The organism is Actinomycetospora chibensis (assembly GCF_028737215.1).
In the GTDB taxonomy this organism is placed as follows: Bacteria; Actinomycetota; Actinomycetes; order Mycobacteriales; family Pseudonocardiaceae; genus Actinomycetospora; species Actinomycetospora chibensis.
Window position 1 is genome coordinate 338,118 of the sequence record NZ_JAQZAM010000001.1, and the last position, 111,308, is coordinate 449,425.

Genomic DNA, 111,308 nt, shown 5'->3' on the forward strand with positions numbered 1-111,308 from the left:
GGTCTGCTGCTGCTGGCCGTGCTCAACGGCACGGTCCGGGGCACGATCCTCCAGCCCCGGCTCGGCGAGGAGACCGCGCGCCGTGTCGCGACCGTCGTGCTGCTCGTGGCGTTGACCGCCTACGTACGCCGGCTGCAGCGACGTCACCCGATCCCGGACGCGCAGCACGCGTGGGTGGTCGGGATGTCCTGGGTCGTGATGACCCTGGGCTTCGAGTTCGGCTTCGGACGGCTGGTGGCCAAGCTGGCCTGGTCGGAGTTGCTGGCGGACTACGACGTGCGGGCCGGTCGCATCTGGGTTCTGGTGCCCCTGTGGACCGCCGTCGCTCCCGAGGTGATGCGCCGCCTCACGCTCCCGCAGGCGCCCCACGAGCCCGAGACACGATGACGCCCACGGTCGCGGTGCTCAGCTCGGCCGTCGGCGTGGCGTTGATCGCGATCGCACTGTTCGACGTCTTCGCCACCCTGTTCTCGCACCCGCGGCGGCACTCGCTGAGCCGGGCGGAGATCCGTGCGACGTGGTCGGTGTGTCATCACCTGCCCGGGTCGCGGACCCTGGCGCTCGCCGGCCCCCTCTCGTTCCTCGTCGTCGTGACGAGCTGGACGATGTTCCTGGGCTTCGGCTGGGCACTGGTGTACTGGCCGTGGATGCCCGAGGGCTTCCTGCTCGCGACGGAGCTCGGCGCCGCCGGCACGAGCCTGCTCGACGCTCTGTCCTTCTCGCTGGTCACCCTCAGCACGCTCGGCTACGGCGACGTCTCGCCCTCGCACGGGCTGCTGCGCGTGGCTGCGCCGCTCGAGGCCCTGCTCGGGCTGGGGCTGCTGACCGCGAGCGTGTCGTGGTTGCTCTCGATCTTCCCCGTGCTCTCCCGGCGCCGCGGCCTGGCCTACGAGATCCGCCTGCTGCAGGAGGTCGGGAACGACAGCGCCGACCCCGGCCCGCCGGAGCCGCTGCCTGCGAGCGTGTACGCCGACCTGACCTCGCGGCTGGTGGCCAGCGAGCGCGACCTGGTCACCTTCCCGATCACCTACTACTTCCACGACGACGACGTGCGGTTCGCGCTGCCAGCGGTGATGAGCCATCTGCTGGACCTCGCCGAGCTGGCCCGCCGACAGAGCACCTGCCCCGACGCCCACTTCCACGGCGGGCTGCTGCTGCGGGCGATCGACGATTTCGCCGCCGGCCTCGTCGGCCGCTTCGGGCTTCCTGGCGACTCGACGCGGGAGGTGCTCGAGGCCTACGCCCGCGACCACGTCGTCGGAGCCGTCGGGCCCGGGTAGCGTTCCCCGGGGCCTCGCCCTCCCGCCCGACCGGCCTCCGCAACCCGGAGGACCGGGGGGACGTGCTCGCTCAGCCTGTGGCGCGATGACGTCGCCGACGTGTCCCCACGACCGGCTCCAGCGCCACGGTCTCGGTCTCGGTGGCCTGTCGGATACCGGTGGGAGCGGGCCCCTCCCCCGCAGCATGGTTCCCCGTCACGGTTCGACGATCGCACGTGGGTCGCCGTGCCGGGCAGGCATCTCCGGGCCCTCGGTCGCGTCCCGACGGGCCCACCGGCCCTGCTCGACGGGGCTTCACAGTGGGGATCTGGTCTCCTCGGCCCGAGCGGCCGGGTTCGACGACAGGAGGAGATCCATGGCCACCACGACGCGGGGCCGGCGCGCCGGTACCCACGAACGCACCGATCCCGCAGCAGCGACGGCGGCGGGCACCTCGACCGAGACCGCCACCACCGCCACGGCGGAGAGCGCGACCGACACCGCACAGCCCGCACCGTCGGGCGGCATGTCCGGCGCCCTCGTCCGCGGTGCCCGTGCGGTCGTCGGCACGTTGAGCGCACCGGTCTCCGACAGCCTGCTCGGCCGGCGCCCGCGCGTGAGCACGATCGCGGTGGACGAGCGCGTCGAGGACGATGCCGTCGTCGTCGACGCTGAACTGCCCGGCTTCGCCCCCGGCGACATCACCGTCGCCGCTGAGGGCGGTCGGCTACTCCTGCACGCGGTGCGCGACGCCGGTCCGGAGAACGCTCGACCGGACACCGCCCGCCAGCGGCGCCGCGAGCGGCGGACGGGCACCTTCCACCGCGAGCTCGCCATCCCGCCGGACACCGACCCGTCGACGATCACCGCGTCCTACGCCGACGGCGTGCTGACCGTCCGCATGCCCCTGCCGGCGCCACGGACGCCGACTGAGCGCGTCGAGATCCCCGTGCGGCACGACGAGCGGGCCGCTGGCGGCGACACGGAGGGCGGGAGTCCGTCCTGAGCGCGACCCTCGAGCCGCGCGCCGTCGGGCGGTGAGGAGGCGGGCGCCGAGGAGGCGTCAGGGCCCGGGTGTCGTGGGCACCAGAGCGGTGAGACGGAACCGGAAGAACTCCCGTCGGCGGGCGCCGGGCCCATCGGGGTACCAGCCCACCGCACCGCTCGCGGGGACGATCGAGGTGCCGAAGCGCCTGATCGCGGACACCCGCCCGCCGAACGGGTGCGCACCCCAGCGGCCGGTGCCGCCGGGGTCGCCCCACCGCATCGTGCGGAAGGCCCGCAGGTGGCCGCTCTCGTCGAGGTGGAGATGGAGGTCCACCGGGGTCTCGCCGACCGCGAACCGCACGCGCAGGTGCCGGTCGTCGACGACGGTCCACACGACCTCCGGGGCCGGCAGAACAGCCGCGGGCGCCCAGATCGCCTCGGCACCGCAGCGTCCGGCGGCGCTGCGCGCGACGTCGGACCCCTCGACGTCGACCAGGGGCACCAGGCCCGCGAGGCTCCAGCGCATCCGACCTGCGCCGGCGCCTCCCGTGTCCGCGCCGCGGATCAGCCCACCGACCGTCGCCGACCAGCGGAAACTCTGTCGTGGAGCGAGCTCCTCCTCGGCGCGGAGCGGGAGCCAGAGCGGTCCGAGCCGCAGCCATCCCCGCATCCGCAGACGCACCGCGGGGACCACCGGCGCCCCCGGGAGAAGCGATCCCGCGAAGTAGCGCACCACTGCGGGCGGCACCCGGTCGCGCAGGTCGCAGGGCCAGAACACCGCCGGCCCGGGCTCGGGCGCGGCGGAGCCGGCGGTCGGGGGCGGGTCGGCGGGTGTCGCGGCCTGTGTCCCGGGGCCGAAAAGGTCGTCGAGGTCTCGCTTGGTGATCACCTGACGACCTCCTGCGTGTCATCCGCCCGCTGGGCGGTCTCCGAGCCGTCGACCCCGACGACGACCGAGCCGGCGCGGTCGACCACCAGGGCTCGGGGCATGGTCCACGTCCTCCGTCCTGCCACGATGACGGCGGAGCGGGCGGTGTCGACAGGGTCCAACGGGCCGGGGCGCCGGGACGATCGGGGCGGGTCAGCAGACCAGCGCACCTCGGGTCACGAGCCACCTCCGCGAGCGCCCGACGTCACAGCGCTCCCGCGTGCGGGTGCTGACCGAGGTGACGCGATCAAGCGTCCGGCCACCGCGGGTCCGTCCCCCCGCGGGCCGGGCACGACGGTCACCGCGCAGGGCGCCACCCGGATCAGCCGGAGCAGCCGACCGGGCGACCAGGCGCCGCCGACCGGAAGGACGAGCTCGTCGGCCCCGAGGTCGCGTGCGGCACCGATCACGGCTCGCGTCGGCTCCTGTGGCCAGGAGAGCACCTCGACCTCGGGCCCGCCCGCACCACGCGCATCGCCCCCGTCCCGGACCGCACCCGCCACCGGCGCCACCACCGCGAGCGACGCGTCCCGGACGGCCCGGACCTGCTCGTCGACCGTGGCGGACGGCCGGCGCCCCCGAGGCCAGTCGAGTCGCTCGGCCGCGGGGACGAATCCGACGACCACGACGACCCGGTCCCCGCCGCGGACATGGCGCAGCGCCTCGCGCACCGTGCCCTGCAGTGCCTCCCCGGCACAGGCGACCGGCACCGCGTCGACGCCGACCACGACGAGACGACCCCGCCGCGCGTCGACGCCCGAGCCGGCCGTGCCCGCCACCGAGATCGGGCATGACGCGTGGTGGAGCAGCTCGCGCAGGGTGCGGCCCGCCCTCGCCGGCCGACCGACCACGAGGGCGTCGTGGGCCGCCGCGAGGAGCACGTCCGCCGGGCGCCCGCGGCACCAGGACAGCGACACCGGCGGGGCGTCGGGCACACCCGTCGCTGCGGCGACGCGGCGGGCGAGGTGTCGCAGCGCCCCCGTCTCGCTCTCGACCACCGCAGGGTCGGTCCCGGCGGCGCACCCCGAGGTGATCCCGTCCGCGGCCCCGCCGGTGACCGCCCGGACGGCGTGCACCGCAGCACCCTCGCGCGCGGCACGATGCAATGCCCACTCCAGAGCCGCCAGGGACGCCTCGTCGTCCCCGAAGCCCACCGTGACCTGCGTCGTCGAACCCGTCATCGGTCCTCCTCGCCCGGGGGTACGACCGTGACCGGGCAGCGGCTCCGCAGGATGCAGCCGAGGGCCACGGGACCGGTCGGACGCCCGTGGACCGCGCCGCGTCCCCGGTGGCCGATGACCAGCAGATCCGCTCCGTCGGCGGTGTCGGCGAGCACGTCCGCGGGAGCTCCGGCGACGCCGACGACCTCGGTCGCCACATCGGGCACCGGGGCCGCCGCCGCGCGGCGGGCGGCGACCACCTGGTCCACCAGCTCCCGAGCACGCGCCGTCGCGCCCGGCCCCGGGTCGGGGATCGGAGGAAGCGGATCCAGGGCGAACAGCTCGGCCCCGTCGTGGGGCGGTGGGTGGGCGACGACCGCCCGGACCCCGGTGCGCCGCCGCGCGGCCTCTCCGAGGGCGTGGTGCAGCGCGGCGCGGGACCCGTCGGAGCCGTCGACCCCGACCACGACCGCGGGGCCCTCGACCCGGGTCACGGGGCGGCCGCCGGCGCCGTGGTCCCCGGGACCGGTGCTCCGGAGGGCATCGCCCGGACGACCGTCACCGGACACGGGGCATGCAGGACACAGCCGAGGCCCACCGATCCGAGAAGGGCCGAACGGATCGGCCCACGGCCGCGGTGGCCCACCACCAGCAGATCGGCCTCCCGGGCGGCGTGCACCAGCGCCCAGGTCGGGCGCCCGAGTCGGGCCCGTACCTCGACGGGCACCCGATCCGCGTCCGTGGCCCCGGCCAGGAGCTCGTCGATGTGCGCCCGGACGCGCCGCTCGGTCGACTCGCGCACCGCCTCCGGGTTCACGGGGAGCGACTCGACGTCACCTGCCGCGAGCACGGGGCTGTCCGCGGCCGCCACCGCCAGCACCCGACCGTTCCGCCGGTGGGCCTCCTGCACGGCATGCCGCAGCGCGGCGTCGGCGTCGCGCGACCCGTCCACCCCCACGACCACCACGGGACGTCCGTCCTCGTTCATTCCGCTCTCTTCTCGACTCCTCGTGGTGGCCCCGGCGCGTACGACGACCGGTCACGTCCCTCCGCCTCGGTCCGGCCCTGCGCCGCCCGGCCACGGTCGAGGGATTCCGGCAACCACACGCCGCGTTCGAGGAGGTCGAGGACCAGGAGGACGGCCATGAGCATGGGGGCCAGGAGCGCCGGGACCCAGAGCCAGGCGATCACGAGACGTTCAGGCTCCCTGCGGAAGGTCCGCCGAGGTGGCGCGCTCGACCGACGAGGCCAACCAGGCGGCGGCCTCGTCGAGGGCGTCGTTGCCGAACACGCGCATCGGGAAGGGCACCAGGAGCCCCGCGAGGTGGACGAGCTCGGCGACCCAGTGGATGTCGCTCACGAGGGCGTACCCCTCGATCTCGTGCCACAGGCCGGGATGCCGCATCCACGTCCCGGCCTTCTCCCACACCGCGCCCGCGGTGAAGCCCTCGTACTCCGGGCCGAGCTGCAGCAGGACGCGCAGACGTCGGCCGTCCGCGCGGGCCTCCTCGAGCATCGACTCGACCACGCTCGCGTAGTCCTCGGCGGTGATCGTCCCGACGGCCTTGATCGCCACGATGCCCTCGGGCATGTCCGGGATCGTCTCCAGCATCGTCTCCTCCTCCGATCGGTCCTGCTGTGGGATCGCGCGTCGGGTAGCGGCGACGGCAGCCGCGGGGACCGGCGTCAGGGGCGGACGTTCGCCCGGTGGTCCCGGGGTCCGGGGATCTCGGCCCCGGAGCGTGCGTCGCCGGCCGCCGGAACGACCTCGTCCTCGGCCGCGGCCCAGCCGATCGCCACGTCGAGGTCGTCGTAGGGAAATCGACGGACCTCCGGGTGCAGGGCCACGTCGGCGACGGCCGCGCCCGCAGCGGGCAGGACGCCGTCGACGGCGAGTGCGAGGCGCCGGAGGCGGTACTCGTGCCCCGCCACGAAGCCGAGGTGATGCCACAGCGCCGGGAGGTTCGCCCAGCCCGGGACCCGAGGGGCGTGCACGACCAGGCCGCGGAGCTCGCGCACGGACCGCAGCTCGTCGTCGACGGCGGCCGCGAGCGCATCGATGTCCTCGGTACGCAGCGCGCGGTCGACCTCCACGACGACCACCCCGGTCCCGGGGTAGGTCCGGGTGTGGATGCGGGGACCTTCGTGGAGACCCAGGAGCCACGCGACGGCCTCGTCCCGCTGCCGGGTGCCGAACACGCGCAGCGGATACGGCACCGCGAAGGCCGCGACGCGGCACGCCACCCGCATCCACACGAGGTCGGTCACCACGGCGAAGGCCGCGAAGCGTCCGATGGCGCGGGCGCCCAGCCGCAGGTCCTCCCAGAGCGCGGCGGGTGTCACCCCCGCGTAGTCGTCGTCGATCTGGCAGAGGACCCGGAGCCGTCGGTCGGCGCGCTCGGCCTCCTGCAGCAGCGGCAGCACGACGGCGTCGTACTCCTGCCGGGTGAGCAGACCGCCGGCCCGGACGCCGTCGATCTCGGGCGGGACATCGGACAGCTTCTCGATCATGTTTCCTCCGTCGGCCTCGATCGCCCTCCGTCAGCGGGCCGCGACGGGGCCGGGCCGCAGCCGGCCGGCGACGAGCAGCGTCACGCCCTCGATGACGATCTGGATTCCGAGCAGGAGGCCCAGCAGGGACGGGACGGCGATGGTCAGGTTGAAGAGCACGACCAGACCCAGAATGATCGACAGGATCCCGCTGACGATCAGCAGGGAACGGGCCTGTGGCACCTGGGCCCCGGCGAACAGCCGGGTCACGCCCACGACGAGGAACAGCGTGCCCGCCAGGAACGTGAGCGCCGCGGCCCCCGCCAGCGGGTCGCGGACGATGATCACGCCGAGCACGATGAGCACTGCCCCGCCGAGCGCTGCGGACCAGGAGACGCCGGAGTCGCGGCGGACGAAGGCGCCCACCAGCGTCACCACACCCGATCCGATCGCGATCCAGCCCAGGAACAGCACGGACAGGATCGTCGCGATCACCGCGTTGCCCAGCACCAACAACCCGGCCAGCAGCAACAGGATCCCGAGCGCGACGTCCCAGCCGGTCCTGCGTCGTTCCATGACGGTCGCCATGACCATCTCCTTCCGCTCCGTGGCGGAGACGATGCTGGGGGGCGGGTGGTCCCGGTAGGGACCTTCGGACCCGCTCGTGAGGGGGCGTCGGTCCCCCACGACCGGCAGGACGGCGTCGGCCGCGGGTCCGCAGCGGTGAAGGGCCGTTCCGACCGGGCCGGAAGGCCCGGTCCCTCGGGCCCGAGAGCCTCTCGCCACCCCGTGTCGACCCGGCGCTCGATGGCGGTCAGGCGCGTGCGCGGCGCTGGTTCGGAGCCGGAGAGGATGGTGTCGATGTTCGAGTCGGCCCTGCACGAAGGGATCACCCGGGCACAGGAAGGGTTGCGGCGGGCCCGCCGCGAGGACCTCCCCCACGAGGTGACCGCCTACGCCGCGCGCCTCCTGGACCTGGTGGACCGGGCTCGTGAGAACGGGATCGACACCACGGCCTGGGTGGACCCGGAGCTCATGGCCGCCGCACAGGCGTCAGCCGGAGACACCTGAACGTCCGGACCGGAAAGCCACAGCGGCGGGCGGCGCTACTCGCCGAAGGCCACCCGGACGTCGTCGGTCGTGGTCGGTGTCCGGCGTGCCGGACCTCCGCGCCCACTCTCGACGGGGTCGGGCACCACTTCGTCGGCCACGATCGCGGGGTCGATGCGGAGGACCGCGTAACCACCCACGGCCCCGGCCCCGAAGCCGGGAGCGAAGATCCTCGCAGGGCGGTCGATCGCGCCGTCGCGCACGGCATCGTGGATGGCGATGGGAATGCTCGCGGCCGAGACGTTGCCCATGGACTCGATGTTGAAGTAGAGCTGGTCGGCCGACAGCCCGGCCTTGGCGGCGAGGTCGAGGATCATCGTCTTGTTCGCCTGGTGCGGGACGATGAGCTCGATGCTCTCCAGCAGGCTGCGCCCGGGGTCGTCGGGGTCGGTCTGCTCGGAGAGCTCGCCGAGCATCTGGTCCAGGTAGCGCTGCACCAACGACTTGACCTCGGGGCCGTAGACGGTGATGTCGTTGTCGAACTCCGGGTTCGGCCAGATGATCGAATTGACCTCCGACGCCGGACCGCTCGCGTAGGTCTGCAGGACCTCGACGTCGACCGGGGCGCCCTCCGCGGCCGGAGCCACGACCATCGCCGACGCCCCGTCGCCGAAGATCATTCTCGACGTGCGCGCGCTCCCGATCTTGTCGGAGAACTTCTCGACGCACACCAGCAGCACGGGCCGTCGGACCTCCTGGATCTGCCGGACCGCCTCGGCGAGCCCGTAGGGCAGTCCGGCACAGGCGGCGACCATGTCCATCGACGTGTGGGTCTGCGCCAGCCCCAGCTCGCCGGACACCCAGCAGGCGATGGACGGAATCTGGCGGTTGCTGGTGCAGGTGCTGACCAGGACCGCGCCGATCTCGTCGGGGGAGCGGCCGGACTTCCCGAGCGCCGCCCGCGCGGCGTCCAGCGCGAGGTGCTGCGGCTCGCGGGACGTGTAGCGCCGCTGGCGGATCCCGGTCTTGCGGCCGATCTCCTCGGCGCTCATCGGTGACCACGAGAAGCTGGCGTTGCGGATGACGTCGTCGTTGTCGCAGACGTGCTCACCGCGCACCACGGCCAGGGCCTCCAGCGCCGGCCGCACCGCGAAGGCCTCGCGCACCCTCACCGCCGGGTACGGCGTGCGGGGCGACACCGTCTCGACCGGCACCCTCGGCGTCTCCGGGGCGGTGGGGCCCGTGTCGCGCGCCTGCTTGACCCGATCGATGAACGCCGTGACGTCGCGGTTGCGCGGGTGGAAGGTGACGACGAAGTCGTCGGGGCCGATGTCGGCGGGGTGGCGCAGCGTCGTCCGGGAACCGTCCCAGGGATACAGGTTGTGCAGCACCATCGCCCAGCGCATGAGGGCTTCGAGCTCGGGCACCTCCTCGTCGGCGTCGAGGATCTCGTCCACCGGGAAGAGGTGGTGATCGGGATCGTGGTCGGGCATGACGAAGGTCAGGGCCTCGGGTTGCGCGAGGAACTCGGCGACGGTCGGCTTGATCGCCGGGAGCTCGGTGGCGTGGTGGAGCTTGTGCCGGAACACGTCGAACAGCAGGGCGAAGACCCGGTCCTCGGTGTCGGCGACCCAGCGCGGCGGCAGGTCGTGGAACGCACGCTCGACCGCCGCGACCTTGCGGTCACGGTCCTCCCACGGCGTCAGCACCGGGAGGAAGACGTCGTCGCGGTGCCGGGGCACGTCACGCCACCGCATCGGGCGCTTGTCGAACATCGTCATCGAGTACCGGTTGACCCAGAACAGGTTCTGCCCGAGGTCGCGCAGCAGCTCGAAGCGGCTCGGGTAGGAGCCGCTCTCCACGCGGTGGAGGATGTCGGTCCCCGTCGGGGCCTTCGCCTCGAAGTCCCGCTCGATGACGGCGGTGAACTGCTCGAGCGTGTCGAGGACCGAGAAGTCCATCTCGCCGAAGAAGTTGGCCGGGAAGACGAGGCGACCACTCCGGTTGATCACGAACGGCTTCACGGCATCACCTTCGGCGTCCTGCGAGCGATGGCCGGCCAGCCACGTGGTCGCCCACTCTAGGAGAGCGGAGAGGCTGCGGGGTCCGCGCGAGCGCGTCATGGGCCGAACGCGACCCCGCGGCCCTCCTGCGTCGCCGCTGCATCGGTCGGCACCACGGGACGCCCGGGACGCCGGCCGGCCGGTCGGGTCACGGCCGGCCGCGGGTCACCCGGCGGGCGTCAGGGCGAGGGACGCGGCGAGGATCCGCGTGAACGCCTCGAGATCGTCGCGGTCCACATCGACCGGAAGCGCGTCGAGCTCGCCACGCAGATCCTCGAGCAGGTCGCGTCGCGCCTGCTCGTCCAGTGGCTCGGGACGGTGCTCGAGCGGCCCGCAGGCGCCGACGAGGCGACGGGTGAACCCTTCGTGCGCGTACTCGATGATCTCGGTGGTGTCGACGCCGCGGGAGCGGGTCAGTCGGGCGGTGATGGTCGCGGACCAGGGCCGGAAGGACGAATTCATGATGTGCCTCCTCGTAGTGATTGCATCGAGAGAGTCATCTCCCGACTCCGGCATCGACCAGTGCACCTCGGCACCGAAAGGCGGGTCCTTGGTCCCCTCACCCCGTCCCGGTCGTCGGTGTGACCTCGCGCGGGCTCCTCGGCTGGAACAGCTCGACCAGGTTGCCGTCGGGGTCGGCGATCAGGACCTGGCGGCCTCCCGGGCCGGCGACGAGTTCGCTGCGGAAGGGCAGGTCCGCGGCGCGGAGGCGGGCGATCTCGGCGTCCAGGTCGTCGACGACGAGATGGATGCGGTTGCCTCCCGGTGTCGCCGCGTCGGCGGGTGTCGCGCGGGCACCGGAGCTCGCGGGGCCGGAGAGCAGGAGCCGAAGTCGACCACGCAGGACGTCGGCGAAGGCGGGCGCGGCGCTCATGTGGAGCGTGAAGCCCAGGTGCTCGGTGTAGAAGTCGATCGCGGCCCCGACGTCGTCGACGAGGTAGCGGACGCTGGCGTACTCCTCTGGCGTGTTCACGGGTCACCCTCTCGTTGACGGGTCGTGGCGAGGACCGGAAGCAGGTGCCCGACGCGCGTGTCGATGTCCTCCGCGGCCCGCTCGAAGGCCGCGTAGCCCTGCGCGTCGACGCCGCCGGCGGCCGCGGGGTCGGGGATGCTCCAGTGCATCCGTCGGACGGGGCCGGCGAACTCCGGGCAGATCTCCCGCGCCTTGTCGCACAAGGTGACGACGAGATCGAACGACTCGTCGGCGACGTCGTCCAGGTGCCGGGGTCGCTGGGCGGACACGTCGACGTCGAAGCGTTCGCGGAGCACGCGGACGGCGTCGGGGTGCAGGTGGTCCCGGGGTCGGCTGCCCGCGCTCCTCGTCAGGACCGCGCCGGCCGAGCGGAGCGTGAGGAGGGCCTCGGCCACCGGTGAGCGAGCGCTGTTGCCGGTACAGACGAACAGGACGGACACGGGCCGCCCCCTCCGTGGCCGGAGGGGAGGACCGGACGGCGTGCGGCTCGTCCGCAGGGCCGGGTGGAGCGCGGTGCCGCTACCGGCCAGTTCGCGGGCGCACCGGTCGAGGTCGAGGTGGTAGTAGCTGTCCCGCCGATCGGCCGAGCTGCGGGTGGCGGTCACGAGCCCGCCGTCGCGGAGCAACCGCAGGTGGTACGAGACGAGGTTCTGCGGCTGGTCGAGCCGCGTCACCAGCTCCCGGACGCGGTAGTCGCTCCCGGCGAGCTCGGCCATCAGCCGCCAGCGCACGGGATGCGCCGCCAGCGCCACGAACGGCGGCGGTGCGCTGACTTGACCCGAGCTCGGCACGCGCAGCAGTATGCGCCCCGAGCGGCCGATCCATCAATCACAGTTGATGCATTTCTCGTCCAGTAGGTCGACCGAGGGAGCCGAGGTGACCGACCCACAGCTGGCGCGCCGGCTCGGGTTGACCGACGCCGTCCTGATCGGACTCGGCTCGATGATCGGCGCCGGGGTGTTCTCGGCGTTCGCGCCTGCGGCATCGGCTGCCGGCGCCGGGCTGCTGATCGGACTGGTCATCGCCGCAGCGGTCGCCTACGGCAATGCCACCGCGTCGGCGCAGCTCGCGGCGCAGTATCCGGTCTCGGGAGGGACCTACGTCTACGGCCGCGAGCAGCTCGGAGACTGGTGGGGATTCCTCGCCGGTTGGGGCTTCGTCGTCGGCAAGACGGCCAGCTGCGCGGCGATGGCCCTGACCTTCGCCGCCTACGCCGTGCCCGCCCCGTGGCAGCGCCCGGCGGCCGTGGCGGCCGTCGTCGCCCTCGCCGCGATCAACTACCAGGGGGTCACCCGCACCGCTCGGCTCACCCGCGTGATCGTCACCGTGGTCCTGCTCGTGCTGACGACGGCGGTCGTCGCATCCTTCGCCGGAGGGACGCCGGCCATCGCCGGCCTCGTCGCCGATCCGGTGGAGGGCCCGAGCCCGTACGAGGTCCTGCAATCGGCGGGACTGCTGTTCTTCGCCTTCGCGGGGTACGCCCGCATCGCCACCATGGGCGAGGAGGTGCGCGACCCACGGCGCACGATCCCGCGCGCCATCGTGACGGCCCTCGCCATCGCGGTGACGGTGTACGCCGTCGTCGCGGTCACGCTCCTGCTCGTGCTCGGTCCGCAGCGGCTCGCGACGTCGAGGGTCCCGCTGGCCGATGCGGTCGCCGTCGGGGGCTCGGCCTGGGCCGTGCCACTGGTGGCCGTCGGCGCCTCGGCGGCGGCGCTCGGGGCGCTGCTGGCGTTGATCGCCGGAGTCGGTCGGACCACCTTGGCCATGGCCCGGCGGGCCGACCTCCCCGCGTGGCTCGCGGCGGTCCACCCACGCCACGAGGTCCCGCACCGCGCGGAGGTCGCGGTTGCCGTCGTCGTCTCGGTCCTCGTGCTCACGGTGGATCTGCGCGATGCGATCGGGTTCTCGTCGTTCGGCGTGCTCGTGTACTACCTGATCGCCAACCTCTCGGCCTTCACCCAGCGGCCCGAGCAGCGGCGGTTCCCGCGCTGGCTCCAGGTCGCCGGGGCCGCCGGATGCCTGCTCCTCGTAGCCACCCTGCCACCGCAGGCCGTGCTGTCCGGACTGCTCGTCTACGCCGTCGGTGTCGCCTACCGCACCGCGAGACTGACCGTCGCTCGACGGTGACGGCACCGTGGTTCACGGGTGATCTCGGGCGGGCCGTCGTCTCTGAACATGCCGTCGAACCGCGGGGTCCCGTACCGTCCCCGTCCGGGTCGGGGTGACCCTCCTTGCGGTTTCTCGGGGGTTGGCCGTGTCGTCTCGTTTCGTCGCTCCGATCTCGAGGTTGGTGGCGTGGGGTCAGCCGCGTCCCGGCGAGCAGGGGGCCGCGGGGTCCGAGCGGCTCGGTACGTGGGGCGCGCGACGGCGTTACCACCGAGCGCTCTTCCTCGTGATCGGCTTCTGGGCCGCCGTCACGTGCGTCGCGGCCGCCGTCCACCCCCTGGCCGCGATCGTGATCGCCCTGGCAGGCCTTGCCCACGTCGTCGCCGGTCACCGGGTCGAACAGAGGCGCCGAGCCGATCGAGCGAGGCCCGGCGAGCGGGCATGACGTCGATCCGCGCCGCGCTCCAGGGCGCGCCTCGGCCACCGCACGGTCGGCATACTCGAGCCTCGTGCCTTCCCGACCGTGCCCGTGCGGCCTGCCCGAACCGTTCGACGCGTGCTGCGGCCGGTATCTCGGCGACTCCGATCACCCCGCTCCCACCGCCGAGGCCCTCATGCGGTCGCGCTACACGGCCTTCGCCCACGGCGACGTCGCCCACCTGCTGCGGACCTGGCACCCCTCGACCCGCCCGACGACGCTGACACTCGACCCCTCGATCCGGTGGACGCAGCTGGAGGTGCTCGACCGCGTGGGCGGCGGCCTCTTCGACAGCGACGGAGTCGTCGAGTTCCGCGCGCACTACCGCGAGGGTCCGCAGAGCGGGGTCCTGCACGAAAGCAGCCGTTTCGTCCGGGAGGCCGGGCAGTGGTTCTACCGGGACGGAACCGCCCGCTGACCACAGTGACGGGGATCCGGCGACGTCCCGGGCCGCGACCTCGGCGGTTCCTCCGGCGCGACGCCTCGTGGCGCCGCTCGACCTGAGGGCTCGGGGTGTCACCCCGCTCGGACGTCGTGACCTCGAGGGGACACCGCGCCGTGGCGGCACGCTCAAGCCCTGAGGTCCGATCCGAGGTCCTCGGTGCCGGGACCTCACGCAAGCACACCTCTTCGACGAAGAAAATCTCCCTCCGCCACGCTAGACATGCTGACAGCGGCAGGTGTACTTTCGGCATCGCGCAACGAGAAGATCAAGAGACACGGGAGATCGCGTACCTGCCCGTGGCGCACGTCGACGCGAACGGATTCCGGGGAAGGGAGGTCGGCGCACCGTCAGCCCGTCCGGGTCGTCACGGCCCGGACACACCGACTCGTCGGAACGGATGGTGATCTTCGGTTATCGAGCTCCCCCGATCCCCGCAGCACCCGCTCGTCGGTTCCTGCGGTACGAGGCCGGCACCTGAGCCGGCCGACAGTGTGCAGACCTGATCCCCCAGGGGCCCCGGTGCCAGGTGCACCGGGGCCCCTCGTCCGTCGGAGGTGATATTGGCCCGAGAGTCCGAAGCCGTGACGCAGCGGCTCGACGACGAGCACTACCCCGCCTACTCCATCGGCCGTGCCGCCGAGATGGTCGGCGCGACCCCCGGCTTCCTGCGCAGCCTGGACGAGGCGAAGCTCCTCGACCCCCAGCGCTCCGGAGGAGGTCACCGCCGCTACTCCCGCCACGAGCTCCGGCTGGCCGCGCGGGTCCGGGAACTCCTCGACCACGGCACCGCTCTCGACGCCGCGTGCCGCATCGTGGTGCTCGAGGACCAGCTCGACGAGGCGCGACGCACCATCGCCGACCAGCGCAACGGGTGAGGACTCGCGTATCCCAGGACGCGCACCCGATGAACCCGCTGGACGTTCGACCTGACGAGGGGGCGACCTCCCGGCGCGACTCGGCCGCCGCGATCGTCGTCGTCGTCAAGGTCGTGCACACCGCGGCGTGATTCTCCATCGAGGCATGAGGAGACACGATGAGCGCGATCCCACGACGACAACAGCCTGATGTGACCCGTGTGCTCCTCTCCGACGGGTGGCACGAGGTGCACGAGCGGACGTTCGAGCTGGACGGCCACAGCTTCGGGTTCGCCGAGCTCGTGCCGGTCGAGGGCCAGCACGGCGAGCTCATCGCGACCGCCCGCTTCATCACCGGCCCGCTCACGTCGGTGCTCGCTGTCGAATCCGAGCCGACCCCTACCGAGGACGTCCCGGGGCGAGCCCCGCGACCCCCGGCGTGGCCGTAGTCGGCCCACCGTCGAGGACCCCGGACGGCGGGACGTCGTGCGTCCTGCGCGACCCGCTCCTCCCCCAGCAGCGCCAGAGGACGTTCCGATCACGTGACCGTCGCTCTCCCGCGCGGCCTCATAAGGCGGACCTTCTCGAATCAGTGACGCTGCGCATCGACCGGACGGAGTCATCTCCTCCACCGAGGGCGATTCTGGGGAGATCCACGACGGCGAAGCGAGGTCACCATGACAGTTCCCCAGCCGGCGCCGGAGTCCCTCCGCGGTCCCGGCCTGCGCGAGCGCCTGGCGGCCGGGCCGGTCGTGTGCGGCGAGGGCTACCTGTTCGAGCTCGAGCGGCGGGGCTACCTGCAGGCCGGTGCGTTCGTCCCGGAGGTGGTCCTCGACCACCCCGAGGAGGTCGCCGCACTGCATCGGCAATTCGTGCACGCGGGCTCCGACGTCGTCGAGGCGTTCACGTACTACGCGCATCGCGAGAAGCTGCGCATCATCGGCAAGGGCGACATCCTGGAACCTCTCAACCGGCAGGCGCTCGAGATCGCCCGCGGGGTGGCCGACAGCACGGGCACGCTGCTCGCGGGCAACATCTGCAACACCGGGGTCTACGACCCGGCCGATCCCGTGACGCACGCGACCGTGCGCGAGATGTTCACCGAGCAGGTGGGCTGGGCGGCGGAGGCCGGCGTCGACGTCGTCATCGGCGAGACGTTTCGCTGGCTCGGGGAAGCCGAGATCGCTCTCGAGGTGATCCGCGCGGCGGGACTGCCCTCGGTGCTGCTGCTGGTGGCCGGGCAGGAGCCGGTGACCCGGGACGGGGTCGCGATCGCGCAGGCGTGCCGCGAGCTCGCCGCGCGCGGCGCCGACGTCGTCGGCCTCAACTGTGTGCGCGGTCCGGCCACGATGCTGCCGCTGCTGGGCCCGATCGCCGCGGCGGTGGACGTTCCGGTCGCCGCGTTGCCGGTGCCCTACCGCACCCACCCCGAGCAGCCGACCTTCCACGCACTGCGCGACCGCGGGCCGACCACGCCGCCGGAGGGTCTCCCGTTCCCGACGGCGCTCGACCCGTTCACCTGCCACCGCTACGAGATCGCGGACTTCACCCGCCGGGCCCGGGCGGCCGGCGTGAGCTACTTCGGCCTGTGCTGCGGCGCGGCACCACACCACCTGCGGGCGATGGCCGAGACGTTGGGGCGCACCCCGCCGGCCAGCAGATACTCACCGGACATGTCGAAGCACGTCTACCTCGGGGCCGACCCCCGGTTGCGGCCGTCGAACCGGGAGTACCGCACCTTGCTGTAGCCGGCTCACCGGCCCGCGGGGAGCTCCCGCCCGGTCCGCTCGCGAGGTGTCGAGACACGAAAGTGCGCGTGGGCACTATCGTGCGCCCCGCCTCGGCACGGAGGAGCACCCGTGAGGATCACCACCGACGACGGTGTCGGGCTCGCCGTCCACGTCACCGGGCCGACCGACGTCGACGACGGGCCGGGCCCGCCGATCCTGTTCGTCCACGAGTTCGGCGGCGACCACCGCTCGTGGGATCCGCAGGTCGCCGACCTCTCCCGCGCGCACCGCTGCGTCACCTACGACGCCCGCGGCTACCCACCCTCCGACGTGCCGACCGAGCCCGCCGCGTACTCGCAGGACCGCGCCGTCGCCGACGCCCTCGCGGTCCTCGACGCCACCGGCACGGAACGCGCCGTGGTCGTCGGCAACTCGATGGGAGGGTTCGCGACCCTGCACCTCGGCCTGCGCCATCCCGAGCGCTGCCTCGGCCTCGTCGTCGCCGGCTGCGGCTACGGCGCCGCCCCGGAGCACGCCGACGCCTTCCGCGCCGACGCGCTCGCCCTCGCCGACGCCTACGACCGTGTGGGGGCCGCAGCGGTCGCGGCCGAGTACGGCCATCGCCCCGCCCGCCAGGCCCTGCGTCGCCGCGATCCCGCCGCCCACGAGCAGCACCTGCGCATCCTGGCCGAGCACGACCCCGTCGGCTCCGCCCTCACCATGCGCGGGGTGCAGGCCGCGCGGCCCTCGTTGTTCGACCTGCGGGCCGACCTCGCCACGATGCCCGTGCCGACCCTGCTCCTGGTGGGCGACGAGGACGCGGAGGCGATCGACGCCAACCTCATGCTGCGGGGCACGCTGCCCGACGCCGGCCTCGCGGTGCTCCCCCGCGCCGGGCACCTCACCAACCTCGAGGACCCGCGCCTGTTCGACCACCTCGTGCGGACGTTCGTCGCCGGGCTCGGAGGCTCCTCGACGGCATGACGTGCGAGGTCGGCCGGTCGTCACGACGCCGTCGGTGCGGCGCAGACGGCGATGAAGACCATCCCGTCCGAGCCCGCACGCAGGAACCTCGAGGAGTCCACCGTGACGGCGACGTACTGCCCCGGCCCGACCGGGATCTCCTCCCCGTCGACGATCACCCAGCCGTGGCCCTGCAGGACGGCGTAGGCGTCCTCGGCGTGGTCGTCGAGGTGGTCGTGGGGAACGGTCTCCTCCCCGGCGGGCAGCTCGATCTGGTAGAGGCCGAAGGCCGTGAGCCCGAGAGCCTCACCGACTCGCTTCTCGAACGGGCTCGCCGCGGGATGGGGTCCCCGACCGACATCGAGGTCGGCGGCGTCGACGCTGTAGTGGGTCACGGACGGAACCTAGGACAACGACCGCTCGAGCGACCTCAGGGCAGCACCGCCACGGCCTCGACCTCGACGAGGTAGCCCGGCGCGGCCAGCGCGGTGACCCCGATCCAGGTGCTCGGCTGCTGGAACTCGACGCCCAGCGCCTCCGCCGCCCGCTCGCGCCCGACGACGAACTGCTCGGCCTTCGCCTCGTCGAGCTCCACGATGTAGACGGTGACCTTCGCCAGGTCGGCCGGCGTCGCCTCGACCGCGTCGAGCGCGGCGGCGATGTTGAGGTAGCACTTCTCGGCCTGCGCGGCGACGTCGCCACGGCCCACGAGATCGCCCTCGAGGTCCCAGGACACCTGCCCGGCCAGGTACACGGTGCGCGAGCCCTCCGCGACGGCGACCTGGTGGTGGACGTCGACCCGGTGGACACCCTCGGGATGCACCAGTCGGACGGTCATCGGCGTGCTCCTCTCCCCTGCGAGCGCCTGTTCCAGCGACACGAGAAACCATGCCGTCGCGGCACACTCCAGTCCGTGTGACTCGCTTCACCGGCGCCTCGCGGCCGACCGAAGACCTCAGCCGAAGAACACCTCGGCCTCGTCGAGACGGGTCGTGGGGACGGTCTTGAGCTCGGCGGTGGCCTCGTCGAGCGAGACCCGCACGATGTCGGTGCCGCGCAGCGCGACCATGACGCCGGACTCCCCGTCGTGCAGGGCCGCCATGGCCTGGACGCCGAACCGTGTCGCGAGGACACGGTCGTACGCCGTGGGCGTGCCACCGCGCTGGATGTGGCCGAGCACCACGGCGCGGGACTCCGCACCGGTCTCCCGCTCGATCTCGTCGGCCAGCCAGGTGCCGACCCCACCCAGGCGGCGGTGGCCGAAGGCGTCGGTGCCACCGGCTGCGAGGAGCTCGTCGCCACCGTCGGGCACCGCGCCCTCCGAGACGACGATGACCGGGGCGTACTCGTTACGGAAGCAGCTGTTCACCCAGTCGCACACCCGGCCCACCGTGAACGGCCGCTCCGGGATGATGATCGCGTTCGCGCCGCCGGCCATGCCCGCGTGCAGGGCGATCCAGCCGGCGTGGCGCCCCATCACCTCGCAGACCAGGGCCCGTCGGTGCGACTCCGCGGTGGTGCGCAGCCGGTCGATCGCCTCGGTCGCGATGTGCACCGCGGTGTCGAAACCGAACGTGTAGTCGGTGGCGGCGAGGTCGTTGTCGATCGTCTTGGGGACCCCGACCACCCGGACGCCGTCCGCGGCGAGCCGGGCCGCCGCACCCAGGGTGTCCTCGCCGCCGATCGCCACGAGCGCGTCGACGCCCTGGGCCGCCATCGTGGCGCGGACGGCGTCGGCGCCGCCCTCGCCCTGGGCGTAGGGGTTCGTGCGCGACGAGCCGAGGATGGTGCCGCCCCGCGCGAGGATCCCGGCCACGTCGGCGACGTTCAGCGGCCGCGACGCGCCCTTGAGCGGGCCCCGCCAGCCGTCCCGGAAACCGATGACCTCGTCGCCGGCGGCGTCGGCACGGTGCACGACGGCCCGGATGACAGCGTTGAGCCCCGGACAGTCGCCGCCGCCGGTCAGCATCCCGATACGCACGATGTTCTCCTCGTCGAGAGTCGCCGCGTGCCAGTGTGCCAGGTCACCTAGAACGGTTCAGCTCCGCCTCGCGTCGGCCGGCGAGAGGACGGATGCGGGGTGGTCCTCGCGACGCTGGATCAGGACGTCAAGGCCCCGCGCAGCACGCTCGACGCGTGGGCGGGGTCGCCGTCGTAGCGCTCGGCGGAGACGTCGACGACGGAGTAGCCGGTCATGTCCAGGCCGGCGGGCATCGTGAAGGTGCCGTGCCCGTTCTCGCCGAGGGCGCCGATCGCGATCATGCTGTCGGTGCGCTCGTCGAGCAACCAGACCTCGTAGTAGCCCTGCTCCGGGGGCGGCGGCATCGTTGCGCTCACCTCGATGCGCCGCTCGTCGCCGGTCTCGACGACGCTGACCTGCCCCGTCGCGCCGGGCGGTCCGGCCGCGACGGCGGACAGGGACGCGGACGCGATCTGTCGCGTCGCGGGCGGGTCCTCGGTGAACCCACCGGTGAACGCGCCGGCCACCGCGATCGCCACCGCGGCGACGAGTGCGGCGGCTGCCGCCAGCGCGCCGACGACGAGACCCCGACGTCGGCGCGACGGCCGGGCCGGTCGGACCGGGCTGCCTGGAGGATCGGCCTCGAGGGCGAGCTCGGCGGCGATGCTGGACCAGACGTGGTCGGGGGGTGCTTCCAGCGGTGCCGGTCCGGCCTCGCGGGCGAGCGCGACCGTGTCACGCATCGCCGTCACCTCGCTCCGACACTGCGCGCACTGGTCGAGGTGGGCGGACAGTGCGTCGACGACGGGCTGCTCGCCCAGGGCCACCAGGGTGAGCCGTTCACGGTCGGGATGCGGCACCTTCCACCTCCCTCCTCGTCCGGAGACGCTCGATCCCCCGCCGGAGGTGACTCTTGACCGTACCGAGGGGTAGACCGGTGACGGCGGCGATCTGTGCATGCGTGAGGTCGTCGTAGAACGCGAGCTCGATGACACGCCGTTGCTGTGGGACGAGGTGGGTCAGCTCGTCGGCGGCGACGATCCGGTCGAGGACGCGGTCCGCCGAGGGTTCGGGCGCAGGGGGGTCCTCAGTTCGTTCGAGAACGCGCTGGAGCCGGGCCTCACGCTGGAGCACCCGCAGACGGTCGGCGACCTGCCGGCGCGCGATGCCGAGCAACCAGGCCGGCAGGGTGCCCCGGCGCGGGTCGAAGGTGTGCCGTCCGCGCCACGCGGTGACGAAGGTCTGCTGGGTGATGTCCTCGGCGTCGACCCGGTCGGGCAAGCTGCGCAGACCCAGCGCGAACACCAGTCGGCCCCACCGGTCGTAGGCGGCGCGAAGCGCGGCCTCGTCGCCGGTGACGAAGCCCTCGGCGAGCCGGACCTCGTCGTCGGACGTCATGGCCCTCCCGTGGGAACCGCGGTGATCACCACGTTGTCCCGGTACGACCGGGTGGCCTCGTCGAACGGCCCGCCGCAGGTGATCACGACGAGGCGAGGCGCACCGGTCCGCGCGAACAGCCGCTCCAGGGGCACCCGGTCCTTCGACCACTGGTCACGGGAGGCGACCGCGTAGGACCGGACCTGACCGTCCGGACCCGCGACGGCCAGTGTCGCCCCCGGCTCGAGCTCCCGCAGGTCGAACAGGGCGCCCTCCTGCCCGGCACGGTCCACGTGGCCGGCCAGGACCGTCGAGCCCTGCACCGCGTCGAACCCGGGGCCGTAGCGGTACCAGCCGACGGTGGCGACGTCCTCGGGGATCTCCATGCCACCGCTCGCGCGGTCGACGCCGACCGGGACCACGGGCACGTCGACGCCGAGGTCCGGGATCCGGAGGCCGACCGGAGGCGCCTCCGGGCGCGTGGTGGACGTGGTCCCGGTGACGCGGGGTGGAGGCGCGGGGTCGGAGACCGCCGCGACGGCCGACGAGGACGAGGACCGGGAGACCGGGTCGACGGCCGGCCAGACGGCGCCCGCGAGCAGGAGCAGGGCGCCGACGACGACGCCGGTCAGGGCGGACACGCGTCGACGCCGCCCCGGGTGGGGCGGCGTCGAGCGTGATGGGTCAGGAGCGCGCACGGACCCAGACCGCGCCGGAACCCGCGAGCACCAGCAGACCCAGGACCCCGAGGCCGAGGCCGACGGGCAGGCCGTCGTCCGCCAGCCCGCCGGAGCCGCCGGCGACCCCACCGGGGGCGCTGTGCGCACCGGAGATCGTCTGCGTCACCAGCGCCAGCGTGTTGTCACTCGCCGAACCGATGGCGTAGGCGACGGTGACCGTGCCCTCGCCGAGCTCGAGGGATGCCGGGCCGATGACGACGTCGTCGGTCCCGGCGAGGACCACGTCGGCCGAGACCGTGCCGGCGGGGACGTCGGCCTGGGCGCTGTTCGGGTTGGTGAGCCCGGTCAGGGCCGCCTGGCCGTCGACGCGGGCGTCCACGGCGGGGGCCGCCGCGGTGTGCCGCACCACGAGCCGGGCGTCACCGGCCGGGAGCGAGCCGACGTCGTTGACGAACGGGGTCAGGGTCGGCTGGCCCTGCTCGGACAGGTGCGCGACGACGCTGATGTTCGCCCCGGCCGGGACCTCGGCGTCCTCGGCCGCGATGAGCGGGGCCTCCGAGGCCGGGGCGCCCGCGGCCCGGACCGCGAGGTCGTAGGTGCCGGCGGGCAGCTCGAGCGGGCCCGCGACCGTGCCCGGCGCGAAGTCGGACACGGTCTCCGTGCCGTTGACGTAGACGTCGACCGGCTGTCCGGGGATGCCGTGCACCACCGAGACCTGAGCCGCCTGGTCACCCTCCCCCTCCGCCGCCTGCGCGGCCCCGGCGAGACCCACGGACGTGCTGAGAGCGAGGGTCGCCGCGGCGACACCCGTGAGGATCCTGCGTGTCGAGATCATGGAACTCCTACCTCGGACGAACGGTGATGCGCAGGACTACGTCCGGAACGCCCGATATGGATGCGGAGACGGATGCAGAGAAGCGTGTCGAGATGGATGGCGTAGATGCCTGCGCCGTCTGCGCCTCGACGGCTGGGCCACGACACGAGAGGGAAGCGCCCCGAGAACTGCGGCTGGTCGAGGCCATCGTCGAGGTGGCCGGCACCACCGGCCCCGGACTCGACGTCTCCGAGCTGCTCCACAACCTCGCCGCCAACAGCGTCGACCTCCTCGACACCGACACCGCGAGCGTCCACATCACGGACGACAACGGCGCGCTCGAGACCGTCGCCACCTGCGGCGAGGGCAGCCGCTGCGTCGAGCGAGGCCTTCCAGCGGCTCCGGTCCTACTCCCGCCGCCGGCACCTCTCCATCGCCACGGTCGCCGAGGAGGTCGTCACCCGACGCCTGGACCTCCGCTGAGGGCTCGCGCCCACCTCGGAGCCGGACCGCTCACTCCGGAGGCGTGCTCCGACGACCCCGAGCGCTGAGGTACCGGATCGGCGGGATCAGCAGGCGGTAGATCGGTCGCACGGCCCGGCCGGGGAGGCTGCCGTGGCGCTCCTCCTCCCAGACCCGGGCGCGCGGGTGCTCCTCGAGCAGACGGTCCGCCAGGGCCCGGGGCACGCCCGTACGTCCGGCGGTACGCATCTCGATGCGGCTCAGGTGCTTCGTGCTCATGAAGCCGTACTGGCTCGGGCTGACGAGCCGGGCCGGCGCGCCGTGGTCGGCGTCGAGCGGCCGGCCGTCGAGGTTCTCCGCGATCAGGACGTTCGCGGCCAGGGCGTCCTCGAGGGTCGCGACCGACCGGTGGCCGTCCAGGCCCGCGAAGGCCACGTGGGTCACCGGGGCGCTCCGGTCGAGGACCGGCTCGATGACCTCCCGGTACACGGTCTCGAAGGCCACCCCCTCCCACCGGAGGTCGATCGCCGACCACCCGGCGACGCAGTGGAGATCGGCGCGGACCTCGCGACGCGGGAGCTGCGCGAGGTCCGCCGAGGTCATCGAAACCGAGACGGTCACCGCCCCGCCGACCTCGATCGCGTGGTCGACCGGGACCTCAGGGGGCGGGTGGTGGAGATGGGTGCCGAACCGCGGGAACCCCTCGACCGGGCGCTGGCCCGGCGGCATCCGCAGGCCGTGGCGCGTCGCGATGCTCATGGTGACCTCGTCTATACGACGTCGTATACCGGGCTCGGGACGCTACCAGCGTGTGTACGGTGCCGTATAGAAGTGAGTCCGACAGAGAGGCCGGTTCATGGCGGTCGCCCGCACGGCTCGTCACCGGTGGATCGACGAGGGCCTGCAGGCGCTGGCCGCGGGCGGCCCGGACGCGGTCCAGATCGAGTCGCTGGCGCGGGCGCTGGGCGTCAGCAAGGGCGGGTTCTACGGCTACTTCGACGACCGGCGCGCGCTGCTGGGCGAGGTGCTCGACGCCTGGGAGTCGCGGAGCACCGAGCGCGTCATCGAGCAGGTCGAGCACGAGGGTGGCGACGCCATGAGTCGGGCGCGCCGGGCCGCCGAGCTCACCTTCAGCGCCGAGCTGCGGCCGATCGACCTCGCGGTGCGGGACTGGGCCCGCCGGGACGCCGCGGTCGCCGAGCGCCTGCGACGCGTCGACAACGTCCGGATCGCCTACCTCCGCACGCTGCTGGAGCCGGTGTGCGCCGACGAGGAGGACCTCGAGGCCCGGTGCCTGATCGCCTTCTCGGTGGCGATCGCCGACCGGCTCATCGCCGCCGACCACGGGGCACGCACGCGGTCCGACGTGCGCGAGGCCGTCCGTCGGCAGCTCTTCGCTCCGGCGCAGGGGGCACCTGTCGTGCTCGCCGATCGGCGGGACGGGTCACTACCGTCGGGAGGATGACGGGGTCGACGCGCGGCGGTACGCAGATCACCAGTCTCGAGCAGCTGCGGGCGGTCGTCGGCGAGCCGATCGCCCGCGCCCGGGACAAGGTCCGCGCGACGCTGGACGACGTCGACCGCGCCTTCATCGCCTGCTCGACCCTGCACTTCCTGGCCACCACGGGCGCCGACGGCTCGCTGGACGTCTCCCCCAAGGGCGACCCGGCCGGCGCGGTCCTCGTGGCCGACGACCGGACGCTGCTGCTGCCCGACCGCCCGGGCAACCGTCGGGTCGACGGGATGATGAACCTTCTCGACGACCCCCACGTGGCGCTGCTGTTCCTCGTCCCGCGACGCGGGGACACCCTGCGGGTGAACGGTCGGGCGCGGCTGCTCCTGGACCCCGACGAGGCGGCGGCGTTCGAGATCCGCGGGCACCGCCCCCGCATCCTCACCGAGGTCACCGTCGACGAGGTCTTCTTTTACTGCCCCAAGGCCCTCATGCGCTCCCACCTCTGGGACCCGGACGCGTGGCCGGCCGTCCACCTCCCGAGCGTCGCCGAGATCGCGCACCGGACCAGCCCCGACTCCTCGCTCGAGGACCTCGAGCGCCGCTACGCGCCGGAGAACTACCGCACGCTCCTGTACTGACTCTGGTTCACTGCGCCGGGTGGGCCGAGCGGAACCTCGCCCGGCGGGCGCATCCGCGGGTCCGCGATGACGTCCGACGGCGCGAGACACATGGTGATCGCCGCCGCGCTCGTGGGCCACCGGGGCGTCCTACTGTGCCACCGTCGGCCGGACCGCAGGTGGTACCCCGACGTGTGGGACCTGCCCGGAGGGCATGTCGACCCGGACGAGACGGCGCGGGAGGCCGTGGGCCGCGAGTGTCGCGAGGAGCTCGGCGTCCGGCTCCTGGAGGCGACGGAGGTCCCCGTGAGCACCGGCGACCCGCTGGTCGAGCTGACCCTGTTCACCGTGCGGTCGTGGGTCGGGATGCCCACGAACACCGCCCACGAGGAGCACGACCGCATCGCCTGGTTCACGCGCGCGGACCTCGACACCGCGCGGCTCGCCGACGATCGCTACCGTCCCCTGCTCGCGCGAGCGATGGAGCCGGCACCATGACCGACGATCTCGAGACCCGCTACCTCGCCTACCTGGCGGTCCTCAACGAACGGCGCCTCGACGACCTCGTGCACCTCGTGCAGGAGCGACTGACCTACAACGACGAGGAGATCACCCGTCGCGGGTACCGGGACATGATCGCCGCCGATATCGCCGCGATCCCCGACCTGGTGTTCGACCCGCACCTCGTGGTCGTCTCCGGGGACCGGGTGGCGTGCCGCCTCGTCTTCCGGTGCACGCCCCGCGACACGTTCCTCGGCTTCACGCCGGACGGCGAGCAGGTCTCCTTCGCCGAGCACGTCTTCTACCGGTTCGACGGGGGCCGCATCGCCGCGGTGACCTCGCTGATCGATCGCTGGTCGATCGCGACCCAGCTCCGGGAGCGCGCGCGACCCTCGCGGTGACGCACCCACCACGGCACCATCTCCGAGCATGAGCGCTCCCGGCGGACCGACGCTGATGCGACCGGCGGGGTCGCCGGAGGGAACGGGGCTCGGGGCCTACCTCGAACACCTGTCGTCGACGCGCGACCTCGAGTTCGACGACCACCGGGACCTGTGGCGCTGGTCGGTGGCCGAGCCCGAGGCGTTCTGGGCGTCGATCTGGGACCACTACGGGGTGCCGGGCACCTACGAGCGGGTGCTCGGCTCGTCGGCGATGCCGGGCGCGCAGTGGTTCCCGGGAGCCCGGGTCAACTACGCCGCGCACATGGTGGGCACCGACGCCGACATCGACCGCACCGCCATCATCGCCCGCTCGCAGACGCGCGAGCCCCGGGAGCTCACGTTCGGCGAGCTGCGCGACCAGGTGGGACGCGCCCGCGCCGGCCTGCGGCGCCTCGGCGTGGGGCGGGGTGACCGGGTCGTCGGGTACCTGCCGCACGTCCCGGAGACGATCGTGGTGTTCCTGGCCGCCGCGAGCCTCGGCGCCGTCTGGGCGGCGTGCGCGACGGAGTTCGGCGCCCGCAGCGTCGTCGACCGGCTCGGCCAGCTCGAGCCGACGGTACTGCTCGCCGTCGCGTCGTACCGGTACGGGATCAAGGAGATCGACCAACGCGACGAGCTGGCCACGATCCGCGAGGGGCTGCCGAGCGTCCGGCACGTCGTCGGTCTCGACTACGGGCCGCACCCGGTGCCCGACGCGATGGCGTGGGACGAGCTGCTCGCCGAGCCCGGGGAGCTGTCCTTCGACGAGGTCCCGTTCGACCACCCGCTGTACGTGCTGTTCTCCTCGGGCACCACCGGGCTGCCGAAGGCGATCGTCCACGGCCACGGCGGCATCCTGCTCGAGCACCTGCGGCTGTTCGGCCTGCACTTCGACATCCACCCGGGCGACCGGACGTTGTGGTTCACCACCACCGCCTGGGCGATGTGGAACATCACCATCTCGGTGCTGCTGCACCGCGGCGCCATCGTGCTGCTCGACGGCAACCCGCTCTGGCCGGACCTCGAGGCGCAGTGGCGGCTCGCGGCGGAGACGGGCGTGGCGCTGTTCGGGGCCAGTCCCGGGTATCTCACGGCCTGCCGCAAGGAGGGCGTCGTCCCGCCGAGGTGGCCGCAGCTCCGGCAGCTCGGGACCACCGGTGCGCCGCTGCCGCCGGAGGCGTTCGACTGGGTCTACTCCCACCTCGGGCCGGACGTCATCCTCAACCCGTTCAGCGGCGGCACCGACGTGTGCAGCGGCTTCGTCGGCGGCGGGACCTGGCAGCCGGTGTACCGCGGGGAGATGTCCGGCCCGGGGTTCGGCCACGACGTCGCCGCGTTCGACGAGGACGGCCACCCGGTGGTCGGGCAGCTGGGCGAGCTCGTGGTGCGGGCGCCGATGCCGTCGATGCCGGTCGGGTTCTGGAACGACCCGGACGGCGAGCGCTACCGCGAGGCCTACTTCGACACCTACCCGGGCGTCTGGCGCCACGGGGACTGGGTGCGGTTCACCGACCGCGGCAGCTGCGTGATCACCGGGCGGTCGGACGCGACGCTCAACCGCGGCGGCGTGCGGCTGGGCACGGCCGAGTTCTACGACGTCGTCGAGGACATGGCGGAGGTCGCCGACTCCCTGGTCGTGCACCTCGAGGACGACAGCGGCGGATCGGGCGAGCTGCTGCTGTTCGTCGCGCTCGTGCCCGGGGCCGAGCTGGACGACGACCTGCGCGCCCGGATCGCGAGCGGGCTGCGCCGCCACCTGTCCCCGCGGCACGTCCCGGACCTGATCGCGGCCGTCCCGGCCGTGCCGCGGACCCTGACCGGCAAGAAGCTCGAACGTCCGGTCAAGCAGGTGCTGCGCGGCCGTCCGGTCGAGGAGGTCATCAGCCCCGACGCGGTGAGCGGGGCCGACGCCGTACCGGCGTTCCGGGACGCCTACCGGCGATAGCGGGCGCGGCTCAGGCCGGGGGCGCCGACACGGCGTCGCGCAGCAGCCCGGTGGCGGGATGGCAGTTGACGTACTCGTAGTACTGCTCGCCCGCGTCGAACACCGAGACCTCGTGGTAGAGCCGCAGCGTCGGGAGCCGTTTCGCCGTGCTGACGAACGCGACGAAGACCCGCAGGTGACTGGGGTGGGTCTCGGCCCACTGCTCGAGCCGGTCGAGCGAGCGCCAGTGGGAGATGGCGTAGGTCTTGTCGATCGGCAGGCCGTCGAGGTCGATGGAGCGGACGTAGCGGTTGCTGTAGCAGCCGAGGCGGTGCCCGCGGTCGCGCAGGAAGTCCATGGCCGCCCGTAGCGCGGGCTCGATCTCGGTCAGGTAGAGCTCACGCTCGTCCGGCTCGGCGTCCGGCCACTCCTGGCCGGAGCGGATCAGGGCCACGTTGGCGTGGCCCCGGACGATCACACGGCCGCCGCGGGCCGGGTCGCCCTCCGCCGACAGCTCCCCCGCCGGGCGCATCCGGTCGGTCTGGGAGAGCGGGATGCGGTCGCGCATCGAACCCCAGTACGCGTGCTCCTCGACCTCGTCGCTGACGCCGTCCATCACCCCGCCGACGCCGGGGAGGTGGTCGGTGAACGGGTAGAGCGTCTCGAACTGGTCGACACGCGGGGAGGCGATCTCGCGGAAGAATCCGACGTTCGCGGTGAGCCGGTCGTCCGAGTCCCACCACCCGGCGACCTCGGGCCGCGCGAGCCAGCGCCCGTAGGTGTCGGGATCGCGCCAGTAGCCGACCGCGACGAGGTTGTCGTAGCCGGCCGCGTCCTCGTGGTGGGTCGTGTCCCAGGCGCCCGGGCCGTCGTCGCGCCCGAACCCGTCGACGATGTGGCGCAGGGCCGCGAGCGCCTCGTCCCGGTGCTCCTCGCCGCGGTACTGCACGCCGAAGTAGCCCATCACCACCTGCGTGAGATCCTCGGCGCCGCGCGCCACCCACACCGGGAACGGCGGGCGGTAGTCCTCCCCCGCCCGCCGCGACAACGTGCGCGGGCACTGCAGGTGGGTGTCGATCGCGGATTCCACGCGTGCCTCCCGGGACGGTCCGTGCGGGGCTGAGGGACGGTGGCCATCTCACCATCGATCGGCCGGAGAGCGATCGCAGAGCTTTCGCGACGACGGCGGCGATGCCCGTTCCGCTCGGCCCGACGCGGACGCGCGGTGAGTCCAGGGTCACGGGGTGATCCGGTGACGAAGAGGCCTGCCCGTTCGTCCTCGGGGCAGTCCGATGCCGTACCCCCTTCCTGAGGAGCCCGCCGTGTCCGATCGTCACGTCAAGCCCACCGACGACGGCTGGGCCGTCGAGAAGCCCGACGCCCAGCGTCCGAGCGCCAAGACCCCGACCCAGGCCGAGGCCGTGAAGCGGGCCGTCGAGATCGTCGCCAACGACGGCGGCGGCGAGGTCGTCGTGCACGGCACCGACGGCAAGGTCCGGGAATCCCGCACCGTCGCGTCGGACGCCCAGGACACGGCCCGCACCGCGGCCGCCCTCGCCGCGAGCGCGGCGGGCGAAGGCGCGCGCACGACCGCCTCGGCCGCGGCCGCCGAGGTGTCCGACACCGCCGAGGACGTCGCCGACGAGGCATCGGTGACCGCGAAGAAGGTGGCCGGCCACACCCGCACCGGGGCCGAGCACGCCGAAGCCACCGCCGACGCCGCCGCCGCCGCCGCCGGGATCGGGGAGCAGGTCGACGCCGTCAGCCGGGGTGAGAAGAGCCTCGAGGCCGCCGCCGACGACGCCGCGACGATCGCGCAGACCGCCGGCGCTCAGATCACCGACCAGGCCGACCGCACCGGTCGCGAGGTCGCCGGCGAGACCCGCGCCGCGGGCCGCCGCGCCGCCGCCCGCGTGGACGCCACCGCCCGCGAGGGCGGTGACCAGCTCGTGTCGGGCGCCGACCGCGCCGCCACCATCGGTGCGGGCGTCGGCGAGCAGGCCGAGACGGCCGCGGACCGCGTGGGCAAGCAGATCCACGCCGTCACGGAGTCGGCCGCCGCGCCGCTGGACGAGCTCGCGAAGGCGCTCAACCCGGTGCGCATCGCCGGTCGCGTCGTCGGCGTCGTGGCCGCGGGCGGCCTGTCCCTCGTCGGGCGTGGCGCGTCCCGTGGCACCGCCGCCGCCCAGCGTGGCGCCCGCAAGGTCGCGCCGCGCTGACCCAGCCGTCGGGAAGCGTTCCGCACCGGGCGCCGACAGACCGTCGGCGCCCGGGCGGACGAGCCGGGGTCAGAAGTACGTCTTGCGGCCTCCGACCCCGCGTCCCACCGCACCCAGGATCGTGAGGATCAGGCCGACGACGGCCAGGATGATGCCGATCGTGTAGAGGATCGGGATGCTGAGCACGTAGCCCAGGATGATCAGGATGACACCGAGGATGATCACGAGCGGTTGCTCCTCACTCGGGCACCGGTGCCCGCAGTAGTCGATTTCGTCACGCGCTGAGGCAGCCCGTGCGGCGGATGGGACCACAGCGAGGACGCCGGAGCCGTGAGGCGCACCGACGTCACCACGGTGTTCAGCTCGGCGTGTCGTCCTCGGCGCGCTCACGCCACACCACCGGATGGTCGACCCGTCGTGCGGCGAGGACGACGGCCGCGACCACGACCTCGCTCGTCAGGTCGAGCACGTCGGCGAGCACGTCCCGCAGGGAACCACTGACGGTCACCCGGCGGCGCCGGGCGGCATGAGGGCGTCGCGAGGAGGGTTCACGGTGGCTCCGGGGGCTCGTCACCACAGCGCGGGCCGCCGAGGACGATCAAGGGTCGCAGGTGGCCATTCGCCGCACGTGTCGGGCGAGCGGGTACGGCGGAACGGCCTAGTGCGGGTCCGCTTCCTGATCGCTTGTGGGCCACGCTGTGATCACGACCGGGTCGGGTGCAGCTCCTGGGTGCCGATGACCCCGCCCCCGCCCCAGGAGGCCCTCCGCCTCCGCGACCGTGAAGACGCAGGCCTCGACGCCGACGCCCCGCGCCAGCAGCAGGTCCGTCAGCTCGACGACGCCGTCCTCGCCCTGGTTGGCAGGGACCAGGTCGGGCAGCTCGGCCCACGACGACACCGTGGCGAGTCGCTTCGCGGGGTCCGGCTCGATCTGCGCGAAGGTGGTCATCGAGATCGGGACGCCGGGGCACGCACGGCGGACGGCCTGGATCGCGCGTCCCACCTCCCGCTCCGAGAGCGTCTCTGCGCCGTCGTCGCCGAAGGCGTGCAGGTGCAGCAGGGTCGCGCCCGCCGCGACGCACGCCGCGGCGTCGGCCGCGGTCTCCCCGGGGGTGCGCGGCATGGCCGGGTGGTCGCTGTCGCCGTTCAGGGCGCCCTGCAGCGTCCGGCGGGCGGACGGGCGGACGGGCGGACGGGCGGCCGTCGGGAGTCATGGACGGATCCTCGACCCCGCCGAGCAGCGGGGCGCGGATCGTGGCCCCGCCCACAGCGCCTTGAGTGTGCCGTGGCGGCGCGGCCTGTCCTGGACCGGCACACGCCCACCGGGAGGACCAGATGACCGCGACACCACAGCACCACGGCCTCGAGGCCGAGGACGAGACCCCGACCGGCCCGCTGCCGGCCGTCGCGCCGGCGACCTCGAGGCCCTCCGTCCTCGACCAGATGGGCGGTCCGCGGGGGTTCGTCTACTCCTCGGTCCCCGTCGTCGTGTTCGTCGCGGCGAACACGTTCCTGTCGCTGCCGGTGACGATCGGGGTCTCGGTCGCTGTCGGACTCGCGCTGACCGCGCTGCGCCTGGTGCGTGGGGAGCACGTCGCCGGCGCGGTCGGGGGCCTGGTCGGCCTCGGCGCCGCCGTGGGCGTCGTCGCGTGGACCGGGTCGGCGAGGGACTTCTTCGTCATCGGCATCTGGGCCGCTCTCGCAGGCTTCGTCGTCGCCCTCGGCTCGGTGCTCGCCCGCCGCCCCCTGACCGGGGTCGTCTGGAACCTCGTGCACGGCGGCACCCACGACTGGCGCACCGACCGCGCCGTGCGGCGCTGGCACGACCTCGCCACGCTGTGCGCCGCGGCCGTGTTCGGGGCGCGGTTCGTGGTCAAGGAGTGGCTCTACGTCGCCGACTCCACCACCTGGCTCGCCGTCGCCAAACTCGCCCTGGGCACCCCGCTGACGATCCTGGCCGGCCTCGTCGTCGTCTGGGCGTTCCGCCGGACGAGCACGCGCCTGCTCGGCAAGGATGCCTCGTGAGCACCATCAGCCGCTCCGCCCCGACGCCGACCTCGACAAGGTGCTCTGCCCGGCCCGTTCTCCGACCGTGACCGGCGGTTGGGCCCATCGGCCCTACCCCGCCTCCGGCCTCCGGACGACGCTCACCCGTGCCGGGGCGAACAGGGAGGGGCGCGATGGGTCACGACGGGGCGGTCGGGAACGGGGCGGTCGGGAACGGGGTGGCCGCTGGAGTGGACGCCCCGGCGAAGGACCGACGGATCCCGTGGTGGGGCGTCGGCTTCGACGTGGTGCACCGGGGCTACGACCGCGGCCAGGTCGAGGCGGCCCTCGACCGTGCCCAGGCCGACCTGCGGGTGATGACCGCCGACCGCGACGCGATGGTGCGGGCCGAGGAGCAGGTGCGCGCGGAGCTCCGGGCGGTCCGGACCGACGTCGACCGGATGGCGTCCGAGCCCCTCTCCCTCGACGGGGTGTCGACCCGGCTGCAGCATCTCCTGCGGCTCGCGCAGGAGGAGGCGGACGAGGTCCGCGAGCAGGCGGCCGCCGACGCCGGGTTGGTCGCCGAGCGGGTGGCCGACCGTGCCCGAGCGACCGAGGCGGAGGCCCTCGCGCGCGCCGACCGACTCGTCGCCGACGCCGACGCCCGGAGCCGCGCCCGCCTGACCCACGCCACCGAGCAGGCCGCGTTGATCGTCGCCGAGGCCGAGAAGCAGGCCCGTGCCCTGCGCCGGGAGGCCGAACGGGTCCGCGACGACGTCGAGCGCCAGCAGCAGGAGCTCGTCGCCGAGCAGCAGGAGCTGGTGGAGCGCACCCGAGCCGACGTGGCACGGCTGGAGGACGAGGCGGCGGCCGACCGCCGAGGACGGGACGAGGACGCGCAGACCCGCCGGCACCGCGTCGAGGAGGACTTCGAGACCGCCCTGGCCGCGCGCCGGGCGGAGGCGGCCGCGGCCCTGGCCGACGCCGAGGAGCGCCGCCGGCGGGCGGAGGAGCGCGCCCGCGCGGCCGAGCAGGAGGCGGCCGCCCGGGTCGACGCCGCCACCACGGCCGTGGACGCCCTCGAGGAACGCCGTCGCCGGGCCGCCACCCAGCTCGGCGAGCTCAAGCGGGTGCTCGATCGGAACGCTCTCGACGGTGCGGCCGGCGACGACCCGGCGAGCCACCCGGTGCTCGTGGCGGCCGGCGGCGACCAGGGCGTGGCCTGACCGTCAGACCTGGGCCTGCTCGCGGGTCTCGCCCCTCACCACCTGCACGGCACGACGCAGTGACGCGATGAGGGCCGAGGGGTCGCCCGCGCGCGTGCAGAGCGAGATCGGGCAGGGCTCGACGTCGGTCAGCGGGAGGAACACGACCTCCGGATGACGGTAGCTGTCCGCGACGGAGCTCCCGGTGATCGCGATGGCGGCGCCCGAGGCGACCACCTCGAGGAGCTCGTCCATCGTGTGCACCGTCGGTCCGTAGCGCACGGGCACGCCGCTGGGCCGGGGGTCACAGGCCCACCACCGCACCCACCGCTCGTCGGTCTCGTCGTCGTGGACGTGCGGCTCACCGTCGAGGTCGGCCAGCTCGACCTCAGCGCGGGTGGTCAGCCGATGGCCCGCCGGGAGCGCGACGACGCGGGGTTCGTCGCGAACCACGTCGAGGCACAGCCCGTCGGTGTCGACGATCGGCGGCCGGACGAGGGAGGCGTCGACGGTGCCGGCGCGGACCGCGGCCGCCTGGTCGGGCCAGGTCAACTGCACGAGCTGCACCGACGCGGCGGGGACGTCACGCTGCACGAGGTCGAGGATGGCCGGGTGTGGGTGCCGGTCGCGGCGGTCATGAAGCCGAGCCGCAGGACTCCGCCGAGGGCGCGACGGTGCGCCTCGACCGCCGCGACGGCGCGCTCGGCAGCGGCGAGCGCCGCACGGGCCTCGGGGAGGAAGCGTCGGCCCGCGTCCGTGGGGACGACCGGGTGCGCGCTGCGGTCGACCAGGTCGACACCGAGCTTGCGCTCGAGCAGGCGGATCTGCTTGCTCAGGGCGGGCCCGCTGACATAGAGCCGCGCGGCGGCCCGCCCGAAGTGTCCTTCGTCGACGACGGTCACGAGGTAGCGCACGAGGTGCAGGTTGAGGTCCACGCCGGCTCCCTCCGACGGGCCGAGTGTCGCACCTCACGAGACGCAAGGGGCTCTCACCTGGCGCGATAACCGAATGGTTCAGGCACGCGACGACATGTGTCATGGACCTTCTCCGTGTCGCCGACGAGCCTCGGTGGCGTCCACCACCGACGGAGGAGACACCGCCGTGAGCCGTTACGACCACGAGTTCGTGACGATGTTCGCCGGGCTGGAGAAGCAGCTCGAGAACATCGACAACCCGCGCCACCGCGCGATCCTGAAGAACTACCGGCGGCACGGGCTCCTGGAGGTGGCCGGGCGCTACCGGGAGCTTCTCGCCCCCGACATGACCGTCGAGCACCCGCAGTACCGCCTGCACGAGGGCGGGCAGTCCATCGTCCTCGACGGGATGGAGCAGGTCGTCGGCTTCTACCAGTCGCTGATGGCCGCCAACGCCATCGTCATGTGGGTGGCCGAGCAGGACATCGCGGTCAACGACCACGGCTTCTCCGGGGAGGTCGTCTTCAACGCCTTCGTCCCGGCACCCATGCTCGGCGACAGCGCCTTCTCCGACATCCGCCCGGGCGGCGACCCGACCGAGATGTACCTGCTGCGCCGCACGCTCGCCTTCGTCTGGCCCTACGACGAGCGGTGCCGCCTCATCGGCGAGCACGTCTACGAGGACGGCGCCTCTCGCGAGATCCTCGAGCCCGACCCCGCGGACGTCATCACCGCGGAGCGTGCCGCCGAGCTGCTCGCCCCCGAGATCGACCGGGTCCTGCCGTGAGCGCCGGTGGCCGGCTGGACGGGAAGGTCGCGTTGATCACCGGAGGAGCCCGTGGGCAAGGTCGCGCGCACGCCGTCCGGTTGGCCGAGGAGGGCGCCGACATCGTCCTCGTCGACCACTGCGCGCCGATCGACACGGCTCCCTATCCGATGCCCGATGTCGCGGAGCTCGAGCACACGGTGACGCTCGTCGAGGACCTCGACCGCCGCGCCCTCGCGTTCCGGGCCGACGTCCGCGACCTGGCTGCTCTGCGCAGCGCGGTCACCGACACCGTGGCGGAGCTCGGGCGGCTCGACATCGTCGTCGCCAACGCCGGCATCGGCGGCTTCGCGCCCGCGCTGGAGATGGACGAGGCCACGTGGGACGAGATGATCGACATCAACCTGACCGGGGCGTGGAAGACCGTTCGCGCCGCGGCCCCCGCGCTCGTCGACGGCGGTCGGGGCGGGTCGATCGTGCTCACGAGCTCCGTCGCCGGGCTGATCGGCTTCCCGAACCTCGCCCACTACTGCGCGGCCAAGCACGGCCTGGTGGGGCTGATGAAGGTGTTCGCCATCGAGCTCGCGCCCCACCGGGTGCGGGTGAACTCCGTGCACCCCACGAACGTCGACACCGACATGATCCAGAACCCGGCGATGTACGAGCTCTTCAGCGGCGGCGTGCCCGGCGCGGACCGCGCCTCCGCCGCCGCGGCGATGAAGGGCATGCACGCGCTGCCGATCTCCTGGGTCGACCCGGTCGACATCAGCAACACCGTCACGTGGCTGGCCTCCGACGAGGCGCGTTACGTGACCGGAGTGGCCCTCCCCGTCGACGGCGGGATGACCGCTCCCTACACGATCCCCCACCCCGCACGGGCGTGAACGGCCCGAGGACGACCGCGAGTCCGGGCGTCGGCACCCCCGGCACCGCCGTCCCCGAGCTCCTGGTCGAGATCGAGCTCGTCGCGAGCATCTGACCGCCCGACGTCCGGTCGGACCCCGTGCAGGCTGCGCCCGTGACCCCGACCGTCGCCGCCGCGCTGCGCCGCTCGACGAGCACCTCGTCCTCGCCCAGGGCAGCAGTGCCTTCCACGCCGTCCACCGACGGAGCGGCGCGTTCCACGAGCTCGACGTCGTGCCCGGCCAGGTGCTCGCCGTGCACCCCGACCTCGCGACCCTGCTGACGACCGCCGTCGAGACCCGCTGACCCCGGCGCGAGGGACCGGCGGGACGGCCCGGGAGGAGAGGGGCTCCTTCGGGTCATCGGGGACCTCGCGCGGCGCGCGACGCTCTAGCGTGCCGTGAGCTCCCTGATCGCGCGGTCCCCGGAGGGGTCCTCGAGAAAGGAACCGGCCATGGGCAGCGCGATCGGCGCGGTGCTCCCGCTCGCCCTCGGAGTCGCCCTGAGTCCGATCCCGATCATCGCGGTCGTGCTCATGCTGGCGACACCGCGCGCCGGGGTCAACGGAACCTCGTTCCTGCTCGGCTGGCTGATCGGCCTCTCCGTCGTCGGCACGATCGTCCTGCTCCTCTCCGGAGGATCCGACGGGAGCGCGCCGGCCAGGTGGGTCGACGTCGTGAGCCTCCTGCTCGGTGTGGCGCTCATCGTGCTCGCGGGGCTGCAGTGGCGCCGCCGTCCCCGCAGCGGGACCGCGGCGCTCCCCGGCTGGATGGCGAGCATCGACCGCTTCAGCCCCCTGACGTCGGCGGGCCTGGGCCTCGCGCTCTCGGCGGCGAACCCGAAGAACCTGCTCATCACGGTGGGTGCCGCGGCGGCCATCGCCGAGACCGGCATGTCCCCGGGTGGGCAGGCCGTCACCCTCGGGCTGTTCGTGCTGCTCGGCACCCTCGGGCCTGCCGTCCCGCCGGCGATCTACCTCGGCCTCGGCGCGCGGTCGCAGCGGATCCTCGGACGCCTGCGCGGCTGGATGGCCGCGCACAACACCGCGATCCTGTGTGTGCTGCTCGCGGTCATCGGGCTGAAGCTCGTCGGTGACGGGATCTCGGCCCTCGTCGGCTGAGATCGGACGCACCTCGCCGACGGACCACGGGTCAGTGCTCCGGGCGGACCGCGACCCTCGCCGCACGCGCCCGGGGAGACCGCACAGCCCGCGACGTCGGCGCAGACGTGACGCTGCTCCCCGCCGGTTGACTCCCGCGGTGGGGGTCGCGAACATCCCCCGCCATGGGTGCACGCCGGGTGCTGACGTGGCGACGCCACGTCGACCTCATGCGCGTCGCCAGCAGCGGCTGTCGCTGACACACGAGCCCGGCGCCGGGCTCACGACGCCTCCCCGTCCCTCCCCCGTCCCGGGAGCCCGTGTGTCCACGACCGCCAGCCCGCTGTCGACCGAGTCCACCCACACCCCGCGCCGCGTCGCCCTCGCGAGCGCCGTCGGCACCACGATCGAGTGGTACGACTTCTACCTCTACGCCACGGCCACCGCCCTGGTGTTCAACCAGCTCTTCTTCCCGTCGATCAGCCCCACGGCCGGCACGCTGGCGGCGTTCGCGACCTACGCGGCGGGCTTCGGCGCCCGCCCGATCGGTGCGGTGATCTCGGGTCACCTCGGCGACCGGCTCGGACGCAAGGCCGTGCTCATCGCCGCGCTGGTGACGATGGGCGTCGCCACCACGGCGATCGGGCTGCTGCCCACCTACGCCACGATCGGCGTCTGGGCCCCGGCGCTGCTGGTGGTCCTGCGGATCGTCCAGGGCCTCGCCGTCGGCGGCGAGTGGGCGGGTGCGGCGATCCTCGCCGTCGAGCACGCCCCGGAGCGGCGCCGCGGGTTCTTCGGCAGCTTCACCCAGCTCGGGTCGCCGGCCGGGATGCTGCTCGCCACCGGCTCGCTGTTCGGAGTCCGCGTCATCGCCGGCGACGAGGCGTTCCTGGCCTGGGCGTGGCGCCTGCCCTTCGTCGCGAGCATCGTGCTCGTCGGCGTCGGCCTGTTCATCCGCCTGCGCATCCAGGACGCCCCCGAGTTCCGGGCCCTGCGCGAGCGCGGTGACGTCGCCCGCCTCCCGGTCGTCGAGGTGCTGCGCGCCGCCCCGCGCAACGTCGTCCTCACGACGGGGCTTCGGCTCTCGCAGATCGCCCTGTTCGTCCTGCTCACGACCTACGGCCTGACCTACATCGCCGGCGAGCTGGGCAAGGCCAGCAGCGCGGGCCTGCTCGCGGTGGTCATCACGTCCGCGCTGGGGCTCGCCACGACGCCGCTGTGGGCGATCCTCTCCGACCGGATCGGACGGCGGACGCCCTACCTCGTCGGCTCGATCGGCGGCACGATCACGCTGGCCCTGTTCTTCCTCGCGGTCGGCACGGGCTCGACGACGTTGATCGTCCTGGCGATGGTGCTCGGCATCAACGTCACCCACGACGCGATGTACGGGCCGCAGGCGGCGTGGTTCGCCGAGCTGTTCTCGACGCGCCTGCGCTACAGCGGCGCGTCGCTCGGCTACGGCATCGGCTCGGTGGTCGCGGGCGGTTTCGCGCCGCTCGTGGCCGCCGCCCTCGTCGGCGCGACGGGCTCGTTCTGGCTGGTCGTGGCGTTCCTCGCCGTGCTGTCGGTGCTCACGACGGTCGCCGCCCTGCTGGCGCGGGAGACTGCGCTCGAGCCGCTCGCACCCTAGGAGGCACGTGTCCCGCCGCATCCACCTCAACGCGTTCGCCATGAACTGCGCCGGCCACCAGTCGGCGGGGCTGTGGCGCCACCCGCGCGACGAGGGGTTCCGCTACACCGATGTCGAGCACTGGGTGGGTCTCGCCCGGGTGCTCGAGGACGCCGGGTTCGACGCGCTGTTCCTGGCCGACGTGCTGGGGATCTACGACGTGTACGGCGGCTCGCGGGACGGCGCGCTGCGCGCCGGCACCCAGGTACCGCTCGGCGACCCGATGCTGCCCGTGCCGGCGATGGCCGCGGCGACGTCGCGGCTGGGGTTCGGCATCACGGTCTCGGTGAGCTACGAGCACCCCTACGCCCTGGCCCGCCGCTTCACGACGCTCGACCACCTGACGAAGGGGCGGGTGGCCTGGAACGTCGTCACCGGCTACCTGGCGAGCGCGGCGGCGAACCTCGGCCTGGGCGAGCAGCTCGCCCACGACCAGCGCTACGAGATGGCCGAGGAGTACCTCGAGGTCTGCTACAAGCTCTGGGAGGGCTCCTGGTCCGACGACGCCGTCGTGCGCGACGCCGACCGCGGCGTCTACACCGACCCGGCGAAGGTCCACGACATCAACCACCGCGGCACCTGGTTCGACGTGCCGGGCCCGTTCCTCTGCGAGCCCTCGGCCCAGCGCACCCCGGCGATCTTCCAGGCCGGGGCGTCGTCGCGTGGCCTCGCGTTCGCCGGGCGGCACGCCGAGGCGGTGTTCGTCTCGGGCCCGTCGACGACGGTGGTCGCGAAGTCGGTGGCCGGCATCCGCGCCGCGGCCGCGGAGGCCGGGCGCGACCCGGAGTCGGTGACGGTGTTCGTGCAGCTCGCGCCGGTGGTGGCCGAGACCTCGGAGGAGGCGCGGGCGCAGTACGAGGAGTACCTCGCGGTGGCCTCGACCGAGGGCGCGCTCGCGCTCTTCGGCGGCTGGACGGGTCTCGACCTCTCCGGCGTCGACCCGCACGAGCCCCTGCGTCACGTCGAGACCGACGCGGGTCGCTCCGCGCTCGCGTCGTTCACCACCGACGACCCGGACCGGGAGTGGACCCTGGCCGAGGTCACCGCGCACCTCGCCGTCGGGGGGCGCGGTCCGGTGGCGGTGGGCTCGCCGGGCGAGGTCGCCGACGAGATGGAGCGCTGGGTCGACGAGACCGGCGCCGACGGCTTCAACCTCGCCTACGCGGTCACGCCGGGCACGTTCGTCGACGTCGCGGAGCTGGTCGTGCCCGAGCTGCGGCGCCGCGGGCGGATGCCCGCCACTCCGGCGACCGGGACGTTGCGCGAGGTCCTCGGCGGCGCGGGCCCCCGGGTCGCCGCCTCCCATCCGGCGGCTGCGTACCGGCGCTGAGCCGCAGGGAGCAACGCCGCGCCGGGGTGCCCACACCGGTCGGCGAGCGGGCCGGACGCCTGGAATGATTGTGCGCGACCGTCGTCGGGTGGAGGTGCCGCGCAGGTGCCGTCGTGAGGGAGGTGGACTCGGTGGGTGGCGACGTCGGAGAGCACCCGTCCCCCGTCCCGACCACGCCGCCCGGCCCCGCGGAGCCGTTCGACCGCCTGACCGAGCTGGCCTGCGACGTCGCGGCCGCCCCGATCGCCCTGGTGAGCCGGCTCGAGGACGACGGCGTCCGGGTGTGGCATGCGGCCCCCGGTACGGACGCGATCGACCGGGAGGTGCCGGTCGCCGAGACCCTCTGCCGTCTCGTCGCCGACGCGCAGCGCCCCGTCGTCGTCCCCGACGCCGACCGTGCTTCCCGCGACGGGGAGTCCGACGCCGTGCTCGCCGTCGGCATCCGCGCGTGGGCGGGGTTCCCGATCCGGGACACCGACGGCGCCGTGCTGGGGTCGCTCACGGTCGTCGACACCCGGTCGCGGCCCTGGACCGGCGAGCAGGTCCGCCGGCTCGCGGGGATCGCCCGGGCGGCCGGGGACGAGATGGCCCTGCGTGCCGACCTCGCGGTCTCGCAACGCTCGGCCGACGAGCTCGCCCACCGGCTGCAGGCCTCCGACCGCGCCGCCCGCGCCTCCGACCGGGACGCCCGCCGGGCGTACGACCGCGCCGAGCGCGCCGACGCCCTCGCCACCGCCGCGCGCCGGCAGGCGGGTGCCGCGGTCGAGCTCGCCGAGACGCTGCAGCAGTCCCTGACACCCCAGCACCCCCCGCGCGTCCCGGGCATGGAGATCGCCGCGCGGCACCGCGGCCCCACCGACGGCCACTCGTACAGCGGCGAGGTCCTCGGTGACTTCTACGACGTGTTCGCCACGCCCACGGGGTGGGGCGTCGTCGTCGGCGACGTCTGCGGGCACGGCGCCGACGCCGCCCGCACCACGGCGCTCGCCCGCTCCACGGCCCGGGCCCTCGGACACAGCGAGCCCGACCCGGCCCTCGTGCTCACCGCCGTCAACGGTGTCCTGCACGACTGGTTCGACACCGCGCGGAGCTTCGTCACCGCCGTCTACGCCCAGATCACCGACCACGACGCCCCCGAGCCCGCAGGCCTGACCGTCCAGCTCGCCGCCGCCGGGCACCCGCCGGGCGTCGTCTGGCACCCCGGGGGTGCGGTCACCGAGCTCGACGGCGGAGGTCGCGTCCTCGGCATCCGCGCCGAGGCCGACGTCGCCAGCCAGACGATCATGCTGCCACCGGGGGCGGCCCTCGTGCTCCACACCGACGGGGTCACCGAGGCCCGCGCGGCGGGCAGCCGGGAACAGTTCGGGGAGGACCGCCTGCGTCAGGCCCTGGAGGCGCTGCCGGCCGGGGCCCACGCCGACGCCGTCGCGGACGCCGTCCTGGCGGCCGTCGACGTGCACACCGACGGACACCGCGACGACGACACGCTCGTGCTCGTCGTCCGTTCCCCCGGCGCCTGAGTCAGCGGATCAGTTTCTGGACGTCGCGGAACGCGGCGTGGTCGCTGTCGTGCAGCCACTCGAACAGCACCATCTCGGTGGTGACGACATCGACGCCGTGCGCGCGCATGCGCCCGAGGGCCCGGTCGTGGTTCGCCGGGGCCCGGCTGCCGACGGCATCGGCGACGACGGCGACGTCGCGGCCCCTCGCGCGCAGGGCGAGCACGGTCTGGAGCACGCACACGTGGGCCTCGCAGCCCGCGACGACGATCGTGCCCGGCCCGGGGTCGATGTCCGCGGCGAAGGACGTCTTCGGCTGCGCGGGACCCGGCAGCAGGTCGGCGATCTCGCCGACGGTCGGGCCGAGGCCCGCCGGGTTCTGCTCGGTGGCGTGGACGTCGACGCCGGTGAGGCCGGCGCCGCGCAGGAGCCGCTCGGCGTTCTGCAGCACCTCCGCCCCCGCGCTGATGGCCGGCATCAGGCGTTCCTGCAGGTCGACGACGAGCAGGACCGAGGACTCGGCGGACAGCAGCGGCATGCCCCGACCCTAGGACGACTGACCCCCGGGACGCTTGACGCCGCACCCCCACCGGCCGTAGGGCATGACCGTGACGATCTCCCCCGCCGGCGCCACCGACCGCGTCGCCGCGTACACCGAGCGGTTCGCCGCCTTCCTCACCGACGAGGTCGAGCCCCTGGAGGCCGACCTCGACCGTCAGGACGTCGGCTCGCCCTGGAACCCGCGCCTCGACGAGGCCGGCCGCATGCACCCCGCCGTCTGGGAGGCGCGCCGAGAGGTCCAGCGCCGCTCGGCGGCGGCCGGGCTCTACAACCCCCACGTCCCGAGCGGCGGCGGCTTCTGCCGGGCCGAGATGCAGCACGTCGAGGAGTTCGTGTACCGGCACTCCGGGCTGGGCCTGGGCCTGGCCGCGCTGGGCTGGACCGAGGGCGCGAACCCGGCGATCGAGCACTGTTCCGACGCCGCGCGGTCCCGGTGGCTCGAGCCGCTCATGGCCGGCGAGATCACCGCGGCGTTCGCCAACACCGAGATCTCCGTCGGCACCGACGTCCTGGCGATGCAGACCCGCGCGCGCCGCGACGGTTCGGACTGGATCCTCGACGGCACCAAGGCCTGGATCACCAACGCGCACTTCGCCGACGTCGTCCAGGTCACCGCCGTCACCGAGCCCGGTGCCGGCACCCGGTCGCTGTCGATGTTCCTCGTCGACGCGGGCGCGCCCGGGTTCTCCCGCGGGCGCGACATCCCGACGATGCTCGACGACGGCCTCACCGGCGAGCTCCACTTCGACGGGGTCCGGGTGCCGGCCGAGGACGTCGTCGGCGAGGTGGGCGACGGGTTCGCGCTGGCCATGGCCTGGATCAACTGGCGGCGCCTCTGCCGGGGCGGGATGTGCGCGGGCTGGGGCGAGTGGCTGCTGGCGCGGGCGATCGACCGCGCCCGGGAGCGGACCTCGGGCGGGCGGCCGATCGCCGAGCTGCAGGCGGTGCAGCACATGCTCGCCGACATGGACGCCGACGTGTACGCGGCCCGGGCGGCGTCGCTGCAGGCGCAGGCCGAGCTCGACGCGATGCCCGGCGGCGCCTTCGGGGTGCCGCTGCACGCCGACGCGCCGCGCCTCATGAGCCTCGTGAAGGTGCTCAACGACGAGGCGTTCTTCCGCGTCGCCGACCGCGCGGTCCAGGTGCACGGCGGCACGGGCCTGCGGCTCGGCTCGCCGGAGGAGAAGCTCTTCCGCCTCGCCCGCAACCTGAAGATCCCCGCGGGCACGGTGGAGATCCAGCGCAACGCGATCGCGCGCGGGCTGCTCCGGCGCGGGCAGTGACGCTCTGCTCCCGAGGTCTGGCGGCGGTCACCGGACGCTTCCAGCCCGTCCACCACCAGCACCTCGAGCTGTTCGCGCTGGCGCTCGCCGAGCACGACCACCTCGTCGTCGCCGTCACCAACCCCGACTCCGGGGCCCGCCACGAGGCGGCGACCTCGGCGCACCGTCACACCGACGCGGCCAACCCGTTCACCTACTTCGAGCGCCTGCGGCTCCTGCACGCGGCCCTCGACGGCGCGGGACTGGCCGCCCGTGCCTCGGTCGTGCCGTTCGACCTGACCCGCCCGCAGCTGTGGCCGGAATACGTCCCGCTCGGGGCCCGCCACTTCGTGCGCGCCTTCTCGGCGTGGGAGAAGGACAAGGCGGGCCGGCTCGCCGACGGCGGCTACGCGGTGACCGTCGTCGACGGCGACCCCGCGACCAAGCTCGACGCCGCCGCGATCCGCGACGGGTTCGCCGACGGGACGTGGGAGGCGATGGTGCTCCCGTCGACGATGCCGGTGCTGCGGGAGCTCCTGGGGACGCGGTCGTGAGACCGCCCGGGTACGGCGAGACCCAGCCGCGTCTCGACGACGACCGGCTGCCCGTGGTGCTCGTCGTCCTCGACGGGCTGGGCGACCGCCCGGTGCCCGAGCTCGCCGGGTGCACGCCGTCCGAGGCCGCGGAGACGCCCGTCCTCGACGCGCTCGCGGCCCGCGGGGCGTCCGGCTGGCACCTGCCCTTCGGCTGGGGCCGCGCGCCGTCGTCCGAGCTGGCGCACTGGGCGATGTTCGGGTTCGCCGACGTGCCGTTCCCCGGCCGCGCGGTGCTGGAGGCCCTCGGCGCGGGGGTCGACGTGCCGACCGGGATCGCGGTCACCCACGCGGCACTGCGGACGGCCCGGACCGACGACGCGGGGCGGGTGTGGATCACCGGGCGGGTCGCGCCCGACGACACCGACGACGCGTCACGGCTGCTCGGCGACCTGACCGTGCGATTCCGACCTCGTGTCGTCCTGACCCCGCTCCCCCGCCGCGGCGAGGCGCTGCTCGCGCTCACCGGGTACGCGAGCGGCGCCGTCACCGACTCGGACCCCTTCTTCGAGGACCGCCACCCGTGGCTGCGGGTGCTCCCGCGGGCCGAGGAGCCCGACGCCGCGCCGACGGCCGCGGCCCTGGAGGCGCTGCTGCGCGAGGCCCGCGCCGCCCTGCGCGCCCACCCCGTCAACCGCGCCCGCACCGATCGCGGCCTCCCGGCGCTGGAGGTGCTCACGACGAAGTGGTCGGGCGCGCGGTCGCCGATCCCGTCGTTCACGGAGCAGAACGGCGTCGCCGGCGCGGCGGTGACCAGCACGGGGCTCTACCGGGGCCTCGCCTCCGAGCTCGGCATGGCGTCCCGACACCTGTCCCCCGCCGACGACGTCGCTGCCGATCTCCGAGCCCGCCTCGCCGCCGCCGACGAGCTGATCGACGCCGGGGCGCGCGTCGTCCACGTCCACATCAAGGCCACCGACGACGCCGGCCACACGAAGCGGCCCCGCGCCAAGCTCGACGTCCTCGAGGCCGCCGACCGCGGGCTCGCCGGCCTGCTCGACCTCGCCGATCGCGCGGTCGTCGCCGTCACCGGCGACCACGCCACCCCGTCCACCGGCGGCGTGCTGCACACCGGCGACCCGACGCCGCTCGTCGTCGCGGGCCCGACGGTGCGCCCCGACGCGGTCACCGCGTTCGGCGAGGCCCCCGCCCACACGGGCTGGTACGGCGTCGTCACGGCCCGGGAGCTGCTCCCGCTGCTGATGGGCCACGCGAACCGAGCGGCGTTCCTCGGGCACCGCGCCGGCCCCCGGCGCACCGTCGCCCTGCCCGACGACCCGGAGCCGATGATCGACCCCGGCTACCACCGTGAGCGAACTTCGGGCCTATAGCCCCGAACTTCGCTCACAGGTCGCGCAGCTCCGCGAGGACCTCGTCGTTGTGCTCGCCGAGCAGCGGCGCGCGGACGTAGCGGGGATCGGGGTCGCCGGAGAGCTTGACCGGCTCGCCGACGATCCCGAACCGGTCGCCGGGGCCGGGGCGGTCGATCTGGACGATCATCCGGCGCGCGGCCACGTGAGGGTCGACGGCGATGTCGGCGGCGGTGCTCACCGGGCCGCACGGCACCTGGCCCCCCAGCGCGTCGACGACCTCCGCGGTCGTGCGGGCGCAGCTCCACTGCTCGATCGCGGCGTAGACGTCGCGGGCGTGCTCGAGGCGCGCGGGGTTGGTGGCGTAGCGGGGGTCGGCGCCGAGCTCGTCGCGCCCGATCACCACGGCCAGGCGCCGCCACAGGGCGTCGGTCGGGGCGGCCACGGCGACGGCGCCGTCGCGGGTGCTGACGAGCCCGTACGGGCAGAGCAGCGGGTGGGTGTTGCCCTGCGGCTCGGGGCTGCGTCCGGTCAGCGAGTGCTGGTAGACGATCCGCTCGCTCAGCGCGAGTACCGCGTCGTACATCGCCACGTCGACGTGCTGGCCCTCGCCGGTGGCCTCGGCCTGCCGGACGGCGGCGAGGATGCCGAACGCGGCGAGGATCGCGGGCAGGACGTCGCCGATCCCCGGGCCGACCTTCATCGGGTGCTCGCGGTCCGCGCCCGTGACGCTCATCAGCCCGCCCATGGCCTGGGCGATGATGTCGAACGCCGGGAAGTCGACGTACGGGCTCGCCCCGGCGCGCGGGGTGCCGAACCCGCTGATGCTGGCGTAGACCAGGCGCGGGAAGCGGGCGTGCAGCTCCTCGTACGACAGCCCGAGGCGCTCCATCACCCCGACGCGGAAGTTCTCGACCAGCACGTCCGCGCCGCCGATGAGCTCGAGCACCGTGGCCCGGTCCTCCTCGGTGGCCAGGTCCAGGCGGACGCTGCGCTTGTTGCGGTTGACGCTCGCGAAGTAGCCCGCGTACCCGTCGGGGCCGTCCGAGCCCAGCGACGGCCCCCAGCGGCGGGCGACGTCCCCGGTGGGGGGCTCGACCTTGATCACGTCGGCGCCGAGGTCGGCCAGGAGCATGGTGCAGAACGGGCCGGCCAGGACCTGGGTCAGGTCGACGATCCGCAGGCCGGCGAGCGGGGGGCCGGTCATCCCCGAGGCTCGGGCCCCACGTCCAGGCGCGTGACGATCACGAGCGAGTCCTGGAGCAGGACGGTCACCGGGGTGGAGTCGACGACCGCGGAGAGCTGGGTGCGCAGGTCGTGGTCGAGGTCGGCGACCAGGCCGACGCGCCGGTGCACCGTCGGTGGGTGCCCGGCCTCGAGCGCGACGTCGACCTCCACGTCGCACGCCTCGACGTCGTGGCGCTGCAGGAACGTGCGCACCGACATGGCGGTGCACGACGACAGCGACGCCGCGAGCAGCCCGAACGCGGTCGCGCCCTCGGGCTCGCCCTCGTCGGCCGGCACGACGCAGTCGAGCGCGAGCCCGTTCACGTCGAGCGACACCACACGTCCGTCACCCTCCGGGAGGCGACCCCGGGCCCACGCCGCCGGCGCGTCCATGGACCCCAGCTTCCCACGGGTCGCCGGCAGGAGATCGATCAGGCGGAGCGATCGTGGTGACGGGCACGGGCGAGGTGCTCGCGCCGCTCCTGCTCGCTCTCCCCGCCCCAGACGCCGTACGGCTCCTCGACCCGCCGGGCCCAGTCCCGGCAGGGTTCGCGCACCGGGCAGCCCGCGCAGATGCTGGCGGCCGCCGCGACGCGTTCGCTGCGCCGGGGGTCGCGTTCTCCGTCGGGATGGAAGAAGACCTCGGAGTTCATGCCGCGGCACGCGGCGTGGAGCTGCCAGTCCCAGTGGTCGTTGATCGCCCACGGCAGCCGGGAGACATCAGCCATTGATGCACACCTCCTACCGACCGTCGTACACCTCGGCGCCGAGCGTGGCTGTGAGATCCACGTCTCGCGCGACGAGGCGTCTGTCACGGACCGGTCGTGGGCAACCGAGGTGGTTCAGGCGGCGGCGGCGACCGTCGGTGCCGGGGCCCGGCGGCGGGTCTCGCGGCGGCCCCGACGACGACCGACCACGCCCGAGGAGAGCGCGTGCGCCCAGGCGAACGGGCGCCAGTCGTCGAGGCGGACCTCGAGGCGGTCGACGACCGCGACCAGCGCCGCCGGGTTGTGGGTGAGCCCGCAGTGACTGCTCGGGATCACCACGTTCTCGCACAGCTCGCCGTCGTCCTGCCGGCAGCCGTCGCCGTGCAGGAGCCCGTCCCACGTCGAGTAGATCGCCACCGAGCGCACGGGCACCGGGCGCCGGACCAGGTCCACGACCTCGCCCGTACGGTTCGAGAAGCCCCAGTGCCGCTCGGCGAGGCGGAACGCGGTGGTCACCCGGTTCTCCTCGGCCTCCGCGCGCCACGGCGACCCCAGGCAGACGATGCGCTCGACGGCGTCCGGGCGGACGTGGGCGAGCCAGCGGGCCATGAGCCCGCCGAGGCTCCAGCCGACGATCGCGATCGGGCGCCCGTGCCGGGCGTGGAGCTCGTCGAAGCGCGCGAGCAGCCCGTCGAGGATCGTGTCGGTGAAGCCCTGGTTGAGGCCGAGGGTCCACCGATGGGTGTGGAAGCCGCGATTGCGCAGATGCGCCCGCAGCGCGGCCGTGGCGAGATCGCTGGTGAGGAACCCGGGCAGCACGAGCACGGGCTGGCCGTTGCCGCGGCCGCTGCCGGGCAGGACGTGCCGGACCGCGTGCCACGCGGCGGTCTCCACCGACGCACGTCCGAGATCGGTGACCGTGAGCCACCAGGCCGGGAAGGGAAGGAATGCACCGGGAGTGCCGGCCTCGGGACGCCGCATCGTCGACGTCGGACTGGGGGCGTCCATCACGACCACCTCCTCGCGCGGAGACGCCACGACGCGGCTCCGTGTGGTCCACAGATACCCGAACCCGAGTCCACATACGCCCGCCGGGGTCGCGACCGACCCGATCGGGCCGGTGCCCGGGGCGGGTCAGAAGTACGCGCGGGTCACGAGGTCGGCGACGCACGCCGGCTTGGTCTCGCCCTCGACCTCGACGGTCACGCGGGTGACCAGCTGCAACCCGTCGTCGCCGACGTCCGTGGCGTCCACGAGCGTCGAGCGTGCCCGCACCCGCGTCCCGGACCGCACGACGTTCGGGAAGCGCACGCGCTCGAGCCCGTAGTTCAGGCCCATCCGCGTGCCCTCGACGCGGCGCAGGCCGTCGAGCAGCAGCGGGAGGAGCGAGAGCGTCAGGAAACCGTGCGCGACCGTCGCGCCGTACGGCCCGGTCGCGGAACGGTCGGCGTCGACGTGGATCCACTGGTGGTCACCGGTGACGTCGGCGAAACCGTCGATGCGGTCCTGGCCGATCTCCAGCCACTCCCCCGGTCCGAGCTCGCGGCCCAGTGAGGCGACGAGCTCGTCCCGCCCGTGGAAGGTCTCCATGCGGCATTCCTACCGCGCGGGCCTACACGCGCGCCGCACGGATCGCGTCGACCAGCGAGGTCGGTGCACGCCCCAGCAGGTTCTCCAGCGCCGGGCTGTCGGTCTCCAGCTCCCCCCGTGCGATTGAGAGCTCGAGTGACGTCACGAACCGGGCCGTGTCCTCGTCCATCCCCGCGCCGCGCAGGATGTCGGTGAACTCGTCGGGCGAGACGTCGCGGTAGACGACCTTGGTGCCGGTGGTCTCGGTGATCGCGTCGGCGAGCTCGCTCATGGAGAACGCCGGTCCGCCGAGCTCCCAGTAGCCCTGCTGGTCGGCGATGTCGCCGGTGAGCAGCGAGACCGCGGCCTCGGCGTAGTCCGCGCGCGTGGCGGCCGAGACACGACCGTCACCCGAGGCGCCGACGATCTCGCCGCGCTCGAGGTACTCGTCGAGACGGCCGGTGTAGTTCTCGACGTACCAGCCGTTGCGGGCGACCGCGAACGGCAGTCCGGAGGCCTGGAGGAGGTCCTCGGTGCCGGCGTGCTCGGGCGCCAGCGCGAGCTCGGTCTCGTCGGCGTGGAGCACGCTCGTGTAGACGACGAAGCCGACGTCGGCGGCGTCCGCGGCCCGGATGACGTTGCCGTGCTGCGTGACGCGGTCGCCGACCGTGGGGCTCGAGACGAGCAGCAGCCGCTCGATGCCCTCGAGGGCGGGCTCCAGGGTCTCCGGACGGTCGTAGTCGGCCTCGCGCACCCCGACGCCGAGGGCGGCCAGCTCGTCGGCCTTCGCGGTGTCCCGGACGAGCGCGAACACGTTGCGGGCCGGGACGCCGTGGCGCAGCAGGGCATCGACGGCGAGGCGGCCGAGGTGACCGGTCGCGCCCGTGACGGCGTACGTGGCGGTGGGAAGGACGGGTGCCTCGCTCATGGTCGCCAGTGTGCCCGTGCGCCCCGTCGTCCAGACGTCGCGGTCCACGAGAGGTAGAGGACGCGACGCGGCGGGCACCATGGAGGTGATGACGGTGGCGACGGGGGGCGGCGTCGCCACCTACGGAGCGGTGCTGCGCCTCCCCGGCCTCACCCCGCTCGTGACCGTCGGGTTCGCCGCGCGCATCCCGGCCACCGCAACGGCCGTCGTGCTCACGCTGCACGTCGCGGTGGGCCTGGACGCCGGGTTCGCCGCCGCGGGCCTGGTCGGCGGGGCGGTGACGGCCGGGGTCGCGCTCGGGGCCCCGCTCCTCGGCCGCCTCATGGACCGTCGCGGCCTGCGTCCCGTCCTGCTGATGTGCGGGCTCGCGCAGGCCGCGTTCTGGGGCGTCGCGTCCCTGCTGCCGGTGACGGCGCTCGCCCCCGCCTCCTTCGCGGCGGGGATGTTCATGCCGCCCGCGTTCTCCGCGGTGCGCCAGTCCCTCGCCGCCTCGGTGCCCGACGAGCACCAGCGGCCCGCGTTCGCGCTCGACGCGATGTCCACCGAGGTCGCCTACGCGGTGGGCCCGGCGCTCGGCACCCTCGTAGCGATCGCCCTGCCCGGCCGTCCCGGTCTGTGGGCCGTGGGCGGGGCGTTCGTCCTCGCGTCGGCCGCGCTGGCGAGGCTCGACCCGCCACTGCGCCTGCCGGGCACGGCCGCGGAGGACCGGACCGCGCCCCCGGTGCGCTCGTGGTTGCGCGTCCCGATGCTCGTCGCCCTGGCGTCGACGGGCGCGGCGATCCTCATGCTCACGGCCACCGAGCTCGCCGTCGTCGCCGGCCTGACCGCCCGTGGGGAGACGGCCTGGTTCGCGCTGGCCAACGCCGTGTGGTGCGCCGCGTCGCTCACCGGGGGCTGGATCTACGGCGGTACCCGGCGCCCGCCCCCGACCGCGGTGCTGCTGGCCCTGCTCGCGCTCGGGTCGCTGCCGGTCGCCCTGGGCGGGCCCTGGTGGACCGTGACGCTCCTGCTGATCCCCGCCGGCGCCTTCTGCGCGCCGGCACTGGCCTCGGCCACCGAGACCGTGGGGCGCCTGGCCCCCGACGGCGCACGGGGCGTCGCCATCGGACTGCACAGCTCCGCGCTCATGGCGGGCGCGGCGATCGCCTCGCCCCTGTCCGGCGTCCTGATCGACACCGTCGCCCCGGCGGCCGCGATCGCCGTCGCGGCGGCGGTCACCCTCGCGGTGGCGGTCGCCGCCGCCGTGGTCACGCGCGCCCGCACCCGGTGACCCCGGATCCGATGACACAGTCAGTTCCGACTGTTTATGGTGCGCCTGAGCACCTCGTCGACCACGGGAGGAACCCGATCATGGATCTCCAGGGCGTCTCGGCCCTCGTCACCGGCGGCGCGTCCGGCCTCGGGCTGGCCACCGCGCAGGCGATCACCGCCGCGGGCGGGCGGGTGGTCGTCGCCGACCTCCCGTCGTCGAAGGGCAAGGAGGTCGCCGCGGACCTCGGCGGGGAGTTCGTCGCCGCCGACGTCACCGACGCCGACGCGCTGGGCTCCGCGGTCGCCGCGGCCGAGGCCGCCGGTCCGTTCCGCGCCCTCGTGCACTGCGCGGGCATCGGCAGCCTCACCCGCGTCGTGGAGAAGAACGGCGACCCGGGCGACATGGAGTCCTTCGAGCGGGTCATCCGCGTCAACCTCTTCGGCTCGTTCAACGCCCTGCGCCTCGCCGGCGCCGCCATCGCGCGCACCGAGCCGGTCAACGGCGAGCGCGGCGCGATGATCATGACGGCCTCCGTGGCGGCGTTCGAGGGCCAGATCGGGCAGATGGCCTACTCGGCGTCGAAGGGCGGCGTCGTCTCGATGACGCTGTGCGCCGCGCGCGACCTCGCGTCCAAGCTGGTCCGCGTCAACACCATCGCGCCCGGGCTCTTCGACACCCCGCTGTTCGCGACGCTCTCGGAGGACGTCCGCAAGGCCCTCGGCGAGTCGGTGCCCCACCCCCGCCGCCTCGGCGACCCCGCCGAGTACGGGCAGATGGCGGTCGCGATGCTGCAGAACCCCATGCTCAACGGCGAGACGATCCGGCTCGACGGCGCGATCCGGATGCCTCCCCGATGAGCTCGCCCGCGGGTGACGAGGAGGTCCTGCGCACCGAGCGCGACGGCACCACGCTGATCATCACCATCGACCGCCCGAAGGCGCGGAACTCGGTGAACACCGCGGTCGCGGAGGGGATCGCCGCGGCGCTCGACGAGCTCGACGACGACGACGCGCTCGTCGCCGGCATCCTCACCGGCGCCGGCGGGTTCTTCAGCGCCGGCATGGATCTCAAGGCCTTCCTGCGGGGCGAGCGCCCGCACGTCGGCGACCGCGGATTCGCCGGCATCACCCAGCGCCCGCCGTCGAAGCCGCTGATCGCCGCGGTCGAGGGGCCGGCGCTGGCCGGCGGGTGCGAGCTGGTGCTGTCCTGCGACCTCGTGGTGGCCTCGGAGGAGGCGACGTTCGGGATCCCGGAGGTCAGGCGCGGGCTCGCCGCCGCCGCCGGCGGCCTGATGCGCCTGCCCGCCCGCATCCCGCGCACCGTCGCCATGGAGCTCGCGCTCACCGGCGACCCGATGAGCGCGGCCGACGCCCACCGGTGGGGGCTGGTCAACCACCTCACGCCCGCCGGCGGGGCCCTCGAGGGCGCCCGCGAGCTCGCTGCGCGGATCGGGGCGAACGGTCCCCTCGCGGTGCGGGCGAGCAAGCAGGTGATCGTCGAGTCCCCCGACTGGAGCTCGGAGGACATGTGGCGCCGCCAGGGCGAGATCCTCGGCCCGGTGCTGAACAGCGAGGACGCCCGCGAGGGCGCCGCCGCCTTCGCCGAGAAGCGCGCGCCGCAGTGGAAGGGCCGCTAGGTGCGCTTCGCGCTCGTGAGCACTTCGAGGTGCTCCAACACCTCGAAGTGCTCACATGCGCGGAGCGCACCTCTCAGAGGGTGTCCTCGCCGTACATCTCGCCGAGCGGGTCCATGATGAACTCGACGCGGGCGCCGTCGGGGTCGCGCGTGTAGATCGAGACGTCCGACTCGACCATGTACTCGATCCCGCGCTCGTCGAGGCGGCGCTTGATGCCGTACCACTGGCTGCCGGGCACCGAGATCGCGATGTGGTGCAGCCCGCCGAGCACTTCGGCGTAGGGGCTCGGGTCGACGCCGGGCAGGTCGAAGAAGGCCAGGTTGTTGCCGTTGCCGACGTCGAAGAAGAAGTGTGTCGAGCCCGCGAGGTCGCGGTTCTCGAACAGCACGGTGACCGGGAAGCCGGCCACGTTCTGGTACCACTCCACCGTCGTGCGCACGTCGCGGCAGACCAGGGCCGTGTGGTGGATGCCCTTGCCCGTCGACGGCGGACGGTGATCGGACGGGACGAGGAACTCCTCGCGGATCCGATCGCGGGCGGCCGTCAGCCGCTGCCGCTCCTCTTCGCTGATCAACGACGACTTGTCCGCGCTCATGCCGCAGACCGTAGACCGTTCAACCGAGATCGTGGACCGCGAGCGATCCCGCGTCGCGCTCCGCCTTGCCGCCCGCCGCGCCGCCGTCGCGGGTGAGCTCGGCGAGCATGCGGTAGGTCAGGCTGCGCGGGCGCAGCCCGAGTTCCGCCGCTGCCTCCTCGCCGAGCCGTTCGACGAGCGTCTTGGAGACCAGGCGCTGACCACCGGCCGCCACCTGCTCGACGCGGGCGCACTCGTTGACCTCGTCGCCCAGCGCCGTCACCTCGAGGCGCCCGCCGGTGACGACCTGACCGATGAACAGGTCCGCGCCCCAGTGCGCGCCGACGTTGAGCCGGCAGTGCTCGTCGGAGACGTCGACGCCGGTCTCGGCGAGGTCGGCGACGACCTCGGCCACCGCGCCCGGCAGGCCCTGCACGACCCGCAGCGCCGCGGACGCCGCCTCCGAGTCCGAGCCGTGGCCCTCGGTGAGGAAGTAGGCGCTGGCCCCGTCCCCGGCGTGCTTGCCGACGATGCCGCCGTGCCGCGCGACGAGCGCATCGAACGCCGTCGTGATCCCGCGGATGAGCTCGAAGTAGGCGGGCGTCGGCAGGCGGCGGGACAGCGGGCCGGAGGAGTCGACGTCGGCGAAGACGATGGCCGCCGGGCGCTTCGCCGGCTCCGAGAGGTCGGCCATCCGCGTGAACATCGCCTCGTCGCCCTCGCTGACCAGGGCGAGCACCCGGGCGGGGAGGAGCGGTGCGTAGATCAGTGCGGCGCCCATCGGTGAGCCGTCGGCGTGGCGCAGACCGACCCCGAGCATGCCCACCGACCGCTGCCGGGCCCCGACCTGCAGGCCCAGCGGCAGGACCCACAACGGCGCCGCAGGGTCGGTCTGGCCGTCGAGACGGGGGTGCAGGTCGCGACGCAGCGTCTCGACGGCCTCGGGGGTGAGGAGGTCACGCCACAGCGGGCGCTCGAGCACCTCGTCGACGTGCTCGCCGTAGCCGACGTCGGTGTCGTCGTCCGCGCCGGCGAGCATCAGCATCTGCTCCGAGACCCAGGCCAGGCGCCCGTGGGCGTCGATGACCTGCGCTGCCGTCCGCCCCGCGGCCAGGGCGGTGGCGACCTCACCCAGCGGTCCCTCGGGTCCCCCCACGGCGCGAGAGCCTACGGACCACCGAACGGGTGATCCGGCATCGACCGGCGATGCTCGGCGTCGTGGACGAGCACCCCGAGGAGCTCTCCCACGTGGTGATCGCGGGCACGCGACAGGACATGACGTCCCGCACGTCTCTGGGTGATCAGGCCGGCGAGGCGGAGCTTGGCGAGGTGCTGCGACACGGCCGGGCGGGTCGCCCCCAGGCGCGCGGCCAGGGTGGAAACGTCCAGCTCATCGCCGCAGAGCAGCCACAGCATCCGCAGACGGGTGGGATCGGCCAGCATCCGCAGGCCCTCGACGGCCACGTCGACGTGCTCGGTGGGTGGGAGCTCGGCCCAGCTCCCACCCCGTTGCACGTTGTCGTGTGCGCACACGCTTACGTATTGTGCCAGAGGACGGAGCCGTGTTGGCATCCATTCGGACGCCGCCCGACGACGATCGCCCGCCCGGTGGAGGCAACGAGATGAGCAGTCCGCTCGACCGCCCGGTCCCCCGGACCGCGACACGTCCGTTCTCGGGGGGCGGGTCGGCCCGGCCCGGCGGCGAGCGGCCCCTCGACCTGCCGTCGCGCCTCGCGGTGCGGGCCTGCGGCACGGAGCGCAGCCCCGACAGCCCGTCCGGCCTCATCGCCGACATCCTCGCCCTCCACGACGCCCTGGCCGCCGAGCCCTCGCTCGAGCCGGGCCCGCGCACCGACGCGCTGTTCACCGCGCTGGTGGCGCTGGCCGTCGCCCCCCGCGCGCCGCAGGAGGTGGATGCGGTGCTCGCCGACCCGCGGCTCACCGAGCGCCTCCCCGACCTGCGCGCCCTCTGCGCCACCGGCGAGTACGCCCTGGAGCGCGCCTGGGCCCACCGGGTGCTCGCCGCGGACGACCCGCACGCCGAGCTCGAGTCGTTCCCGTACCTGCAGAACTACCGCGACCTCACGCGCATCGAGTACCACGCCGTCGCCGGTCACGCTCCCCGCGCGCCCCGGCGGGCGCTGTTCGTCGGCGCCGGGCCGCTGCCGCTCTCGGCGCTGCTGCTCGCCCGCCACAGCGTGCGGGTCGACGCCGTCGACGTCGACCCGGAGGCCGTGGAGCTCGGCGGCCGGTTCGCCGCGACGCTCGGTGACGACGTGCGCGTCGCCGCCGGCGACGTTCTGGAGCTCGGCGACCTCGGGGACTACGACCTCGTCTGCGTGGCCGCGCTCGTCGGCCTCGACCCCGACCTGAAGGCCGCCGCCCTGGCCCACGTGCGCGCCCGCATGCGGCCCGGCGCCATCGTGCTCGCCCGGAGCGCCCACTCGCTGCGCGGCCTGCTCTACCCCGTGCTCGAGGTGGCCGGCGGCGACCTCGGCGGCCTCGACCCGGTGGCCGTGCTCCACCCCCACACCGACGTCGTCAACTCGGTGGTGCTGGCCCGCGTCCCGGCCTGAGCGTCGCGACCCGGGCAGGGCAGGCTGGTCCCGTGCCCACCACCCGCACCGGACCGCACCCCGTGGCGGTCGGGGCCGTCCTGCTGCTCGTCGCGATGATCGCGGCGGCGCTGTGGAACTCCGACGCCTCGGGAACCGGAGCCCGCAACGTCGGCAGCACGGAGGCGGCCCCCGCTCCCGCTCCCGCCCCCGCTCCCGGCGCCGCGCCCCCCGGCGCGACCTGCGCCCCGACGGTCACCAACCCCGGCGGGCGCAACAACTACGACGACGACGCCCCTCTCGACGTACCGCTGGGCCGGGGCCTGGTGATCACCGGCCTCGTGCGCGACACGGCGTGCCGTCCGCTGCCCGGCGTGCCGGTGCAGGTGTGGCTGCAGACCGCCCTGGGCAGCGAGCGCGAGAACCGGACGACGGTGCTCACCGGCCCCGACGGGCGCTACCGCGTGGACACCGATCCGGCCGTCGCCCAGTTCGGCGAGCCGAACGTGCACGTGGCGCACGACGTGCGCGGCCCGTGGCGCGCCGTCTTCCAGCGCCATGTCGTCGACTCCGAGGACACCCTGGCCGTCGTCGACCTCACGCTGGTGCCGTCGTCGTGAGCGCCGTCCGGGTCGTCGGGGCCGCGGCGGCGCTCGGCGGGGCGTTCCTCGTCGTCCTGGCCCTCGCGGGCCCGCACCTCGCCGGGGCGCCCGCGCTGCTCGTGGTGTCGACGCTGGCGGCGTGCGTCGCCGTCGCCGCGCTCGCCGTGCAGCCCTGGCTGACCCGGCGCCGCGTCGGGGTCCACGTCCGGGTCGGCGGGATCGTCGCGGTCCTGGTCGCCCTGCACGTCGTCGCCCTGTTCGTGGAGGACCCGGACGACGCCCTGTTCTCGATGTCGCCCGACGGGCCGACCCGGTCGCGCATGGCCCTGTTCGCGACCGTGCTGCTGGTCGCCGTGACGCTGCTCGGGGTGCTGCGGCGGCGCCTGCGCTGGTCCCCGGCCACCTGGCGCTTCCTGCACGGGAGCCTCGCCGCGCTCGTCGTCGTGCTCGGCGTCGGCCACGCGGTCCTGATCCAGGGCGCACTCGACGGGTGGGGCACCGTGGTGCTTCTCGTGCTCGGCGGCCTCGGGGTGGTCGGCGCGGTGTGGCGGCTGGTCGTGGTCCTGCGCCGGGCTCCCCGAACCACCGACCCACCGCCGACCCGCTGACCTCATCCCCTGCGGGTGAGGAACGCGCCCGCGCCCGGAGGAAGGGTGCAGCCATGACCGAGGGCCCAGCTGGATCCGAGGCCGCACCCGTCGGCGGACTGCGAGCAGGGCGGGGGGTGCTCACGGTCGCCTGCGTCTCGACGTTCGTGGTCAACGCGAACACCTCTGCCGTGAGCATCCTGCTGCCGTCGATCGCGGCGGACCTCGACACCTCCATCGAGCTGCTCCAGTGGGCCGTCACCGGCTACCTCCTGGTGGGGGCCGCGGTGATCGTCACGTCCGGGGCGCTCGGGGACATCCTGGGGCGCCGGCGGGTGTTCCTCGCCGGGCTGGCCCTCTTCATCGCGTCCTGCGCGCTGATCGCCCTGGCCGGATCGGGCGCGATGGTGGTGATCGGCCGCGTCATCCAGGGAGCCGCGGGCGCGACGATCCTGGCGTGCGGCCTGAGCCTGCTCTCGGTCGCGTCGTCCGGGGCCCAGCAGATGCGTGGGGTCGCGCTCTGGGGCGCCGCCGCCGCGGCCGGCGCGGCCGCCGGCCCGCTGGTCGGCGGTCTCCTCGACGAGGCCACCGGGTGGCAGGGCCTGTTCTGGATCGACGCCGCCATCGCCCTCGCCTGCGTGCCGCTCACGCTGCGCACCGTGCAGGAGTCGTCCGACCCGGACCGGCCCCGCACGGTCGACGTCGCGGGGACGGCCCTCATCGCGGGGATCCTCGTGCCGTTCGTGTTCGCCATGACCAAGGGCGGAGACTGGGGCTGGGTCTCGGTGCCGACCCTGTCCTGCCTCGCCGTCTCGGTGGCGGCCACCGTGGGCTTCGTCGTGGTCGAGGGACGGGTGCCCGCCCCACTCGTCGATCTCCGGCTGCTGCGGAACCTCGCCCTGGTCGGCTCGACGCTCGCGATCCTCATCGGCGCCGGCGCGATCGCCGCCCTCGGCCTGCTGATGAGCCTGTACTTCCAGGACCCGGCCGGCCTCGGCATGTCGAGCCTCGCGGCCGGTCTGGCCTCGCTGCCGGTGGCGGCGCTGGTCATCCTCGTCGCCCCCGCGATCACGCCGCTGACAGGGCGGTTCGGCACCCGACCGATCATCTCGGCCGGGTTCCTGCTCCTCACGGGGGGCTTCGTCGTGCTCGTGTTCGTCCAGCCGAGCTGGACCTACGCGACGTTCGTCCTGCCGCTCCTCGCGATCGCCGTCGGGCTGGGACTGTCCAACGGACCGGCCTCCGCGATCTCGACGTCCTGCGTCTCCCCCGCCGACGTCGGCGCCGCCTCCGGCATCTCGAACATGGCCCGCTACGTGGGCGGCGCGGTGATGACCGCCGTGGCGGCGGGGATCTACGGCAACATCGGGCTGGCCCGCCAGGGGGCCGGCGAGTCGCCGGAGGACGCGCTCGCGAGCGGCTTCGCGGCCGCCTCGCTGGCTCTGGCCATCTTCTCGGCCACGGGGATCGTCCTCGCCGTCCTCGCTCGCCGCCGCGCCCGGCGCGGGCCGGCGATCGCCGAGTACGCCGCGGCGGCCGCCGCGACCACCCACACCCTCCCGGTGCAGGAGGCCGTGGCGGCGGGCGCCGGCTCCCCGATCGCCACCGACGCCCCGCGGCCCGACGGCGCGCCCCGCTGACGGGACGCGCCCGCCTCACGACACCGGCGACACAGCCCGCTCGCTCGACGACCGCTGGGCCGGGACCGCCAGTGGACCGCGCCACGCGCCGTAGCCGGCGTTCGTCGCGGCCTGGGCAGCGCCGATCGCGTGCTTCGCGAGCTGGGCGGGGGTCATCTCCGTGCGCTGCTGCCAGCGGCGGCCGGCGCCGATCACGGCGGCGCTCCCGAGGGCCAGACCGAGGGTGGCGATCGCGCTGCCGATGCCGGTGAGCACGACCCCACCCATCAGCAGGCGGGTGTTGACGAGGTGTTCCGGATGTGAGGACAAGAGGGACCTCCAGTGGATTCGGTGCACCCACGGTCGGCCGACTTCTCCGCCCCCGCATCACCCGCATCAGATGACGGGTGGTGGGGTAGGAGCGCGGGGCGGACGGCACGTCGCAGGGGCAGCCGTTCCCGAGGCAGGCGCGCGATCACCCGGAGCAGGACCAGCAGGTTCGGTGCGGTCCTCACACGGTCGGTCCTCACACGGGGTCGGTACCGACCGCCGCCGCCACCGCCCGAGCACGCTGCCGGGACTCGTACCGCGCGAGGATCTCGCCGATCACGCCGACGAGCAGGCCCCAGGACGCGACGACGAACAGCCACGTGCCGGCCCGGGTCAGGGCGGGAGACAGGAAGAACAGGCTGCCGATGACGAACGCGATGTTCCCGAACAGGGCGACGCCCAGGTGGACCCAGGGGACGTCGTGGGCGTAGCGGCGGATGTGCCGGACGTAGATGAAGAGCAGCATGATCGCCTCTCGCTGGCCGGGTGCTCAGGGACCGGGGTCCGGGGCCCGCGGTCCGGGGGGTGTCAGCTCCTCACGGAGGGCCCGGGGCAGCCGGGGACGCCATCCGACCCCCACCAGGACCCCCACCGTCAGGAGCAGGATGATCAGCGACTGACCCGGCAGCCCCAGCCACAGCAGACCGACGATCAGCAGCAGCCCCACGACCAGGACGGCGAACCGGATCCGGGCCGCGCGGCCGCCCCGACCCGACGCGCGGTGCCATCGGCGCGCGAAGGAGGGGTCGTCCGCGGCCAGGGCCCGTTCGGTCTCCGCGAGCACCGACCGTTCCGCGTCATCCAGCGGCATCGTCGACTCCTCTCCCGGCCTCACCCGGGGTCCCGCGCCAAGAGGTCCGGCGCTCCACGAGCGTCGCGTCCCGCGCCCGGACGCGGGTCACCCGGCGGAGATGAATCAGGTCGCCTCCGGGGCGGGTGCGACCCGGGGGCCGGGGTCGGGCAGCCGGAGCGTCACCACGTAGGAGACCACCACCCCGACGATCACGAGCGGCATCACGGTCAGGCCGTCGGCTCCCAGGAAGAGCGTGGCCAGCAGCACCGAGGTCAGCGGCAGGCGGAGCATCCCGACGGTCATCGCCCCCATGCCGATCGCGGCCCCGGGGAGGGCGTCGAGACCTGGCAGGTGGGCCAGCGCGGTGCCGCCGGCGGCCCCGATGAACATCGCCGGGAACGTGGGCCCGCCGCGGAAGCCGGCCAGCGCCCCGGCGTACGCGAGTCCCTTGCACACGATCAGCAGCAGCAGCGCACCGACGCCGTACGCGGCGGGGTCACGCAGCAGCGGGCCCAGCGCGTCCTGCCCGGAGAACAGCACCTCGCCGACGTCGTGGCCGGTGACGCCGGCGTAGAGGATGGCGAGCGCGGCGATGGCCAGGCCCAGTGCGGGGATCAGGAGCAGCGCGCGCCGGACGACCAGCGGTTTCATCCGGAGAGCGGCGTCGCGGATCACCCAGCAGAGCAGGGCCGCCACGGCACCCGCCACCACGGCCCACCCGATCCCGGCCACCGTCGGGGAGCTCGCGGCCGGCAGGTCGGACACGGCGAGGGAGAAGGTGCCGAAGCCGGTCCACGAGTCGAGACCGACGAAGACCAGGGAGCCGATCCCGGCCCCGAGCAGGCCGGGGACCAGCACCATCGTCGCCGTGGCGCCCCCGAGCCCGGCCGCCTCCATCATGAGGAAGGCGGCGGCGAGCGGGGACCCGAAGAGCGTGCTCACGGCCGCGAAGCTGCCGGTCGCCGCGACCACCGACGCGACGCTCGCGGGCACGTTCCCGCGGCGGGCGGTGCGGAGGGCGAGCACGGCGAGCCCGCCCCCGACGGCGATCAGCGGCGCTTCCGGTCCGACGACCACGCCGAGCCCGATGCTCGCGAGCGCCGCGGCGGCGATCCCGCCGAGGTCACGCCCCGCCGGGAAACCGCCGGCGTGGAAGCCGTCGGCCGGCGACTCGCCCCCGTGGCCCGGCAGGAACCGGATCACGGGGGCGACGAGCACGCCGGCGATCGTGAGCGGGACGAGCGGCCACCACAGCGGCGGGGCCGCGAAACCCAGCGCGAGGGGTGCCGTGGTGAACGCCCAGGTCTGGAGCGCCGAGGTCAGGAGGAGGAATCCGTAGGCGAGCGCCGAGATCGGCACCCCGAGCGCGGCGGCCAGCCCCAGCATCCCGAGGTAGGGACGCGAGCGCAGGACGGCCATCGGGTCGGCGGGCCCGTCCGCGCTCGCCGGGTGCGCGACCTCAGCGGCCACCTCGCACGTCCTCTCTCCCGGTGCCGGACCGTTCCCTCAGACCGCGTGCGCGTCGGAGAAGACCTCGCGGAGCTGGGCCTCCTGCTCGGTGGAGAGGTTGGTGTGCAGGAGCTCGGCGTCGACGCCGCGGAAGGCCTCGGCGACCTTGTCCCGCACCCCGTCGGAGGTCAGCGCGAACAGCGCGGACGTCCCGGGGGTGACCTTCTCCCGCACCTCCTTGATGAAGTCGTCGTCGATCCCGACGTCGGCCATCGACGCGGCCGCCGCGCCCATCGCGGCACCCACGAGGAGCCCCAGGATCGGGATGAAGAAGATCAGCCCGAAGAGCAGGCCCCAGAAGCCGCCGCCGAGGGCGCCCGAGCCGGTGAGGTTGTTCAGCTGGCGGGTCTTGGGCTTCTTGGCCCCCTCCTCCCACGACACGATCGCACCGTCGTGCACGACGATCGACCCTTCCCGCTGGAGTCGCTCCAGGATCTCCAAGGCCTCGTCCGCTCCTGTCGCCTTCGGGAACTTCACCGCGGTCAGAGTCGCCATCGGTCTTTCCTCCTCGTCGTCGAGCCGCGCGGTGCCGGTCGGGCGCACCACCGTCCGACAGCGACTCTCGGCCGGGCCCCACCGCCTGACATCACCTCGTCGGTATGAGTCGGGACGAGGTCGGGACGAGGTCGGGACGAGTCGGCGGACCCGCCCTTGCGTCTCCTCCGCGACGGGGGAAGCGGTCGGTGGTGCGCGCCCCCGACGCTGGAGCGATGCGCGTGGTGGCGGTGTCGGGTGCGGACATCGATCGCATGGCCGACCGGCTCTTCCTCGAGGGACACCGCAAGCAGTCGGCCTTCTGGGTGCTGCTGACCCTGGCGGCGATCATCGCCGGCTCCGGGGTCGTCGCCGACTCCGACGCCACGGTGATCGGGGCGATGATCGTCGCGCCGCTGATGACCCCCATCCTCGGCACGGCCCTCGCCGTCGTCCTCGCCGACCGGTCACGCATCCTGCGCGGCGTCACCACCGTGCTCGCCGGCGCCGCCCTCGTGGTGGCGCTCGGCTTCCTGCTCGGGCTGCTCGTGCCGGAGCCGGTGGTCGCCGCCACGAACTCCCAGGTCGCCTCGCGGGTCAGCCCCGACCTCATCGACCTGGTCGCCTCCCTGGCGACCGGCCTGGTGGGCGCGTTCGCCCTGGTCCGCGACGACGTCTCGGACACGCTGCCGGGGGTCGCGATCGCGATCTCGCTCGTCCCGCCCCTGGCCGTCGTCGGGCTGACGCTCGAGTCCGGTGAGCCCGGCCAGGCCCTCGGGGCCCTGCTGCTCTTCGCGTCGAACGTCGCGGCGATCGTCGCCACGGGCACCGGTCTGCTCCTCGCCTACCGGCTCCGGCCGGCCGCGGAGGCGGCCGGCCGCCCGGTCGGCCGCCTCGGGCGCGGGACGATCGCGGTCGTCGCGGGCTTCGTGGTGCTCGTCGCCGTGCCGCTCGCGGCGGGCAGCTACCAGGTCTACCGCGGCACCACCACGGTTGCGGGGGTGCGACCGGTGGCCCAGCAGTGGGCGGCCGGCCGCTCCTGGCAGATCGTGACCGTGGCGGGTACCGCGGACGCGGTCCGGATCGAGGCGGTCGGCTCTCCTCCGGGCCCGGACCTCGCGCTGCTGCGCGAGGAGCTCGACCGGGCCGGCTACGGCGACGTCGCGGTCGAGGTGTCCCTCGTCGTCGGTGGGATGCAGGACCTGCCCGCCGGCGGATGAGCCCGGTCGTCACGGCGCCGTCCTGTTGAGGCGACCGCGGCCGCGCTCGACGGCGTCGAGAACGGCCCGCACGACGAAGCCCAGCAGGAGCAGGTTGGCGAGCATCTGGACGGTCACCGCGACGCGGGCGACCGTCGACACCGGCGCGATGTCCCCGAAGCCGACGGTCGCGAACACCGTGACGGTGAAGTAGATCGCGTCGGTGCGCGACAGGGACTCGGAGAACGACGCGGGGTCCACCTGGGACAGGACGGTGTAGGTCGCCGCGAACAGCATCAGGAACAGCGGGAGCGCCACCGCCAGGGTCTCGAAGGCCCTCAGCGACGGGTAGGGCGACCGCGCGATCCCCCGGACCTGCCAGGCGATGAGCGCTCCCAGCAGGGCCAGCCCGGCCACCAGCCGGAGGAGGGTCCCGACGTCGACGGTCATCCGCAGCGGGACGACGTAGAACACGACGACGATCAGGACGGCGTAGATCAACGCCCGGACGAGCGCGACCGCGGCCCGCCTGCGCGGGAGCGTGTGGGCGGTGGTCACCCCACGGCCCCCGGGTCACCGCCCGTCACGAGGTGACCTTCTCCGGAGGAGGCACGACCTCGTCGGCCTCACCGGCGACCTCGTCGGCCTCGTCCTCCTCCTCCGGGTCCCCCGGATCGGACCGGAGCAGGGCGTCGGCCCACCGCGCGCCCGGGTCGATGTCGACGAGCAGGGCCTTGGCCAGCAGGGTCAGCGGGACGGCCAGCAGCGCCCCGAGCCCACCCAGCACCCAGGCCCAGAACAGCAGCGTCACGAAGGTGACGGTCGCCGAGAGGCCCACCGAATCGCCGATGAAGCGGGGCTGGATGAACGATTGGATGATCACGTTGAGCAGGCAGTAGACGACGATGACGAGGATGAACAGCGACCAGCCGCCGGTGAGCAGCGCGAGGATCGCGGGCGGGATGAGCCCGAAGATGAAGCCGATGTTCGGGATGTAGTTGGTGATGAACGCCAGCACCCCCCACAGGATCGCGAGCGGTACGCCCATGATCTCGAGGGCGATGGTGTCGAGCACCGCGACGATCCCGCCGAACACGGTGGTGACGAAGAGGTAGCTGCGCGTGCCGCGGGCGAAGGTGTCGAGGGCACCGACGATGTGCGGGCGGTCGCCGGCGATGCTGTCGAGCCGCTTGTCGAAGGTGGCGGCGTCGGCGATGAAGAACAGCAGCAGCGCGAGGATGAGCACGATGACGCTGGCCAGGCTCGAGACCCCCGCGAGGACGTTGCCGACGAGGCCGGCGATGGAGTTGAAGCTGATGCCCTGGGTGGCGGACTGGATCTGGGCGGGCCCGACCCCGAACCCGGCGAGTGTCTGCTTGAGGCCGTTCACCATGGCGTCGAACTGGGCGCTGTACGTGGGCAGGACGGTCGCGAGCTGGCCGACCGAGACGAACAGCACCGCGGCGAGGGCGAGCAGTCCGGCGTAGACGACGACGATCAGCGTCAGCGTGGCGGCCCAGACGGGCCACCCCCGCCGACGGGCCCACCGCTGCACCGGGTGCGCCGCGATCACGATCATCAACGCGAGGAACAGCGGTCCGATCAGCCAGGCGGTGGCCCGCATCCCGGCCACCGCGATGACGGCGGCGGCGATGCCCAGCAACAGGGTCAGCCCGCGGGGGAAGCCCCCGGGCGACACGGGTGCGGACTCCCGCTTCGTGCGGTGCCGACCGTTGGACGGCGGCGTGTGAGCGGGTGCGAGTGGGTCCGCTGAGGGCCCCACGCCTTCCAGCGGTGTGGTCATGCCCCTGAGTGTGGGCAGAGGGCGCGACCTCACATCACCTGGAACAGATGATTCCGCCCCACCGGGATTCATCTGTTGCGGGTGACGCCGCGCGCCGCGCCGATGGCCACGCTGTGTGCGATGCCCGAGGCAGGGGACGACGTCCCGGACGGGGGGCGCGTGGAGACCGGAGTCAGCAGGACCCGCCGGCGGGTCGGCGTCGTGGTCGCCCGTCACGAGAGCGGGCTGGTCCTGCGCGTGTCGCGGCGCATGATGGCGATCAACGGGTACGACCGGGCGCTGGCGCTCGCGGCGCAGGCCTTCGCGGGGTTGATCCCGGTGCTGGTCGCCGTGTCCGCCCTGTCCCCGCGCCCGATCCGCACCTCGGTGGGGCCCGAGGTGATCGCCGCTCTGGGGGTGACCGGCGACGCGGCCGCGGCCCTGACGGCGCTGGTCACGCGCCCACCGGCGGTCCAGCCGCTGACCATCGTCGGCGGCGCCCTGCTCGTGCTGTCGGTCCTGGGCTTCACCCGGGCCCTGCAGCGCACCTACGTCTCGGCGTGGGAGCTCCCGCCGGGCGGACTCCGCGGCCTGGGGCGCGGGTTCCTGGCCGCCGCGGCGCTGATCCTGGTGTTCGCGGCGCTCGTGATGGTCGGACCGCTGCTCGCCGTCCTCGACGGCCACGTCGTGCTCGCGCTGGTCGCCAACGCGGTCGTGGCCACGCTGCTGTGGTGGCCCGTCCTCCGGATCCTGGTCGGCGGACGGGTCGGGTGGCGGGCCCTGCTGCCGGGTGCCGCGCTCAACGGGTGCGGTCAGGCCGCGGTGTTCGGCCTCTCCGCGACATACCTGCCGCCGGCCATCTCCGGCGCGGCGGCCGAGTACGGGCTGATCGGCGTCGCCGTCCCGGTGATCTCATGGCTCGTCGTGCTCGGCTGGCTTCTGGTCCTGTCCGCCGTCCTCGGCGCCGAGCTGGTCCGAGGTGGGTCCGAGGGCGCCGGGACGGGTCACGACCCGGACGGTGATGTGGAAGCGACGCGCGACCCCTCGTCCCGGGGATCCCCGTGAGGTCACGGGAATCGTCGGGGAGATCGGGCGGACCGGAGTCCGTGCGGATTGCTGCATGCTGCGCGTCGGTGTCGAGTGGATTGGTGGCGGACCACCTCGAGGCCTAGGCTGACGACGAGCCCACGCCCGGACCCCGCGTCGCACCCGTACCACGCGAACGGTCCCGGGGGGGTCATGGCGCACGGTGTCCACGCACGATCCGGTTCGCCGGCCGATGAGCCGGCGCCTCCTCCGCACGACACGGCGGCCGCCGGCGTCCTGGTCGAGTACTCCGGTGACCGTCCCTCGGTGGTCGTGACGGGTCAGGTGGACCGCGCGAAGGTCACCGAGGTGTCGGGCACCGTGCGGGGACTGGTCACGGTGGGGGTCCGGGTCCTGACCGTCGACCTCACCGCCTCGTGGGACAGCGCTGCCCTCCTCCCGGTGCTCGCGCGCACCCGCGCCGAGCTCGCCGACGACGGCGGTTCTCTGCAGGTGGTCGGCGTGGCCCTGCCGGAGTTCCTCGCCGCGCTGTCCGACGCCCCGCTCGACGAGGTCTTCCTCGTCCACGACGCGGTGCGCGGCGAGGTCTCCTCCGAGACGCGGCAGGCGATCTCGGGCCGGCGCCGCGCCGCCTGGTGAGACCCGGTGCGGCGCGACGCGACCCCGCCCCACCCCCGGCCGCCGGAGCGGCCGGGGGTGGGGCGGGGTGAGCCGGAGTGACCGTCGTCAGGTCTGCCAGCCGCGTCGGTCGGTCGCCAGCGCGTAGATGACGGCGATGTCGACGGCGATGATGATGATCGACCACATCGGGTAGGCGGCGATGAACACGAGGTTGGCCAGCGCGCTCAGGCCCGCCAGCACGATCCCGGTGAACCGTCCCCACGGCTTCCCCGCCAGCACCGCGAACCCGGCGGCGAGGATGAGGATGCCGAGCAGCAGGTGCACCCAGCCCCAGCCGGCGAACGACAGCGAGAGCACCAGGCCCTCGGAGCCCACCAGGAAGTAGGTCGGGCTGAAGAGCGCCACGAGGCCCTCGACGATCTGGAAGGCCCCCAGCAGGATCATCATGATCCCGGCGAAGGAGACCCACCCGCTGAAGTAGTCGTCGGTGTCGTGCCCGTAGGACGCCGGCTCCCTGAGATACGCGGCCTGTGCCCCGAAGGTGGGGGTCCGGTCCTCCTTCTGCACTCCGTCCACGTCGGTCATGTCGTTCTCCTCATCGGCTTCGGCGTCGGGCCGGCTCCGTCGTGCTCCCGTCGGGTGGCGGGGGCGAGGAGGCCACTGTCGTGCCACGGTGACCCGCGCGCGTCACCCGCGGAAGATGACTCGGGACGACGCGGCGCGAGCCGACGCCGTCCCCGTGCGGTCCCCTCCGCAGCGGGTGATGCGGGCGTCGGCGGCCCACCGCACCGTGAGGGCTCGCCCGGGTCGCCCGACCCCGGGCCCCGGTCACGACAGAGGGCGGATCGAGACATGGTGGACGAGCGGGGCGCACGTCGTGGGGTTCTGCCGATCCCCGATCGCCCGCACCTCGGGGTGCTCACCTACGACGCGAAGGACCCGGACACGACGTTCCCGCCCATCGAGCCGTTGCTCCCGCCTGCGGGGGCCCCGAACGTGCTCGTCGTCCTGCTCGACGACGTGGGCTTCGGCGCCGGGAGCCCCTTCGGGGGCCCGGCGCACATGCCGACCGCCGAGCGGCTGCAGCGCGGGGGGCTGACCTACAACCGCTTCCACACGACGGCGCTCTGCGCTCCGACGCGGGCCGCGCTGCTCAGCGGCCGCAACCACCACTCCGTGGGCATGGGGATGATCACCGAGACCGCCACCTCGGCGCCCGGGTCGAGTGGTCTGCGCCCGAACACGAAGGCACCGATCCCCACGACGCTGAAGCTCAACGGCTACGCGACCGCGCAGTTCGGCAAGTGCCACGAGGTGCCGCCGTGGCAGACGTCGCCGGTCGGGCCCTTCGACGCCTGGCCGACCGGCGGAGGCGGGTTCGAGCACTTCTACGGCTTCATCGGCGGGGAGAACAACCAGTACTACCCGGCCCTCTACGAGGGCACGACGCCGATCGAGCCGGAGCGGGGCCCCGAGGACGGGTACCACCTCACCGAGGACCTCGCCGACCACGCCATCGACTGGGTGCGCACCCAGAAGGCCCTGGCCCCGGACAAGCCGTTCTTCGTCTACTTCGCCCCAGGAGCCACGCACGCGCCCCACCACGTGCCGCCGGAGTGGGCGGACCGGTACGCCGGCCGGTTCGCCGACGGCTGGGACGCCCAGCGGGAGGCGATCCTCGAGCGCCAGAAGCAGAGCGGCGTCGTCCCGACGGACGCGCACCTGACGCAGCGGCCCGACGCGATCCCGGCGTGGGACGACATGGACCCCGCGCTGAAGCCGGTCCTGGAGCGGCAGGTGGAGGTCTACGCCGGCTTCCTCGAGCACACCGACCACCACGTCGGGCGCCTCGTCGACGCGCTCGAGGAGATCGGAGCCCTCGAGAACACGCTGGTCTACTACATCATCGGCGACAACGGCGCCTCGGCCGAGGGCACGGTCAACGGCGCCTTCAACGAGATGGCCAACTTCAACGGTCTCGCCGCGATCGAGACGCCGGAGTTCATGGCGGCGATGAAGGACAAGCTCGGCACGAAGGAGGCCTACAACCACTACGCCGTCGGGTGGGCGTGGGCCATGTGCTCGCCGTACCAGTGGACCAAGCAGGTCGCCTCGCACTGGGGCGGCACCCGCAACGGCACGATCGTGCACTGGCCCGCCGGCATCAGCAGCCGCGGCGGGACGCGGTCCCAGTTCTGCCACGTGATCGACGTCGCGCCCACCGTGCTGGAGGCGGCCGGCATCCCGGAGCCCGACTTCGTCAACGGCGTGCAGCAGTCGCCGATCGAGGGCACCAGCATGGTCTACAGCTTCGATCAGGCCGACGCTCCCGAGCGCCACGACCTGCAGTACTTCGAGATGGCCGGCAACCGGGGCATCTACTACAAGGGCTGGAGCGCGGTCACCCGGCACAGCACCCCCTGGCTGCCGCACGAGGAGCTGCCGGCCCTGGACGACGACGTGTGGGAGCTCTACGACGGCTCCACCGACTGGAGCCAGGCGCACGACCTGGCCGGGGAGATGCCCGAGCGGCTCGCGGCGCTCCAGCGGCTGTGGCTGATCGAGGCCGTGAAGTACAACGTCCTGCCCATCGACGACCGTCGCTACGAACGCCTCAACGCCACCATCGCCGGACGCCCCCAGCTGGTCACCGGGACGACGCAGGTGCTGTTCCCCGGGATGAGGCGCCTGAGCGAGAACAGCGTCCTCGACGTCAAGAACCGATCGTTCGCGGTCACCGCGGCGATCGAAACGTCGGCGAAGGAGACCACGAGCGGCGTGATCATCGCGCAGGGCGGCCGGTTCGGCGGCTGGGCGCTCTACGTCGTCGACGGGCGCGCCCGGTTCGTCTACAACCTGCTCGGGATGACGTACTACACGATCGAGGCGCAGGAGGAGATCCCCCCGGGCCGGCACCAGCTGCGGGCCGAGTTCGACTACGACGGCGGCGGCCTCGCGAAGGGCGGGGACGTCACGCTGTACTACGACGGCCGCGATGTCGGCCGCGGGCGCGTGGACCAGACGCAACCGTTGATCTTCTCCGCGGAGGAGACCACCGACATCGGGGACGACTACGGCATGCCGGTGAGTGCCGACTACGCCGCCGCGAGCCGCTTCAACGGCCGGATCGAGGTCGTGCAGATCGACCTCGGCGAGGACGACCATCGCCACCTCATCGACCCGGCCGAGGTCGCGCGGATCGCGACGTCCCGCCAGTGACCGCCCACGAGCGCCCGGAGCCCCCGGGTGGAGGTCCGATGACCGCCGCACCGCCCGACAGCACGACCACGACCACGGCCCCGACCCCGGCCCCGGCCACCGGGTGGCACGTCGACGTGCCCCTCGTCGGGAAGGTCGGATGGCCTCCCACCGGGAACCTCGCCTTCCTCGCCGCTCTCGGTGGCCTGGCCGCGCTCGAGGTCGTCGCGTGGCCGGTGGCCGCGGCCCTGGCGGTCGGGCACGTCCTCGCCCAGGCCCACGACCACCCGGCGATCCGTGCCCTCGGCGAGGGTCTGGAGGAGGCCTGAGCGGCACGGCACCCGGTCAGAGGAGGCCCCGGGCCCGGGCCGCCTGCACCGCCGACCGACGGCTCTGCACCCCGAGCTTGGAGTAGATCGTCTGCACGTGGGTCTTGACGGTGCTGCGCGACACGCTCAGCGCCGCGGCGATGTCGTCCGACGACATCAGGCTCGGGAGCAGCTCGAGCACGGCGAGCTCACGGTCGGTCAGGCGCGCGTTCGCGGGGGGTTCGCCCGCGGTGCGTTGAGCGGCGCGCACCCGCGCGGCGAAGGGCTCGTCCCCCTGCTGGTGCTCCGCCAGCAGCTCCCCCACCTCCTCGCCGGCCTGGACGAAGGGCCGGACCAGGTCGAGCGGGCCCGCGGTGGCCAGCGCGGCCCGGAGGCAGCGGCGGGCGGCGGCGACGTCCCCCGCCCGGACGTCCACCGTCGCCTGCACCACCTGCGCCTCGACGACGACGTGGGGCAGGAGCGGCACCTGGGTGCCCGCCACGATCCCGGCGACGCGGGCCGAGGCCGAGCCCGCGCGGTCCCGGTCGAGCTCGGTCCACGCGGTGAGGAGGGCGACCTCGGCCGATGCGCCGGCCCGCCCGGCGAGACCGCTCGCCCCGTCCGTGGCGCCTGCCGGGTGCCCGAGCCGCAGAGCCGCCCGGTGCTCGAACAGGGCGGCGATCGCCTCCAGGCGCGCCGGGAGCGGGTGTCCGGCGAGCTCGGTGCGCGCACGCCGGATCTCCGCCAGCCCGTCGGCGGGCTCGCCCTCGTCCGTCCGGGCCGCGCCGCCCACCACCCGCAGGGCGTAGCGCAGCGTCGGCCCCACGGTCTCGACCGGACGGCTCAGCGCGGTCTCCGTCGAGGACCGGGCGGTCTCCGGATCGCCCTGCTGGAGCGCGGCGTAGGCGTGCAGGACGTAGGCGAGGGTCACCCACGCCGACGGCTCCCACGGTGCCCGGGGAGCCGGCGCGGCGACGCCCTCCCCCAGCGCCTCGCCGCTGAGCGTCCGCGCCCCGACGTGGTCGCCCTGCACCGCAGCGACGTACGCGAGGAGAGTCCGGCACTGCACGGCCGCGAAGTCGAAACCGTGGCGGCACGCGATCCCGAGCGCGTCCTCCAGCCCGTCCCGCGCGCCGTCCAGGTCGGTGGTGAGGAGATCGCCGAGTCCCCGGTCCAGCGCCTCCAGCACGGCGAGGACCGGGCCGTCGGGCGAGCCGGCCGTGAGCACGTCGGCGACGGCCGCACGCAGCGTCCGGAGGTCCTCGGCGTCGAGGACGAGGCCGGTGCCCAGCGCGGTGGCCGCGGTCGTCGGCGCTCCCCCCGGCGGGCCCTCCCCCGGGGCCGACGCCAGGACCCGGCGCAGCGGGGCGTGGTTCCCGGTCAGGGCGAGACGCAGCGCGAACCGGTCCAGCAGCTCCGCGAGCAGCGCGGGGTCGTCCCCACGGCGGGCGTGCTCCAGGGCGGCGACGGGCGCATCCCGGGCGGCCCACCACCGCGCGGCACGGCCGTGCAGCTCGGCCGCCAGGACGGGACGGCGACGGTGGAGCTCGGCGAACAGGTACGTCCGGAGCAGCTCGAGGATGCGGTACTCGTGCTGGTCCCCGGCGAGCTCCTCGCACAGCGACGTCTCGCGCTCCAGCCGCTCGAGGACCTCGACCGCGTCCTCGCGTCCGGTGATCTCGACGGCCAGCGCCCCGGGGAGCGGGTCGGTGATGCTCGCGAGGGTCAGGAACTCGCGGATGGGCGCCGGGAGGATGTCGAGCACCTCGCCCACCAGGTAGTCGGCGACCGAGCGGTCGTCGCCCGAGAACGCCGCCAGGAAGGCCTCCGGGGACTCCGCCTTCCGCATCGCCTGCACCGCGAGCCGGAGGCCGGCGGCCCACCCGCCCGTCTGCTGCTGCAACCGCCGGGTCTCGTCGGCGGACAGGGTCAGCCCGGCGCGCTCCGCGAGGAGGGCGGTCTCGGCGGGCGAGAAGGCGAGACGATCCGCCCGCAGGTCCCACAGCCGGCCCTCGAGCCGCAGGCGCGGGAGCGACAGCGGGGGGTCGAAGCGGCTCGACAGCAGGAGCCGCAGACCCCGGGGCCGGTACAGGACGAGCGACCGCAGCTCTCCCATCGCCGCGGCGTCACCGACCTCGTGGACGTCGTCGAGGACGAGGGTGATCGGCGGGTCCGGGACGTCGAGCGCGTCGCAGAACCGGGCGAGGAAGTCCCGGTCGTCCGCTCCCCGTGGCGGGGCGAGATCGTGCACCTCGGCGCGGGCCCCCGGGTCCCGGACCAGCGCCGCCAGGATCGCCGACCAGAGCAGGTGGGCGTCGTCGTGACGGTCCAGCGACACCCAGGCGGTCCGGGCGTGGCCGGCGGCCCACCCGGCGAGCGCGAGGGTCTTCCCGTACCCGGCGGGCGCGCTGACGAGGCCGACACCCGGCGCGTCCGGTGCGTCGAAACCCGCGAAGAGCTCCGGGCGGTCCACGACGTCGGGGGGCACGCCCGGCACGGTCGTCTTGCGCCGAGGGATCACGCCGTCCGCTCCCCTCGTCCGCCTGGGACGAGGCTAGAGGCCGCGCGGTCAACCGCCCAGGATGCGTTGCTTCTGCGTCTCGAACTCCGCCTCGCTGAGCACCCCCTGGGCCTTGAGCTCGCCCAGGTCCTTGAGCTGCGCCAGCACCTGGTCGTACCCGCCACCGGCGGGCGCCTGCTGTGGCGGAGCCTGCTGCGGCGGAGCCTGCTGCGGGGGGTAGGACTGCTGGGGGTAGGACTGCTGCTGGTACTCCTGCGCCGCCCACCGACCCGCCTGGCGTCGCGAGACGCGGTTGGAGACGGCGGTCGCGGTGCCCGCGACCATCGCGGTGCGGGCGAGGCCGCGGAGAAGACCGGGCATGGTGAGGGTCCTTTCGCTGGTGGGGTGAGGCCGGTCAGGCGACGTACTCGGTCGCATCCAGGGCACCGACGAGTGCGTCGACCGGGATGCGCCCCCCGGCGACGACCTGGGCCCCGCTGCGGCGCAGGGCACCGACCAGCGGTGCGGCCCACGAGTTCTCGTAGACGACGAGGACGGCGACCCGCCCGTCCTCGAGGACCCGGCCGGCCTCGTCGATGTCGTCCTGGTCGACCAGCCCCGACCACGCGCCCTCGAACACCGTGAGGTCGAGACCCTCCTCCGCGTCGATCTCGGCGATCGTCAGGGTGCTGACCACACCGCCGGTCTTGCGGACGAAGACCAGGTCGAGGATGCGGACGATCCCCCGATCGACCAGGTCGACCAGCAGCGGCAGGCTCTCGCCGGTCAGCCGGTCCCCGTCGAACTCCATCACCAGGAAGTCGATCGGGCCCATCTCGCTGGCGTCGTCGGTCATCGTGGTCCTCCCGGAGGCCGTGGAGCCTGTGTGCGTGGTACCGGGAACCATCCACGGGATGCCCGCCGCGCAGCATCACCCGGACCGGAGGAGGTCGGGGGTCCGGAGGACGTCCGGAGTCCGGCCGGGATCCTCGGTGTCGGCGAGCAGGCCCGCGTCGTAGGCCGCGACGACGGCGGCGCGCCGGTCGTTCACCCCGAGCTTGCTGTAGATCGCGCCGACCTGGGTCTTGATCGTGTTCGGTGAGACGTGCAGGTCCTCGGCGATCTCGGTGGTGGTCGACAACGAGGGCAGGAGCCGCAGGATGGTCGCCTCCCGGTCGCTGAGGGCGGACCCGCAGGTCGAGCGGCCCCGGACACCCGCGGCCAGTGCCCTGCGCGCGAACCCATCGGCGGCGCCGAAGCTGCCGACCTGGTGCGCCAGGAGCTCCCGCACCGTCCCGGAGGCGTGCGTGAAGGGCCGCACCAGCTCGAGCGGAGCGGCACGGTCGAGGGCGTCGACCAGGAGGCGACGGGCGTGGGCCCGGTCCTGCGCCAGCTCGGCCTCACCGGCGGCGAGCAGCAGCGTCTCGACGGCGGCCTCGGGGAGCAGGGTCGGCGCCGACCCGTCGAGCACCGGACGGAGCCCCCGCTCCGGGGGACCCTTCCCGCCCTCCCCGGGCCCCCGCTCCGCGGCGACCTCGCGGGCGTCCATGAGAGCGACCTCGCCGGTCGGGCCGAGGCGCGCGGCGAGCCAGCGCCGGACGGCCCGGGCGTGCGCGGGCCGCCCCAGCGCGACCGCGGTCTCGTGCTCGAGGATCGCCGCCATGGCGGCCTGCGGGGCCACCAGCTCCCGGTCGGCGAACGCGGTGCGCGCCGCCTGCATCTCCTCGAGGCCGTGGACGAACCGGCCCTCGTCCACGTCGGCGGCGCCGTGGACGATGTGCATGAGCAGCCTCTCGGCCGGATGCAGGCCGTCATCGGCCCTGGCGAGGAGGTCGGCCGCGTGCTGGCGGGCGTCGTCCGGCCGTCCGCGCAGGAGCGACCCGTAGGCCAGCGCCGACCGGGCGGAGACCGACCAGGCCGACCCGTCCCGTCCGCCCGGGTCGCTCGCCGCGGTGGCCGCGGTGGCCGCGATCGCCTCCCGGCCGTGCCGGACCATTCCGGAGGCGTCGCCACCCATCACGGCCGCCGTCGCGAGCAGGGCGGCGCACTGCCGGGCGAGACGGTGGTGCCCGAGGTCGGCGGCCCGGGCGGACGCCGCCTCCAGCGTGGGGACCGCCCCGGCGCCGTCCCGGAGGACGAAGAGTCGGGTCGCGCCGTCGAGGGCCTCGGTCAGCGCGCCCCAGGCCGCGGCACGGGCGCATCGTGCCCGCTCGTCGCCGGGTGTCCGCTCGTCGCCGGGTGCCCGGGCTCCGGCCGGGTCGGCGGGCTCGACGGTGGCCGCCGCCAGGTCGGCGACGGCGCGGAGCGCGCGGAGCTCGGCCGCGTCCTCCGTCGGGGAGCCGCGCAGCGCCACCGCGGTGGCCTCCCCCACGCCGCCGTCCAGGGCCGGGAGCACGAGGCGCAGCGCCGGGTCGGCCTCCACGGTCTCGGGAGGGAGCGCCGCACAGGCCCGGCGCAGCGGCTCGCGGTCGCCGGTGAGGACGAGGGGAACGGCCCAGCCGCGGACCAGGCGGGCCAGGAGCGCGTCGTCACCCGACGCCCGGGCGTGTTCGAGGGCCTCCACGGGACGATCGTTCGCCGCGGACCACTCGGCCGCACGGACGTGGAGCCGGGCCAGGTGGGCCGGCCGCCGATCGAGCTCGCCGCGGAGCCACGCACGCAGCAGCGTCGGCATCGCGACGTGCCCGTCGCCGGGGTCGACGGCGACGAGCGAGGTCTCGCGCCCGAGCCGCTCGAGGGTCGGGACGGCGTCGTCGCGCCCGGTGAGCTCGGCGGCGAGCGACGGCCCGACGGTGGTCGCCACGCTGAGGTCCTCGAGGAGCGTGCGGTCGCCCTCGGAGAGCCCGCCCAGGACCTCGTCGCGGAAATAGGCCGCGGTCGCGCGCTCGCCCCGCGGGAACGTGGCGAGGAGCCCGGTCACCTCGACGGACCGTCGGGCGGCGGCCGCGACGAGGCCGAGCCCGGCGGCCCATCCGCCGGTCAGGGCGTGCGCCCTCTCCACCTGGCTCGACGACATCCGGGCCCCGCCCCGCGACAGCAGCGACGTCGCCTCGGTGACCGAGAAGCGCAGCCGGTCGCCGGGCAGGTCGACGACGCCACCCTCCAGGCGCAGGCGGGCCAGGGACACCGGCGGCGGAGTCCGCCCGCACAGGACGACACGGAGGCGTGCCGGCCGGTAGCGGATCATCGCCGCCAGCTCGTCGAGCACCGCGGGGTCGGTGAGCTCCTGGACGTCGTCGAGGACGAGCCGGACCTCGTCCGGGAGCGTGTCGAGCACGGCGAGCAGACGTCCGGTGGTCAGCGGGTCGCCGGGGTCGCCCGCGAGCCCGTCCGACGACGCGACGAGAGCCTCGGCGAGGGCGGGCACGCACGCGGCGACGGCGTGGGCCACCGCGGTGGGGAGGCGCCCCGGCCGGTCGTCGGTCGGGTCGAGGGACACCCACGCCGTCGCGACGGGCGACGTCCGGGCCCAGTCGGCGAGGAGCAGCGTCTTGCCGGCGCCGGCGTGGGCTCGCAAGGTGGTCACCGGCGCCGTCGCGGCCGCCGCCTCCACCAGGTCGTTCAGGTGGTCCCGGGGGACGAACCCGGTCGGCAGCACGGGTGGGCCGACCTTCGCGGCGGGGACGCGCTGACCGGCGACGCCGACCATGCCGACCTCCACGCCCGTTGCGCGAGTGCTCTCCCGGGGGTGGAAGAGACTTCTCTCATCCTCCGGAACGCGGGGTGAGAGAGACTCATCCTCGGAGCATGAAATGAGATCCCGGAATGACCGGGCCGGTCAGAGGAGCCGGAGCTCCCTCGCGCGACGCACGGCCTCGCGCCGTCCGCCGACGCCGAGCTTTCGGTAGACCGTTTGCTGGTGTGTCTTCACCGTGTTGATGGAGACACTCAATTCTGCGGCGATTTCGGAGTTCCCGAGCGTGCTCGAGAGGTAACGCAGGATGACGGTTTCGCGCGGGGTGAGGGGGGTCGGTGTCCGACGTGCCGGATCCGGCGCGGGATCGAGCTGACGGCTCAGGCGGCTCATCAGCTCCACGGCGAAGGCGGCGGCGCCGGTGCCGCGCTCGATCCGCCGGCTCAGCAGCCGGCGCAGACCGTCGGCGCGGGCCGTGAGGGGCCGACGCAGCTCGTGCGGCGCCGCGGTGTGCAGTGCGCGGTCGAGCGAGCCCAGGGCCGCCTCGTCGTCGCCCCGGGCCGCGGCCGCGAGGGCCCACAGGAGGTCGGTGGCGACCTGCGTCCGCACCGTCGACGGCCCGCCGCCGAGGCCGGCGAGGAGCTGCTCGGCACCGTCGGGATCGCCCTCGAGCAGGTGCATGCCGGCCAGCGCGACGACGGCCTCGGGGGTGTCGTGCGCCTGGAGTCCCGCCAGCGCGGACCTCCCCCGGACCGGATCGTGGAGCTGCACCGCGAGCTCGGCCTGCGCGAGCAGGCTGCGGTCGAGGAGCCTCGCCGGCACGACGGACGGGGCCAGGGCCCGCGTCCTGGTCTGCAGCCCGAGCAGGGCCGCCTCCGGGTCGTTCTCGGCGCGCCGGTGGGCCCGCAGCACGGCCATGGTCAGCGCGACGTGCGGTTCGGGCGCCGCGGCCGCGACCTCCTCGGCCTTCCGCAGCCACGGGTCGACCTCGGAGAGCTCCCCGCTGTCGAGGTGCGCCCAGGCCAGGGCCAGGTAGGCCGAGACCACCTGGATGGTCGGCGCCGATCCGGTCGCCGTCGCCCGGGCCACGACCGCGCGGGCCTCGGTCCGCGCGAGCGTCAGATGTCCCCGTGCGCACTCCAACAGGGCCAGCTGCGCCAGGGCGTTCACCCGTGGCAGCACGAGCCCGACCGCGGGCTCCGCCTCGGTCGCGGCGCGCAGGTGGACCTCCGCGGCATCGAGCTCGCCCAGCCACAGCTCCGCGGTGCCCTGGTTGCTGAGCGTGAGAACGCGGACGAGGTCCCAGCCCGCCAGACCCAGCTCCGCGAGCTCGCCGGGATCGAGGGGGATGCGCCGACACGCCGCCGCGAGCCCGTCGAGGTCGCCGCGCAGGCGCGCGTCGGCGAGGGCGATCAGGTCCAGCACCAGGCGGACCCGGCGCGCGCGGGGCGCCGGGAGCGCCTCGAGCCGCGCCTCGGCCGCGCCGATCAGGTCCGCGAGCTCCTCGTCGCGCCCGTACACCATCCGGGCGCCCGCGAGCCCGGCCGCGAGCTCGGGGTGGGCGAGCAACGCGTCGCGGGGCACGGCGGCGAGCATCGTGTCCAGCTCCCGGCCCCGGCCCCGGAGCACGAGCCCGACGTCGTGGACGCCGACGAGCTCGGCGGCGAGCGGGAGCAGACCGCCGGCGAGGGCGAGGCGGATCGCCGCCTCGGGCAGGGACCGACGCCGGTACCACTCCGCGGCCCGTCGGTACAGGTCACGGCGGGCTCGTGGCTCGACCATCCGGCTGCGCAGGACGTCGGTCACGAACCCCGGGAGGCGGAACCACCGTCCGCCCTCCCCCACGGCCTGCACGAACAGGTTCGACGCCGACAGCTCGGCCAGCATCGCGGCGCCGTCGTCGTCGCCGGTCACCGCGTCGGCGAGCTCGGCGCAGACCAGGTCGAGGATGCAGATCTTCTCGAGGAACCGCAGGACGCGCTCCGACTGCGGTTCGAGGACCTCGCTCTGCAGGTAGGCCGTCACCGTGCGGTCGTCACCGGAGAACGACGCGAGGAAGCTCGCGACGTCCGCGCCGGGGGCCCGGAGCGGCAGCGCGGCCAGCCGCAGACCGGCGGCCCAGCCGTCGGTCCGCCGGACCAGGAGCTCGAGCTGGTCGGTGGTGAGCTCCACGCCGACGAGGGCGAACAGCTCCCGGGCCTCGGGCGGCACGAAGGCCAGGTCGGAGGCGCGTACCTCGGCGAGCAGCCCGGCGAGCCGCAACCGGTGCAGCGGCCACGGCGGGTCGCGGCGGGTGAGCACCACCAGGCGCACCCCCTCAGGGGGTGCCGTGATCCACCGATGCAGCCCGGTCCACACCTCGGGCGAGGTGATCTGGTGGACCTCGTCGAGCACGAGGACGGCCGGTCCCACGACGTGGCGCACGGCGTCGGCCACACGGTCGGCGAGGTCCGTGCCGGACCGGTCGTCGGCGACGCGGCGCAGGAGGGCGTCCGCCGGTGCGCCCACGACCGCCGCCAGGGACGTCGCGACGGCCCGCCAGAAGGTGTCGGGGGTGTCGTCGGCGGGGCCCACCGTCAGCCAGGCGGGACGCTCGACCGCCCGCGCGCCGAGCCAGGAGGCGAGGAGCACCGTCTTGCCCCACCCCGCGGAGGCGGACACGAGGGTGACGGGTGATTCCGCGCCGAGATCGAGGAGGTCGTACAGACGCGGGCGGTCGACGACGTGCAAGGCCACGGGAACGGAGTACTTCACGTCGGGGTGCGTGGCGGAAACGTCGGCGGGCATCGTCACCCCCGACCTCGGAAGCCTCTCATCCTGCACACGACAGTATCATTCTCGCGGGGTGACTCGGCGCGCCAGAATGTCGTGCACCATTCAAGGAGCCTTCTCGGATCATCGGGCGCCGCTGTCCGGCGCAGGAAATGGCCGCGAACCCCGAGAATTGATTCCGGACGGTGTCGGGACGGTCTCTCTCGGTGGCCCTCCCGGGCACCACCCCCCTCCTCCCGGGGTGATGCCGGCGGACGCGGGTGGTGCGAGCGTGCGCCCGGTGAGCGTCGACGTCATCGTGCTGGGCCTGGCGAGCGTGGTCCGTCCGACGTCCGTCGCCGCGGTGTACGCGTTCCTCGCGGCCCGGTCCCCGACGCCCCTGCTGCTGGCCTACATCCTCGCGGGCCTCGCGCTCAGCCTGTCGGTCGGCGTCGCCGCGGTGACGATCGTCCACGTCAGTCCCCCGCCCCCGACGGTGACCAGCACGGGCCGCTCCGTCGCCTACCTCGTGCTCGGGGCCGGGTCGGTGGGGATGGCGCTGTACTACGCGTTCCGGGATCCGCCCGACCGTCCGGCGAGGGAGCGCCCGGCCCGCCCGCCGGGTGCGTTGCGGCGGCGCCTCGCCCAGCCGACCGTCACGAACGCCGCGGTGGCGGGGCTGGCCACCCACCTGCCGGGCGTCTTCTACCTGGGCGCACTCGCCGCGATCGTGGCCGACCGGCCCGGCCTCGTCAGCGGTCTGCTCCAGGTCGGTGCGTACAACCTGCTCTGGTACGCGGTGCCGCTGGCCGCCCTGGCGTCCTGGACCTGGCACCCCGAGACCACACGTGACAGCGCGGCGCGCCTGACCTCCTGGGTCCAGGCCCACAAGAAGCACCTCATCGTCACGGTGTTCGTCCTCGTCGGCGCCTACCTCGTGGTCGTCGGGGTCGTCGACCTGGCCACCGGGTGAGAGGGTGCCCCTCGTGCGTGGGGGTGGGGTTCCTGGTGCTCGTCGGCGGGATCGGGTGACCGGGGACGCCGCGGAGTCCGCCGCGGCCGACGGAGGCCGCTACGGGCTCGTCCTGGCCCTGCTCGTGGCCGGGTACCTGGTGGGCGCGCTGGCGACCGACACCTGGGTGAGCCTCCTGACGGTGCTGCTCTACCTCGGCGCCCTGGTCCTCGCCATCCGGGCGGCCCGCCTGGGCCGGCCCCTCGTGTGGGGGCTGCGGGTCGGGGCGACGGTCGGCTCGGCGGGGGCGCTCGCGGTGCTGCTCTCGAACCCCGGGAACGGGTTCCGCGGGGTGGCCGCGCTGTGGCTCGCCCTGATCCTCGGCATCACCGTCGTGCTCGTCGTCCGGCACATCCTGCGGCACCGGGTCGTGACGCTCCAGACGATCGCGGGCGCGCTGAGCGCCTACCTGCTCATCGGGCTGATGTTCGCCGAGATCTACACCGGCATGTCACGGCTCGGGACGGCGCCGTTCTTCGCGAACGGCCAGGTCCCCGACACCGCCACGGTGCAGTACTTCAGCTTCACGACCCTGACCACCCTCGGGTACGGCGACTTCACCGCCGCCCGCAACGCCGGACGTGCCGTCGCCGTGCTCGAGGCCCTGCTCGGCCAGATCTTCCTCGTGACCCTCGTCGCGCGACTCGTGTCCAACTTCGGCAACGAAAGACCACCACGGCGCGGCGAGGACGGCTGACGGGGTCCTAGGGCACCACGCGGTGGAACGACGTCACCTCGAGCCCCAGGGACCGGCAGAGCGCGAGGAGCCCGTGGAGGCCGGACTCGTCGACCACGTCCGTGGAGATCACGGTCTCGGCCGGGACGACGTCGATCGTCGTGTCGGGGAACGCGTCGCGCGCCCGCTCCGAGAGCCGGCCCGCCACCCTCAGCTCGTACCGGTACCCGTCCACCTCAGTCCCGCCGTTCGGCCCGGCGGTCCGCGCGGCGCCGGTGACGGCGCATCACACCGACGCCGAACCAGATCAGCGCCCCGACGAGCGCCGTCACCACGGTGAACAGCCAGAGCGGCCAGGTGAAGCTCCAGAACAGGAACGTCAGCGTGATGCGTTCGGTGTTCTGGATCATGAAGATGACGAGCAGACCCACCCCGACGAGCGAGGCGATCGCCCCGGCGCCGAGCCGGGCTCCTCCTCCCCGAGCTCCCCCGGCACCGCCCGCGGTGGCGCCGGAATGTTGCTGGACCATGGGACGTCCTCCGGGCGGCCGTGACGATGGGGGCCACCGGAGCGTGGCGCGACCGCCGGGGCCGTGGCATCACCCGGCCGGGATGACGTGGGTGCACGCCCGCCCGCGCCGCTCATGCCATGGCTCGGCGCCGTCGGTAGGCACCGCCGCCCGCGTAGCTCGAGAGGTCGACCAGCAGCGCCAGCGCCAGGAACAGGAAGTCGAGGCCGACGACACCACCGGGCGCCACGAGGAAGTAGGTCAGCGTCGTCCAGGGCAGGAAGAGGAACCCCAGGACCGGGACCAGGAACGTTCCGAAGACGGCACTCCACTGCAGCGGCGAGACCAATGCCCACACGAGGATGACCGCTCGCGGCCCGATGAGCAGCAGGATGATGAACAGGCACATGCCGTCTTCGTAGACAGTCCCGCCGCATCGGTCCCCACCCCGCGGGGATGAGATGTGCGGGACGACTCACCCGGGTGAACGCACCCGCCCGATCGTGGGCGAGCCGGGACCGCCCGACCCGACGCGCCACTATCGTCGCCCGCGATGGACACCCCGATCTTCGCCGAGGTCACCCGCCGCGGGACCGACACCGGTCCGAGCGCCCTCTCGAGGGCCGTCACGAGCGCTCGGGGCGCCCACGAGGCGGGCCGTGACGGCGGTACCTCGGTGACGGATCTCCTGGGCCGCCAGACCGAGATCGCCCGGACGGACGCAGGGCGGTCGGCCGACACGGTGTACGTCGGCCACGTGCCGGGCCTGTTGAGTTTCCGTCTGCCGGCCTAGAGGCCGTCGCGAGGGCCGCACACCACCCCGGTCGCGGTTAGGGTCCGGACCGTGAGCGCGCCACCTCGTCCGTTCCAACGCCTCGCCATCGTCAATCGTGGCGAGCCCGCGATGCGACTGATCAACGCGGTCCGGGAGTGGAACGCCGAGCACGACGGCGAGCTGCCCCCGATCCGGACGATCGCCGTCCACACCGCCGTGGACCGCCACGCGATGGCGGTGCGGGAGGCCGACGAGGCCGTGCTCATCGGGCCCGACGACCCCGACGACATGGGCCCCGTGCCCTACCTCGACCTCGCCGAGCTCGAGCGCGTGCTCGTCGCCCGCCGGGCCGACGCCGTCTGGCCCGGCTGGGGCTTCGTCTCCGAGCGTGCCGAGTTCGCCGCCCTGTGCGAGCGCCTCGGGATCACGTTCGTGGGCCCGGGCTCCGAGACCATGCAGCGGCTCGGCGACAAGATCGAGTCGAAGCGGATCGCCGAGAGCGTGGGCGTGCCGATGGCGCCGTGGAGCGGCGGGCCCGTGGCCGACGCCGAGGCGGCGAAGGAGGCCGCCGAGAAGATCGGCTTCCCGCTCATGGTCAAGGCCACCGCCGGCGGTGGCGGGCGTGGGATCCGCTTCGTGGCGCGTGCCGAGGACCTCGCGGACTCCTTCGCGCGCGCCTCCGCCGAGGGCGAGCGCACCGCCGGGGACGGCACCGTCTTCCTCGAGGGCGCGGTGAGCGGCGGTCGCCACGTCGAGGTCCAGGTCGTCGCCGACGCCCACGGCGGCGTCGTCACGCTCGGGGTCCGCGACTGCAGCGTGCAGCGGCGCAACCAGAAGGTCCTCGAGGAGTCCGCCTCCACCGCGCTCGACGCGGACCAGGACCGGCTGCTGCGCCGGAGCGCCGCCGACCTCGCGCGCGCCGCAGGCTACGTCAACGCGGGCACCGTGGAGTTCCTCTACGACCCCGCGCAGGACGTCCTGTCGTTCATGGAGGTCAACACCCGGCTGCAGGTGGAGCACCCCGTCACCGAGGCCGTCACCGGCGTCGACATCGTCAAGCTCCAGCTGCACGTGGCGATGGGCGGCGCGCTGGGCGACGTGCTCGGGGACGTCGACCCCGTCACCCCGCCCGCGTCGGGCCACGCCATCGAGGCCCGCCTCACCGCCGAGGACCCGGAGCACGGGTTCGCCCCGGCGCCGGGCGCCATCCGCCACCTCGTACTGCCCGCCGGCCCCGGCATCCGCGTCGACACGGGCGTGGCCACCGGTGACGTCATCCCGCCGCAGTACGACTCCATGATCGCGAAGGTCATCTCGTGGGGGCGCACCCGCGACGAGGCCCGGGCCCGGCTGGCGCGCGCGATCCGCCAGACCGCCGTGGTCGTCGAGGGCGGCACCACGAACAAGGCGTTCCTGCTCGACCTGCTCTCGCGCCCGGAGGTCCTGCACGGCACCGCGGACACCACGTGGCTCGACACGATGATGGCCGAGGGCTACACGCCGCCGCGTCGCGTCGACATCGCGCTGCTGGCCGCCGCGGTCGAGGCGCACGGCGCCCACGAGTTCCGCCAGCAGGGCCGGCTGTTCCTCTCCGCCGAACGCGGGCGTCCCGAGGTCGGCCACGAGGTGTGGCACCAGGTCGACGTGCGCGTCGTCGGCGAGTCCTACCGGCTGCGCGTCGCCCGCTCGCGCCCGTCGCACTACCGCGTGGTGCTCGACGGCGACGGCGCCGAGGGGGTGGACGTGGTCGTCGAGCGCTCCGGGCGCTTCGAGCGCCGGCTCACCGTCGGCGGCCAGACCTTCGGGGTCCTCTCGGTCACCCAGGGCTCGGACTACCTCGTCGAGGTCGACGGCGCCGTCCACCGCATCGCCGGTGGCGAGGCCGGGCTCGTCCGAGCGCCCGCACCGGCCATGGTCGTGTCCATCCCGGTGTCGCCGGGCGACGCGGTCGCGGAGGGCGACACCGTCGCCGTCGTCGAGAGCATGAAGCTCGAGACCGCGCTGCGGGCTCCGGTCTCCGGCCGGGTCGCCGAGGTCATCGTCGATGCCAACACACAGGTCGAGGGCGGCACCCGGCTCGTCCGGCTCGAGCCCGACGCCGACGACACCGGCGGCGGCTCCGGCGCGGACCGCGTGAGCCTCGCCGCGCTCGCCCCGCCCGTCGCGGACGCCGACCGGGCCGACGCCCGGGCGCGGGCCCACGACGCGCTCGACGCCCTCCACTCCCTCGTCCTCGGGTACGACGTGGACGAGCGCGAGGCCCGCCCGCTGCTCGCCGCCCTCGACCGCGCCCGCGACGAGCTCCCCGCGGACGACCCGGACGTGCTGCACGACGAGATCGACATCCTGCGCACCGTCGCCGACCTCTCGGCCCTCTCGCGCAACCGCCGCCTGGAGGGCGGCGGCGAGGTCGACGACACCGCCGTCGACGAGGAGTCCACCCGCAACCCGCAGGAGTACCTCTACGCCTACCTGCGCTCCCGCGACCCGGACGCCGAGGTGCTGCCCGAGTCGTTCCGCCTCAAGCTGCGGCGCGCGCTCGCCCACTACGGCGTCACCGACCTCGACAGCGCCCCGGAGCTGCTCGGCCCGGCGCTGTACCGCATGTTCCTGGCGCACCGCCGCGCCGGCGCCCTCCAGCCGGTGGTCGCCGCGCTCCTGGGCGCCCGCCTGAAGCACCCGGAGTCGGCGGCCCGGGAGGGCGAGGCCTACCGGACGGTGCTCGACCATCTGGTGGCCGCGACCCAGGTGCGGCACCCGCAGATCGGCGACCTCGCGCGTCAGGTGCGCTTCCGCTGCTTCGACGCGCCGCTGATCGAGTCCGAGCGTGCCCGCGTCCAGGCCCGGGTGCGCAGCGAGCTCGACGAACTGTCCGAGGACCCCGACGAGCGCGCCACCCAGATCGACGACATCGTCGCCTCCGGGGAGCCGATCCTCGGGGTGTTCGCCGAGCGCCACCACGCCGTGATGCTCGAGGTGATGACCCGGCGGTACTACGGGCTGATCCGCGACCTGGGCGACGTCCGCGTCGTCGAGCACGACGGCCGTCCGGTGCTGACGGCGCGCTACACCCACGAGGGGCACTCCTACGTCGTCGTCGCCACCGTCGCGACCGTCGACGAGCCCGAGGGCGCCACCGCCCCGGCGACGGTGTCGACCGACCTGCACCAGCTCGTCGAGGCCCTGCCGGCCGGCGACCGGGTGCTCATCGACCTCTACGTCGCCTCCCCGCGCGGGCCGGAGGCCAGCGACGGCCCCGACGACCGCGCCGCCCGCATCCAGGACAAGATCGCGACGGTCCCGCCGTCGGTCGCCCGGGTGACCGTGGGGGTGCGAGGCACCGACGGGCAGGGTGACGGCGGGACGAGCTGGTTCACGTTCCGCCCCGATACCGACGACGCGACCTCCGGGGACGGCCAGCTCTCACCCGTCGAGGACCGGACCCTGCGCGGCCTGCACCCCATGGTCGCCGAGCGGCTCGGGCTGTGGCGGCTGCGCGACTTCGCCCTCACGCGCCTGCCGTCGGCCACCGACGTCCACCTGTTCCACGCGCAGGGCCGCAACGTGCCCGAGGACCGGCGGCTGATCGTCACCGGCGACGTCCGCGACCTCACGGTGCTGCGCGACGACGACGGGAACGTGCGGGCCCTGCCGCAGGTCGAGGCCGTGCTCGACGCGGCGCTCGACAGCCTGCGCTCGGTCCGCGCCGCCGACTCCGACCTCGCCGGCCTGCGCTGGAACCGCGTCCTGCTCTACGTCTGGCCCGTCGTCGAGGTCCCCCTCACCGAGCTCGACGGCATCGTGCGCACGCTCGCGCCACGCACCGATGCACTCGGGATCGAGCAGGTCATGGTGCGGTTCCGGTCCCGCGACGGCGCCCCGGACGACCCCTCGGCGCCGACGCGCGACTACGTGCTGCGGATGACCCGGCCGCCGGGCGCCGGGCTGACGCTGCGGGTGACCGAGCCGCCGTCGCACCCGATGGGCGAGCTCGACGCCTACACGCAGAAGGTCATCAAGGCCGAGCGGCGCGGCGCGCTCTACCCCTACGAGCTCGTCCCGCTGGTCACCCGCAACCCCGACCCCGACGGGCCGCCCGGCACCTTCACCGAGTACGACATCGACCCCGAGACCCTGCGCCCGGTGCCCGTCGACCGCCCCTACGGGGCGAACACCGCCAACATCGTGCTCGGCATGGTCACCACGCCGACCCGTCGTCAGCCCGAGGGCCTGACCCGCGTGCTGCTGCTGGGCGACCCGACGCGCGCGCTCGGGGCCATCGCCGAGCCGGAGTGCCGGCGCGTCCTCGCCGCGATCGATCTCGCCCGCGAGCACGGCGTGCCCGTCGAGTGGTATGCCGTCTCGGCCGGCGCCAAGATCGCGATGGACTCGGGTACCGAGAACATGGACTGGATCTCCCGGGTGCTCCGGGCGATCATCACGTTCACCCAGGACGGCGGCGAGATCAACGTCGTCGTCACGGGCATCAACGTCGGCGCCCAGCCGTACTGGAACGCCGAGGCGACGATGCTCATGCATACCCGCGGCATCCTCGTCATGACGCCGGACTCCGCGATGGTGCTCACCGGCAAGCAGTCGCTGGACTACTCCGGCGGCGTCTCGGCCGAGGACAACTACGGCATCGGCGGCTACGACCGGATCATGGGCCCGAACGGTCAGGCCCAGTACTGGGCGCCGGATCTCTCCGGCGCGGTGGAGGTGCTGCTGCAGCACTACGCGCACACCTACGTCGTGCCCGGCGAGCGGTTCCCGCGCGTGGCCGAGAGCCAGGACCCGGTCGACCGCGACGTCCGCGGCTCGGCCCACCACGGCGAAGGGTTCTCGACGCTCGGGGAGATCTTCGACCCCGCGAGCAACGCCGAGCGGAAGAAGCCCTTCGACATCCGCTCGCTCATGAAGGGCGTGGCGGACACCGACCACGCCACGCTCGAGCGCTGGGCCGACATGCACGCCGCGGAGTCCGTCGTCGTGCTCGACGCCCACCTCGGCGGCAACCCGGTGGAGCTCATCGGCATCGAGTCCAAGCCGATCCCCCGCCGGGGTCCGCCGCCGGTCGACGGGCCGGGCCAGTGGACGGCGGGCACGCTGTTCCCCCGCTCGTCGAAGAAGACAGCGCGGGCGATCAACGCCGCCAGCGGCAACCGTCCGGTGGTCGTGCTGGCCAACCTCTCGGGCTTCGACGGCTCGCCGGAGTCACTGCGCGGCCTGCAGCTGGAGTACGGCGCGGAGATCGGCCGGGCGGTGGTCAACTTCGACGGCCCGATCGTGTTCTGCGTCGTCTCGCGCTACCACGGCGGCGCCTTCGTCGTGTTCTCCGGGACGCTCAACGACCAGATGGAGGTGGCCGCGGTCGAGGGCTCGTACGCCTCGGTGATCGGCGGTGCCCCGGCGGCCGCAGTGGTCTTCGCGGGGGACGTGGCCAAGCGCGTCGCCGCCGACCCGCGGGTCGCCGAGCTCGAGGCCCGGATCAGCGAGCGGCTCGAGCGCGGCGAGGACGTCGCCGAACTGCGCACGGAGCTGAACGCGATCCGCCCGGTCGTGCGCTCGGAGAAGCTCGGCGAGGTGGCCGACGAGTTCGACACCAAGCACTCCGTGGCCCGCGCCCAGGAGATGGGCTCGGTGCACCGGATCGTCGAGCCCGAGCGCCTGCGGCCCTACCTCGTCGACGCGGTGCGGCGCGGGATGGCGCGCACGCTGGGGTCGGGGTCGTCCTCGTCGTCCTCGTCGTCCGGGACGGAGTCGGTGGTCTCGCAGACCTGAGCCTCGGCAGGCTCCCGCTGACCGGGCAGCGGGAGCTGGTCGTCCCCGGCGCGCTGGGGCCGTCGGTAGTGGCTGACCACCCACCCCGACTCCCGCGCGTGACCGTGGACGAACGCCATACGTCCAGGAAAGCACGTGTGGCTACCGCACGACGAGGACGAGGCCCCTGCTCTCGGCGCACTCGCGGGCACAGGTGATCACGCGGGCGACGTCCGGGTCGTCCGCCCGGGCGCCGGCCTCGACCACGAGGGTCAGCGACGCCCCGGGGCCGGCGCCCGCGATGACGCCGTGGAGACGGCAGCTCAGCACCGCGGCGGCGCGGGGGCCAGCGGGCACGGCGACCACGATCTCGCCGGGGTCGTGGGGCGTCGGGGCCGTCGGGCTGTCGGGCATCACGGTCGTCACGGGTCCTCCTCGGGGCGTCGACGGCGCCGCTGCGGGGATCGGGTGACCGCTGCGTCGACCCGGCCTTCCGACTGTGGTACCCCGTCCGTGGCCTGTCCACGCTCTGCGACACGCGGGACCCGCTCGCCGGGTTGTGATCGCTCGTCCGGCGCATCGAGCGAGGGGTGCGCCGATGGTGGGAGCGAGGGTCACCTTGAGTGCGTGGGAGGCAGCGAGGGTCACCCTCGCTCCACAGCTCCACGACCGAGAGCCTCAGTTCCGGTCACGGTTGACCGTTACCGCGACCTCCGAGAGGGTGCGAGGCGTGGAGTTCACCGAGATCGACTATTCGGTCGCCGACGGGGTCGCGACGATCGTGCTCGACCGGGAGGCGCGCATGAACGCGTTCACCGGCCGGATGTGCGACGAGCTGGTGAGCGCCTGCGACGCGATCGACGCCGACGACGCCGTGCGCGCCCTGGTGATCACCGGACGGGGTCGCGCCTTCTGCGCAGGGGCGGACCTCGGCGGGGGCGGCAGCACGTTCGACGCCCGGGGCCGCGAGAAGGCCGAGCGCTACGGCGAGGTCAACGGCGTGGGCCGCGACCGGGGCGGCGTGGTGGCCCTGCGCTTCGCCGCCCTCACCGTGCCCGTGATCGCGGCGATCAACGGGCCCGCGGTCGGGGTCGGGGCGACGATGACGCTGCCCATGGACGTCCGTATCGCCGGGGCGTCGGCCCGCTTCGGGTTCGTCTTCGCGCGCCGGGGCATCGTGCCCGAGGCCGCGTCGAGCTGGTTCCTCCCACGCGTCGTCGGCATCTCGCAGGCCATGGAGTGGGCGATGACCGGACGGGTGTTCGGCGCCCGCGAGGCCCACGAGGGCCGCCTCGTCTCGAAGGTCGTGCCCGACGAGGACCTCCTCGACACCGCCTACGCCCTGGCGCGCGAGGTCGCCGAGAACACCTCGGCGGTGTCCGTGGCGGTCACGCGGCAGATGATGTGGTCGATGCTCTCCGCGTCGTCGCCCTGGGAGGCGCACGCCCTGGACTCGCGGGCGATCGTCGAACTCGGGCGCGACGGCGACGCCGCCGAGGGCGTCACGGCGTTCCTCGAGAAGCGTGCGCCGGAGTTCCCGCTGCGGCGCACCCGCGACCACACCGATCTCGTGCCGCGGTGGCCGCAGCGGCCCTGAACCGGGTCGCGGGTCAGGCGGGCTGCGACTCGGCGGGCAGGGGCTCGGGCATCCGGACGGCGCCGACGAGGCGCGCGATCACGGACGCGTCGCCGGTGGAGGAGAGCGAGCCGTCGTCCTGCGCGTCCTGGAGCGGGCGGCCGCCGTAGACGATGCCGGCCAGCGTGATGGGTGAGCAGCGCACGGCGACGTCGGCGTCGGGCAGCTCGCCGCGCTCGATCTCGAGGGCGCCCCGCCCGAGGTGCACCCGGAACGGCTGCTCGTCGAGCACGAGCTGCATCGTCACGACGTCGTCCCCGGCCTGGTCGGGGACGAACATGGTGCGCAGCGAGAGGACGAACGAGTCGACCTTGATGCTGTCGGACTCCGGGAGCGAGCGCGCGGCCCACCGGCCCAGCGACTGCAGCACCGGCTCGAGCTCCTGACCCCACTCGGTGAGCTCGTAGACCGCGGACGCGGCGGGCGGGGGCAGCCGCCGGCGGCGGAGCACCCGGGCGTCCTCGAGCTCGCGCAGGCGCTGCGAGAGGACGTTGGGGCTGGCGTGCGGGAGGCCGACGCGCAGGTCGGTGAAACGCTTGGGCCCGAGCATCAGCTCGCGCACCACCAGCAACGCCCACCGCTCCCCGACCAGGTCGAGCGCGTGGGCGGCGCCGCAGCCGTCGAAGTAGTCCCGCCGTGCAGCCATATGGCCACCCTATCACCGGATACGTCTACCGACCTGCGAAGTTGCTTTGTAGGACTATCACGATCCGTGCTCGGCTGCTACCACTCCGTGCTCCCACGCCCACGCGATGAGCCGCGGACGGTCCGGCAGGCCGAGCTTGTCGAGCACCCGGCCGAGGTGCGTCTTCACGGTCGTCTCGCCCAGGTGCAGCCGTGCGGCGACCTCGGCGTTCGACAGCCCCCGGGCCACGGACGCGAGCACCTCGGTCTCGCGAGCGGTCAGGGTGGCGAGCTCCCGGGGCGGCGCCGGTCGCGGACGTGCCCGGGCCACGGCGGCGACCACCCGCGGCACCACCGAGGGGTCGAGCGCCCCCTGGCCTGCGGCGACGCGGCGCACGGCGTCGAGCATCTGCTCGGGCGGCGCGGTCTTGAGCAGGAAACCCGCCACTCCGGCCCTCAGGGCGGCCTCGAGCGTCTCGTCCTCGTCGAGGGTCGTGAGGACGAGCACCCGCGCGGGCGAGCCCGACTCGGCGAGCTCGCGCGCGGCACCGATCCCGTCGAGACCCGGCATCCGCACGTCCATGAGCACGACGTCGGCGTGCGCCTCGAGCGCGACCCGCACGGCCGCGCGCCCGTCGCCCGCCTCGCCCACGACGACGAGGTCCGGCTCGCCCTCGAGGAGCATCCGCAGCCCGGCGCGGACCAGCAGCTCGTCGTCGGCCAGGACGACGCGGATCGCGCTCACGCTCCCGTCACCGCTCCCGTCACCCCTCCCGCCACGGCGACCGGGGCCGCGCCGAGGGGCAGCTCCGCGTGCACGCGGAACCCGCCGCCCTCCCGCGGGCCGGCGTCGAGGGTGCCGCCGAAGAGCGTGGCGCGCTCGTGGAGGTGGAGCAGGCCGTGCCCACCCGCGCCGTCGGGTTCCGCGTCGTCGTGACCGGTCCCCCGCCCCCGGTCGAGGACGGTGAGCGCGACGAGGCCGGGGCGGTACGCGACCACGACCTCGGCCTCGTCGACAGCGGCGTGCCGCAGGACGTTGGTCAGGGCCTCGGCGACGATGCGGTAGGCCGAGGTGTCCATCGCGGGGGCGAGCGCGACCGGCTCGCCCTCCTGGTGCACCCGGACCCGCAGCCCCACGCCGCCCAGCTCCTCCACGAGCCCGTCGAGACGGGCGAGCGACGGCGCCGGGCCGAGGGCGTCAGCGTCAGGACAATCGTCGGGACGCTCGCGCAGCGCCCCGACCACGCGCCGGAGCTCATCGACCGACCGCCGTCCCAGCTCCTCCACGGTGCGCAGCACGTCCCCCTCGGGCGTGTCGTCGAGCCGGCGACGCACGACTCCGACCTGCAAGGTCATCACGCTCACCGTGTGGGCCACGGCGTCGTGGAGCTCGCGGGAGATGCGGGCACGCTCCTCGACGACCGCGAGGCGCCCCGAGCGCTCGCGCTCGGCGGCCAGGGCGGCGGCGAGCTCACGCAGCTCGCGTCCGCGCCGCCGTTCCCGGCGCAGCAGCCAGCCCAGCGTCCACGCTCCGCCCATCGTCGCGGCGAAGAACACGAACTCGAAGACCGATTCGCCGTCGACGACGATCGACGCCGCGGCACCGAGCGCCGCCAGCGCCGCCCCCAGGGCGCTCCACCGCGGCGGCAGGCGCAGGGCCCCGTACGCGATCAGCACCATCATCGTGACGAGCGCGGTGCCGCCGACGCCCGGGGAGTCGGGGACTCCGAAGACCTGGACCGGGAAGCTCACCACGGCGGCGAGCACACCGAGGGCGGGCACGAACGGCGCGACGCCCGCCCCGACGATCAGGACCACCATCGGCAGCAGCACGGTCCCGAGCGGGGCCGCACGGTAGGTCAGCGCCTCGACGAGGCTGCAGGCCGTCACCAGTGCGGCGGCGGCGAGGGCCACGAGGAGACGGGTGACGAGCGGGCCCACCGCGCGGTCCCCCATCCCGCGGACACTAGGCCGCCCGGCCCCGTCGCGGGTCCTCCTGCGGGAGGACCCCGGGTGGACCGGCGGAGGATCATCACGGACCGTGGACACGATCCGTGATCGTAAGCGGCTTCCTACGGTTCTCGTATCGCTCGATGAGAGCCACGAGACCGCCAGTCATCACCAGGGAGCCACCATGAGCCTCACGACCGACCCCACTGCCGTCCTCACCACCTCGGACACCACCGCCACCGAGCCGGTCGGCGCCCCGGCCTTCACCCGCATCGCGGCCGGCCTCGCCCTGGTCGCGTTCCCGCTGTTGTTCACCGCCGGGGTCGCGACGTCTCCACCCCAGGCATCGGACTCGACGGCGGACTACGTCGCGAGCCTCGGCGCCGACCCGTCGCTGACCGCGCTGTCCGCAGGGCTCCTGCACTACTCCTGGGTGGCGTTCGCGCTCGGCGTCCTGGCGACCATCGGGCTGGTCCGCGGGCGCCGCGGGCGGGTGGTCGTGCCGGTCGCCGCGATCCTCACGTCGTTCTCGGCGATCCAGCTCTCGGGCCTGCTGCTCTCCGACTGGTTCACCGGCGCCGTCGCCCGGGCGATGCCGCTCGAGGCGGCCGCCACGCTGACCGAGGGCGTCTGGGCCGACCCGTGGGTGACCACCTGGCAGCTCAGCGGCCAGTTCGTCGGCTTCGTCGGCATCCCGCTGGTCATCGCCGCCCTGGCCCGCGCGGGCGTCGTCAGCTGGTGGCTGCTGGCCGCGCCGGTCGTCGGCTTCGCCGGCTTCTTCGTGCCGGTGCCCGGCGCGATCGTGGTCGGGATGTTCGTCAGCTCCGCGCCGATGATCCTCGTCGGCGTCCGGCTGATCCGGCGCGCCTCGGCCCGCGTCCGCCGCGAGGAGCTCGCGGCGAGCTGATCCTCGCCGGCCCCGGACGAACGAACGGCGCTCTCGCTGCTTGCGTAGCAGCGAAAGCGCCGTTCGTTCGTTCTGAGGCGCGCGGCGGGACTCAGGTGCCGGGCGCGATGAAGAACTCGAGGGCGATGTTGTCGGGGTCGCGGAACGAGACGCCCGAGCCGTAGTGCGCCTTCTTGATCCCACCGTGCTGGATGCCCAGCTCGTCGAGCCGGTCGCGCCACTTCTCGAGCTCGGCGGTGCTCGACAGGCCGAAGCTGATGTGGTCGAGGCCGGTCCGGCGCTCGTCGGCGCGGTCCTTGGCCTCCCGGCCCATGTGCGTGTGCAGGCCGAAGAGCAGGCCGCCGTCGAGGGCGTAGACGACGTGGTGGAACTCGCCGCCCTCCTCGTCCTCGTCGAGCACCGGGTCGGCGCCGAAGAGCCGGGAGTACCACTGGGTGCTGGCGTCGAGGTCGGAGACGGTGATCGCGACGTGCTGCAGGCCGGGGAAGGCCATGGGATGAAGCTCCTTTGCCTCGGGATCGGGTCCGACGGGGACCGGTCAGTCGTGGTGCTGCCAGACCGGGTCCCGCTTCGCCAGGAAGGCGGACATGCCCTCCTGCGCGTCGCAGGTCATGGCGTTGGTCGCCATCGTCTCGCGCATCTGCTCGTAGGCGGCGTCCTCGGGCAGGTCGACCTGCCGGTAGAACGCCTCCTTCCCGATGCGCAGGGTGACCGCGCTGGCGTCGGCGACCTTCGCCGCCAGCCGGGCGACCGCCCCGTCGAGCTCGCCGGGAGCGACGACCTGGTTCACCAGGCCCCACTCGGCGGCCGTGGCGGCGTCGATGACCTCGCCGGTGAGCAGCAGCTGCATCGCCCGCTTGCGCCCCATCGCGCGGGTGACCGCCACCATCGGCGTCGAGCAGAACAGCCCGATCTTCACACCGGGTGTGCCGAAGACGGCGTTCTCGGCGGCGACGGCGAGGTCGCACGTGGCCACGAGCTGGCACCCGGCGGCGACCGCGACGCCCTGCACGGCGGCGATCACGGGCTGGGGCACGGCGTGCACCGCGTTCATGAGGTCGGTGCAGACGGCGAAGACCTCGCGCTCCTCCTCAAGCGTCCGGTCGATCATCTCGGAGAGGTCGTGACCGGCGGAGAAGGCCGGTCCCTCCGCGCGCAGGACGATGACGCGCACGCCGTCGCGGCCGGAGACGTCGGTGATCGCGGCCAGCAGCTCGCGCATGGTGGCGACCGACAGGGCGTTGCGGCGCTTCGGGTTGTCGAGCGTCAGCACGGCCGTCGGCCCGTCGACCTCGATCCGGACGGCGGAGTCGGCCGTCGCAGCCTCGGCCCGGGACGCAGTCACGCTCATGCGTCCACGTCTATCAGTCGCCCGGCGGCGGGGCCAGCGTCACGGCACCCGCCCGTCCGTCCGGGCAGGGTGGCGTGGGCTCTCAGGCCATGGCGGAGCCGTGCGAGGACTCGCCCGACCCCTGGCGGTCGACCCCGTCGGGGTCCCGGCCGTCGAACGCCATCCAGATCGCCCGCCGGTCCTCGTGGTTGCGGGCCTCGTCGGCGGCCCTCATGCGACGGCGCTGCTCGTCGTCGGCGGTCCCCTGCGCGATCGCGCGCGCGGCCGCGGCCATCGCGGCGTCGGCCGCGGCCTGGGCGGGCGAGGCCGGGTACGACTGCCGGTGGGCGTCCTCGGGCTCGTCGTCGTCCTCCCCGCGCTCCCGGCGGTAGGGGTTGTCCGGCGGCAGCTTCGACGAGATGCGGCCGTAGGCCCCGAGCAGGAGCAGCACGAGCCCCGCGCCGATCGAGAAGAAGACGTTGGGGAGGCGGAACGCCAGCAGGTTGTACGGGGTCCCGATCAGCGCGAGGTTGCCGAACGCGGAGACCAGGAACAGCGCCCCGATCACGATCATCACCGTCGACGCGAGCTTGCCACCGCGCACGGCGGCGGCCAACAGGATCACGGCCGTGACGACGGAGACGGTGGAGAGCGCCCCGTTGGTGGACAGCCCGCCGGGCATCGTCGCGCCCTCGGTGTCGAAGAAGCCGAGGCCGCCGACGAAGCCCAGCACGCCGATCGTCGCGATGATGACGGCGACGACGACCGCGCCGACACGGTGCACCCAGAGGACGCCGTGGTCCGGCCGCACGGCGTCGGCGACGCGGGACCGGGTGCCCCGGTCGTCCTGGTCGGCGCTCATCGCCGGCCCCGCTCGGCGTCGCGACGGGCCTCGGCGCCCGTCTCGCCCGCGTACCCGAGATCGCGGCCCGCGGCGCGCCCGACGAACTCGTCGGTCTCGCCCGTGCCCGTGACAGCGCCCTGATCACCCTGGTGCTCGGTGTGCTCGCCGCCGGCGACCCGGGAGGACGCGGTGCGCGGGTCGTGGCCGGCGTCGGACTCCGAGGGATCGGAGACCCGGGACGGCCCGACGGGTCCGCGCTCCCCGGTCAGACGGGCCCGCCAGCGGGCGAGGGTGTCGGCGACGGACATGACAAGTGCTCCCGAGGACGAGGGATCCGGACTCCCGGGCATAGGCGCGCCGGGGGGCGCCGAAACGTCACGCTCGGGTCGCGAGCCCGCACCTCATGGCCGGATCCGACCCTCACCAGCGGTGCGCGGCGCGCTCCCCCCGGTCGAGGTAGGCCGGGTCCAGCCAGGGCGGGACCTCGGCCGGGACGTCGACCTCGGCCTGCTCGTCGCGGTAGGTGACGGTCGCGCGGTCCCCGTGGACCTCGACGTCCACGTGCTCGAGGTTGCGCGGCTCGCCGACGTCGTGGCCCAGGGCCGCGCTGGCGAACGCCCGCAGCAGCGCCGAGTGCGAGCTGGCGAGCGCCACGGTGCCCGGTTCCTGCGCGCGGATCCCCGCCCAGGCGCGGTAGGCGATCACCTGGGGCGGCTCGAAGTGCAGGTCCGTCGAGACCATCCAGCGGTCGATCGGTCCACCGAGCTTGGAGCCCGCGCCGAAGTCGGTGTCGAAGCGATCGAAGGCGCGGGCCCAGTCGGGGAGCTCGCCCTCGAGCCCGAGCCGGTGCTTCGCGACCCCGGACGACTCCCGCGCCTCGCCCCCGTAGAGGAACTGGAGGCTGTCGAAGCGGGCGTCGGGCACCAGCTCGCCGACGGAGACGTCGGAGCCCGGGCCCAGTTCGGCGAGCAGCACCTCGCGCAGCGTCACCGCCGTCGCCGTGCCGCGTGCGGTCGGCGCGTGCGGCATCGTCACCCGCGCGCCCGCGGGCAGGACGGCCGCGAGCTCCTTGCCCTTGGCCCGCGCCTGCGCCTCGCCGTGGTCGGTGAGCCCGACGTCGTCGAAGTAACCGTGGGTCTCGCCGTGACGGATCAGCAGCACCCGACTCATGGGCTCCACCCTGTCGCGATCACCTCGGCGTCGGCACCCCGGGTTCCGTGGTGGCGAACGGGGCGAGCTCGAGATCCGCCGGGGTCCGCGCGCCGGCGAGCGCGAGCGTGAGGTCGAGCTCGGCGAGCACGTCGCGGGTCACCTGCGCGACCCCCGCCGCCCCGGCCAGCGCGAGGCCGTAGGCGAACGGGCGCCCGAGGCACACCGCCGTCGCGCCGAGGGCGAGCGCGCGGGCGACGTCGGAACCGCTGCGCACCCCCGAATCGAGCAGCACCGGCGCGCGCCCGTCGACGGCCTCGACGACGCCGGGCAGGGCGTCGAGGCTCGCCACGGATCCGTCGACCTGGCGCCCGCCGTGGTTGCTCACGAGCACCCCGTCGACGCCGGCGTCGAGCGCGCGACGGGCGTCGTCGGGGTGCAGGACGCCCTTGAGCACGATCGGCAGGCGCGTGCGGGAGCGCAGCGTCGCGATGTCGTCCCAGCCCAGCGTCGGGCGCGAGTAGACCCGCAGGAACGTCTCCACCGCGGCGCGCGGCAGCGGCGAGCGCAGGTTGTCGGCGAAGCGCCCGGGATGGTGGCGGCTGATCTCCACCAGCGTGCGCACCGCGGCCGGGGTCGGGCGGGGCGACGCGCGCCGTGGGCCCGCGGCGGTCTCCCGCGCGAGGCGCGCGAACACCGGGTCCGACGTGTACTGCGCGATGCCCAGGCCGCGGGCGAACGGCAGGTGCCCGAGGTCCAGGTCGCGCGGGCGCCAGCCGAGCACCGTCGTGTCGAGGGTGACCACGACGGCGCCCGCCCCGGCGGTCTCGGCGCGGGCGAGGAAGCTGTCGACGAGGTCGTCGGACGTCGACCAGTAGAGCTGGAACCACCAGCCCGCCCCGGTCCGGGCGCGCGGCCCGATCTCCTCCATCGGGAAGCCCGCCTGGTTCGAGACGATCATCGGGACGCCCGCCTCCGCGGCCCCCTCGGCGACGGCCAGATCGGCCCGGCGGTGCACGAGATCGAGCGCCCCGATCGGGGCCAGCAGCAGCGGGTGCGCGAGGCGCTGGCCGAACAGCTCCACGGAGGTGTCGCGCTCCCCCACCCCGCGCAGCATCCGCGGCACGACGCGCAGACGCCCGAACGCGGCGCGGTTGGCGCGGACGGTCTCCTCGCTGCCGGCGCCGCCCGCGACGTAGGCGTACGCGCGCCGCGACATCGCCCACCGCGCGCGGCGCTCCAGCGCCGGGAACGCGGTCGGCACCGCGGGCCGCCGCCCCGCGATGCCGCCCCGGTAGACCTCGTCCTGCCGCACCCGCCCGCTCGCCGCCACGCGGGCATCCTGGTGCAAGCGTGGGGGCCACGCTTGCACTCAACGTCAGGAAATCCGCATTCTCGCCCCACACGGGTCCACGGAAGGAGCGCGGTGAGCGCAGCAGCAGGTTCGGTCGGCGGCACCACGGCGGCGGCGCTGGAGGCCACGGTGCGGGGCTACATGGACGCCTGCACGGCCGGCGACGCCGACGGGATCGCCGGCTTCCTCTCGGGCAACGCGCGCCACTACTTCCCGCCGGACATGTACGACGGGCCGTGGAAGGGCGCTCGTGTGATCGCGCAGCGCTGGGCCACCGCGGTGCGCGAGCGGGGGTCGTCGTGGACCGTCGACGCGATCGTCGTCGACGAGCCCCGCCGCCAGGCCGTCTGCGAGTGGACCCACCACAAGGGCTCGCTCGGGGTGATCCTGCGCGGTGCCGAGTGGTACGAGTTCGACGACGACGGCCTCATCACCGAGATCCGCGCCTACTACGCCTCGCCCCAGGCGCCCGACCACACCCGCCTCGAGCTCGGCGGCTTCGACTACGCGGGCCGGGGCTACCCCTACGCCTAGATCATGATCGACGTGGATTCACTGGCGTTGAGTGCAAGCAAGGACGCAGGGCTTGCACTCAGCCCAGGAGAGCGGTGATGTGCCCGAGCACGACGGGCCACGTCGGGTGGGTCGGGTCGACGAGGGTGAAGTGGTCGCCCGGGACCTCCACGAACACCGCGTCGTCGCCGGCCGCGCGGGCGGCCGCGACGTAGCGGCGGCTGATCTCGATCGGCACGCGGTCGTCGTCGGGGGCGTGCACGGCGCGCACGGGTACGCCGAGCGGCAGGTGCGCCGACGGGTCGGCCTCGGCGTAGCGCTCGGGCACCTCGTCGGGCATCCCGCCCACGAGGTCGGGCACGGCCGTGCCGCCGACCTCGTCGCGCGCGGCGTCGGCCAGCGTCAGCACCCCCGCCAGCGACACCACGCCCGCCACCGGGACCCGGGACGCCACCCACGCCGCCAGGTGCCCGCCCGCGGAGTGGCCGACGACGACGCACGGCGCCTCGACAGGGCCCACCGCCGCCGCGACGTCGTCCAGCGTCGCGGGCCACGGCGCCTGCCCGACGCGCCGGTACTCGACGTTCCATACCGTGTGCCCGCGGGCGTGCAGGTCCGCCGCGACCGGCGCGATGTGGTCCAGCCCGACCCGCGCCCGCCAGAAGCCGCCGTGCAGCAGCACCACGGTCCCGGTACCCGAGCCCCGGCTGACCTCGACGAACTGCGACGGGTCGTCCCCGTAGGCCACACGCTCAGCGGACACGGACCATCGCGTCCAGCTCGACCGCGAACCCCCGCGGTAGCGCCCGCACGCCGATCGCGGTGCGCGCGTGCTCCCCGCGCGCCCCGAACACCTCGGCGAGCAGGTCGGACGCCCCGTCGACGACCCCCGGCTGGTCGGTGAAGTCCTCGGTGCACGTGACGTAGCCGCGCAGGACGAGGACCTGGGCGACACGGTCGAGCGAGCCCAGCGCGTCGCGCGCCTGGGCCAACAGGTTCAGCGCGCACCCCCGGGCCGCGGCGTAGCCCTCGGCGACCCCGAGGTCCGCGCCGAGGCGCCCGACGTGACCGTCGGCGCCCTGACCCGCGAGGTGCAGCGTGTCCCCGGCCATCGTCCAGCCGCGGTAGCGCCCCGCGGGGCGGCGCAGGGGCGGCAGGGCCAGCCCCAGCTCGCCGAGTCGTTCCTCCGGAGTGCTCACGGCGACCACACCCTCCGACGCACCGGCTCGTCCGCCGGCAGCCCGAGCGCCCTCGCGACCCGGACCGTCGATCCTGCCGGGTCGGTCACCTCGAACAGCTCGGCGGCCATCCCGGCCCGGCGGGCGCCGTCGAGGTTGGCGGCGAGGTCGTCGACGAACAGGCAGCGGCGCGGGTCCTCCCCGAGCGCCGCCGCGGCCGCCCGGAACGCCTCGGGGTCGGGCTTGAGCACCCCGAGCTTCGCCGCTTCGAGCACGCCGTCGAACTCGGCGACCGCGGGGAACCGCCGCGGCCAGTCGTCGCCGAACCAGTGCGCCATGTCGTTGGTGAAGGCGACGACCCGCACGCGCCCGGCCACCCGCGCGATCAGGCGCAGCACCTCGGCCCGCACGTAGGAGCAGTCCCGCCACAACGCCCCGATGTCGATGTCCGGGCGGCGCGCGGCGAGCTTCGCCCAGTAGTCACGCTCCTGGAGCTCCCCCCGCTCGACGGCGCGGTACTCGGCGTCGACCCCGATCGGGCCGGCCGGGAACCCGGGCACCGCCGTCGACTCGAACAGCGTGGGGATCACGACGCCGCCCATGTCCAGCAGCAGCGTCCCGTTCGCCCCCCGCGTCCGGCGCAGCGCCTGGCGACGGCGCGCCCGCACGGCGTCGACGGGCGTGGGCGGGCCCGGCCGGTCCCCCGGCGGTGGCGCGCAGGAGGTCACACCGGCTCCAGCACCGTCACCACTCCGGCGCTCCCGTCCACCCGCACCCGCTGCCCCGTGCGCAGGGTCGAGACGGCGTTCCCGGTGCCGACGACGGCCGGCAGCCCGTACTCGCGGCAGACGATCGCCGTGTGGCTCATGATCCCGCCGACGTCGGAGACCGTCGCCGCGACGCGACCGAACACCGGCGCCCAGGACGGCGACGTCGCCGGGCAGACGAGGATGTCCCCGGGCTCGATCGACGGCAGCTCCGACGGGTGGGTGACGACGCGGACCGGGCCCTCGACGACGCCGGGCGACCCCGCGGTCCCCCGCAGCACGCCCTCCTCGGAGTCGGAGCGCAGCCACTCCGCCACCGTCGACGTCGTGATCCCCCAGAGCATCACCGTGAACGGCTCGTCGATCGTCGTCGGCGGCGGGCCCAGCGCCGGCGGCGGTTCCCACGCCCGCAGCGCCGTGTAGATCTCGCGGCGCCGGGCGATGATCGGGCGCCAGTAGTCCGCGCCACGGGGCCGCGAGCCGACCGACCAGCCGGCGACGCAGTCGTAGATCGCCTCGGCGACCTCGTAGCGGCGCAGGAAGAACATGTCCTCGGGCTCGTCGAACTCGCCCATCGCGGCCAGGGCCCGTGAGAGCTCGTGGGACTTCGCCCAGAACGTCGCCCACATCCAGTGCTCGATGTAGAGCACGTGCTCCTCGATGTAGACGAACACCTGCCGCGCCAGCGCGAGGGTGTCGTCGAAGGTCGCGCGCTCGGCCTCGGGGAGCAGCTCGCGGTAGCCCGCGGTGATCCGGTCGCGCTCGGCGAGAACCTCGTCCGTCGGCCGGTCGATCGTCGTCCCGTCGGCGAGCCGGCGCAGGTACTCGCGCACCGAGGCCAGCGGGATGTTCGGGTCGTCGGCCCAGGTCGGATAGGTGTGGTACCCGCCGGGGTGGCCGGGGTCGGTGTTGATGAGGAACCACGGGTCGGCCGTGCGCTCCCAGTCGGCCACCCACTCGGCGCCCGCCGCGTCGGAGCGCAGATCGGCGAACAGCGACGCCGCGTCCTCCGTGGCAGTGATGCGCTCGGCCAGCCCGAGACGCACGGCCTCCTTCGCGAGCCGCTTGAGCTCGTCGTCGGGCCGATAGAGATCCACCCGGAGGCCGCCGACCATCCGCGAGATCGACTGGTCGGAGATGTCGGGGAACGCCGCGCGGCACATCCCGAAGAACGTCAGGTAGGCCGCGTAGCCGATGTTGAGCAGCTCGAAGTGGTACTGGTACGTCTCGTACATCGTGAGCACGAGCCGGTCGAAGTCGCGGATCATGCGGAACCCCGCGGAGTGCCCCGTGTGCTGGTAGACGGTCTCCTCGGGCTCGAGGTCGGGCAGCGGGTCGAACCGCAGCGCGCGGATCTCCTCCAGCTTCGCCATGACCTTGGTGCGCCACTCGTCGTAGATCGCGTCCCAGCGCTCGTAGTAGTGCCCGGCGCGCTTCCCGAACTCCTCGGCGCGCGCCGCGATGTCCTCCGGCGGCGCCGGCACCGGGGTGACGTAGAGGCGCCCGTTGACGATGCGCTGGTCGACGCCGAACGCCGGCGGCATCGCGAAGACGCGCGTGTTGAAGGCCCCGAGCGCCTGCCACCAGCACTCGCACTGGATCTCGTCGTACGGGTGCAGGACGTCGGGGTGGTGCAGGCGGTCGGCGAACCAGAACCGCTGCTCGTCGAGCTCGCGGCGCTCCGGGCCGAAGAGGTGGTACCAGTCGTACATCGACTCCCAGCCCTCGGCGCCGTCCGGCGTCGGGACCTCGAACGGGCTGGGGAAACGGTCAGCCGCCATGGTCGGAGCCTTCCTGCCGGGTGGTGCGGGTGAGGGTGGCGAGGACCGCGGACAGCGCCGATCCGGCGCCCGTCGCGCCGGTCGCCGAGCGGGGCGCGCGGGCGCTCCACACCGTCTCGGGTCGGGTCTGGAGCAGGTGGATGCGCGACGGACCGCCCGGGTCGGCGACGGCGAACTCGCCGTCCTGGGGCGTCCCGGCGTCGCGTTCGACGCGCCGCGCGACGGCGAGCAGCTCGGCGAGCTCGGCGTCGTCGAGGCAGGGACGGTCGCGGTCCTCGGGCGGGACCTCGGCGACGACCGTGCCGGGCCGCTCGTCGGTGCGCGTCATCCGCGTCGGCTTGACGGCGATCTCCCGGCGCAGGATCTCCCCGCTGATCTTGTCGAGGACGAAGCGGTCGGGGGTCACCTCGCCGGAGACGAGCGGCTCGCCGAGCCCCCAGACGGCCTCGCAGACGACGGTCGAGCGGTCGCCGTTGGCGGGGTTCAGCGTCATGAACACGCCGGCCGCGCGCGCGGTCACCATCTCCTGGACGACGACGGCCATGGCGCCCGCGTCCCCGCCCGCCCGCTGCCGGTAGGAGACCGCCCGCGCGGTGTAGAGGCTCGCCCAGCAGCGCGCCACCGCGTCGGCGACGGCGCCGGGGCCCCGGATCTCCAGGTAGGTGTCGTGCTCGCCGGCGAACGACGCGCCCGCCGCGTCCTCGCCGACGGCCGAGGACCGCACCGCGACGCGGGTGTCCGGGCCGACGAGCGCGGTGTACGCCTCGCGCACGGCCTCGAGCACGAGCCCGGACCGCGACGCGCCGAGCAGGGCCGCCCGCGCCCGGCCGGCGGCCTGCTCGAGGACGTCGAGCGGGGTGTCCGGACCCACGTCGCGCAGCGAGGCCTCGAGGTCCTCGGCACCCTCCATCGCCGCGGCGAACGCGGCGGTCGACACGACGAAGCCCGTCGGCACGCGCGCGTCCAGGGCCACCAGGCGCCGCAGCCCGGCGCCCTTCCCGCCGACCAGGGCGGCGTCCGCGGCGGCGGGGTCGTCGAGCCCGACGATCCACGAGGGGCTCACGGCTCGTCCCAGCCGGCGACGAGCGCGATCACGGCCGCGTCCACACAGCTGCGCCCCGTCACGGCGGCGGCGGCCTCGTCGGTGGCGACCAGCACCGTCGAGCCCGTCCCGGCGTCGAGCAGGTCGACAGCGACCCGCCGCTCCCCGGACTCCGGCTCGCGCACGAGCACCATGCGCACACCGCCGAGCCCGTCCACCGAACGCTCGGACCAGACCCGTCCGACGACCTCCCCGAGGATCATGAGGACTCGATCGCCCGCGTGAGCCGGTCGGCGCTCCCGTTCTCCAGCAGCCCGACCGAGACCCCGTGAGGCTTCGGGTACACCTGGGCCGCGCGCAGCTCGCCGTACTGCTCGACGGCGGCGGACCCGGCGTTCACGGCCTGGCGCACCGCGGCGAGCGAGCCACGGACGGCGACCGCGAGGTAACCGCTCGACACCCGGTCGACGGTCACGGTCTCGACGTCGGCGGTCTTCATCATCGCCTCGATCCCCGCCGCGAGCGCCACCACGCCGCGCGTCTCGAGGATCCCGATGGCACCGCTTCCCCGTTCGGCCACGATCAGCTCCCCACCATCGCCATGTCGCCCGCGAGCGCCTGCACCGGCAGGCACGGGCTCGCGAAGACGATCGACTTCACGGCGCGCCCGGAGACCGCGCGGGCGACCTCCTCGCCGACCTCGACGGCCTCCTCGACCGTCGCGAGGTCGCCGGTGACGGCCACGGCCACCAGCCCGCCGCCGAGGCGCACGGCCCCGCGGACCTCGACCTCGGTCGCCTTGACCATGGCGTCGACCGCGTCGAAGACGGGCACGAACCCCTCGGCCTCGATGAACCCCACTGCTCTGGCCACCAGTTCTCCCTAGTCCGAGTCGGATCCCCACCACACGACCGCCGCTCCCGTGCCCCACACCGGGCCGTAGGCCAGGACCTCGCCCGGGCCGTCGACCACCCCGGCACCGTCGAGGAACGCGAACGCGCGGAACTGGCTGTCGGCCTGCGCCGCGGCGGCGTACTGCGGGCTCATGGCGAGGACCTCGTCGCGGTCACCGGCCCGAATGGCGTCGAGGACCTTGCGGTTCCAGCGGTCGTGGGCGTCGGAGACGCGGTCCTCGGCCGGGGTGATCCAGCGGCCCGTGAGCCCGGAGGACAGCCCGCTCACGGCGACGACGCCGAGCGTCCGGCCCAGGTCCCGCGCCGCCCGCACCCCGGCCGCCGCGACCGCGGCCATCGCCGAGGGCTCGGCGTAGAGGTTGCACGAGACCAGCGCGTACTCGAAGGGTCGAGCTCCGCTGCGCTCCGTCTCCCGGCGGCCGTGTCCGTGCGGGTCCAGCAGCTTCGTCGCGACGATCGTGCCGGTGTCGACGGGGAAGCCCTCGTAGAGCGTGCGACGGGCCTGCATGCCGGCGGCGTCGATCTCGTCGGCCCAGCGGTGGGCGAGGTCGGTGTCGATCGCGAGATCGTGGTCGAGGTGCCCGTAGTCGTAGCGGTACCAGTTCTCGTCGGTCCGCCGGCCGCGCAGCCGGGCGTCGCACTGCACCTGGTGCCCGAGCACGGTGAACCACTGCGTCGAGAGCAGCAGCACGGTGTCGACGCCGGCGGCGCGCAGGCGGTCGCCGACCGTCCGGGTGGCCGTCGCCAGCTCGGCCCAGCTCGGGGCGGGGTCGCCGGCCAGCAGGTGGGGCATGGCGGGGACGAGGGCGGCCGGCGTCACGGGACCCACTCCACGACGGCGTTGCCGGTCGCGATCACCGTGCCGTAGGCCAGGACGTCGCCAGCGACGTCGGGCCAGCCCATCGCGGCGAGCAGCCAGGTGAGGCTGCCGGCCTTGGTCTCCGACGCCGTCGCCTCGATGTGCTTCGGGACGGCGTCCTTGAGCCGTGACGTCGGGCCCTCGCGGATCGTCTGCAGGAGCTCCATGTCGCCCGCGTACTGCGCATGGTTGAACGGTCGCTCCGCGCTCATGTCCTCGGGGAGCTCCGGCTCGGTGTCCCAGTGCAGGTGCGACAGCGAGTTCGACCCCAGCAGCACCGCGCGTCGGCCGGTGCGCTCGATCGCGCGGCGGGTCGCGACGCCCAGCGTCTCCATCTCGGCGAGCGAGGCGTCGGAGTAGTAGTACGGGTTGTTGTTGGCCGAGAGCGACACGACCGGCAGGTCCCAGTCGGGGTTCGCCAGGTGCAGCGCGCCGATCGTCGCGTAGTCGACGCGGACGCCGTCCTCACGCAACGCGCTGGTCACGAGGCCCGCGCGCTCGCCCTCCTCGACGATCGCCTCGGCGAGGTCGACGTCGGTGCGGAAGTCGTAGTGGTACCGGAACAGGTGCGGGAAGATCGGCTCGACGGAGATCCCGCGCGGGTTCGGCACGCAGTTGACGTGGTGGCCGACCATCGTGATCCAGTGCGGCGCGTGCACCACGAGCACGTCGGGGCGGTGGGCGCGCAGCCGTCGGCGCAGCTCCTCGTAGCCCCAGCGCAGCACCTCCCAGCCGCCCGTCGAGCGGGGCTCGTTCTGCGGCGGGTTCTCCGCGTACACGAGGTGCGGCGGGTGGGGCGCGAGGTAGCCCGCGACGATGCCGGCCTTCTGCTCGCCCGGCCTGGGCGCCGGCGCCGGAGCCGGAGCGGCAGGCGTCCCCGCCGCGCGCCGCGCACCGGACCGGCTGCTGCCGGCCGGGACCTGGAAGACGCGGGCCATGCCGGCGGACGCTAGGGCGGGCGGGCGAGGTGGACCCAGGCTCGTGTCCCGCAGGGCTGGACACGGTGAGGACTGGACATGGCTGACTGCGCTGCGGAAACTCGGCCGATGGTGTCCGCGGTCGGCAAGGCGGCCGCCCTGCTGCGCGCCTTCGACCCGGGGGTGGACGTGCTCTCCACCCGCGCGCTGGCCGCCCGCACCGGCATCCCCCGCTCGACGGTGCACGTCCTCGCCACGACGCTCGCGACCGAAGGGCTGCTCGAGACGGTGCCCGGCCGCGGCTGGCGGCTGGGCCCGCTGCTCGTGGGCCTCGCCGGCCAGATCATCGAGCGCACCGGGCTCGTCGCCGCCGTCGAGGGCGCCCTGAGCGGGCTGTTGCGCCACGCCGGCCAGGAGGTCCACGTCGGGCAGCTCGTCGGCGGCTGGGTCGTCTACCTGCACCGGGAGGCCGCGCCCGACTCGATGGGCCGGGCGACGATGGACAACCGCGTCGGCCTGCGGGCGCCGGCCTGGCGGGGCGGCTGCGGCAAGGCGGCGCTGGCGCGGCTCGAGCCCGCGGAGGTCGACGAGCGGATCGCGCGACTGTGCCGCGACGAGGGCGTGGACCCGCCGGACCGGGCGCTGCTCGCCGACGAGCTCGCGGCCGCCCGGGGGGCCGGCTACCTCGTCTCCTCGTCGTTCCAGGCGGGGCGGACGTCGGTGGCCGCCGCGGTCGTCGACGGTGACGCCCGCCCGCTCGGCGGGCTCTCGGTGGCCGGCCCGACCCGTCTGTTCACCCGCGCCGTGCTGGGCCGCACCGTGGAGGACGTGGTCGCCGCCGCGGGCCGCGCACGGCTCACGGTGTGCACGCCCGGGGCGAGGTCGGTCGCGGTGCCCGCGCCACGACGCAGCCCGATCACCGGTCCCACCGCCGGTCCCACACAGCGGAACGCGGTGGTTCCACCGCGGCGCTGAGCGGTGCCACAGTGCTTCCATGAGTGCGCCCGCGAAGGTCCCCGCCGCGATCGTCGGCCCGGGCAACATCGGCACCGACCTCCTGGCCAAGCTCGCGCGCAGTGCGCGCATCGAGGTCACCGCGATGGTCGGCGTCGTCGAGTCCGAGGGGCTGGAGCGGGCCCGGGCGATGGGCGTGCCCGCCTCGTCCGAGGGCGTCGACTGGCTCCTGCGCCAGGACCCGCTGCCCCGCATCGTCTTCGAGGCCACCTCCGCCAAGGCCCACGCGGCGAACGCGCCCCGCTACGCCGAGGCCGGCATCCGGGCGATCGACCTGACGCCGGCGCACCTCGGGCCGATGGTGTGCCCGGCGGTCAACATGCCCCACCACCTCGACGCCCCGAACGTCAACATGATCACCTGCGGCGGGCAGGCGACGATCCCGATCGTCGCCGCGGTCTCGCAGGTGGCGACGGTGGACTACGCCGAGATCGTCGCGTCGGCGGCCTCGCGCTCGGCCGGCCCGGGCACGCGCGCCAACATCGACGAGTTCACCGAGACCACGGCGAGGGCCGTCGAGGAGGTCGGGGGCGCCGCGCGGGGCAAGGCGATCATCATCCTGAACCCCGTCGAGCCACCGATGATCATGCGCGACACGGTGTTCTGCTCGCTGCCGCCCGAGGCCGACCACGACGCCGTCGCGGCGTCGGTGCACCGGATGGTCGAGCGCGTCCAGCAGTACGTGCCCGGCTACACCCTGCGCGCCGAGCCGCAGTTCGACCCACCCACCGACAAGTGGGGTGGACGAGGGCGCGTGGCGGTGTTCCTCGAGGTCAAGGGCAACGGCGACTTCCTGCCGGAGTACGCAGGCAACCTCGACATCATGACGGCCGCCGCGGCACAGGTCGGCGAGCTGGTCGCGGCGGAGATGACGGAGGCAGCGGCATGAGCGAGCGCGCGGGAGCACGGCCCGGGATCCGGCACGACGTCCGGATCACCGACACGACGCTGCGCGACGGCAGCCACGCCCAGGCCCACCAGTTCACCGAGGAGCAGGTGCGCGACACCGTCCGTGCACTGGACCGGGCCGGGGTCGAGGTCATCGAGGTGACCCACGGCGACGGGCTGGGCGGGTCGAGCTTCAACTACGGCTTCTCCCACACCGACGAGCTGAAGCTGATCGCCGCGGCCCGCGAGGAGGCCACCCAGGCCCGGATCGCGGTGCTGCTCGTCCCCGGCATCGGCACCGTCGACGATCTGCGCCGCGCCCACGACGCCGGCGCCGAGATCGTGCGCGTCGCCACCCACTGCACCGAGGCCGACGTCAGCCCGCAGCACTTCGGGGTGGCCCGCGACCTGGGCATGGAGACCGTCGGGTTCCTCATGATGGCCCACCGCACCTCACCGGAGGACCTCGCGAAGCAGGCCCGGATCATGGTCGACGCCGGCTGCCAGTGCCCGTACGTCACCGACTCGGCCGGTGCCCTGCTCATGCACGACGCCCGCGCCCGCTTCGAAGCGCTGCTCGCCGAGGTCGGCGACGAGGCCTGGGTCGGCTACCACGGCCACCAGAACCTCTCCCTCGGCGTGGCGAACTCCGTGATCGCCGCCGAGGTCGGGGTCAAGGAGATCGACGGCTCGCTCTGCGCGCTCGGCGCCGGCTCCGGCAACTCCCCCACCGAGGTGATCGCCGCCGTGTTCGACCGGATGGGCATCCGGACCGGTCTCGACGTCACCGCGCTGCTCGACGCCGCCGAGGACGTCGTGCGCCCCTACCTGCACCGCTGGCCCAAGATGGACCGCAACGCCATCACCCAGGGCTGGGCGGGCGTCTACTCCAGCTTCCTGCTCCACGCCGAGCACGCGGGCGAGCGCTACAAGGTCCCCGTCCCCGACATCCTGCGCCGCTGCGGTGAGCTCGGACTCGTCGGCGGCCAGGAGGACATGATCATCGACGTCGCCCTGGAGCTGGCGCGCGAGCGGGAGCAGGGCCGGTGACCTGACGTGCCGGTCCTCGAGGTGCACCTGGTCGACGGCGACCACTCCCCCGCCGAGCACGCCCGCCTGCTCGAGATCCTGAGCCGGCGCTACGCCGAGGTGCTCGAGTCCCCGCTCGAGCGCGTCCGGGCCTACGTGACGGTCCACGCCCGGGAGCACTGGGCGACGGGCGGCGAGACGGCCACGAATCCGGACAGTGAGCCCGCGCCCTACTTCACCGCGATCGTCCTCGAGGGCCGGCCGGTCGAGCAGCGCCACCGCCTGCTCGCCGAGCTCACCGACCTGATCGTCGATGTCCTCGGCGCGACGCGGTCGCGGGTTCGCGGCCGGATCATCCAGGTGCCGCCCGACGACTGGGCCATCGGCGGCGTGCCGGCCTCGGGGGCCCGCCGGGACGAGATCGCCGCCCGACGGAGATGAACGGCGGCGCGCGCGGCGGCCCGACCTCCCGCGCGCTCGATCGCGGTCGCGAGTCCTTCGGTCGGAGGCGGTGGGAGGACGCCTGGGCCGAGCTGTCGCACGCCGACGACGAGGGCGGGCTCGGGACCGCGGACCTCGAACGGCTCGCCGTCGCCGCGTACCTGACCGGGCGGGACGGCGAGTGCGACGCGCTCCGGGAGCGTGGTCACCGGGAGTGCCTGGAGCGCGGCGAGGACGTCGCGGCAGCCCGCTGCGCGTTCTGGCTCGGCTTCGGTCTGCTGCTGCGTGGCGAGGAGATCCGGGCCGGCGGGTGGCTGGGTCGCGCGCGCCGGCTGCTGGACGAGGGCGGACACGACTGCCCCGAACGGGGCTACCTGCTGGTGCCGGTCGCGATCGCGCAGCTGGGCGCGGGCGATCCGGCCGCCGCGCACGCCACGTACGAGCGGGTCGGCGAGCTCGGTGAGCGGTTCGGTGACCCGGACCTGTGCGCCTTCGGACGGCTCGGGCTGGGCGAGGCACAGGCCGCGGCGGGCCGGTTCTCCGAGGCCGCGGCGCTGTTCGACGAGGTGATGGTCGCCGCCACCGCGGACGAGCTGTCGCCCGTCGTCGCCGGCATCGCCTACTGCGCGGTGATCGAGGCCTGCCAGGAGATCCTCGACCTCCGGCGGGCCCGGGCGTGGACCTCGGCGCTGACACAGTGGTGCGCCGCCCAGCCCGATCTGGTTCCCTTCCGGGGCCAGTGTCTGGTGCACCGAGCCGAGATCCTGCTGCTGCAGGGCGCGTGGCCCGAGGCCGCCGCGGCGGCCGGCCAGGCCTGCGAGCGCCTCGCCGCCCCGTCGGATCGCACGGACACCGAGGCATCCGGACACCCGGCGGTGGGCGGGGCGTACTACCAGGTCGCCGAGCTGCACCGTTTGCACGGGCTGGTCGCCGAGGCGGAGGCGGCCTATCGCGAGTGCTCCCGCTGGGGCCGCCAGCCCCAGCCCGGCCTGGCGCTGTTGCGACTCGCCCAGGGCCGGGGCGACGTGGCGGCCGCGGCGTTGCGGCGTGCTCTCGCGGAGGCGCCCGCACCCGACCGGCCCGCGCTGCTGGCCGCACTCGTCGAGGTCCTCCTCGCGACGGGCGACACGCCGGCGGCCCGCGCCGCGGCGGACGAGCTCGCCGCGCTCGCCGCTCGGTCGGACGCCGAGCTGCTGCGGGCGACGGCGGCCCAGACGTCGGGTGCCGTCCTGCGCGCGGAGGGTCGTCCGGTGGAGGCGCTGGCCACCCTGCGTGCGGCCTGGCGGGGGTGGCATCAGCTCGACGTCCCCCACCGCGCGGCCAGGGTCCGGGTACTCCTCGCCATGGCCTGCCGGGATCTCGGTGACGACGACGCCGCGGAGATGGAGCTCGACGCCGCCCGGCGGGTGTTCGCCGCGCTCGGCGCCGCTCCCGACCTCGCCCGGGTGGCCGTGCTGACCCGCGCGGCGGATCCGGTGGGCGGCCTGACCGAGCGCGAGGTGCAGGTGCTCCGCCTCGTGGCGACCGGCCGGACCAACCGCGTCGTCGCCGCGGATCTGGTCCTCAGCGAGAAGACCGTCGCCCGGCACCTCGCCAACATCTTCACCAAGGTCGGCGTGTCCTCCCGCGCGGCCGCCACGGCCTACGCCTACGAGCACGGCCTCGTATAGCCCCGAGCCCGTCAGGTCAGGGCAGCACGTTGTTGTTGAGCCGGAAGGAGTTGTCCGGGTCGTCGGTCGTCTTGACCTGCCGGAGCCGCTCGAGGTTGCGACCGAAGGCGGTGCCGACGCCGGCATCGACGGCCGTGTCGTCCTGCGCCGGGTCGGTCCACATGCTGTCGAACGACACCAGGAACGGGGGCCGACCGGGTGCAGCCGGAAGGTGAACGAGGACACGATCCCGAAGTTGCCGCCGCCACCGCGCAGCGCCCAGAACAGGTCCGGGTTCTCCTCCGCCGAGGCGGTGAGGACCCGGCCGTCGGCAGTGACGACCTGGGCCTCCACCACGTTGAGGTTGCCGTATCCGCCACCGGGGGTCAGCCCGGCGACCCCGGTCTCGGAAAGTCCGCGACGGCCCCCGGTTCTTCGCCCGAGCCGCGCCTCGTCCCTCTCGGTGGCGAGTGGCCGGAAGACTCTGCACAGAACGACCCACGCGGTCCGCGCGGCCTGCACATCCCGCCCGATGCGGGGCCGTCCCCGGCCTTCCTAGCGTCGTCGGGGTCCGAGTCGCCCTGCGAGGTGAGGTCCCCGATGTCCACGACCACCGCCCGGTCCACCAGCACGCACGACGAGGTCGCGGACCGCCTCCGCGCCCGCCTGCGCGGGGCCCTGCTCCGGCCGGGCGACCCCGGGTTCGGGGACGCCACCCTGCTCTGGAACGGGCTGATCGCGAAGACCCCCGCCCTGGTGGTACGCCCCACCGGGACCGCCGACGTGGTCGCCGCGGTCGACGTCGCCCGCGAGCACGGCGTCCCGCTCTCGGTCCGGGGCGGGGGCCATCACATCGCCGGTACCGCGCTCGTCGACGGCGGGCTCACCCTCGACATGTCGGCGCTGCGCGGGGTCGACGTCGACGCGGTCGCCCGGACGGCGACGGTGCAGCCCGGGTGCGTGCTCGGCGAGGTCGACCGCGAGACCCAGCTGCACGGACTCGCGACCCCGCTCGGCTTCATCTCGGAGGTGGGGGTGGCGGGCCTGACGCTGGGCGGCGGCCTGGGCTACCTGAGCCGACGGTTCGGGTGGACGGTGGACAACCTCCTCGAGGTCGAGATCGTCACCGCCGACGGCCGGGTCCGGCGGGCGAGCCGGGATGAGTCTCCCGACCTGTTCTGGGCGATCCGCGGGGCCGGCGCCAACCTCGGCGTCGTCACCTCGTTCACGTTCCGCCTGCACGAGGTCGGGCCGATCGTCCACGGCGGGCTGATCCTGTGGCCGTTCGACCGCGCCGACGAGGTCCTCGCCGCGTACCGCACGATCGCCGCCGAGGCGCCGCGGGAGCTCAGCGTCTGGATGCTGATGC

Annotated in this window: 124 protein-coding genes and 1 pseudogene (2 of these 125 cut by a window edge); 52 read left to right on the forward strand and 73 right to left on the reverse strand. The window is 74.2% G+C overall.

The annotated features are described in order from the left end of the window. The 3 genes from PH189_RS01680 to PH189_RS01690 form a co-directional block, all read left to right on the forward strand. Positions 1-387, forward strand: the 3' portion of a protein-coding gene (locus PH189_RS01680; RefSeq protein WP_274186995.1) for a hypothetical protein. The gene continues 45 nt to the left of window position 1, outside the view; the window shows 387 of its 432 coding nt (coding positions 46-432); its start codon lies beyond the left edge, outside the window; the stop codon is at positions 385-387. Beyond that, the gene (locus PH189_RS01685) at positions 384-1,280 is read left to right on the forward strand and encodes a potassium channel family protein (RefSeq protein WP_274186996.1); all 897 of its coding nucleotides are present in this window, start codon (positions 384-386) and stop codon (positions 1,278-1,280) included. The genes PH189_RS01680 and PH189_RS01685 overlap by 4 nt, the downstream gene beginning before the upstream one ends. Before the next feature lie 355 nt (positions 1,281-1,635). After that, positions 1,636-2,265, forward strand: a complete 630-nt coding sequence (locus PH189_RS01690) for an Hsp20/alpha crystallin family protein (protein WP_274186997.1) — start codon at positions 1,636-1,638, stop codon at positions 2,263-2,265. Positions 2,266-2,322: 57 nt separating this feature from the next. On the opposite strand, the gene PH189_RS01695 is transcribed toward PH189_RS01690, so the two are convergent. The 7 genes from PH189_RS01695 to PH189_RS01725 all read right to left on the reverse strand — a co-directional run bounded on the left by PH189_RS01695 (position 2,323) and on the right by PH189_RS01725 (position 7,412). Continuing rightward, positions 2,323-3,135 (reverse strand): DUF6544 family protein, encoded by an 813-nt coding sequence (locus PH189_RS01695; protein WP_274186998.1) that lies wholly within the window; start codon positions 3,133-3,135, stop codon positions 2,323-2,325. Positions 3,136-3,350: 215 nt separating this feature from the next. After that, positions 3,351-4,355 carry a universal stress protein gene (locus tag PH189_RS01700; protein ID WP_274186999.1) on the reverse strand — a complete coding sequence of 335 codons (1,005 nt, stop codon included), beginning with the start codon at positions 4,353-4,355 and terminating at the stop codon, positions 3,351-3,353. After that, on the reverse strand, positions 4,352-4,828 hold the full coding sequence (locus PH189_RS01705) for a universal stress protein (protein ID WP_274187000.1): 477 nt from the start codon (positions 4,826-4,828) through the stop codon (positions 4,352-4,354). Before PH189_RS01705 ends, PH189_RS01700 begins: the two co-directional genes overlap by 4 nt. Beyond that, the gene (locus PH189_RS01710) at positions 4,825-5,322 is read right to left on the reverse strand and encodes a universal stress protein (protein WP_274187001.1); all 498 of its coding nucleotides are present in this window, start codon (positions 5,320-5,322) and stop codon (positions 4,825-4,827) included. The genes PH189_RS01705 and PH189_RS01710 overlap by 4 nt, the downstream gene beginning before the upstream one ends. Positions 5,323-5,532: 210 nt before the next feature. Beyond that, complete coding sequence (locus PH189_RS01715) at positions 5,533-5,946, reverse strand: SpoIIAA family protein (protein WP_274187002.1); 414 nt, start codon at positions 5,944-5,946, stop codon at positions 5,533-5,535. A 74-nt stretch (positions 5,947-6,020) separates the two neighbouring features. Beyond that, a complete protein-coding gene (locus PH189_RS01720; RefSeq protein WP_274187003.1) occupies positions 6,021-6,845 on the reverse strand; it encodes a SpoIIAA family protein in 825 nt (274 codons plus the stop codon). Between the two features lie 30 nt (positions 6,846-6,875). Next, a complete protein-coding gene (locus tag PH189_RS01725; protein WP_274187004.1) occupies positions 6,876-7,412 on the reverse strand; it encodes an HdeD family acid-resistance protein in 537 nt (178 codons plus the stop codon). 273 nt (positions 7,413-7,685) lie between these two features. On the opposite strand from PH189_RS01725, the gene PH189_RS01730 reads away from it, so the two are divergent. Continuing rightward, positions 7,686-7,895, forward strand: coding sequence for a hypothetical protein (locus PH189_RS01730; RefSeq protein WP_274187005.1), 210 nt, complete (start codon positions 7,686-7,688; stop codon positions 7,893-7,895). A gap of 35 nt (positions 7,896-7,930) precedes the next feature. Here PH189_RS01730 and PH189_RS01735 read toward each other — a convergent pair whose 3' ends face one another. The 4 genes from PH189_RS01735 to PH189_RS01750 all read right to left on the reverse strand — a co-directional run bounded on the left by PH189_RS01735 (position 7,931) and on the right by PH189_RS01750 (position 11,701). Then, the gene (locus tag PH189_RS01735) at positions 7,931-9,898 is read right to left on the reverse strand and encodes a 3-oxoacyl-[acyl-carrier-protein] synthase III C-terminal domain-containing protein (protein ID WP_274187006.1); all 1,968 of its coding nucleotides are present in this window, start codon (positions 9,896-9,898) and stop codon (positions 7,931-7,933) included. Between the two features lie 204 nt (positions 9,899-10,102). Beyond that, positions 10,103-10,399, reverse strand: a complete 297-nt coding sequence (locus tag PH189_RS01740) for a hypothetical protein (protein ID WP_274187007.1) — start codon at positions 10,397-10,399, stop codon at positions 10,103-10,105. A gap of 97 nt (positions 10,400-10,496) precedes the next feature. Then, positions 10,497-10,910 (reverse strand): VOC family protein, encoded by a 414-nt coding sequence (locus PH189_RS01745; protein WP_274187008.1) that lies wholly within the window; start codon positions 10,908-10,910, stop codon positions 10,497-10,499. Continuing rightward, positions 10,907-11,701, reverse strand: a complete 795-nt coding sequence (locus tag PH189_RS01750) for an arsenate reductase/protein-tyrosine-phosphatase family protein (RefSeq protein WP_274187009.1) — start codon at positions 11,699-11,701, stop codon at positions 10,907-10,909. Before PH189_RS01750 ends, PH189_RS01745 begins: the two co-directional genes overlap by 4 nt. Positions 11,702-11,786: 85 nt before the next feature. Between PH189_RS01750 and PH189_RS01755 the strand changes: the two genes are divergently transcribed. The 6 genes from PH189_RS01755 to PH189_RS01780 all read left to right on the forward strand — a co-directional run bounded on the left by PH189_RS01755 (position 11,787) and on the right by PH189_RS01780 (position 17,510). Continuing rightward, positions 11,787-13,040 (forward strand): APC family permease, encoded by a 1,254-nt coding sequence (locus PH189_RS01755; protein WP_274187010.1) that lies wholly within the window; start codon positions 11,787-11,789, stop codon positions 13,038-13,040. A gap of 488 nt (positions 13,041-13,528) precedes the next feature. After that, entirely contained in the window at positions 13,529-13,915 is a 387-nt protein-coding gene (locus tag PH189_RS01760) for a YchJ family protein (RefSeq protein ID WP_274187011.1), read from the forward strand. Between the two features lie 608 nt (positions 13,916-14,523). Further along, positions 14,524-14,817, forward strand: coding sequence for a MerR family transcriptional regulator (locus PH189_RS01765; RefSeq protein WP_274187012.1), 294 nt, complete (start codon positions 14,524-14,526; stop codon positions 14,815-14,817). A 158-nt stretch (positions 14,818-14,975) separates the two neighbouring features. Further along, positions 14,976-15,245: a hypothetical protein gene (locus tag PH189_RS01770; RefSeq protein WP_274187013.1), complete on the forward strand. Its 270-nt coding sequence runs from the start codon at positions 14,976-14,978 to the stop codon at positions 15,243-15,245. A gap of 228 nt (positions 15,246-15,473) precedes the next feature. After that, positions 15,474-16,544 carry a homocysteine S-methyltransferase family protein gene (locus PH189_RS01775; RefSeq protein WP_274187014.1) on the forward strand — a complete coding sequence of 357 codons (1,071 nt, stop codon included), beginning with the start codon at positions 15,474-15,476 and terminating at the stop codon, positions 16,542-16,544. A gap of 111 nt (positions 16,545-16,655) precedes the next feature. Next, positions 16,656-17,510 (forward strand): alpha/beta fold hydrolase, encoded by an 855-nt coding sequence (locus PH189_RS01780; protein ID WP_274187015.1) that lies wholly within the window; start codon positions 16,656-16,658, stop codon positions 17,508-17,510. A 20-nt stretch (positions 17,511-17,530) separates the two neighbouring features. Here the strand turns inward: PH189_RS01780 and PH189_RS01785 are convergent, their stop codons facing one another. From PH189_RS01785 to PH189_RS01820, 8 genes are all read right to left on the reverse strand, one after another. Continuing rightward, on the reverse strand, positions 17,531-17,884 hold the full coding sequence (locus tag PH189_RS01785) for a cupin domain-containing protein (RefSeq protein ID WP_274187016.1): 354 nt from the start codon (positions 17,882-17,884) through the stop codon (positions 17,531-17,533). 35 nt (positions 17,885-17,919) lie between these two features. Further along, a complete protein-coding gene (locus tag PH189_RS01790) occupies positions 17,920-18,327 on the reverse strand; it encodes a RidA family protein (RefSeq protein WP_274187017.1) in 408 nt (135 codons plus the stop codon). A 117-nt stretch (positions 18,328-18,444) separates the two neighbouring features. Next, the gene (locus PH189_RS01795; protein ID WP_274187018.1) at positions 18,445-19,470 is read right to left on the reverse strand and encodes a 6-phosphofructokinase; all 1,026 of its coding nucleotides are present in this window, start codon (positions 19,468-19,470) and stop codon (positions 18,445-18,447) included. Positions 19,471-19,589: 119 nt separating this feature from the next. Continuing rightward, positions 19,590-20,309 carry an anti-sigma factor gene (locus PH189_RS01800; protein WP_274187019.1) on the reverse strand — a complete coding sequence of 240 codons (720 nt, stop codon included), beginning with the start codon at positions 20,307-20,309 and terminating at the stop codon, positions 19,590-19,592. After that, on the reverse strand, positions 20,290-20,847 hold the full coding sequence (locus PH189_RS01805) for an RNA polymerase sigma factor (protein ID WP_274187020.1): 558 nt from the start codon (positions 20,845-20,847) through the stop codon (positions 20,290-20,292). The genes PH189_RS01800 and PH189_RS01805 overlap by 20 nt, the downstream gene beginning before the upstream one ends. Beyond that, a complete protein-coding gene (locus tag PH189_RS01810; RefSeq protein WP_274187021.1) occupies positions 20,844-21,467 on the reverse strand; it encodes a class F sortase in 624 nt (207 codons plus the stop codon). Before PH189_RS01810 ends, PH189_RS01805 begins: the two co-directional genes overlap by 4 nt. A gap of 43 nt (positions 21,468-21,510) precedes the next feature. Next, the gene (locus tag PH189_RS01815; protein ID WP_274187022.1) at positions 21,511-22,341 is read right to left on the reverse strand and encodes a DUF4397 domain-containing protein; all 831 of its coding nucleotides are present in this window, start codon (positions 22,339-22,341) and stop codon (positions 21,511-21,513) included. Positions 22,342-22,833: 492 nt separating this feature from the next. Next, positions 22,834-23,541 carry a molybdopterin-dependent oxidoreductase gene (locus PH189_RS01820; RefSeq protein WP_274187023.1) on the reverse strand — a complete coding sequence of 236 codons (708 nt, stop codon included), beginning with the start codon at positions 23,539-23,541 and terminating at the stop codon, positions 22,834-22,836. 97 nt (positions 23,542-23,638) lie between these two features. On the opposite strand from PH189_RS01820, the gene PH189_RS01825 reads away from it, so the two are divergent. The 5 genes from PH189_RS01825 (at position 23,639) to PH189_RS01845 (ending at position 27,723) form a co-directional block, all read left to right on the forward strand. Beyond that, complete coding sequence (locus PH189_RS01825; RefSeq protein ID WP_274187024.1) at positions 23,639-24,247, forward strand: TetR/AcrR family transcriptional regulator; 609 nt, start codon at positions 23,639-23,641, stop codon at positions 24,245-24,247. Next, entirely contained in the window at positions 24,244-24,876 is a 633-nt protein-coding gene (locus tag PH189_RS01830; protein ID WP_274187025.1) for an MSMEG_1061 family FMN-dependent PPOX-type flavoprotein, read from the forward strand. Before PH189_RS01825 ends, PH189_RS01830 begins: the two co-directional genes overlap by 4 nt. A gap of 90 nt (positions 24,877-24,966) precedes the next feature. Beyond that, on the forward strand, positions 24,967-25,353 hold the full coding sequence (locus tag PH189_RS01835; RefSeq protein ID WP_274187163.1) for an NUDIX domain-containing protein: 387 nt from the start codon (positions 24,967-24,969) through the stop codon (positions 25,351-25,353). After that, positions 25,350-25,757, forward strand: coding sequence for an ester cyclase (locus tag PH189_RS01840; RefSeq protein ID WP_274187026.1), 408 nt, complete (start codon positions 25,350-25,352; stop codon positions 25,755-25,757). The genes PH189_RS01835 and PH189_RS01840 overlap by 4 nt, the downstream gene beginning before the upstream one ends. A 28-nt stretch (positions 25,758-25,785) precedes the next feature. Further along, positions 25,786-27,723, forward strand: a complete 1,938-nt coding sequence (locus tag PH189_RS01845) for an acetoacetate--CoA ligase (protein WP_274187027.1) — start codon at positions 25,786-25,788, stop codon at positions 27,721-27,723. 10 nt (positions 27,724-27,733) lie between these two features. Here PH189_RS01845 and oxdA read toward each other — a convergent pair whose 3' ends face one another. Next, positions 27,734-28,792, reverse strand: a complete 1,059-nt coding sequence (gene oxdA / locus PH189_RS01850) for an aliphatic aldoxime dehydratase (RefSeq protein ID WP_274187028.1) — start codon at positions 28,790-28,792, stop codon at positions 27,734-27,736. Between the two features lie 232 nt (positions 28,793-29,024). Between oxdA and PH189_RS01855 the strand changes: the two genes are divergently transcribed. Then, a complete protein-coding gene (locus tag PH189_RS01855) occupies positions 29,025-29,921 on the forward strand; it encodes a DUF2188 domain-containing protein (RefSeq protein ID WP_274187029.1) in 897 nt (298 codons plus the stop codon). Positions 29,922-29,990: 69 nt separating this feature from the next. Here PH189_RS01855 and PH189_RS01860 read toward each other — a convergent pair whose 3' ends face one another. The 3 genes from PH189_RS01860 to PH189_RS01870 form a co-directional block, all read right to left on the reverse strand. Then, a complete protein-coding gene (locus PH189_RS01860) occupies positions 29,991-30,146 on the reverse strand; it encodes a DUF6131 family protein (protein WP_274187030.1) in 156 nt (51 codons plus the stop codon). Positions 30,147-30,279: 133 nt separating this feature from the next. After that, positions 30,280-30,402: a hypothetical protein gene (locus PH189_RS01865; RefSeq protein WP_274187031.1), complete on the reverse strand. Its 123-nt coding sequence runs from the start codon at positions 30,400-30,402 to the stop codon at positions 30,280-30,282. Positions 30,403-30,579: 177 nt separating this feature from the next. Continuing rightward, positions 30,580-31,083, reverse strand: coding sequence for a 3-keto-5-aminohexanoate cleavage protein (locus PH189_RS01870; RefSeq protein WP_337994119.1), 504 nt, complete (start codon positions 31,081-31,083; stop codon positions 30,580-30,582). Between the two features lie 173 nt (positions 31,084-31,256). Here PH189_RS01870 and PH189_RS01875 point away from each other — a divergent pair, with 173 nt between their 5' ends. Both PH189_RS01875 and PH189_RS01880 read left to right on the forward strand, forming a co-directional pair. Next, on the forward strand, positions 31,257-31,946 hold the full coding sequence (locus PH189_RS01875; RefSeq protein WP_274187032.1) for a DUF3159 domain-containing protein: 690 nt from the start codon (positions 31,257-31,259) through the stop codon (positions 31,944-31,946). A 155-nt stretch (positions 31,947-32,101) separates the two neighbouring features. Beyond that, a complete protein-coding gene (locus PH189_RS01880; protein WP_274187033.1) occupies positions 32,102-33,133 on the forward strand; it encodes a coiled-coil domain-containing protein in 1,032 nt (343 codons plus the stop codon). 3 nt (positions 33,134-33,136) lie between these two features. Here PH189_RS01880 and PH189_RS01885 read toward each other — a convergent pair whose 3' ends face one another. Then, a complete protein-coding gene (locus PH189_RS01885; protein ID WP_274187034.1) occupies positions 33,137-33,706 on the reverse strand; it encodes a LysR family substrate-binding domain-containing protein in 570 nt (189 codons plus the stop codon). Continuing rightward, positions 33,661-34,047: a LysR family transcriptional regulator gene (locus tag PH189_RS01890; protein WP_274187035.1), complete on the reverse strand. Its 387-nt coding sequence runs from the start codon at positions 34,045-34,047 to the stop codon at positions 33,661-33,663. Before PH189_RS01890 ends, PH189_RS01885 begins: the two co-directional genes overlap by 46 nt. A 166-nt stretch (positions 34,048-34,213) precedes the next feature. Between PH189_RS01890 and PH189_RS01895 the strand changes: the two genes are divergently transcribed. The 6 genes from PH189_RS01895 (at position 34,214) to PH189_RS01920 (ending at position 41,313) form a co-directional block, all read left to right on the forward strand. After that, complete coding sequence (locus PH189_RS01895; RefSeq protein WP_274187036.1) at positions 34,214-34,813, forward strand: hypothetical protein; 600 nt, start codon at positions 34,214-34,216, stop codon at positions 34,811-34,813. After that, positions 34,810-35,676, forward strand: coding sequence for a mycofactocin-coupled SDR family oxidoreductase (locus PH189_RS01900; protein ID WP_274187037.1), 867 nt, complete (start codon positions 34,810-34,812; stop codon positions 35,674-35,676). The genes PH189_RS01895 and PH189_RS01900 overlap by 4 nt, the downstream gene beginning before the upstream one ends. A gap of 473 nt (positions 35,677-36,149) precedes the next feature. Continuing rightward, on the forward strand, positions 36,150-36,815 hold the full coding sequence (locus PH189_RS01905; protein WP_274187038.1) for a GAP family protein: 666 nt from the start codon (positions 36,150-36,152) through the stop codon (positions 36,813-36,815). A 301-nt stretch (positions 36,816-37,116) separates the two neighbouring features. Further along, positions 37,117-38,424 carry an MFS transporter gene (locus PH189_RS01910; protein ID WP_274187039.1) on the forward strand — a complete coding sequence of 436 codons (1,308 nt, stop codon included), beginning with the start codon at positions 37,117-37,119 and terminating at the stop codon, positions 38,422-38,424. Positions 38,425-38,431: 7 nt separating this feature from the next. Next, on the forward strand, positions 38,432-39,793 hold the full coding sequence (locus tag PH189_RS01915; RefSeq protein WP_274187040.1) for an LLM class flavin-dependent oxidoreductase: 1,362 nt from the start codon (positions 38,432-38,434) through the stop codon (positions 39,791-39,793). Between the two features lie 113 nt (positions 39,794-39,906). Next, positions 39,907-41,313 (forward strand): PP2C family protein-serine/threonine phosphatase, encoded by a 1,407-nt coding sequence (locus tag PH189_RS01920; RefSeq protein ID WP_274187041.1) that lies wholly within the window; start codon positions 39,907-39,909, stop codon positions 41,311-41,313. Position 41,314: 1 nt separating this feature from the next. Here PH189_RS01920 and PH189_RS01925 read toward each other — a convergent pair whose 3' ends face one another. Then, on the reverse strand, positions 41,315-41,830 hold the full coding sequence (locus PH189_RS01925; RefSeq protein WP_274187042.1) for an isochorismatase family protein: 516 nt from the start codon (positions 41,828-41,830) through the stop codon (positions 41,315-41,317). 70 nt (positions 41,831-41,900) lie between these two features. Here PH189_RS01925 and PH189_RS01930 point away from each other — a divergent pair, with 70 nt between their 5' ends. The 3 genes from PH189_RS01930 to PH189_RS01940 are packed head-to-tail and all read left to right on the forward strand — an operon-like array spanning position 41,901 to position 45,039. After that, on the forward strand, positions 41,901-43,136 hold the full coding sequence (locus PH189_RS01930) for an acyl-CoA dehydrogenase family protein (RefSeq protein ID WP_274187043.1): 1,236 nt from the start codon (positions 41,901-41,903) through the stop codon (positions 43,134-43,136). Further along, on the forward strand, positions 43,133-43,669 hold the full coding sequence (locus tag PH189_RS01935) for a cytidyltransferase (protein WP_274187044.1): 537 nt from the start codon (positions 43,133-43,135) through the stop codon (positions 43,667-43,669). Before PH189_RS01930 ends, PH189_RS01935 begins: the two co-directional genes overlap by 4 nt. Then, positions 43,666-45,039, forward strand: a complete 1,374-nt coding sequence (locus PH189_RS01940) for an alkaline phosphatase family protein (RefSeq protein ID WP_274187045.1) — start codon at positions 43,666-43,668, stop codon at positions 45,037-45,039. Before PH189_RS01935 ends, PH189_RS01940 begins: the two co-directional genes overlap by 4 nt. Before the next feature lie 13 nt (positions 45,040-45,052). Here the strand turns inward: PH189_RS01940 and PH189_RS01945 are convergent, their stop codons facing one another. From PH189_RS01945 to PH189_RS01970, 6 genes are all read right to left on the reverse strand, one after another. Further along, positions 45,053-46,225 carry a CaiB/BaiF CoA transferase family protein gene (locus PH189_RS01945; RefSeq protein ID WP_274187046.1) on the reverse strand — a complete coding sequence of 391 codons (1,173 nt, stop codon included), beginning with the start codon at positions 46,223-46,225 and terminating at the stop codon, positions 45,053-45,055. Next, the gene (locus PH189_RS01950; protein ID WP_274187047.1) at positions 46,222-46,638 is read right to left on the reverse strand and encodes an OsmC family protein; all 417 of its coding nucleotides are present in this window, start codon (positions 46,636-46,638) and stop codon (positions 46,222-46,224) included. The genes PH189_RS01945 and PH189_RS01950 overlap by 4 nt, the downstream gene beginning before the upstream one ends. Before the next feature lie 38 nt (positions 46,639-46,676). Next, positions 46,677-46,973, reverse strand: coding sequence for a WhiB family transcriptional regulator (locus tag PH189_RS01955; protein WP_274187048.1), 297 nt, complete (start codon positions 46,971-46,973; stop codon positions 46,677-46,679). A gap of 114 nt (positions 46,974-47,087) precedes the next feature. Next, positions 47,088-47,960, reverse strand: coding sequence for an esterase/lipase family protein (locus PH189_RS01960; RefSeq protein ID WP_274187049.1), 873 nt, complete (start codon positions 47,958-47,960; stop codon positions 47,088-47,090). Positions 47,961-48,086: 126 nt separating this feature from the next. Beyond that, entirely contained in the window at positions 48,087-48,542 is a 456-nt protein-coding gene (locus PH189_RS01965) for a MaoC family dehydratase (protein WP_274187050.1), read from the reverse strand. Positions 48,543-48,564: 22 nt separating this feature from the next. Then, positions 48,565-49,449, reverse strand: a complete 885-nt coding sequence (locus tag PH189_RS01970) for an SDR family oxidoreductase (RefSeq protein WP_274187051.1) — start codon at positions 49,447-49,449, stop codon at positions 48,565-48,567. A gap of 88 nt (positions 49,450-49,537) precedes the next feature. Between PH189_RS01970 and PH189_RS01975 the strand changes: the two genes are divergently transcribed. The 3 genes from PH189_RS01975 to PH189_RS01985 all read left to right on the forward strand — a co-directional run bounded on the left by PH189_RS01975 (position 49,538) and on the right by PH189_RS01985 (position 52,337). Then, the gene (locus PH189_RS01975; protein WP_274187052.1) at positions 49,538-50,719 is read left to right on the forward strand and encodes an MFS transporter; all 1,182 of its coding nucleotides are present in this window, start codon (positions 49,538-49,540) and stop codon (positions 50,717-50,719) included. Between the two features lie 80 nt (positions 50,720-50,799). Beyond that, a complete protein-coding gene (locus PH189_RS01980; protein ID WP_274187053.1) occupies positions 50,800-51,558 on the forward strand; it encodes an SDR family NAD(P)-dependent oxidoreductase in 759 nt (252 codons plus the stop codon). Then, positions 51,555-52,337, forward strand: a complete 783-nt coding sequence (locus PH189_RS01985) for a crotonase/enoyl-CoA hydratase family protein (protein WP_274187054.1) — start codon at positions 51,555-51,557, stop codon at positions 52,335-52,337. The genes PH189_RS01980 and PH189_RS01985 overlap by 4 nt, the downstream gene beginning before the upstream one ends. Before the next feature lie 73 nt (positions 52,338-52,410). On the opposite strand, the gene PH189_RS01990 is transcribed toward PH189_RS01985, so the two are convergent. From PH189_RS01990 to PH189_RS02000, 3 genes are read right to left on the reverse strand one after another with little or no spacing between them, the layout of a single operon-like run. After that, positions 52,411-52,932 carry a VOC family protein gene (locus PH189_RS01990; RefSeq protein WP_274187055.1) on the reverse strand — a complete coding sequence of 174 codons (522 nt, stop codon included), beginning with the start codon at positions 52,930-52,932 and terminating at the stop codon, positions 52,411-52,413. A gap of 19 nt (positions 52,933-52,951) precedes the next feature. Beyond that, complete coding sequence (locus tag PH189_RS01995; protein ID WP_274187056.1) at positions 52,952-54,067, reverse strand: adenylate/guanylate cyclase domain-containing protein; 1,116 nt, start codon at positions 54,065-54,067, stop codon at positions 52,952-52,954. Positions 54,068-54,078: 11 nt separating this feature from the next. Then, positions 54,079-54,444: an ArsR/SmtB family transcription factor gene (locus PH189_RS02000; RefSeq protein WP_274187057.1), complete on the reverse strand. Its 366-nt coding sequence runs from the start codon at positions 54,442-54,444 to the stop codon at positions 54,079-54,081. A gap of 89 nt (positions 54,445-54,533) precedes the next feature. On the opposite strand from PH189_RS02000, the gene PH189_RS02005 reads away from it, so the two are divergent. The 4 genes from PH189_RS02005 to PH189_RS02020 all read left to right on the forward strand — a co-directional run bounded on the left by PH189_RS02005 (position 54,534) and on the right by PH189_RS02020 (position 58,295). Beyond that, positions 54,534-55,487, forward strand: a complete 954-nt coding sequence (locus PH189_RS02005) for a nicotianamine synthase family protein (RefSeq protein ID WP_274187058.1) — start codon at positions 54,534-54,536, stop codon at positions 55,485-55,487. 32 nt (positions 55,488-55,519) lie between these two features. Then, positions 55,520-56,086: a peptidase associated/transthyretin-like domain-containing protein gene (locus PH189_RS02010; RefSeq protein WP_274187059.1), complete on the forward strand. Its 567-nt coding sequence runs from the start codon at positions 55,520-55,522 to the stop codon at positions 56,084-56,086. Continuing rightward, positions 56,083-56,676: a ferric reductase-like transmembrane domain-containing protein gene (locus PH189_RS02015; protein WP_274187060.1), complete on the forward strand. Its 594-nt coding sequence runs from the start codon at positions 56,083-56,085 to the stop codon at positions 56,674-56,676. Before PH189_RS02010 ends, PH189_RS02015 begins: the two co-directional genes overlap by 4 nt. 116 nt (positions 56,677-56,792) lie before the next feature. Beyond that, on the forward strand, positions 56,793-58,295 hold the full coding sequence (locus PH189_RS02020; protein ID WP_274187061.1) for an MFS transporter: 1,503 nt from the start codon (positions 56,793-56,795) through the stop codon (positions 58,293-58,295). Between the two features lie 15 nt (positions 58,296-58,310). Here PH189_RS02020 and PH189_RS02025 read toward each other — a convergent pair whose 3' ends face one another. From PH189_RS02025 to PH189_RS02045, 5 genes are all read right to left on the reverse strand, one after another. Further along, positions 58,311-58,604, reverse strand: coding sequence for a hypothetical protein (locus tag PH189_RS02025; protein WP_274187062.1), 294 nt, complete (start codon positions 58,602-58,604; stop codon positions 58,311-58,313). Positions 58,605-58,800: 196 nt separating this feature from the next. Next, on the reverse strand, positions 58,801-59,070 hold the full coding sequence (locus PH189_RS02030) for a YrhK family protein (protein ID WP_274187063.1): 270 nt from the start codon (positions 59,068-59,070) through the stop codon (positions 58,801-58,803). A gap of 24 nt (positions 59,071-59,094) precedes the next feature. Continuing rightward, positions 59,095-59,415 (reverse strand): DUF3040 domain-containing protein, encoded by a 321-nt coding sequence (locus PH189_RS02035; RefSeq protein WP_274187064.1) that lies wholly within the window; start codon positions 59,413-59,415, stop codon positions 59,095-59,097. A 105-nt stretch (positions 59,416-59,520) separates the two neighbouring features. Further along, positions 59,521-60,867, reverse strand: coding sequence for a chloride channel protein (locus tag PH189_RS02040; RefSeq protein ID WP_274187065.1), 1,347 nt, complete (start codon positions 60,865-60,867; stop codon positions 59,521-59,523). A 36-nt stretch (positions 60,868-60,903) separates the two neighbouring features. After that, the gene (locus tag PH189_RS02045) at positions 60,904-61,401 is read right to left on the reverse strand and encodes a DUF1269 domain-containing protein (protein WP_274187066.1); all 498 of its coding nucleotides are present in this window, start codon (positions 61,399-61,401) and stop codon (positions 60,904-60,906) included. Positions 61,402-61,616: 215 nt separating this feature from the next. Between PH189_RS02045 and PH189_RS02050 the strand changes: the two genes are divergently transcribed. After that, entirely contained in the window at positions 61,617-62,600 is a 984-nt protein-coding gene (locus PH189_RS02050; protein WP_274187067.1) for a TIGR00341 family protein, read from the forward strand. Positions 62,601-62,609: 9 nt separating this feature from the next. Here PH189_RS02050 and PH189_RS02055 read toward each other — a convergent pair whose 3' ends face one another. Both PH189_RS02055 and PH189_RS02060 read right to left on the reverse strand, forming a co-directional pair. Beyond that, on the reverse strand, positions 62,610-63,137 hold the full coding sequence (locus PH189_RS02055; RefSeq protein ID WP_274187068.1) for a potassium channel family protein: 528 nt from the start codon (positions 63,135-63,137) through the stop codon (positions 62,610-62,612). A 25-nt stretch (positions 63,138-63,162) separates the two neighbouring features. Then, a complete protein-coding gene (locus tag PH189_RS02060) occupies positions 63,163-64,278 on the reverse strand; it encodes an AI-2E family transporter (protein WP_274187069.1) in 1,116 nt (371 codons plus the stop codon). 225 nt (positions 64,279-64,503) lie between these two features. Here PH189_RS02060 and PH189_RS02065 point away from each other — a divergent pair, with 225 nt between their 5' ends. Both PH189_RS02065 and PH189_RS02070 read left to right on the forward strand, forming a co-directional pair. After that, the gene (locus PH189_RS02065) at positions 64,504-65,427 is read left to right on the forward strand and encodes a YhjD/YihY/BrkB family envelope integrity protein (protein ID WP_274187070.1); all 924 of its coding nucleotides are present in this window, start codon (positions 64,504-64,506) and stop codon (positions 65,425-65,427) included. Positions 65,428-65,715: 288 nt separating this feature from the next. After that, positions 65,716-66,048, forward strand: a complete 333-nt coding sequence (locus PH189_RS02070; RefSeq protein ID WP_274187071.1) for a hypothetical protein — start codon at positions 65,716-65,718, stop codon at positions 66,046-66,048. A gap of 87 nt (positions 66,049-66,135) precedes the next feature. On the opposite strand, the gene PH189_RS02075 is transcribed toward PH189_RS02070, so the two are convergent. Further along, a complete protein-coding gene (locus PH189_RS02075; RefSeq protein WP_274187072.1) occupies positions 66,136-66,615 on the reverse strand; it encodes a DUF7144 family membrane protein in 480 nt (159 codons plus the stop codon). 267 nt (positions 66,616-66,882) lie between these two features. Between PH189_RS02075 and PH189_RS02080 the strand changes: the two genes are divergently transcribed. After that, positions 66,883-69,249: an arylsulfatase gene (locus PH189_RS02080; protein ID WP_274187073.1), complete on the forward strand. Its 2,367-nt coding sequence runs from the start codon at positions 66,883-66,885 to the stop codon at positions 69,247-69,249. 38 nt (positions 69,250-69,287) lie between these two features. After that, positions 69,288-69,557, forward strand: a complete 270-nt coding sequence (locus PH189_RS02085) for a hypothetical protein (protein WP_274187074.1) — start codon at positions 69,288-69,290, stop codon at positions 69,555-69,557. Positions 69,558-69,573: 16 nt separating this feature from the next. On the opposite strand, the gene PH189_RS02090 is transcribed toward PH189_RS02085, so the two are convergent. The 5 genes from PH189_RS02090 to PH189_RS02110 all read right to left on the reverse strand — a co-directional run bounded on the left by PH189_RS02090 (position 69,574) and on the right by PH189_RS02110 (position 78,457). After that, positions 69,574-72,024, reverse strand: a complete 2,451-nt coding sequence (locus tag PH189_RS02090) for a winged helix-turn-helix domain-containing protein (protein WP_274187075.1) — start codon at positions 72,022-72,024, stop codon at positions 69,574-69,576. Positions 72,025-72,105: 81 nt separating this feature from the next. Next, positions 72,106-72,417: an SHOCT domain-containing protein gene (locus PH189_RS02095; RefSeq protein WP_274187076.1), complete on the reverse strand. Its 312-nt coding sequence runs from the start codon at positions 72,415-72,417 to the stop codon at positions 72,106-72,108. 34 nt (positions 72,418-72,451) lie between these two features. Then, positions 72,452-72,892 (reverse strand): DUF6325 family protein, encoded by a 441-nt coding sequence (locus PH189_RS02100; protein ID WP_274187077.1) that lies wholly within the window; start codon positions 72,890-72,892, stop codon positions 72,452-72,454. A 75-nt stretch (positions 72,893-72,967) separates the two neighbouring features. Further along, the gene (locus PH189_RS02105) at positions 72,968-75,685 is read right to left on the reverse strand and encodes a helix-turn-helix transcriptional regulator (protein WP_274187078.1); all 2,718 of its coding nucleotides are present in this window, start codon (positions 75,683-75,685) and stop codon (positions 72,968-72,970) included. A gap of 129 nt (positions 75,686-75,814) precedes the next feature. Further along, the gene (locus PH189_RS02110; RefSeq protein ID WP_274187079.1) at positions 75,815-78,457 is read right to left on the reverse strand and encodes a winged helix-turn-helix domain-containing protein; all 2,643 of its coding nucleotides are present in this window, start codon (positions 78,455-78,457) and stop codon (positions 75,815-75,817) included. Positions 78,458-78,722: 265 nt separating this feature from the next. Here PH189_RS02110 and PH189_RS02115 point away from each other — a divergent pair, with 265 nt between their 5' ends. After that, positions 78,723-79,394, forward strand: a complete 672-nt coding sequence (locus PH189_RS02115; protein ID WP_274187080.1) for a GAP family protein — start codon at positions 78,723-78,725, stop codon at positions 79,392-79,394. A gap of 55 nt (positions 79,395-79,449) precedes the next feature. Further along, positions 79,450-80,130 carry a potassium channel family protein gene (locus PH189_RS02120; protein WP_274187081.1) on the forward strand — a complete coding sequence of 227 codons (681 nt, stop codon included), beginning with the start codon at positions 79,450-79,452 and terminating at the stop codon, positions 80,128-80,130. Between the two features lie 7 nt (positions 80,131-80,137). Here the strand turns inward: PH189_RS02120 and PH189_RS02125 are convergent, their stop codons facing one another. From PH189_RS02125 to PH189_RS02135, 3 genes are all read right to left on the reverse strand, one after another. After that, complete coding sequence (locus PH189_RS02125; protein ID WP_274187082.1) at positions 80,138-80,344, reverse strand: hypothetical protein; 207 nt, start codon at positions 80,342-80,344, stop codon at positions 80,138-80,140. Position 80,345: 1 nt separating this feature from the next. After that, entirely contained in the window at positions 80,346-80,639 is a 294-nt protein-coding gene (locus PH189_RS02130) for a LapA family protein (protein ID WP_274187083.1), read from the reverse strand. Between the two features lie 112 nt (positions 80,640-80,751). After that, positions 80,752-81,027: a hypothetical protein gene (locus PH189_RS02135; protein ID WP_274187084.1), complete on the reverse strand. Its 276-nt coding sequence runs from the start codon at positions 81,025-81,027 to the stop codon at positions 80,752-80,754. 144 nt (positions 81,028-81,171) lie between these two features. Here PH189_RS02135 and PH189_RS02140 point away from each other — a divergent pair, with 144 nt between their 5' ends. Further along, a complete protein-coding gene (locus PH189_RS02140; protein ID WP_274187085.1) occupies positions 81,172-81,411 on the forward strand; it encodes a hypothetical protein in 240 nt (79 codons plus the stop codon). Positions 81,412-81,462: 51 nt separating this feature from the next. Further along, a complete protein-coding gene (locus tag PH189_RS02145) occupies positions 81,463-87,174 on the forward strand; it encodes an ATP-binding protein (RefSeq protein ID WP_274187086.1) in 5,712 nt (1,903 codons plus the stop codon). A gap of 141 nt (positions 87,175-87,315) precedes the next feature. On the opposite strand, the gene PH189_RS02150 is transcribed toward PH189_RS02145, so the two are convergent. Then, positions 87,316-87,579 carry a hypothetical protein gene (locus PH189_RS02150; protein WP_274187087.1) on the reverse strand — a complete coding sequence of 88 codons (264 nt, stop codon included), beginning with the start codon at positions 87,577-87,579 and terminating at the stop codon, positions 87,316-87,318. 304 nt (positions 87,580-87,883) lie between these two features. Between PH189_RS02150 and PH189_RS02155 the strand changes: the two genes are divergently transcribed. Then, positions 87,884-88,750, forward strand: coding sequence for an enoyl-CoA hydratase-related protein (locus PH189_RS02155; RefSeq protein WP_274187088.1), 867 nt, complete (start codon positions 87,884-87,886; stop codon positions 88,748-88,750). 13 nt (positions 88,751-88,763) lie between these two features. Here PH189_RS02155 and PH189_RS02160 read toward each other — a convergent pair whose 3' ends face one another. The 3 genes from PH189_RS02160 to PH189_RS02170 are packed head-to-tail and all read right to left on the reverse strand — an operon-like array spanning position 88,764 to position 91,369. Further along, positions 88,764-89,435: a winged helix-turn-helix transcriptional regulator gene (locus PH189_RS02160; RefSeq protein ID WP_274187089.1), complete on the reverse strand. Its 672-nt coding sequence runs from the start codon at positions 89,433-89,435 to the stop codon at positions 88,764-88,766. Positions 89,436-89,492: 57 nt separating this feature from the next. Beyond that, positions 89,493-90,158, reverse strand: a complete 666-nt coding sequence (locus PH189_RS02165; protein WP_274187090.1) for a response regulator — start codon at positions 90,156-90,158, stop codon at positions 89,493-89,495. Next, positions 90,155-91,369: a sensor histidine kinase gene (locus PH189_RS02170; protein WP_274187091.1), complete on the reverse strand. Its 1,215-nt coding sequence runs from the start codon at positions 91,367-91,369 to the stop codon at positions 90,155-90,157. Before PH189_RS02170 ends, PH189_RS02165 begins: the two co-directional genes overlap by 4 nt. 178 nt (positions 91,370-91,547) lie before the next feature. Here PH189_RS02170 and PH189_RS02175 point away from each other — a divergent pair, with 178 nt between their 5' ends. Next, a complete protein-coding gene (locus PH189_RS02175; protein ID WP_274187092.1) occupies positions 91,548-92,270 on the forward strand; it encodes a hypothetical protein in 723 nt (240 codons plus the stop codon). Positions 92,271-92,361: 91 nt separating this feature from the next. Here PH189_RS02175 and PH189_RS02180 read toward each other — a convergent pair whose 3' ends face one another. From PH189_RS02180 to PH189_RS02205, 6 genes are all read right to left on the reverse strand, one after another. After that, positions 92,362-92,763, reverse strand: coding sequence for a VOC family protein (locus PH189_RS02180; protein WP_274187093.1), 402 nt, complete (start codon positions 92,761-92,763; stop codon positions 92,362-92,364). Between the two features lie 45 nt (positions 92,764-92,808). Then, positions 92,809-93,621 (reverse strand): enoyl-CoA hydratase, encoded by an 813-nt coding sequence (locus tag PH189_RS02185; protein ID WP_274187094.1) that lies wholly within the window; start codon positions 93,619-93,621, stop codon positions 92,809-92,811. 82 nt (positions 93,622-93,703) lie between these two features. Continuing rightward, positions 93,704-94,462 carry a DUF4383 domain-containing protein gene (locus PH189_RS02190; protein WP_274187095.1) on the reverse strand — a complete coding sequence of 253 codons (759 nt, stop codon included), beginning with the start codon at positions 94,460-94,462 and terminating at the stop codon, positions 93,704-93,706. After that, positions 94,459-94,752, reverse strand: coding sequence for a hypothetical protein (locus PH189_RS02195; RefSeq protein WP_274187096.1), 294 nt, complete (start codon positions 94,750-94,752; stop codon positions 94,459-94,461). Before PH189_RS02195 ends, PH189_RS02190 begins: the two co-directional genes overlap by 4 nt. A gap of 112 nt (positions 94,753-94,864) precedes the next feature. Further along, positions 94,865-95,614: a histidine phosphatase family protein gene (locus PH189_RS02200; RefSeq protein WP_274187097.1), complete on the reverse strand. Its 750-nt coding sequence runs from the start codon at positions 95,612-95,614 to the stop codon at positions 94,865-94,867. Positions 95,615-95,633: 19 nt separating this feature from the next. Next, on the reverse strand, positions 95,634-96,926 hold the full coding sequence (locus PH189_RS02205) for an alpha-hydroxy-acid oxidizing protein (protein WP_274187098.1): 1,293 nt from the start codon (positions 96,924-96,926) through the stop codon (positions 95,634-95,636). A 93-nt stretch (positions 96,927-97,019) separates the two neighbouring features. Between PH189_RS02205 and PH189_RS02210 the strand changes: the two genes are divergently transcribed. Further along, the gene (locus PH189_RS02210; protein ID WP_274187099.1) at positions 97,020-97,481 is read left to right on the forward strand and encodes a nuclear transport factor 2 family protein; all 462 of its coding nucleotides are present in this window, start codon (positions 97,020-97,022) and stop codon (positions 97,479-97,481) included. A 58-nt stretch (positions 97,482-97,539) separates the two neighbouring features. Here the strand turns inward: PH189_RS02210 and PH189_RS02215 are convergent, their stop codons facing one another. From PH189_RS02215 to PH189_RS02260, 10 genes are read right to left on the reverse strand one after another with little or no spacing between them, the layout of a single operon-like run. Beyond that, positions 97,540-98,223 (reverse strand): alpha/beta hydrolase, encoded by a 684-nt coding sequence (locus tag PH189_RS02215; protein ID WP_274187100.1) that lies wholly within the window; start codon positions 98,221-98,223, stop codon positions 97,540-97,542. Then, the gene (locus PH189_RS02220; protein ID WP_274187101.1) at positions 98,213-98,659 is read right to left on the reverse strand and encodes a RidA family protein; all 447 of its coding nucleotides are present in this window, start codon (positions 98,657-98,659) and stop codon (positions 98,213-98,215) included. The genes PH189_RS02215 and PH189_RS02220 overlap by 11 nt, the downstream gene beginning before the upstream one ends. Beyond that, the gene (locus PH189_RS02225; protein ID WP_274187102.1) at positions 98,656-99,366 is read right to left on the reverse strand and encodes an HAD-IA family hydrolase; all 711 of its coding nucleotides are present in this window, start codon (positions 99,364-99,366) and stop codon (positions 98,656-98,658) included. Before PH189_RS02225 ends, PH189_RS02220 begins: the two co-directional genes overlap by 4 nt. After that, positions 99,363-101,186, reverse strand: coding sequence for a PEP-utilizing enzyme (locus PH189_RS02230; protein WP_274187103.1), 1,824 nt, complete (start codon positions 101,184-101,186; stop codon positions 99,363-99,365). Before PH189_RS02230 ends, PH189_RS02225 begins: the two co-directional genes overlap by 4 nt. Next, a complete protein-coding gene (locus PH189_RS02235; protein ID WP_274187104.1) occupies positions 101,176-102,249 on the reverse strand; it encodes a PEP/pyruvate-binding domain-containing protein in 1,074 nt (357 codons plus the stop codon). The genes PH189_RS02230 and PH189_RS02235 overlap by 11 nt, the downstream gene beginning before the upstream one ends. Next, positions 102,246-102,491: a EutN/CcmL family microcompartment protein gene (locus PH189_RS02240; protein ID WP_274187105.1), complete on the reverse strand. Its 246-nt coding sequence runs from the start codon at positions 102,489-102,491 to the stop codon at positions 102,246-102,248. Before PH189_RS02240 ends, PH189_RS02235 begins: the two co-directional genes overlap by 4 nt. Beyond that, a complete protein-coding gene (locus PH189_RS02245; protein WP_274187106.1) occupies positions 102,488-102,808 on the reverse strand; it encodes a BMC domain-containing protein in 321 nt (106 codons plus the stop codon). Before PH189_RS02245 ends, PH189_RS02240 begins: the two co-directional genes overlap by 4 nt. Before the next feature lie 2 nt (positions 102,809-102,810). Continuing rightward, complete coding sequence (locus tag PH189_RS02250; protein WP_274187107.1) at positions 102,811-103,101, reverse strand: BMC domain-containing protein; 291 nt, start codon at positions 103,099-103,101, stop codon at positions 102,811-102,813. A 9-nt stretch (positions 103,102-103,110) separates the two neighbouring features. Then, the gene (locus tag PH189_RS02255; protein WP_274187108.1) at positions 103,111-103,962 is read right to left on the reverse strand and encodes a DODA-type extradiol aromatic ring-opening family dioxygenase; all 852 of its coding nucleotides are present in this window, start codon (positions 103,960-103,962) and stop codon (positions 103,111-103,113) included. Next, positions 103,959-104,939, reverse strand: a complete 981-nt coding sequence (locus PH189_RS02260; protein ID WP_274187109.1) for a DODA-type extradiol aromatic ring-opening family dioxygenase — start codon at positions 104,937-104,939, stop codon at positions 103,959-103,961. The genes PH189_RS02255 and PH189_RS02260 overlap by 4 nt, the downstream gene beginning before the upstream one ends. A 108-nt stretch (positions 104,940-105,047) precedes the next feature. Here PH189_RS02260 and PH189_RS02265 point away from each other — a divergent pair, with 108 nt between their 5' ends. The 5 genes from PH189_RS02265 to PH189_RS02285 are packed head-to-tail and all read left to right on the forward strand — an operon-like array spanning position 105,048 to position 109,960. Further along, positions 105,048-105,893: an IclR family transcriptional regulator gene (locus PH189_RS02265; RefSeq protein WP_274187110.1), complete on the forward strand. Its 846-nt coding sequence runs from the start codon at positions 105,048-105,050 to the stop codon at positions 105,891-105,893. A 19-nt stretch (positions 105,894-105,912) separates the two neighbouring features. Continuing rightward, the gene (locus PH189_RS02270; protein WP_274187111.1) at positions 105,913-106,821 is read left to right on the forward strand and encodes an acetaldehyde dehydrogenase (acetylating); all 909 of its coding nucleotides are present in this window, start codon (positions 105,913-105,915) and stop codon (positions 106,819-106,821) included. After that, complete coding sequence (dmpG, locus tag PH189_RS02275) at positions 106,818-107,870, forward strand: 4-hydroxy-2-oxovalerate aldolase (RefSeq protein WP_274187112.1); 1,053 nt, start codon at positions 106,818-106,820, stop codon at positions 107,868-107,870. Before PH189_RS02270 ends, dmpG begins: the two co-directional genes overlap by 4 nt. Before the next feature lie 6 nt (positions 107,871-107,876). Next, on the forward strand, positions 107,877-108,290 hold the full coding sequence (locus PH189_RS02280) for a tautomerase family protein (RefSeq protein ID WP_274187113.1): 414 nt from the start codon (positions 107,877-107,879) through the stop codon (positions 108,288-108,290). After that, complete coding sequence (locus PH189_RS02285; RefSeq protein WP_274187114.1) at positions 108,287-109,960, forward strand: helix-turn-helix domain-containing protein; 1,674 nt, start codon at positions 108,287-108,289, stop codon at positions 109,958-109,960. The genes PH189_RS02280 and PH189_RS02285 overlap by 4 nt, the downstream gene beginning before the upstream one ends. A 16-nt stretch (positions 109,961-109,976) precedes the next feature. Here the strand turns inward: PH189_RS02285 and PH189_RS02290 are convergent, their stop codons facing one another. Together PH189_RS02290 and PH189_RS02295 are read right to left on the reverse strand one after the other, a co-directional pair. Further along, the gene (locus tag PH189_RS02290) at positions 109,977-110,123 is read right to left on the reverse strand and encodes a BBE domain-containing protein (protein WP_274187115.1); all 147 of its coding nucleotides are present in this window, start codon (positions 110,121-110,123) and stop codon (positions 109,977-109,979) included. A gap of 23 nt (positions 110,124-110,146) precedes the next feature. Continuing rightward, a pseudogene (locus PH189_RS02295) lies at positions 110,147-110,353 on the reverse strand (FAD-binding oxidoreductase); the annotation flags it as partial. 186 nt (positions 110,354-110,539) lie between these two features. Between PH189_RS02295 and PH189_RS02300 the strand changes: the two are divergent. Continuing rightward, positions 110,540-111,308, forward strand: the 5' portion of a protein-coding gene (locus PH189_RS02300; protein ID WP_274187116.1) for an FAD-binding oxidoreductase. It continues 653 nt past the right edge of the window; only the first 769 of its 1,422 coding nucleotides appear in the window; it begins with the start codon at positions 110,540-110,542; its stop codon lies beyond the right edge, outside the window.

Bases quoted from the DNA above. Each gene is read 5' to 3' on its own strand.
- PH189_RS01685 (WP_274186996.1), top strand. From the start codon at position 384: ATGACGCCCACGGTCGCGGTGCTCAGCTCGGCCGTCGGCGTGGCGTTG.
- PH189_RS01690 (WP_274186997.1), top strand. From the start codon at position 1,636: ATGGCCACCACGACGCGGGGCCGGCGCGCCGGTACCCACGAACGCACC.
- PH189_RS01700 (WP_274186999.1), bottom strand. From the start codon at position 4,355: ATGACGGGTTCGACGACGCAGGTCACGGTGGGCTTCGGGGACGACGAG.
- PH189_RS01710 (WP_274187001.1), bottom strand. From the start codon at position 5,322: ATGAACGAGGACGGACGTCCCGTGGTGGTCGTGGGGGTGGACGGGTCG.
- PH189_RS01715 (WP_274187002.1), bottom strand. From the start codon at position 5,946: ATGCTGGAGACGATCCCGGACATGCCCGAGGGCATCGTGGCGATCAAG.
- PH189_RS01720 (WP_274187003.1), bottom strand. From the start codon at position 6,845: ATGATCGAGAAGCTGTCCGATGTCCCGCCCGAGATCGACGGCGTCCGG.
- PH189_RS01725 (WP_274187004.1), bottom strand. From the start codon at position 7,412: ATGGCGACCGTCATGGAACGACGCAGGACCGGCTGGGACGTCGCGCTC.
- PH189_RS01730 (WP_274187005.1), top strand. From the start codon at position 7,686: ATGTTCGAGTCGGCCCTGCACGAAGGGATCACCCGGGCACAGGAAGGG.
- PH189_RS01740 (WP_274187007.1), bottom strand. From the start codon at position 10,399: ATGAATTCGTCCTTCCGGCCCTGGTCCGCGACCATCACCGCCCGACTG.
- PH189_RS01770 (WP_274187013.1), top strand. From the start codon at position 14,976: ATGAGCGCGATCCCACGACGACAACAGCCTGATGTGACCCGTGTGCTC.
- PH189_RS01775 (WP_274187014.1), top strand. From the start codon at position 15,474: ATGACAGTTCCCCAGCCGGCGCCGGAGTCCCTCCGCGGTCCCGGCCTG.
- PH189_RS01790 (WP_274187017.1), bottom strand. From the start codon at position 18,327: ATGACCGTCCGACTGGTGCATCCCGAGGGTGTCCACCGGGTCGACGTC.
- PH189_RS01805 (WP_274187020.1), bottom strand. From the start codon at position 20,847: ATGACGTCCGACGACGAGGTCCGGCTCGCCGAGGGCTTCGTCACCGGC.
- PH189_RS01815 (WP_274187022.1), bottom strand. From the start codon at position 22,341: ATGATCTCGACACGCAGGATCCTCACGGGTGTCGCCGCGGCGACCCTC.
- PH189_RS01820 (WP_274187023.1), bottom strand. From the start codon at position 23,541: ATGAGCATCGCGACGCGCCACGGCCTGCGGATGCCGCCGGGCCAGCGC.
- PH189_RS01825 (WP_274187024.1), top strand. From the start codon at position 23,639: ATGGCGGTCGCCCGCACGGCTCGTCACCGGTGGATCGACGAGGGCCTG.
- PH189_RS01830 (WP_274187025.1), top strand. From the start codon at position 24,244: ATGACGGGGTCGACGCGCGGCGGTACGCAGATCACCAGTCTCGAGCAG.
- PH189_RS01835 (WP_274187163.1), top strand. From the start codon at position 24,967: ATGGTGATCGCCGCCGCGCTCGTGGGCCACCGGGGCGTCCTACTGTGC.
- PH189_RS01840 (WP_274187026.1), top strand. From the start codon at position 25,350: ATGACCGACGATCTCGAGACCCGCTACCTCGCCTACCTGGCGGTCCTC.
- PH189_RS01845 (WP_274187027.1), top strand. From the start codon at position 25,786: ATGAGCGCTCCCGGCGGACCGACGCTGATGCGACCGGCGGGGTCGCCG.
- PH189_RS01875 (WP_274187032.1), top strand. From the start codon at position 31,257: ATGACCGCGACACCACAGCACCACGGCCTCGAGGCCGAGGACGAGACC.
- PH189_RS01880 (WP_274187033.1), top strand. From the start codon at position 32,102: ATGGGTCACGACGGGGCGGTCGGGAACGGGGCGGTCGGGAACGGGGTG.
- PH189_RS01905 (WP_274187038.1), top strand. From the start codon at position 36,150: ATGGGCAGCGCGATCGGCGCGGTGCTCCCGCTCGCCCTCGGAGTCGCC.
- PH189_RS01925 (WP_274187042.1), bottom strand. From the start codon at position 41,830: ATGCCGCTGCTGTCCGCCGAGTCCTCGGTCCTGCTCGTCGTCGACCTG.
- PH189_RS01945 (WP_274187046.1), bottom strand. From the start codon at position 46,225: ATGACCGGCCCCCCGCTCGCCGGCCTGCGGATCGTCGACCTGACCCAG.
- PH189_RS01950 (WP_274187047.1), bottom strand. From the start codon at position 46,638: ATGGACGCGCCGGCGGCGTGGGCCCGGGGTCGCCTCCCGGAGGGTGAC.
- PH189_RS01955 (WP_274187048.1), bottom strand. From the start codon at position 46,973: ATGGCTGATGTCTCCCGGCTGCCGTGGGCGATCAACGACCACTGGGAC.
- PH189_RS01960 (WP_274187049.1), bottom strand. From the start codon at position 47,960: ATGGACGCCCCCAGTCCGACGTCGACGATGCGGCGTCCCGAGGCCGGC.
- PH189_RS01965 (WP_274187050.1), bottom strand. From the start codon at position 48,542: ATGGAGACCTTCCACGGGCGGGACGAGCTCGTCGCCTCACTGGGCCGC.
- PH189_RS01970 (WP_274187051.1), bottom strand. From the start codon at position 49,449: ATGAGCGAGGCACCCGTCCTTCCCACCGCCACGTACGCCGTCACGGGC.
- PH189_RS01975 (WP_274187052.1), top strand. From the start codon at position 49,538: ATGACGGTGGCGACGGGGGGCGGCGTCGCCACCTACGGAGCGGTGCTG.
- PH189_RS01980 (WP_274187053.1), top strand. From the start codon at position 50,800: ATGGATCTCCAGGGCGTCTCGGCCCTCGTCACCGGCGGCGCGTCCGGC.
- PH189_RS01985 (WP_274187054.1), top strand. From the start codon at position 51,555: ATGAGCTCGCCCGCGGGTGACGAGGAGGTCCTGCGCACCGAGCGCGAC.
- PH189_RS01990 (WP_274187055.1), bottom strand. From the start codon at position 52,932: ATGAGCGCGGACAAGTCGTCGTTGATCAGCGAAGAGGAGCGGCAGCGG.
- PH189_RS02005 (WP_274187058.1), top strand. From the start codon at position 54,534: ATGAGCAGTCCGCTCGACCGCCCGGTCCCCCGGACCGCGACACGTCCG.
- PH189_RS02030 (WP_274187063.1), bottom strand. From the start codon at position 59,070: ATGCTGCTCTTCATCTACGTCCGGCACATCCGCCGCTACGCCCACGAC.
- PH189_RS02035 (WP_274187064.1), bottom strand. From the start codon at position 59,415: ATGCCGCTGGATGACGCGGAACGGTCGGTGCTCGCGGAGACCGAACGG.
- PH189_RS02045 (WP_274187066.1), bottom strand. From the start codon at position 61,401: ATGGCGACTCTGACCGCGGTGAAGTTCCCGAAGGCGACAGGAGCGGAC.
- PH189_RS02050 (WP_274187067.1), top strand. From the start codon at position 61,617: ATGCGCGTGGTGGCGGTGTCGGGTGCGGACATCGATCGCATGGCCGAC.
- PH189_RS02065 (WP_274187070.1), top strand. From the start codon at position 64,504: ATGCCCGAGGCAGGGGACGACGTCCCGGACGGGGGGCGCGTGGAGACC.
- PH189_RS02075 (WP_274187072.1), bottom strand. From the start codon at position 66,615: ATGACCGACGTGGACGGAGTGCAGAAGGAGGACCGGACCCCCACCTTC.
- PH189_RS02080 (WP_274187073.1), top strand. From the start codon at position 66,883: ATGGTGGACGAGCGGGGCGCACGTCGTGGGGTTCTGCCGATCCCCGAT.
- PH189_RS02085 (WP_274187074.1), top strand. From the start codon at position 69,288: ATGACCGCCGCACCGCCCGACAGCACGACCACGACCACGGCCCCGACC.
- PH189_RS02095 (WP_274187076.1), bottom strand. From the start codon at position 72,417: ATGCCCGGTCTTCTCCGCGGCCTCGCCCGCACCGCGATGGTCGCGGGC.
- PH189_RS02100 (WP_274187077.1), bottom strand. From the start codon at position 72,892: ATGACCGACGACGCCAGCGAGATGGGCCCGATCGACTTCCTGGTGATG.
- PH189_RS02105 (WP_274187078.1), bottom strand. From the start codon at position 75,685: ATGGTCGGCGTCGCCGGTCAGCGCGTCCCCGCCGCGAAGGTCGGCCCA.
- PH189_RS02110 (WP_274187079.1), bottom strand. From the start codon at position 78,457: ATGCCCGCCGACGTTTCCGCCACGCACCCCGACGTGAAGTACTCCGTT.
- PH189_RS02130 (WP_274187083.1), bottom strand. From the start codon at position 80,639: ATGGTCCAGCAACATTCCGGCGCCACCGCGGGCGGTGCCGGGGGAGCT.
- PH189_RS02135 (WP_274187084.1), bottom strand. From the start codon at position 81,027: ATGTGCCTGTTCATCATCCTGCTGCTCATCGGGCCGCGAGCGGTCATC.
- PH189_RS02140 (WP_274187085.1), top strand. From the start codon at position 81,172: ATGGACACCCCGATCTTCGCCGAGGTCACCCGCCGCGGGACCGACACC.
- PH189_RS02160 (WP_274187089.1), bottom strand. From the start codon at position 89,435: ATGGCTGCACGGCGGGACTACTTCGACGGCTGCGGCGCCGCCCACGCG.
- PH189_RS02170 (WP_274187091.1), bottom strand. From the start codon at position 91,369: ATGGGGGACCGCGCGGTGGGCCCGCTCGTCACCCGTCTCCTCGTGGCC.
- PH189_RS02175 (WP_274187092.1), top strand. From the start codon at position 91,548: ATGAGCCTCACGACCGACCCCACTGCCGTCCTCACCACCTCGGACACC.
- PH189_RS02180 (WP_274187093.1), bottom strand. From the start codon at position 92,763: ATGGCCTTCCCCGGCCTGCAGCACGTCGCGATCACCGTCTCCGACCTC.
- PH189_RS02185 (WP_274187094.1), bottom strand. From the start codon at position 93,621: ATGAGCGTGACTGCGTCCCGGGCCGAGGCTGCGACGGCCGACTCCGCC.
- PH189_RS02190 (WP_274187095.1), bottom strand. From the start codon at position 94,462: ATGAGCGCCGACCAGGACGACCGGGGCACCCGGTCCCGCGTCGCCGAC.
- PH189_RS02195 (WP_274187096.1), bottom strand. From the start codon at position 94,752: ATGTCCGTCGCCGACACCCTCGCCCGCTGGCGGGCCCGTCTGACCGGG.
- PH189_RS02200 (WP_274187097.1), bottom strand. From the start codon at position 95,614: ATGAGTCGGGTGCTGCTGATCCGTCACGGCGAGACCCACGGTTACTTC.
- PH189_RS02230 (WP_274187103.1), bottom strand. From the start codon at position 101,186: ATGGCGGCTGACCGTTTCCCCAGCCCGTTCGAGGTCCCGACGCCGGAC.
- PH189_RS02240 (WP_274187105.1), bottom strand. From the start codon at position 102,491: ATGATCCTCGGGGAGGTCGTCGGACGGGTCTGGTCCGAGCGTTCGGTG.
- PH189_RS02260 (WP_274187109.1), bottom strand. From the start codon at position 104,939: ATGGCCCGCGTCTTCCAGGTCCCGGCCGGCAGCAGCCGGTCCGGTGCG.
- PH189_RS02265 (WP_274187110.1), top strand. From the start codon at position 105,048: ATGGTGTCCGCGGTCGGCAAGGCGGCCGCCCTGCTGCGCGCCTTCGAC.
- PH189_RS02270 (WP_274187111.1), top strand. From the start codon at position 105,913: ATGAGTGCGCCCGCGAAGGTCCCCGCCGCGATCGTCGGCCCGGGCAAC.
- dmpG (WP_274187112.1), top strand. From the start codon at position 106,818: ATGAGCGAGCGCGCGGGAGCACGGCCCGGGATCCGGCACGACGTCCGG.
- PH189_RS02285 (WP_274187114.1), top strand. From the start codon at position 108,287: ATGAACGGCGGCGCGCGCGGCGGCCCGACCTCCCGCGCGCTCGATCGC.
- PH189_RS02290 (WP_274187115.1), bottom strand. From the start codon at position 110,123: ATGTGGACCGACCCGGCGCAGGACGACACGGCCGTCGATGCCGGCGTC.